The 115343-nt window shown below is 35.1% G+C and carries 110 protein-coding genes and 2 pseudogenes (2 of these 112 cut by a window edge); 48 read left to right on the top strand and 64 right to left on the bottom strand.

From position 1 onward, the window contains the following. From AO843_RS03670 to AO843_RS03645, 7 genes are all read right to left on the bottom strand, one after another. On the bottom strand, positions 1-85 hold the 5' portion of the coding sequence (locus tag AO843_RS03670; protein WP_054609808.1) for an NfeD family membrane protein. 446 nt of this gene lie to the left of the window's left edge; 85 of the gene's 531 nt are visible here — the first part of the coding sequence; its start codon is at positions 83-85; the stop codon falls past the left edge of the window. Positions 86-306: 221 nt separating this feature from the next. Further along, complete coding sequence (locus AO843_RS03665) at positions 307-492, bottom strand: hypothetical protein (protein WP_054609807.1); 186 nt, start codon at positions 490-492, stop codon at positions 307-309. Positions 493-546: 54 nt separating this feature from the next. Then, a complete protein-coding gene (locus AO843_RS03660; protein ID WP_054609806.1) occupies positions 547-783 on the bottom strand; it encodes a hypothetical protein in 237 nt (78 codons plus the stop codon). Positions 784-816: 33 nt separating this feature from the next. Next, positions 817-990 carry a hypothetical protein gene (locus AO843_RS24480; protein ID WP_156313936.1) on the bottom strand — a complete coding sequence of 58 codons (174 nt, stop codon included), beginning with the start codon at positions 988-990 and terminating at the stop codon, positions 817-819. 51 nt (positions 991-1041) lie between these two features. Further along, positions 1042-1506 (bottom strand): hypothetical protein, encoded by a 465-nt coding sequence (locus AO843_RS03655; protein ID WP_054609805.1) that lies wholly within the window; start codon positions 1504-1506, stop codon positions 1042-1044. Between the two features lie 154 nt (positions 1507-1660). Continuing rightward, positions 1661-2647, bottom strand: a complete 987-nt coding sequence (locus AO843_RS03650) for a phage lytic cycle repressor MrpR family protein (protein WP_054609804.1) — start codon at positions 2645-2647, stop codon at positions 1661-1663. A gap of 9 nt (positions 2648-2656) precedes the next feature. Beyond that, entirely contained in the window at positions 2657-3973 is a 1317-nt protein-coding gene (locus tag AO843_RS03645) for a ParB N-terminal domain-containing protein (protein WP_054609803.1), read from the bottom strand. 227 nt (positions 3974-4200) lie between these two features. Here AO843_RS03645 and AO843_RS03640 point away from each other — a divergent pair, with 227 nt between their 5' ends. The 25 genes from AO843_RS03640 (at position 4201) to AO843_RS03545 (ending at position 30321) form a co-directional block, all read left to right on the top strand. Further along, positions 4201-4704 carry a sigma-70 RNA polymerase sigma factor region 4 domain-containing protein gene (locus AO843_RS03640; RefSeq protein ID WP_054609802.1) on the top strand — a complete coding sequence of 168 codons (504 nt, stop codon included), beginning with the start codon at positions 4201-4203 and terminating at the stop codon, positions 4702-4704. Positions 4705-4780: 76 nt separating this feature from the next. Further along, positions 4781-5260: a hypothetical protein gene (locus AO843_RS03635; RefSeq protein WP_054609801.1), complete on the top strand. Its 480-nt coding sequence runs from the start codon at positions 4781-4783 to the stop codon at positions 5258-5260. Positions 5261-5520: 260 nt separating this feature from the next. Next, complete coding sequence (locus AO843_RS03630; protein ID WP_054609800.1) at positions 5521-6063, top strand: hypothetical protein; 543 nt, start codon at positions 5521-5523, stop codon at positions 6061-6063. Then, positions 6060-6815 (top strand): hypothetical protein, encoded by a 756-nt coding sequence (locus tag AO843_RS03625; RefSeq protein WP_054609799.1) that lies wholly within the window; start codon positions 6060-6062, stop codon positions 6813-6815. Before AO843_RS03630 ends, AO843_RS03625 begins: the two co-directional genes overlap by 4 nt. A gap of 35 nt (positions 6816-6850) precedes the next feature. After that, a complete protein-coding gene (locus AO843_RS03620; protein ID WP_054609798.1) occupies positions 6851-7849 on the top strand; it encodes a hypothetical protein in 999 nt (332 codons plus the stop codon). Positions 7850-7913: 64 nt separating this feature from the next. After that, positions 7914-8432 carry a hypothetical protein gene (locus AO843_RS03615; protein ID WP_054609797.1) on the top strand — a complete coding sequence of 173 codons (519 nt, stop codon included), beginning with the start codon at positions 7914-7916 and terminating at the stop codon, positions 8430-8432. 75 nt (positions 8433-8507) lie between these two features. After that, positions 8508-14717 carry a phage tail tip lysozyme gene (locus tag AO843_RS03610; protein WP_054609796.1) on the top strand — a complete coding sequence of 2070 codons (6210 nt, stop codon included), beginning with the start codon at positions 8508-8510 and terminating at the stop codon, positions 14715-14717. 61 nt (positions 14718-14778) lie between these two features. After that, the gene (locus tag AO843_RS03605) at positions 14779-15546 is read left to right on the top strand and encodes a phage tail domain-containing protein (protein ID WP_054609795.1); all 768 of its coding nucleotides are present in this window, start codon (positions 14779-14781) and stop codon (positions 15544-15546) included. A gap of 5 nt (positions 15547-15551) precedes the next feature. Next, complete coding sequence (locus AO843_RS03600) at positions 15552-18371, top strand: phage tail spike protein (RefSeq protein WP_054609794.1); 2820 nt, start codon at positions 15552-15554, stop codon at positions 18369-18371. Positions 18372-18412: 41 nt separating this feature from the next. Then, on the top strand, positions 18413-18589 hold the full coding sequence (locus AO843_RS24475; RefSeq protein WP_156313933.1) for a hypothetical protein: 177 nt from the start codon (positions 18413-18415) through the stop codon (positions 18587-18589). 42 nt (positions 18590-18631) lie between these two features. After that, positions 18632-22108, top strand: a complete 3477-nt coding sequence (locus tag AO843_RS03595; protein WP_054609793.1) for a hypothetical protein — start codon at positions 18632-18634, stop codon at positions 22106-22108. 13 nt (positions 22109-22121) lie between these two features. Further along, positions 22122-22289, top strand: coding sequence for a hypothetical protein (locus tag AO843_RS24470; protein WP_156313932.1), 168 nt, complete (start codon positions 22122-22124; stop codon positions 22287-22289). A 146-nt stretch (positions 22290-22435) separates the two neighbouring features. Continuing rightward, the gene (locus AO843_RS03590) at positions 22436-23884 is read left to right on the top strand and encodes a pyocin knob domain-containing protein (RefSeq protein ID WP_054609792.1); all 1449 of its coding nucleotides are present in this window, start codon (positions 22436-22438) and stop codon (positions 23882-23884) included. Between the two features lie 11 nt (positions 23885-23895). Next, positions 23896-24189, top strand: coding sequence for a hypothetical protein (locus AO843_RS03585; protein ID WP_054609791.1), 294 nt, complete (start codon positions 23896-23898; stop codon positions 24187-24189). Then, on the top strand, positions 24189-24347 hold the full coding sequence (locus tag AO843_RS24815) for a hypothetical protein (RefSeq protein ID WP_197278864.1): 159 nt from the start codon (positions 24189-24191) through the stop codon (positions 24345-24347). Before AO843_RS03585 ends, AO843_RS24815 begins: the two co-directional genes overlap by 1 nt. Before the next feature lie 58 nt (positions 24348-24405). Further along, complete coding sequence (locus AO843_RS03580; protein ID WP_054609790.1) at positions 24406-25359, top strand: hypothetical protein; 954 nt, start codon at positions 24406-24408, stop codon at positions 25357-25359. 14 nt (positions 25360-25373) lie between these two features. Next, complete coding sequence (locus AO843_RS03575) at positions 25374-25697, top strand: hypothetical protein (protein ID WP_054609789.1); 324 nt, start codon at positions 25374-25376, stop codon at positions 25695-25697. Then, complete coding sequence (locus AO843_RS24465) at positions 25694-25870, top strand: hypothetical protein (RefSeq protein WP_156313931.1); 177 nt, start codon at positions 25694-25696, stop codon at positions 25868-25870. Before AO843_RS03575 ends, AO843_RS24465 begins: the two co-directional genes overlap by 4 nt. A 62-nt stretch (positions 25871-25932) precedes the next feature. Next, positions 25933-27339 carry a hypothetical protein gene (locus AO843_RS03570; protein WP_054609788.1) on the top strand — a complete coding sequence of 469 codons (1407 nt, stop codon included), beginning with the start codon at positions 25933-25935 and terminating at the stop codon, positions 27337-27339. A 19-nt stretch (positions 27340-27358) separates the two neighbouring features. After that, positions 27359-27649: a hypothetical protein gene (locus AO843_RS03565; RefSeq protein WP_054609787.1), complete on the top strand. Its 291-nt coding sequence runs from the start codon at positions 27359-27361 to the stop codon at positions 27647-27649. Next, positions 27649-27813, top strand: a complete 165-nt coding sequence (locus AO843_RS24810; RefSeq protein WP_197278863.1) for a hypothetical protein — start codon at positions 27649-27651, stop codon at positions 27811-27813. Before AO843_RS03565 ends, AO843_RS24810 begins: the two co-directional genes overlap by 1 nt. Before the next feature lie 630 nt (positions 27814-28443). Next, the gene (locus tag AO843_RS03560; protein WP_054609786.1) at positions 28444-28857 is read left to right on the top strand and encodes a hypothetical protein; all 414 of its coding nucleotides are present in this window, start codon (positions 28444-28446) and stop codon (positions 28855-28857) included. A gap of 17 nt (positions 28858-28874) precedes the next feature. After that, positions 28875-29156 carry a phage holin gene (locus AO843_RS03555; RefSeq protein WP_054609785.1) on the top strand — a complete coding sequence of 94 codons (282 nt, stop codon included), beginning with the start codon at positions 28875-28877 and terminating at the stop codon, positions 29154-29156. Further along, a complete protein-coding gene (locus AO843_RS03550; RefSeq protein ID WP_054609784.1) occupies positions 29156-29839 on the top strand; it encodes a M23 family metallopeptidase in 684 nt (227 codons plus the stop codon). Before AO843_RS03555 ends, AO843_RS03550 begins: the two co-directional genes overlap by 1 nt. A gap of 110 nt (positions 29840-29949) precedes the next feature. After that, positions 29950-30321, top strand: a complete 372-nt coding sequence (locus tag AO843_RS03545) for a hypothetical protein (protein WP_054609783.1) — start codon at positions 29950-29952, stop codon at positions 30319-30321. 139 nt (positions 30322-30460) lie between these two features. On the opposite strand, the gene AO843_RS03540 is transcribed toward AO843_RS03545, so the two are convergent. The 5 genes from AO843_RS03540 to AO843_RS03520 all read right to left on the bottom strand — a co-directional run bounded on the left by AO843_RS03540 (position 30461) and on the right by AO843_RS03520 (position 34889). After that, the gene (locus tag AO843_RS03540; RefSeq protein ID WP_054609782.1) at positions 30461-31195 is read right to left on the bottom strand and encodes a hypothetical protein; all 735 of its coding nucleotides are present in this window, start codon (positions 31193-31195) and stop codon (positions 30461-30463) included. 174 nt (positions 31196-31369) lie between these two features. Beyond that, on the bottom strand, positions 31370-32176 hold the full coding sequence (gene phnE, locus AO843_RS03535; RefSeq protein ID WP_054609781.1) for a phosphonate ABC transporter, permease protein PhnE: 807 nt from the start codon (positions 32174-32176) through the stop codon (positions 31370-31372). Positions 32177-32186: 10 nt separating this feature from the next. Continuing rightward, entirely contained in the window at positions 32187-33002 is an 816-nt protein-coding gene (gene phnE / locus AO843_RS03530; RefSeq protein ID WP_054609780.1) for a phosphonate ABC transporter, permease protein PhnE, read from the bottom strand. Further along, positions 32959-33762 (bottom strand): phosphonate ABC transporter ATP-binding protein, encoded by an 804-nt coding sequence (gene phnC / locus AO843_RS03525; RefSeq protein ID WP_054609779.1) that lies wholly within the window; start codon positions 33760-33762, stop codon positions 32959-32961. The genes phnE (AO843_RS03530) and phnC overlap by 44 nt, the downstream gene beginning before the upstream one ends. A gap of 92 nt (positions 33763-33854) precedes the next feature. Then, the gene (locus tag AO843_RS03520; RefSeq protein ID WP_054609873.1) at positions 33855-34889 is read right to left on the bottom strand and encodes a phosphate/phosphite/phosphonate ABC transporter substrate-binding protein; all 1035 of its coding nucleotides are present in this window, start codon (positions 34887-34889) and stop codon (positions 33855-33857) included. A gap of 214 nt (positions 34890-35103) precedes the next feature. Between AO843_RS03520 and AO843_RS03515 the strand changes: the two genes are divergently transcribed. After that, the gene (locus AO843_RS03515) at positions 35104-36666 is read left to right on the top strand and encodes a bifunctional metallophosphatase/5'-nucleotidase (protein ID WP_231630055.1); all 1563 of its coding nucleotides are present in this window, start codon (positions 35104-35106) and stop codon (positions 36664-36666) included. Positions 36667-36720: 54 nt separating this feature from the next. Here AO843_RS03515 and AO843_RS03510 read toward each other — a convergent pair whose 3' ends face one another. The 3 genes from AO843_RS03510 to AO843_RS24805 form a co-directional block, all read right to left on the bottom strand. Beyond that, a complete protein-coding gene (locus AO843_RS03510) occupies positions 36721-37512 on the bottom strand; it encodes a GNAT family N-acetyltransferase (RefSeq protein ID WP_054609777.1) in 792 nt (263 codons plus the stop codon). After that, positions 37505-39307, bottom strand: a complete 1803-nt coding sequence (abc-f, locus tag AO843_RS03505) for a ribosomal protection-like ABC-F family protein (protein ID WP_054609776.1) — start codon at positions 39305-39307, stop codon at positions 37505-37507. Before abc-f ends, AO843_RS03510 begins: the two co-directional genes overlap by 8 nt. Before the next feature lie 104 nt (positions 39308-39411). Next, positions 39412-39552: an RAxF-45 family protein gene (locus AO843_RS24805; protein ID WP_004232534.1), complete on the bottom strand. Its 141-nt coding sequence runs from the start codon at positions 39550-39552 to the stop codon at positions 39412-39414. 229 nt (positions 39553-39781) lie between these two features. On the opposite strand from AO843_RS24805, the gene AO843_RS03500 reads away from it, so the two are divergent. After that, positions 39782-41476, top strand: coding sequence for a methyl-accepting chemotaxis protein (locus tag AO843_RS03500; RefSeq protein WP_054609775.1), 1695 nt, complete (start codon positions 39782-39784; stop codon positions 41474-41476). A gap of 33 nt (positions 41477-41509) precedes the next feature. Here AO843_RS03500 and AO843_RS03495 read toward each other — a convergent pair whose 3' ends face one another. Beyond that, positions 41510-42538 carry an AbrB family transcriptional regulator gene (locus AO843_RS03495; protein ID WP_054609774.1) on the bottom strand — a complete coding sequence of 343 codons (1029 nt, stop codon included), beginning with the start codon at positions 42536-42538 and terminating at the stop codon, positions 41510-41512. A gap of 223 nt (positions 42539-42761) precedes the next feature. Between AO843_RS03495 and AO843_RS03490 the strand changes: the two genes are divergently transcribed. The 6 genes from AO843_RS03490 (at position 42762) to AO843_RS03465 (ending at position 46670) form a co-directional block, all read left to right on the top strand. After that, positions 42762-43211 (top strand): LytTR family DNA-binding domain-containing protein, encoded by a 450-nt coding sequence (locus AO843_RS03490; RefSeq protein WP_054609773.1) that lies wholly within the window; start codon positions 42762-42764, stop codon positions 43209-43211. 1 nt (position 43212) lies between these two features. Further along, positions 43213-43617 carry a DUF3021 domain-containing protein gene (locus AO843_RS03485; protein WP_054609772.1) on the top strand — a complete coding sequence of 135 codons (405 nt, stop codon included), beginning with the start codon at positions 43213-43215 and terminating at the stop codon, positions 43615-43617. 5 nt (positions 43618-43622) lie between these two features. Further along, the gene (locus AO843_RS03480; RefSeq protein WP_054609771.1) at positions 43623-44543 is read left to right on the top strand and encodes an ABC transporter ATP-binding protein; all 921 of its coding nucleotides are present in this window, start codon (positions 43623-43625) and stop codon (positions 44541-44543) included. Continuing rightward, a complete protein-coding gene (locus AO843_RS03475) occupies positions 44543-45418 on the top strand; it encodes an ABC transporter permease (RefSeq protein WP_054609770.1) in 876 nt (291 codons plus the stop codon). The genes AO843_RS03480 and AO843_RS03475 overlap by 1 nt, the downstream gene beginning before the upstream one ends. Positions 45419-45552: 134 nt before the next feature. Then, positions 45553-46308 carry a DUF2087 domain-containing protein gene (locus AO843_RS03470; RefSeq protein ID WP_054609769.1) on the top strand — a complete coding sequence of 252 codons (756 nt, stop codon included), beginning with the start codon at positions 45553-45555 and terminating at the stop codon, positions 46306-46308. A gap of 17 nt (positions 46309-46325) precedes the next feature. After that, positions 46326-46670, top strand: a complete 345-nt coding sequence (locus tag AO843_RS03465; protein WP_054609768.1) for a GIY-YIG nuclease family protein — start codon at positions 46326-46328, stop codon at positions 46668-46670. Between the two features lie 66 nt (positions 46671-46736). On the opposite strand, the gene AO843_RS03460 is transcribed toward AO843_RS03465, so the two are convergent. The 9 genes from AO843_RS03460 to AO843_RS03420 form a co-directional block, all read right to left on the bottom strand. Then, positions 46737-47282, bottom strand: a complete 546-nt coding sequence (locus AO843_RS03460) for a hypothetical protein (RefSeq protein ID WP_054609767.1) — start codon at positions 47280-47282, stop codon at positions 46737-46739. Positions 47283-47663: 381 nt separating this feature from the next. Then, entirely contained in the window at positions 47664-48023 is a 360-nt protein-coding gene (locus AO843_RS03455) for an MmcQ/YjbR family DNA-binding protein (RefSeq protein WP_054609766.1), read from the bottom strand. Between the two features lie 113 nt (positions 48024-48136). Beyond that, positions 48137-48955, bottom strand: coding sequence for a YitT family protein (locus AO843_RS03450; protein ID WP_054609765.1), 819 nt, complete (start codon positions 48953-48955; stop codon positions 48137-48139). A gap of 83 nt (positions 48956-49038) precedes the next feature. After that, on the bottom strand, positions 49039-50337 hold the full coding sequence (locus AO843_RS03445) for a M48 family metallopeptidase (protein WP_054609764.1): 1299 nt from the start codon (positions 50335-50337) through the stop codon (positions 49039-49041). Between the two features lie 191 nt (positions 50338-50528). Then, positions 50529-51335 carry a hypothetical protein gene (locus tag AO843_RS03440; protein WP_054609763.1) on the bottom strand — a complete coding sequence of 269 codons (807 nt, stop codon included), beginning with the start codon at positions 51333-51335 and terminating at the stop codon, positions 50529-50531. Then, positions 51328-52398 (bottom strand): MBL fold metallo-hydrolase, encoded by a 1071-nt coding sequence (locus tag AO843_RS03435; protein WP_054609762.1) that lies wholly within the window; start codon positions 52396-52398, stop codon positions 51328-51330. The genes AO843_RS03440 and AO843_RS03435 overlap by 8 nt, the downstream gene beginning before the upstream one ends. Next, positions 52391-54052 (bottom strand): ABC transporter permease, encoded by a 1662-nt coding sequence (locus AO843_RS03430; RefSeq protein ID WP_054609761.1) that lies wholly within the window; start codon positions 54050-54052, stop codon positions 52391-52393. The genes AO843_RS03435 and AO843_RS03430 overlap by 8 nt, the downstream gene beginning before the upstream one ends. Positions 54053-54109: 57 nt before the next feature. Beyond that, on the bottom strand, positions 54110-55135 hold the full coding sequence (locus AO843_RS03425; protein ID WP_054609760.1) for an ABC transporter substrate-binding protein: 1026 nt from the start codon (positions 55133-55135) through the stop codon (positions 54110-54112). 2 nt (positions 55136-55137) lie between these two features. Further along, on the bottom strand, positions 55138-56097 hold the full coding sequence (locus AO843_RS03420; RefSeq protein ID WP_054609759.1) for an ABC transporter ATP-binding protein: 960 nt from the start codon (positions 56095-56097) through the stop codon (positions 55138-55140). Positions 56098-56235: 138 nt separating this feature from the next. Here AO843_RS03420 and AO843_RS03415 point away from each other — a divergent pair, with 138 nt between their 5' ends. The 6 genes from AO843_RS03415 to AO843_RS03390 all read left to right on the top strand — a co-directional run bounded on the left by AO843_RS03415 (position 56236) and on the right by AO843_RS03390 (position 62137). Further along, on the top strand, positions 56236-57147 hold the full coding sequence (locus tag AO843_RS03415) for a LysR family transcriptional regulator (RefSeq protein ID WP_054609758.1): 912 nt from the start codon (positions 56236-56238) through the stop codon (positions 57145-57147). A 56-nt stretch (positions 57148-57203) separates the two neighbouring features. Then, positions 57204-57668, top strand: a complete 465-nt coding sequence (locus AO843_RS03410; protein ID WP_231630053.1) for a PTS sugar transporter subunit IIA — start codon at positions 57204-57206, stop codon at positions 57666-57668. Beyond that, complete coding sequence (locus AO843_RS03405; RefSeq protein ID WP_054609756.1) at positions 57665-57928, top strand: PTS sugar transporter subunit IIB; 264 nt, start codon at positions 57665-57667, stop codon at positions 57926-57928. The genes AO843_RS03410 and AO843_RS03405 overlap by 4 nt, the downstream gene beginning before the upstream one ends. 33 nt (positions 57929-57961) lie before the next feature. Continuing rightward, positions 57962-59230 carry a PTS ascorbate transporter subunit IIC gene (locus AO843_RS03400; RefSeq protein ID WP_054609755.1) on the top strand — a complete coding sequence of 423 codons (1269 nt, stop codon included), beginning with the start codon at positions 57962-57964 and terminating at the stop codon, positions 59228-59230. Between the two features lie 262 nt (positions 59231-59492). Further along, entirely contained in the window at positions 59493-60479 is a 987-nt protein-coding gene (locus AO843_RS03395; RefSeq protein ID WP_054609754.1) for a BMP family lipoprotein, read from the top strand. Next, entirely contained in the window at positions 60476-62137 is a 1662-nt protein-coding gene (locus AO843_RS03390) for a methyl-accepting chemotaxis protein (protein WP_054609753.1), read from the top strand. The genes AO843_RS03395 and AO843_RS03390 overlap by 4 nt, the downstream gene beginning before the upstream one ends. Positions 62138-62191: 54 nt before the next feature. Here AO843_RS03390 and AO843_RS03385 read toward each other — a convergent pair whose 3' ends face one another. Continuing rightward, a complete protein-coding gene (locus tag AO843_RS03385; RefSeq protein ID WP_054609752.1) occupies positions 62192-62950 on the bottom strand; it encodes an SDR family NAD(P)-dependent oxidoreductase in 759 nt (252 codons plus the stop codon). Between the two features lie 164 nt (positions 62951-63114). Between AO843_RS03385 and AO843_RS03380 the strand changes: the two genes are divergently transcribed. Continuing rightward, positions 63115-64314, top strand: coding sequence for an AraC family transcriptional regulator (locus tag AO843_RS03380; RefSeq protein WP_054609751.1), 1200 nt, complete (start codon positions 63115-63117; stop codon positions 64312-64314). A gap of 71 nt (positions 64315-64385) precedes the next feature. Here AO843_RS03380 and AO843_RS03375 read toward each other — a convergent pair whose 3' ends face one another. After that, on the bottom strand, positions 64386-65666 hold the full coding sequence (locus tag AO843_RS03375; RefSeq protein WP_054609750.1) for an NtaA/DmoA family FMN-dependent monooxygenase: 1281 nt from the start codon (positions 65664-65666) through the stop codon (positions 64386-64388). A gap of 251 nt (positions 65667-65917) precedes the next feature. Between AO843_RS03375 and AO843_RS03370 the strand changes: the two genes are divergently transcribed. Further along, positions 65918-66316, top strand: coding sequence for a hypothetical protein (locus AO843_RS03370; RefSeq protein ID WP_054609749.1), 399 nt, complete (start codon positions 65918-65920; stop codon positions 66314-66316). Between the two features lie 11 nt (positions 66317-66327). Here AO843_RS03370 and AO843_RS03365 read toward each other — a convergent pair whose 3' ends face one another. Together AO843_RS03365 and AO843_RS03360 are read right to left on the bottom strand one after the other, a co-directional pair. Continuing rightward, positions 66328-67458, bottom strand: a complete 1131-nt coding sequence (locus AO843_RS03365) for a CamS family sex pheromone protein (RefSeq protein ID WP_082389378.1) — start codon at positions 67456-67458, stop codon at positions 66328-66330. Positions 67459-67735: 277 nt separating this feature from the next. Beyond that, positions 67736-68131, bottom strand: a complete 396-nt coding sequence (locus AO843_RS03360; RefSeq protein ID WP_054609748.1) for a VOC family protein — start codon at positions 68129-68131, stop codon at positions 67736-67738. A gap of 178 nt (positions 68132-68309) precedes the next feature. Here AO843_RS03360 and AO843_RS03355 point away from each other — a divergent pair, with 178 nt between their 5' ends. Continuing rightward, a complete protein-coding gene (locus AO843_RS03355; protein WP_054609747.1) occupies positions 68310-69260 on the top strand; it encodes a LysR family transcriptional regulator in 951 nt (316 codons plus the stop codon). A gap of 91 nt (positions 69261-69351) precedes the next feature. On the opposite strand, the gene AO843_RS03350 is transcribed toward AO843_RS03355, so the two are convergent. The 11 genes from AO843_RS03350 to AO843_RS03300 form a co-directional block, all read right to left on the bottom strand. Then, on the bottom strand, positions 69352-70857 hold the full coding sequence (locus AO843_RS03350; protein WP_054609746.1) for a succinate CoA transferase: 1506 nt from the start codon (positions 70855-70857) through the stop codon (positions 69352-69354). A gap of 31 nt (positions 70858-70888) precedes the next feature. Then, the gene (locus tag AO843_RS03345) at positions 70889-71524 is read right to left on the bottom strand and encodes an HD domain-containing protein (protein ID WP_054609745.1); all 636 of its coding nucleotides are present in this window, start codon (positions 71522-71524) and stop codon (positions 70889-70891) included. 280 nt (positions 71525-71804) lie between these two features. Then, positions 71805-71933, bottom strand: a complete 129-nt coding sequence (locus tag AO843_RS25345; protein ID WP_255350365.1) for a hypothetical protein — start codon at positions 71931-71933, stop codon at positions 71805-71807. Positions 71934-72062: 129 nt separating this feature from the next. After that, a complete protein-coding gene (locus AO843_RS03335) occupies positions 72063-72977 on the bottom strand; it encodes a D-alanyl-D-alanine carboxypeptidase family protein (protein ID WP_054609743.1) in 915 nt (304 codons plus the stop codon). A gap of 88 nt (positions 72978-73065) precedes the next feature. Further along, positions 73066-74160, bottom strand: coding sequence for a sensor histidine kinase (locus AO843_RS03330; protein WP_197278866.1), 1095 nt, complete (start codon positions 74158-74160; stop codon positions 73066-73068). A gap of 22 nt (positions 74161-74182) precedes the next feature. Beyond that, positions 74183-74869, bottom strand: coding sequence for a VanR-ABDEGLN family response regulator transcription factor (gene vanR / locus AO843_RS03325; RefSeq protein WP_054609741.1), 687 nt, complete (start codon positions 74867-74869; stop codon positions 74183-74185). A 307-nt stretch (positions 74870-75176) separates the two neighbouring features. Beyond that, on the bottom strand, positions 75177-75764 hold the full coding sequence (locus tag AO843_RS03320) for a pyridoxamine 5'-phosphate oxidase family protein (RefSeq protein WP_054609740.1): 588 nt from the start codon (positions 75762-75764) through the stop codon (positions 75177-75179). Positions 75765-75892: 128 nt separating this feature from the next. Beyond that, positions 75893-76666: a DUF817 domain-containing protein gene (locus AO843_RS03315; RefSeq protein ID WP_054609739.1), complete on the bottom strand. Its 774-nt coding sequence runs from the start codon at positions 76664-76666 to the stop codon at positions 75893-75895. A 255-nt stretch (positions 76667-76921) separates the two neighbouring features. Next, positions 76922-78352 (bottom strand): amino acid permease, encoded by a 1431-nt coding sequence (locus AO843_RS03310; protein ID WP_054609738.1) that lies wholly within the window; start codon positions 78350-78352, stop codon positions 76922-76924. Positions 78353-78628: 276 nt separating this feature from the next. Then, entirely contained in the window at positions 78629-79531 is a 903-nt protein-coding gene (gene rocF, locus AO843_RS03305; RefSeq protein WP_054609737.1) for an arginase, read from the bottom strand. Positions 79532-79999: 468 nt separating this feature from the next. After that, positions 80000-80587 carry a TetR/AcrR family transcriptional regulator gene (locus AO843_RS03300; protein ID WP_054609736.1) on the bottom strand — a complete coding sequence of 196 codons (588 nt, stop codon included), beginning with the start codon at positions 80585-80587 and terminating at the stop codon, positions 80000-80002. A 126-nt stretch (positions 80588-80713) separates the two neighbouring features. Between AO843_RS03300 and AO843_RS03295 the strand changes: the two genes are divergently transcribed. Together AO843_RS03295 and AO843_RS03290 are read left to right on the top strand one after the other, a co-directional pair. Then, positions 80714-81706: an NADPH:quinone oxidoreductase family protein gene (locus AO843_RS03295; protein ID WP_054609735.1), complete on the top strand. Its 993-nt coding sequence runs from the start codon at positions 80714-80716 to the stop codon at positions 81704-81706. A gap of 339 nt (positions 81707-82045) precedes the next feature. Beyond that, complete coding sequence (locus AO843_RS03290) at positions 82046-83173, top strand: acyltransferase (protein WP_054609734.1); 1128 nt, start codon at positions 82046-82048, stop codon at positions 83171-83173. A 117-nt stretch (positions 83174-83290) separates the two neighbouring features. Here AO843_RS03290 and AO843_RS03285 read toward each other — a convergent pair whose 3' ends face one another. Further along, positions 83291-85771, bottom strand: a complete 2481-nt coding sequence (locus AO843_RS03285; RefSeq protein ID WP_054609733.1) for an S-layer homology domain-containing protein — start codon at positions 85769-85771, stop codon at positions 83291-83293. Positions 85772-86347: 576 nt separating this feature from the next. Between AO843_RS03285 and AO843_RS03280 the strand changes: the two genes are divergently transcribed. After that, positions 86348-87244: a LysR substrate-binding domain-containing protein gene (locus AO843_RS03280; RefSeq protein WP_054609871.1), complete on the top strand. Its 897-nt coding sequence runs from the start codon at positions 86348-86350 to the stop codon at positions 87242-87244. Between the two features lie 87 nt (positions 87245-87331). Here AO843_RS03280 and AO843_RS03275 read toward each other — a convergent pair whose 3' ends face one another. The 6 genes from AO843_RS03275 to AO843_RS24800 all read right to left on the bottom strand — a co-directional run bounded on the left by AO843_RS03275 (position 87332) and on the right by AO843_RS24800 (position 92566). After that, positions 87332-88321, bottom strand: coding sequence for an aldo/keto reductase family protein (locus AO843_RS03275; protein ID WP_054609732.1), 990 nt, complete (start codon positions 88319-88321; stop codon positions 87332-87334). A gap of 327 nt (positions 88322-88648) precedes the next feature. Continuing rightward, complete coding sequence (locus AO843_RS03270) at positions 88649-89227, bottom strand: type 1 glutamine amidotransferase family protein (RefSeq protein ID WP_054609731.1); 579 nt, start codon at positions 89225-89227, stop codon at positions 88649-88651. A gap of 266 nt (positions 89228-89493) precedes the next feature. Then, entirely contained in the window at positions 89494-89991 is a 498-nt protein-coding gene (locus AO843_RS03265; protein WP_054609730.1) for a DinB family protein, read from the bottom strand. A gap of 74 nt (positions 89992-90065) precedes the next feature. After that, on the bottom strand, positions 90066-90977 hold the full coding sequence (locus AO843_RS03260) for a helix-turn-helix transcriptional regulator (protein WP_054609729.1): 912 nt from the start codon (positions 90975-90977) through the stop codon (positions 90066-90068). Between the two features lie 219 nt (positions 90978-91196). Further along, complete coding sequence (locus AO843_RS03255) at positions 91197-92252, bottom strand: Cfr family 23S rRNA (adenine(2503)-C(8))-methyltransferase (protein ID WP_054609728.1); 1056 nt, start codon at positions 92250-92252, stop codon at positions 91197-91199. Between the two features lie 152 nt (positions 92253-92404). Next, positions 92405-92566 carry a hypothetical protein gene (locus AO843_RS24800; protein WP_197278861.1) on the bottom strand — a complete coding sequence of 54 codons (162 nt, stop codon included), beginning with the start codon at positions 92564-92566 and terminating at the stop codon, positions 92405-92407. 533 nt (positions 92567-93099) lie between these two features. On the opposite strand from AO843_RS24800, the gene AO843_RS03250 reads away from it, so the two are divergent. Continuing rightward, positions 93100-93621, top strand: a complete 522-nt coding sequence (locus AO843_RS03250; RefSeq protein ID WP_054609727.1) for a YwhD family protein — start codon at positions 93100-93102, stop codon at positions 93619-93621. Continuing rightward, positions 93621-93857 carry a DUF362 domain-containing protein gene (locus AO843_RS03245; protein WP_054609726.1) on the top strand — a complete coding sequence of 79 codons (237 nt, stop codon included), beginning with the start codon at positions 93621-93623 and terminating at the stop codon, positions 93855-93857. Before AO843_RS03250 ends, AO843_RS03245 begins: the two co-directional genes overlap by 1 nt. 268 nt (positions 93858-94125) lie before the next feature. Here AO843_RS03245 and AO843_RS25525 read toward each other — a convergent pair whose 3' ends face one another. The 12 genes and pseudogenes from AO843_RS25525 to AO843_RS03195 form a co-directional block, all read right to left on the bottom strand. Beyond that, positions 94126-94206 (bottom strand): S-layer homology domain-containing protein, encoded by an 81-nt coding sequence (locus AO843_RS25525; RefSeq protein WP_082389376.1) that lies wholly within the window; start codon positions 94204-94206, stop codon positions 94126-94128. Between the two features lie 67 nt (positions 94207-94273). Next, the gene (locus tag AO843_RS03240; protein ID WP_054609870.1) at positions 94274-95179 is read right to left on the bottom strand and encodes an NAD(P)/FAD-dependent oxidoreductase; all 906 of its coding nucleotides are present in this window, start codon (positions 95177-95179) and stop codon (positions 94274-94276) included. A 489-nt stretch (positions 95180-95668) separates the two neighbouring features. After that, a complete protein-coding gene (locus AO843_RS03235) occupies positions 95669-96928 on the bottom strand; it encodes a DUF4179 domain-containing protein (RefSeq protein ID WP_054609725.1) in 1260 nt (419 codons plus the stop codon). Next, a complete protein-coding gene (locus AO843_RS03230; RefSeq protein ID WP_054609724.1) occupies positions 96925-97425 on the bottom strand; it encodes a sigma-70 family RNA polymerase sigma factor in 501 nt (166 codons plus the stop codon). The genes AO843_RS03235 and AO843_RS03230 overlap by 4 nt, the downstream gene beginning before the upstream one ends. Before the next feature lie 605 nt (positions 97426-98030). Beyond that, positions 98031-98882 carry a hypothetical protein gene (locus tag AO843_RS03225; protein WP_054609723.1) on the bottom strand — a complete coding sequence of 284 codons (852 nt, stop codon included), beginning with the start codon at positions 98880-98882 and terminating at the stop codon, positions 98031-98033. Between the two features lie 182 nt (positions 98883-99064). Beyond that, the gene (locus tag AO843_RS24795; protein WP_197278860.1) at positions 99065-99220 is read right to left on the bottom strand and encodes a hypothetical protein; all 156 of its coding nucleotides are present in this window, start codon (positions 99218-99220) and stop codon (positions 99065-99067) included. A 361-nt stretch (positions 99221-99581) separates the two neighbouring features. Beyond that, a pseudogene (locus AO843_RS03220) lies at positions 99582-99941 on the bottom strand (PPC domain-containing protein); the annotation flags it as partial. A gap of 414 nt (positions 99942-100355) precedes the next feature. Beyond that, positions 100356-100694: a cupin domain-containing protein gene (locus AO843_RS03215; RefSeq protein ID WP_054609721.1), complete on the bottom strand. Its 339-nt coding sequence runs from the start codon at positions 100692-100694 to the stop codon at positions 100356-100358. A gap of 61 nt (positions 100695-100755) precedes the next feature. Beyond that, positions 100756-101721: an ABC transporter substrate-binding protein gene (locus tag AO843_RS03210; RefSeq protein WP_054609720.1), complete on the bottom strand. Its 966-nt coding sequence runs from the start codon at positions 101719-101721 to the stop codon at positions 100756-100758. 83 nt (positions 101722-101804) lie between these two features. Continuing rightward, complete coding sequence (locus tag AO843_RS03205; RefSeq protein WP_054609719.1) at positions 101805-102632, bottom strand: helix-turn-helix transcriptional regulator; 828 nt, start codon at positions 102630-102632, stop codon at positions 101805-101807. Positions 102633-103070: 438 nt separating this feature from the next. Then, positions 103071-104672 (bottom strand): DUF4179 domain-containing protein, encoded by a 1602-nt coding sequence (locus AO843_RS03200; protein WP_231630060.1) that lies wholly within the window; start codon positions 104670-104672, stop codon positions 103071-103073. Position 104673: 1 nt separating this feature from the next. Next, positions 104674-105210: an RNA polymerase sigma factor gene (locus AO843_RS03195; RefSeq protein WP_054609717.1), complete on the bottom strand. Its 537-nt coding sequence runs from the start codon at positions 105208-105210 to the stop codon at positions 104674-104676. 150 nt (positions 105211-105360) lie between these two features. On the opposite strand from AO843_RS03195, the pseudogene AO843_RS23905 reads away from it, so the two are divergent. After that, positions 105361-105696: pseudogene (locus tag AO843_RS23905) on the top strand (tetracycline resistance MFS efflux pump); the annotation flags it as partial. Positions 105697-105933: 237 nt separating this feature from the next. On the opposite strand, the gene AO843_RS03185 reads toward AO843_RS23905, so the two are convergent. The 5 genes from AO843_RS03185 to AO843_RS03165 form a co-directional block, all read right to left on the bottom strand. Further along, complete coding sequence (locus tag AO843_RS03185) at positions 105934-106335, bottom strand: topoisomerase (protein ID WP_231630052.1); 402 nt, start codon at positions 106333-106335, stop codon at positions 105934-105936. Positions 106336-106619: 284 nt separating this feature from the next. Next, entirely contained in the window at positions 106620-108281 is a 1662-nt protein-coding gene (locus AO843_RS03180) for an AraC family transcriptional regulator (protein WP_054609715.1), read from the bottom strand. Positions 108282-108418: 137 nt separating this feature from the next. Further along, entirely contained in the window at positions 108419-109414 is a 996-nt protein-coding gene (locus tag AO843_RS03175; protein WP_197278859.1) for an ABC transporter substrate-binding protein, read from the bottom strand. A gap of 385 nt (positions 109415-109799) precedes the next feature. Next, a complete protein-coding gene (locus tag AO843_RS03170; RefSeq protein ID WP_054609714.1) occupies positions 109800-113612 on the bottom strand; it encodes a chitobiase/beta-hexosaminidase C-terminal domain-containing protein in 3813 nt (1270 codons plus the stop codon). Between the two features lie 72 nt (positions 113613-113684). Then, positions 113685-115343, bottom strand: partial view of an S-layer homology domain-containing protein gene (locus AO843_RS03165; RefSeq protein WP_054609713.1) — the 3' portion only. Its footprint extends 174 nt past the window's final position; 1659 of the gene's 1833 nt are visible here — the last part of the coding sequence; its start codon lies beyond the right edge, outside the window; it ends in the stop codon at positions 113685-113687.

Raw genomic sequence — 115343 nt, 5'->3', positions numbered from 1 at the left:
AAAACATAACTAGTATTGTGGCAAGGCCAGCGAAAATCAAAACCACCAAAAAGATTTGTTCGAGTGAATAGCCAAATAGCGTCAAGTTGCTCACCCCTTTTCATCATATTACCTACTATACGGATGCCCAACAGGAAAAGTTTCAAAATTTTTCACATTTTTCAAATAAAAAGTGGAGCATAGATGTACTATGCTCCATAATATTATGTATAAAACAATTTACATTGTATGTTTAAGTAAAGACTGGGTATTCAAATTGTTCCTTGATAACGCTATTTTTCACCTCAAGTATTGCTATATATACTATTAATAAACATCCATTACATTTACCCTTTTTAATAAGCCTTCTATAATTCTATGCGCCTCCCATTCTAAATGATCCATCTCCATTGAAATACGTAGATTTAATTCCCCCATCTCTTGATAACCTAATGCCATAGCATAGCTATCAACCTTCAAAGCAAGTTTTCTATCATTTTTTACTATGTTCATTTAACTCATTCCCTTCATTAAATGAATAGAATCTTTAATTAGTTGTAACAGCTTTTAAATATTAGATTCAGCATTTAATGCTAAATGAGTTTGGTCACTTTTATTATGTAATTCTAGATATGTCCGTTCAATAAGTTTAATAGAATTCAATAATCCTTCTTGGAGCTTTATACACTTATTTATACATTCCCTTAAATTTTGTTCATTTTCAACAACCCTACCTTGATTAATCATACAAAAAATTTCATCTAAATTAGTACATACTGTTTCTTCTTTTACGACTTCCATCATATGTAACCCCCCTTTTTTTATGTAAAACATGTACTAAAGATCATTAACAAACTTTTGAAAGATTTTTCTTAAACTAAAGGGTGGATAGATAGATTTCATCTTTGCTATATAAACAATCGCTAATGCTTCAGCATCTATCATGCTTATTCTCCCTCTCGATTTTTCAACTATCTCAGATGCAAACTCTTTAACTAAATACTCCTCCATTAAAACACCTCTTTTTTTCATTAATCAATCTATTAATAACTATGATCCAACTTAATTCATTCTTTCTAAAATCTTGTGTTTTGGATAGTTACGATTCAAATAATCTTTAAGACTCTTCAGACAGGTAATATTATTTTCGATAATGGATTTTCTTTGATACCCATTATATAAATAAACAATATTTTGGAATTCTACAACACAATAAATATTATCTTTATGATCATCTAACTGCACTAAACTATCATAATGGATATCTATTTCCTGCGATTTTTTATAGATAAATTTTGTATCACCAATCCCCTTAATAAGCTCCACCTCATCATCATTCCATTTATCCATAAGAATTAAACTAGAAAGTGAGCTATCCATACATTCACATGTTAAAGCATTTCCTCCTTCGTCATTTAAAATTACATTGGAAATACTACCATAGAAATTATTCATTAACTCTAAAGAAATATCACTATCTTTATAAATAACAAGCTCCAATATTGCTGTTGTCTCCTTATCATTCATTTAAATCTCTCCTTATTTCGAAGATTAATCCAATTATATTATTTTTATATTAACACGAACAGACGTTCGTTTTCAAGCGATTTACTAGAGAATATTTACAAATTTAAATCTTTTAGTATTTTTCCCCAAATAAAAAAACTGGTATACACCAGTTCTATAATCCCATATTGATAAAACCATAATTTGTTTTTATAAAATCAAAATCTAGTTTATGCTGGAGGATAGAATAACTAACATACTTGCTATCTTTATTTACATATCCAGTATCATATTTACTAGCAACTTTCTCTAAAATTTCTTTATTAAGTACCTTTTCTTCATTATGTTTCAGTAACTCCCATATATACCACATCATCCCTGAAACTTGAATTGTACTAGCTATCAAATTACTGTTGTCAAAAATTGATTTTGCTAAATCCAAAGCTCTATTTCCAAATGATGCCCTAAGCTGAAGATCTTCTCCTTTTGCATTTGCTTTCTTAAAAATAAAAGTGCTATCCGAAAAATATTTTTGGCCTTGCTTAGGCTGTAAACTTGTTGAAGATATTTTATCTAACCTGTCTAACCGCCAATATAATTCTTCTGTTATTTCAATGATTCGATTATAGCCCTTATTATTCGTCAATTTTGCTAGGAAGACCCCGTTATCATCTTTTAAATCTTCCATCTTTAAATTCAAAATTTCACTATAGCCCTCGCCTTTTATTCCTTCAAATAAACATAGTAGAAATACTGCATGTCTTTGATCTTCAAATAACTGCATATATGTTAATAATTGTTCTCTTGTATAACGTACAATGGATGCTTTATAGATAAATCTACTACAGTATTCCATATCAATAATACTTGGTAGTCTCTGTGATCGATTATCAGTGTAGCCGTTCATTATAGCCCAATCTATATATCTCCCAATAAAACCGATAGATGCACTGATGGATTGGGGACTAGGCGACTTTAAACTATAAAACAACTCTTCCAACTCTACTTTATTCATGTTAAATATGTCTTTGTTTTTTTGATTTTCTAGTAATGTTGCCTTATTAAATAGCGATAAATAAGTAGTAAGACTGTTATCTTGTATATCTAATGATTTTAGATACCATTCCTTAATATCTTTATTTAATACATTTTCTTTAAGCACCTTTACACCTCATTCTAAAATTAATTGTTGAAATATTTTTTGGATTTTCATTCTATTACGAGAACTTATATTACCATATTTAAGAATTCCGATTTCCTCCCATAAAGTATTATTAATTGAGAAATCTATTTGCTCTAAGACCTTTTTTAAATTCTCAAATGGGATACTATGCTCATACATTCTAGCAGCCAATTCTATGTGTCCTATAAACATTCTACTCTTAAACATTAATGAATGTTTATCCATTAAGTTTGCCTTATGGTGAGCAAAGAGGTACATCATATATTCGTTGATGATTTTAGCTATATTAATAATTTCGAGACGACTTTCTATCGAAAAGCTATTATCGATCGCATTTGATAATTCAGAAAAAGTTACTACTTCACCATATGAATATTTAACATTGGAGTTCGATGTAATTCTCCCTTTTAACTCTCCCTCAGCTTTTAATTCAATGACAACCTCATCAGATAATTTATCTTTAGCTAATTCTTGTAAGCGAGGTTTTGGTATTGGATTTGCTTTAGCCATATCTACCTGAACTCGTTTACATTGGGCTTCCGTCATATTAGAAAAAATAACTACCATAGCACCTTCTAAATCAACTTTTTTCATATAGGCATTATAAATAGAAAAAGTTCGATGTGCGCCATCTAAAACATCTAATGACGATCCCTCCAATAAGGTAAGGGATTTATCACGATCGTCATAAATAAATTCAATTCCATTTTCTCCAGAACCGACTTTAGCATTATAGCGCAAAGTAGAGGTTATTAAATCTCCTTCCAGCGCTTGTTTTTCAATATCTCGTAAAGATTTTGGATTTAAATTCATAACCTCTATAATTCCATTTTTAATCTTTTTCTTTTTTGCCTGCCTTTGAATATTTGGATTATACATAGTAATACCACTCATCCAAAGTTTACCAATCATTGAATTAGGGATTACAGACACATACTCATTGTGACCAGTTTTAAGAGTATTCTCGAAAGTATATGGCAATGTAATAGTTTCTTCATACGGTGATTCCTTTATGTACAACCTCAGCTCTTTGACCTCTGATGTATTTAGCCATTTCACTAACCAATCATCATCAGTATCATTAAATTTTAAATGAAGCTGTTCCCCTAGTAGTAAAAGTTCCTGTAAGTTTGCTTCATATAGCCTACTCTCGTCATTAATTAATTCAAGAATATTACCAATGCTTATATGATGTTTATGTAGTTGTGCAGAAATTTCATCCAATTTTAAATCGTTTTGAACCAACAAAGGAATTTTTGTTTTAATCTCTTCTATTAATAATTCTTTAGTTTTCCCAACCTTCAATACTCTTTCCTCCTCTTTATTCCTATTACATGGATTTACTTTAATAGTAATCCATGATAATTTTCATTATAATATTTTTAAATTAATTAATCCAATTAAATTATCAAAAACCAGCTCTTATAAAATCCCCTTCAATAAATTAATTAATTTAAAATATTGATTTATTTTATAATAGGATTATAATATAAAAGCATAAATATGGAAAAACAAAAGGGGATGGATATGGCATGGCTTTTCAAACAAGTAAGGATACGAAATATAATCAGTTAGTATTATCTGATATAACAGTTATAAAAGAGCTGTTAACTTTTAGAGGATCGATTGATGATACAAATTTTAATCAAGGTGCTTGTGCAACAAATTCTTTAAAAATGAACACAGATGTCATCAGTCTATTTGCGGATTTAGATAAATTAATTAAAAAATCATTGAATGAAGAACAAATTAAGCTACTATCTTATATTACTAAAGACTACTCCTATTATACCATCGCGAAAATCTTAGGAATTCCCGTTAAAACTGTTGGAAGTAGATTTAATACAATCTGTCTAAAAATTAAACAAGAGAATGATAGACAATGGAGAAAAGTAACTTATATTAATAAATTAAGATTAAAAACAAAAAAATGTAGTAAATGTCATGATATTCTTCCTGCTACAGATGAATTTTTTAGTTTGAATAGCAGCAGTAGAGATTTGTTCCATTCCCAATGTAAAAAATGTAAAAAATAAATACATCATACGTTTGGGCGAAAAACTTAGATTATAACCTACACTAGTCACCCTAATAAGTAGAAGGAGAATTAATATGAAAATACAATTACCACATACGATAATTGAATTAAATCTAGAGCTTCCAATAGAAGAGCGAGTTCAATACATACAATCAATATTAGAAAATGAGAAAATCGTTTATGGAGGCGAAGAGATCTCTTTAGAAATATATTTAAATATTACCTCACAAGCTCATCATACGATCGTTTTATTGGATATGCTTGGGTATTATATGACCAAAGGATATTTTACTAGAGAAGAGCTTTTATTAGAGGAAGAAAATTTAAAATATATTAAGGAAGCTAAAAAGCGGAATAAAAGGCGGAGAGAATTAGCAAAATTACTTAATAATCAAAGTACACCGCATCGATTACAAGATAATTACGTACTCTCCCATTATAAACAGAAAGAAATAAAAAAAGGATCTAACAGACATAATACATTTTCAAATACCTCATATTTTGAAGCTCTTGCACTTGGCATTGAGGATTTAGATGAAGAGTCCATTCAATAAGTGAATTAATTTAAAATACATATTAAAAATGAAATTTTCTAATAGGTCTGTATTTCTTCCTTATACAGACCTATCATGAAGGTTTCATCTTCATAATTAAGTTGCTTAGACTTTTAATGCACACAGTTTAAATAAGCTAGTATGAATCCTTATAAATAAATGAAAGAAGGTGATGCCTATTGTATGGATAAATGAATGTAAAGTATTTTTAATGATGAAACCTTCAAAATTACACTCTTTTTTGGAGGCGATAAAGGAGAATGAACATTGTAAAAAATATAACTGAATTTTATCACTCATTAATAAATAATGAAAAACTTCTGCGTTTGCTGTACTACATACCAAAAGATCAATTCGATGATCCACTAGACGAATCAAAATTGGATGTCTCTCAATTACCCGAGAAAGAACATATACTTAAAAATTTAATCGTTATTGGTGATAAACCTAGTGATTTATCGCTAGAAACAAACTTTTGTAGAATTTGTTTATATACAGGACCTCGGTTGCCCCAAAAAAATTATATAAAAAACATCAATCAATTTACGGATAATCCCTACTCAAGCACTCAGCAATATATTTTTGATATTTATACACCTGATTCTGTCAATAATATTGATTTTCGTATTGATTGGCTTGGTGAAGTGCTAAATGAGGTGTTGTTTCAAGAGGATATTGAAGAATTTGGGGATTTAAGATTCCATAGTGGACTCCCCATCACCAATTTACCAAAAGGTTTTGTTGGTTATCGCTGGAGTTACATTATGCCCTCAGGACAACAACCTACAGGTTATAGATCATGAACATCACCACCAAAAAGGCTTTTGGAAAACCTCTTTTATATAAAGGGTTAAATATTTATCCTGTAAAAATGAAGGACGCGGACGAATTTTATGATGCTGTACAGTGCTTACTTTTACCAAAAAACGATTTTCAACAGCCGGAAATCATTAGAATGTCTTACCTCTTTTTTTTACTATCTATCTCTCAAAATGATGGTGGACATGGAATACTAGATAAATTAATTTCATTATACCGTTTAGTTTTTAAAACTGAGGAAATTCAAATTTCAACGAATGAAAAAGGTATGGTATTTATGATTGTCGATGGCGTCACTTTAAATGAGCGTGATTTCGATAAAATCAAAACCATTATTAGTGAACAAAATCTTATTGATTTAGATGATGAATTTATCGATCCTGGTACAAAAAAAGCTATCCAAGAGGCGCGTGCATTTATGGCTAAAAGAAAAACAAGACAGGCAGATTTTGAGCAACAAATCATTGCTTATCATTGTAAATCAGGGTTACCCTACCATGAGATTGAACATTTAACATTATATCAATTCCATAAGGGCTTAATTCGTATGGATTATATGGTAAGTAGCGATGCCATTCTTAATGCGCGTTATTCTGGGATAATCGAATTTAAAAATGACCAAGATCTCCCCCATTGGTTAGGGTATATTGAAGAACCAAAGAAAAATGAAGATGTCATTATAACAAAATCGACATTTGATCAACAAATGAAAAAACTAGGTCTTGAACCTAGTTAAACAATAAAATTATAACTAAAAGGATGGTAATTTATATGTCACAACAAAATCAATTTTTAACTTCAGTAGCAAATGTTCGTTTATTTGATCGTTTAACAGGTGAATTAATTTTAAATGGTAAAACATTACTTAACTCATCTATGACACAAGCAATTCAAACTCAGGCTATTTATGCGGGTAAAGGCTCTAAAAAAGTATATGAACTTAACTATCAAAAGGAATTAACATTCTCCATTGAAGATGCAGCCTTTGATACTGCATACATTGCTTTACAAAATGGTACAGAAATCAATCATCAATTAGCTGAATACTATACAGATGAAATTATTTTACTTGATGCTACTGGTAAAGGTACATTAGCTGAAACTCCTCTAGGTAAGGTACATGTGGAACAGTTAAATGGTACTTTCACACAATATACACCTACTGGTAAAGAAATTTCTGTCCCTGTCTTAGCTGGAAAAGAGGTTCAGGTTATCTATGTGGTGCAAGAAATGATGGATACAATTGAAGTTTCTGCAGATTCCTTCCCGAAAGCGGTACGTATGGAACTAAATGTAGATATTCGCTCTAATAGTGGAAAAACTGGTGAAGTAATTATTGAAGTACCAAACTTCAAGCCAAATGGAGCGATCGAAGTTTCAATGACACATGAAGGTGTTGCTTCTTCTTCCCTAGCTGGTAGCTCACTTGCTGATAAAAAAGGAAATTATGCTTATATCAAACTTCGTAATTTATCTGAGGAAAAAGTTCAGTTTACAGCACTTGCCGCAAGCCCTTCCCATGTAGTTCTAGACTCTACTGTTGCTGGCGATTCACAAACTATTACAGTATTAGGTATTCGTGGTGCAGGCTACGCCAACGTCCTTGTACAGAATAATGAGCTAACTTGGACATCAAAGGACCCAGCTATTGCTACAGTAAATGCAAATGGTGTTGTTGTTTTAGGAGCTTCTGCTACAGTCAATGATCAAACAATTATTGAAATCACTGATGGTACTTACAGTGAAAAGCTTGTTGTTGATATTATTTAAATAAATTAATGTAAAATGGGTAGAAATTTTTTCTACCCATTTATTTTAATATCGGAGGTTGAGCATGGCAAAACGTGAAACAAAACTTACATTAACAGATATTCAAAAAAACGCAGAATCTGTTAATACAAATCAAAAGTTTTATCTAGATAAAGATCAAGAAAAATTTATTTACTATTATCCTAAATTTAGTAAACGTAAAGTAACGATTTTAATTAATGATCTATCCCATACAATAGCTTATGTTGAGCGGCATAAGCTTGATTTTTTCAACAATGATCATGAATTAGATCATTATATTTTATTTTTAATAATTAAACATTTTACTAGCCTACAAGCCGAATTAAAAGATAAATCCATTGAAACACATTTTGCTACGATGCATCAGCTAATCGATATCGGTTTGTATGAGGTGTTTTTATTGGAGATGTTCACATTTGACGAAGTTTCTCGTACTTTAGATGAAATCAGTAAACGACTTAATTTAAGTATTAAATATTTAGAGCTTGAAAAAGAGCTGCACCAACAATTACAAGCTGTTAATGCCTATACAAATGTTAAAACCTTAGTAAATAAAAATTAATCGATTGACCATTTAGCTACCGTTTACAAATCGTAGCTGCATTTTCATTGGTCTTAATTAGGAGGGAAAAGTCGCTTGAGTACTGGTGGTGAACAGAAAAAACCAACTGAGCTATTGGTTGCTCTTGGTATCAACGAGATAATTTCAAAAAAAAATATACATACATATCTTAAACAATTAAAAAACATACCAAGTCTAACAATTAACTTAGATGTTAAAGGCTATAATAGCCAGCTCTTTATTGATTATGGCAAACAAATCCAAGCATTGGAGCAGCAAGTAGATACTTTAAATGAAAAGCTAACAAACATTGGCACTGACGTCTCCGCTCCCCTAGTAATTTTTGAAGATGTCAAACAGCAAGTGACCGATTCGATTAAAGCTGTAGACACACTGAATGAAACATTTGACGATTTAAAAATAAATGTAAGCTCCTTTTATAAGCAACTCGTAAAAATCCCAACAAATGAACTTCAAACTCTTCGTAAATTAATCACACAGCTCAAAACAGAAATGGAAACTGTTGCTATTAATCAATTCAAGCTAAACGGCATTCAGGGAGCACAGCAAGACCTACAAATCCTAGAAACCAATTTATCTAGTATTTATGAGCTACAAACATCATATATAGACACGTCCAGCTTTGAACAACTAACAGCCCAAGTCGCTGAATTAAACAACCAACTTACCAATATCCAGCTTGGTAAAGGCTTAAGCATTGCAGGCATATCCGATATATCAAGCCAGTTAGAGAAGATGAACCAAGATATTATCGCATTTGGGAGCAACGCTAATGCAGCGGCAAAAAGTTCTACTAACTTCTTAACCTCAATTATTGATGGAACTGCTAGGGCAGTAGAATTAACAGAATTAATTAATAAAATTAGACCTACGGCTGTGGAAGAAACCACAACAAATAATGGTGGTTCTGGTGGATCAGCAGTTGGCGGCCTTGCAGCATTTGGAAAAGGGCTTCTTGCCACTACCGGGGTTGGAGCTGGATTACTTGCAGGAGAATGGCTGATAAATCAATTTATGAATGCCAGAGCCGAGGCAAAGCAATTTGCTCAGGAGATTGAAATTGCAAATCAACAGATGCTTGAATCCTATGGACAAAATTCAGATACACTTGATGAATTGATTCCAAAATATGAGAGATTAAGTGAAATTGTCAACAAAGGACATGCTGATAATCATACGTTGACAGAATATCATAATATTCAAAATGAAATAGCTAATCTTCTCCCTTCTCTGGCTGCTGGGGAAGATGAATTTGGTAACAAAGTAATCGGTTCATCTGATGCATTAAAAGTAAAACTTGAATTACTTAGAGAGCAATTAGAAATTGAAAAAGAGAAAAAGGATATTGAAGAAACAAATAAACGTGATAAAAGAATCGTTGTAAACGAAAAAGAACTAGTAGATATTTCTAAAGAAAAAAATAAATTATTTGATAAAGTTGAGAGTAGAGTAAAAATGACTAATAACCTATATCATCATGGTATAGGTGCAGAATATATAATTGATATTGTTGATAATGAGGGTAATCCTGCCTTTAACACTGTAGAAAAAATAGAGAAAAAATTAGAAGATGTTACGAATAAAAGAAAGACCGCTGAACAAAATGGCGACACTGATTTAGCTAAATACTATAGTAGGTTAGAAGGAACTTTTAGAACTCATTTAAAAGATCTTGAGGCTGTTTCATCTCAAGAAATTGAATATGTATCAAAATTAAAATTAGATTATATAGATTCAGTTGAAGCTATTATTCTAAAAAATAACGAGTTAAGTGATAGTGAAAAAGTTCTTAGTCAAACATTATCTGCCAGTCTAATTAAGTTGTCAGATGTGGATGGTTTATCAGATGTAAAAGATGCCCTCTCTACCATGTTTTCTGAGAATTTATCGGAGGATGCTAATAAAATTGTTGGAGATATTACAACTGCATTTAGTAGTTTATCTCAAGCTACAAGTGAAGAAGGGTTCAACAAGGCATCTGAAAATGCAAAAAAAATATTAGAAGATTTACCATCTCTATTAAAAGATGTTATTAAAAATGAAGAAGATAGAGCTGCTGTTATAAATGTACTAAATAATGCTCATCAAAAAGCTGTAGATGAACAAAAGCGACTTGGTGAAGAAGCTAAAAAAGCTGGAATGAGTATAGATCAGTACATTGCAAGTACTAAAGATGGTAGTGAAGGTACAGATAAATTCTCACAATCAGCTGACGAAGCTACAAATGCACTCGAAAAACAAGTCAAGAAATTAAAAGAACTCTCATCGGCTCAAGAGCAAATAGTAGGTGTATCTGCCGCCCAAACTAAAGCAGTTTCAGATTCAATAACTGTTATTGAGTTTTTAGGTAATGTGTCGGAACGTACCGAAAAGCAAGAATCGTCATTAGCAAATTCACTTAAGTTATTATCTGCTTTATATCCTCAATTAACTAACTTATTAAATGGTACGTCTAAACAGCGTGAACAAGCTATTGCAATTATTACAGCTGAAAATAAAGCAAATCAAGCATTGCTTAGTGCTTATGCTTTAGTTGCTGCTGGTAAGATGAGTGTTGAAGGCAAAGCTACGATGGTTCATCTAGAAGAAACTAATAAGCGTATCAACACTATTAATGCCGAAATTAGAGCATTAGATCAACTTCAATCTAGCCATGCTGCTATCATCAACAAGAGAGGTAAAGTCACTGAAGATAAAGGGAAAAATTTTAATGATACTGACTCGTTAATTGCGGAAAGATTAGCAAGTCAAGCATATGATAAAACAAAATTTAAACAAGCTGAACTAGCTACCCTTGCAGGTACTCAATCATCAGATGCCGATTCTCTTTTAAGTATAGTTGATGCAATAGGAAAATCAGATAAAGCGACCAGTAATGTTACTAAAACACAAAAAGGTGCTACTAAAGCTCTAAAAGATTCCAATGCTACAATTAAAGAATCTATCTACATAACTGATAAATACAAGCAAAAACTAGAAGAGTTAAATTTTGAAATTGAGAAACAACAACATATAGCTGCTAGAGTTCCTAAGCACTCTAAAGAATATCAAAACGCTTTAGATGAACAAATTAAGTTTGAGAAAGAAAAGCTAAAGGTGTTGAAGGAGCAAGAGGCTTCCTTAAAAAAACAAGTTGAGTCTGGGAAGATTCAAAAAACTGGTACTCTTACAAGTAGTTCCCCTACCCAATCATCTACTTCAGGTACGGTTAAGCCTAAAGGATGGTTAGGTACAATAACTAGTGGCTATGGTAAACGTGGTTCTGAAGTGCACTACGGTATCGATATTGATGGTAAAATTGGGGACGTTCTTGAAGCTAATATTAATGGTAAAGTTTTGAAAGCAGGTAATGCAGATACTATTGGTGAACATGGGTCATATGGAAATCTTGTAATCATTGAGGATACTAATAGCAATAAGCATTACTACGCTCACATGAATGATATAGCTGTTGTCAAAGGTCAACAAATAACAGCTGGAACTAAACTTGGTACTATTGGTAACACAGGAAATGTTGATAAAAGTAGAGGCGATGGTTCTCACCTACATTATGGAGTAAAATCAGGAAATAGCTGGATTGATCCCTCGAATTATATCCAACAAGCTAAAAATGGCGTACAAGGAAATTCAACACAAGCAACTGTATGGAATTACTTTAGAAATAAAGGCTTAAATGACAATGCCATTGCTGGAATTATGGGGAATATTGCTCAGGAATCTAGCTTTAGCGCAAGCGCTGTCAATAAAACTAGTGGCGCATCAGGTTTATTGCAATGGTTTGGTTCACGTAAAATCGATTTAGAAAAATATGCAAAGTCACTAGGTAAATCCTGGAATGATATTCAAGTTCAATTAGATTTTGCATGGAAAGAACTAAATGGCTCTAAAAAAAATGCTCTGACCTCTCTCAAACGAAATGACTTAACAATTTCCCAACATGCGTCAGAATTTGAAAGGTTATTTGAACATTCAGGTGGTTCTGCTGTTGGTAAACGACAAGATTATGCTAACCAATATTACAGTCAGTTTGCAGGTTCCAATGGAGCAATCTCTATCTTTGATACAAGCCAAGAAGCTATTGACCAAGGAATTTCAAATTATTTAAACGCACAAAAAGAGGTACGTGCTAGTGAATCTTCACTCGTAGATCTATATGATGAAAAAGTTAGAGGCAGTCTTTCATATTATGATGCTCTTATTGCAGGTATAGATCGCTCTATTAAAATGTCAAATATTCTTGCTAATCAACAACTAGAACATTCTCAGGCTTATCGAACTGAATTAGAAAATGAAACTAAACATCAAAAATATAAACAATCTTTATTACATAAAGAGGCAAATTTCATTCGAGAACAACTTAAACGGACTGATCTATCCCTTGAATTTAAAGATGAATTATCAGTTCAATTAAGTGAACTCTCCCTAGCTTGGTGGGATATTAAGGAAAATATAGAAGGTATAGACGTGAAAATTGAAAATAGTAAGATTAATGAGTTTGATAGAAAAATCGAACAATTAAATGACACTATTTCTCAATCTAACACGCTAATGGGCTTATATACTAAAGGTAGTAAAGAATACAATAATGAACAGAAGAACATTGTATCCGCATTGTATAGTAAGCAAAAAGCATATGAAGCTGAGGCTGAAGCATTGCGTAAGTCCTTACAACTTGAAAAGCTATCAAATAAAGAGATGGAACAAAAAACGAATCGATTGAAAGAGCTATCTTCTGCTTGGCTAGAGGTTCAAGCTGAAATTATGCAAACTAATTCAAGTATAGCTGATGAGTTAATTAGTGCTATGAAAGAGGCATACGGTCAACAACGTGATTATGCATTAGCATTAAAAGACAAAGAAATTAAAACAGCTGAGGACACTTATAAAGAAACAGTAAAATACTTTGAAGATCAAGCTGAAGCATACGAAGATTCCATAAAAAAACAAATGCAAGATCTTGATACAGCTCATAAAGACAAGATGGATAAGTTAGAAAAGGAATCTAAAGCATTTGAAGATGCTATCAATCGCCAGCTTGAATTAACGAGAAAACAACGAGCTGAAGAAGGTTTCAATAAGGATATTGAAAAGCTTCAAAAAGAAGAAACCACTATTGTGGGTAAAATCAATGAATTATCGATGGATGATTCAAGGGAGGCAAAACTACAGCGTAAAAAACTCGAAGAAGAACTGGTAGATATTCGAGAACTAATTGCCGAGAAACAAAGCGATAGACAATATGAATTACGTGAGCAAAATTTACAAGATGAATTAGACTCCTATCAAACTCAATACGAAGCAATACAAGAACTTGAGGATAATAATTATAATGCAGCAAAAGACACACTAGACAAACAGTTAGAGTTATACAACAATGACTTAAAAGCAAAGAAAGAATTAGAAGAAAAAAAATATAAAGAAACACAGGATCGATTAGATAAAGAACGTAGAGATATTGTCAATCAGTATACAGAATTAATTAATAATGAACAATCTTATGCAGAGTTACGTTCTCAAATCATTAATGGTAATGTTGATGGAATGAGTACAAAATTAAGTGGCTTCTTAGATACTTTCAAAATGATGAATAAAGATCTACTGCTAGAATTAGGTTTAAGTTGGCAAGACTTAGAAAATCAAATTTACAGAATCACGCAAGTACAAGGAAGTTTAAGTAGCGTATCTGTACCTAGTCCAAATTTAAATTTAAACAATGGTTCATTAATTTCTAATTCAAACACTAATAATTCAAAACCTAACAACACATATCCAAGAGACGATGCTTGGCAAAAATATTTAGCGAATAAAAAAGCATGGGATTCTGCATCAAATTCAGAAAAAGTACAGTTAAATTACGAAAATGAAAAATTACGTAAACAATGGGGCTTTCAAGACGGTTCATATGAAGCGTTAAAGAATCTAAAAAAATATCATAATGGTGGTATTGTAGGTGGTAAGGGAAATCGTTTGACTGAACTTACCCACAAACTTTTTAACACCAAACCAAGTGAAGAAACTGTGCTTGCCCTTAAACGAGAGCTAATGGTTCCGGAAAGTAATATATCTAATATGTTTACAAATATTCGGGCTGTAATGCCTGACTTTACTAAATTACTTCCTCAAGGTAGCACAATTCACATTGATAATTTACTGTCTATTGATAGTGTATCTCAGAACGCTAATTTAGATATAGAAAGATTACTTGATCAAGGTATGAATAGACTAATTGATAAAATGAAGCCTTATGGATTTAAATTGCGATAACAAATGAAAAGAAAGACCTTAAACTCTTTCCTTTTTATATTTTAGGAGGTGTATATCCAACGTGGATTCAATTCATTTTTATTACAATGGGAGGCATTCTTCAGAAATTGGTGTCTGTATGGTAAGCCTTAATGGTGGATTGCATCAGACAAATTATTTGTCGAATAAGAAAATACTGTCTGAAAAGATTGCAGGAAACAATATACCATATGTATTCGGCTCAGATTATGATCCATTAGAGTTTAGACTTGTACTAGCATGCGTAGATGGTGAATATTGGACAGATAGGAAACGTAGAGAAGTTGCTAGATGGCTAGATACTTCTACATTTGAAGAATTTTATACAGACGATGAGCCTGATCGATATTATTATTTTCAGTATCAAGGGTTAGTAGAGTTAACTCATAATGGTATGGGTGATGGCTACATAGAAGTAACAATGCTGAATGACTCCCCTTACGCACGTTCACCTATCCAAGAAAAGCGATATGAATTAACGAACATCACACTCCCTACCCTCATTGAATTTAATAATGCTGGTGACGATGTAATTTATCCGGAAATATGGATTTACAATATAGACGCTGGTAACTTTCAAATCAGAAACCTATCTAATGGTGGTAAAGATTTTAAATTTATAAATATCGCTAATGGAGAAACAATTTATGTAGACAATGAACATCATCATATTGCAACAGATATTCCCCTCACTTATCGCTATGATAACTTCAATAATAACTACCTTGAGTTAGTAAGAGGTATAAATAGATTAGAAATAACAGGTGCATGTAGTTTAACATTTAGGTATCAATACCACATCAAAGGATAAAGGAGGTGTCTACCCTGTTAGGAATAATTGATAGATATAAAAAGCCCGAAAAATCACGATTATATTTATGTAAACCAGACAGAACAACAATTGCTGAATTAACTGAAGCTTATAATAAAAACCTGTCAACTAATTACAATGGAATTCATGAATTGTCATTTGATATTCCCTATCTGGTAAATCGTAATCATAAATATGTGCGAAATAAGAATGTTGATTTGATTCGTGGACATTACTTAGTTCGATATGAACGTGGAAATGAAAAAGAATATTTTATCATCACTAATCCTAAAAACACTACTAATAATGGTGTGGAAGTCAAGAATGTTCAATGCTATTTACTTCCCTATGAGCTTAATAAAAAGATTATTCGTGAATTCAGTGGTACGAAACCCTTATACGCTGATGTTGGGTCAGAAGGTGTTTTAAATGAAACTTTACTTACTAAATCTGATTGGTCAGTTGGCTATATTGATGTAGATATTGCTCTAAAACATCGTACATTTGATGTTAGCCAACAAGGTTTAATCGAGTTTATTGGTGATTTATCTGACTTGTATGACGCTGTAATCATATGGGATACCACTAATAAGAAAATTAACTTCTACAAGAATGAAGACATTGGTACAAATAAAGGACTATCTATTGAACATGGAAAGTATTTAAAATCATTAGAAGAAAATCCTGACTTCGATTCAGTAGTTACAAGATTATATGTATATGGTAATGAAGGAATCTCTTTTGCAAGTGTAAATCCTACTGGCGTTCCATTTATAGAATCATTTGATTTCTACATGTACCCTTTTAAACGTGATGATATTACCAGAGAAATAGTATCTCATTCTAATTATATGACTGACTCTCTTTGTCATGCCATTCTTGATTACAATGCTTTATTAGATAGCAAACAAGGTGAATTTACAAATATGCTAGAACGTAAAAAGCCTCTTCAAGAAAACTTACAAGCAAAGCAAAATGGGTTATTTGTACTACAAACTCAATTAAATACTATTGAAGATGAATTAGCTGTAGCAAATGCGACAATGAAGCCTACAGATGCTCTCATAACACAGAAAATAAATAAACTAGCTGAGATTGCAAGTAAGAATACTGAAATAGATACCGTTAAAAACTCTTTACAGAGTATTGATAATGAAATTACTGTATTAAAAAATACAATAGCGATTGAAAATAACTTTACTCGTGATCAAATTATTGAACGTGAAAAATTTGCAAATGAATTAGTTTGGTCAAATACAAGTATTTTTGAGGTTGATGATTTATATGAAGAAGGTAAAAAAGAATTACTAAAAGTAAGTCAACCTCGTATCTCCTACTCTATTGATATGGTGGACTTTTTAAACGTAACAAAATGTCAAAGAGATTGGGATAAGTTGGTTTTAGGTGATTTGGTAACCATTAAGTACCCTAATTTCGGTATAGACATACTAGCAAAAATTATATCTATCAAACATGCTGAAGACAGTAATAGTTTAAGTATTGAAATAGCAAATGCTCATGATATTAAGAATGGATTTATGACACTTAAAGAGTTATTTAATCGTACTGTGTCTAGCTCAACTACTCTTGATATGTCTAAGTTTAAATGGGATGAAACAACTAAAAATACACATGAAATTGGTCAAATACTTAATGATACTTGGTCTGCTATTGATAGAGAAATAAAAGCAGGAGTTAATGAAAGCGTAGATATATCTAGAAAAGGTATTGTAATTACTGATCCTAACGACCCTAAACGATTATTAGTTATGCAGCATGGAGTAGTCGGGTTATCCAATGATGGAGGAAATACATTTAAGCATGCCATTACACCTGAAGGAATTATTGGTGAAAGAATAATTGGTAAACTCCTACTTGGTGAGAAATTAATTATTGGTGATAGTAATGGCACATTCACAATCAATGGTAACTTATTGACCATTCAAGATTTAAACCAAAAGCCACGAGTTAAACTAGGCGAATATACAAAAGGGGTATACGGTCTTCAGTTATTTGATAAAACTGGAAATCAAACTATTTTAGATGAAAATGGAATGTTACAAACTTGGCAACAAAATTCAGTTGACAATGTAGATGGTTACAATCCACTTACTTTGGAAGTCTTCATCCCACAAGAAACACTGTCTATAAAAAAGGTAATGTTACGTTTCAAACTCTTACAATTTAGAGCATATAGTCAAACTACTGAAAGTGGAGGTGGCACATACTCGTCTACTGATGGAGGTGGTGGTGCTTATACGTCTACAAGTTCAGGTGGAGGTACATATGGCTCGACATTAAGTGATGGTGGAGTATCAAAAACTACTGAAAGTGGCGGAGGAATAGTGCAACCTACATTAGATAGAGGAATAAACGTTGAATACGCATACGGAACAACTGAGCCAAACTCAACTGGACATAGTCACCAGTACAGATATGTAATTAAGCATAGCCATGAAATCGAAATACCTAATCACACTCATTCATTTTCAGTACCTGCTCACTCTCATTCATTCAATGTTCCATCGCACGATCATACGGTTAATGTTCCATCTCATTCTCATTCATTTTCAGTACCTGCTCACTCTCACCCTATTCAACATGGTATTTATAAAAGTACATATGCTAGACAACTATCTGTACATATTAACGGTGTGAATCGAGATTATGAGTTGGGAGGAAAGTTTAATGTAGATAGACACGACTTGAATATTACACCTTACTTAAACAAAGGTCAGTGGAATACTATTGATTTGTATAGTAGTCAACTAGGAAGAATAGATGCAACTGTTTTTGTTCAGGCATTAATGGGATACAATACCTAATTATTTAATAAAATATAAATATTATTTAAACGGAGGAAGCTATGGATACAATTAAAGTGATTTTACAAAATAACAAAGAGTTTGAAACACAAGTTGAATCTTATGATGCATTAGAATTAACAAAATCAATTAGCGATTCTGAAAGTGTCATTGTACAAATCGGAGACATAATTGTTAATAAACATCATATCGAATGCATTCACAAAGTATCTAATTAATAGAGAATTAGATACCTTTTTATTTTATATAGGAGGTAAATTATGAAAAGATACGAAGGTAGTCCTGCTGTGGTTATTGAACGAAGAAAAGGTACACCTGACTCCCCTTTCTGCAAAATGAATGAGTCACTTGTTGTTACAGATGATGGAAAAGTTTTATTATCTGAAATTCCTAATGAATTAAATAAAGTTATAGTTACCTCTGACGAAGAAATTACTTGGTTTGAAATAAAAGATGGAAAAATTCCTGAGAATGGATTTAAGGTTGACTACATAAACAAACTTGTAACTTTTAATACAATTCATGTAGGAAAACAACTGCATTTTAAATATTTAGGAGAAGGAAATCATTTTTATAGCCCTCACTCTATTTATACAAAATTAGAAGAAGATACTGTTATTGAAACCCTCGGAGATATTGTTGAAGGTGGTAAAAATGCATTAGATGCACTTGGAGCTTTGAATGAAAAACTAGATGAAGTTACACAAGCAACAAATAATGCTATTACTGCAACAAATGACACTAAGGATGTCATTTATAGAGGCGAACAAGTCATTGTAGACGCTAATTCAAAGGTAAATAAGCTAGATGATAAAATCGTAATACTGGATGATAAACTACTTACTACTGATACAAAACTAAATGAAGTAAATGAGGCTTTATTAGAAGTTGATAATACTATCAAAACTGCTAACCAATCTATTAGCAATATTAATAGTGCTATTGATGAAGCTGTTCAAACTACTGCTAATGCACAATTATTGATTAATGAAGCTAGATCTGTTGGTGATTTTGTTATATCTAAACAGTATAAGAAAAACAACACTGTTCTTAGCAATGGTTCTACTTGGATTGCATTACAAGATACAATTAATAATCCCCTTCCTATTTTACCTATTAGAGAAAATACATATTGGAGATTAGTTGCTCAGAGAGGTATAGATGGAACAGGTTCCGTAGCTACAGTGAACGGAGTTTCACCAGATGTTGACGGTAATGTTCCCCTATCTGCTCAAGATATTGGCGCTATAACACAATCAGAACTGAATAACTCAGAGAACACCCTCCTTTCTTTTATTAATGAACATGGGATTGGAACTTCTAGTGCTAAAGATATTACGCCTCCATCAGAATTATTTAATTTAAGTGAATCAGGATTCTACAATGTTATTCATCAAAAAGGCGACAATACAATGCCAGATGAAACAGAAGACTACCATACATACGTTGGTTACAGTAAAAAAAATGACGAAGTTACTGAGTTTTACTTTGCTATATCTAAATCTACTGGTAAAACTTACACTCGATCACGTACAAAAGTTTTAAATGTAATTATCAATGATTCTAGTTGGATTGAAGGCGGAGGGTTAGGGAATGGTACTGGCGGTGGTTTTACTAAAGCAATTCCCTATTTCTTGCCTACTACAGTAGAAAATCAAAAATCATGGAAATTGCCTACTAATTCTTATGATGCCTATAATGACAGTATTATTGTGTTTCACAATGTAGTTTATCTACCATCGGATTCATGGAATATTTCAGGAGATAAATTAAATGGATATATGTTGAATATACCTGATAATCCCATGGTATTGATTGAAGACAATCATGTTAATATTATTATTTTAAAAAATCTACCTACTGATGGTACTGAACGCTTCAGTGGTAATTTGTTAGAAGATGGAACGATTACAATAGAAAAGCTTTCTCAAGAAGTGCAGGAAGTCATTAAATCAGGTGGTGGCTTAGGTAATGCTTATTTTAATGCCTATACACTACCCACAACTATTGAGTCTCAAAAATCATGGGACGTTCCTGTAGACACTTATGATGCAGAGACAGACACGATGTTGCTGTATCACAATACAGGGCTTTTAGATAAAGAGTCTTGGACATTGACAGGTGATGCAGCTACAGGCTATCAGGTGAGTATTCCTGATAATCCTGAAACTACTATCGAAGATAACAATGTTATTATCGTTGTCTTACGCAACCTACCCTCAATCCCTGATGGTACAGACATTTCAGGGATACGATTAACCAATGGCTCAGTAGGTCTATCTAAGTTAGGTCAAGACGTTCAGAACGCTATTAATAATGCAAGTGGTGATGGTGTTAAACAATGGGCGAAAGATCACGGTTTAGGTGATTTCCTTAAAACTTTAAAGTTTGATGAAATAGTATTATTAAATGAGGCTGGAACTTATTATGTAGATTATGATGTGAACGGAACTATTCCAGATCTACCAGATTATCATAATAAAGGTAATGTATTTGTAGAACTCGAAGTCATTTTAGTTGAGAATATTGTAATTAAAACAATGATTATTAAAGGTGCTACTACATTTCTACCTAACCCTATATACAAGACAACATGGTATTTTGATGAAAATGGTAACATTACTGAAAAGGGCGAATGGACTAAAGTTTTAGACAGCACCGATATAGTCAACGACTTTACAACAGGCGGAGCTACTAAGGCAGCCTCTGCTGAAACTGTGAAAATTTTAAAGACTGAAACGGACAAAAAGATGCAAAAGAATACTCTTGACAGCACTAATGTTATGACTAATTTGAGTAGGTATCAATTCACTAAAAACTTTGGAGAGACTGTGTTTGATCGTAATGACGTATCAGAGGCTGTAGAACTGATAATACCTTTTGCAAACGCATTTTCAGGTACAGTGGAGTTGAAGTTAGCTAGCACATACGCTAACAGTAATGCGTCTGGTGGAGCATTTATCATTTTCAATTTATGTTTAACACCTGAAGGTACTTTAATCTATCAGGATATGAATATTGTCTCAATGGCTCCTACTTTTGCAGAAAACTTCTACGTAGGTGAATTAGTTTCTGTGGCAGGTAGTAAAGCCTTTGTAATACCTATTTATAAGAGGAAGATTAACAACCCCTTAACCGTTGAAGCATCATTCAGAATAAGTGGTAGAGGTTTGAACACTGAAGATACTACAAAGATCATACTAGGAGGCGTCTATCCTCTAAGTTCAATCATTTCTAACCCAATACAACAGTCGATTTTTACACATGTAGGTAATAGTAAAGACGGATTGTCAGTCGCTATTACTGGTAAAGGTGTACCGACTGACAAAAACGCACCGTTTAGCACGATGATTGCTAATATCAACGCTATTAAAACAGGTATTCCTTATTATTCAGGTACTGTAAATTCTTCAACAAATGCTATTCAGTATTATTATGCTGATGGTACTTTATCGTATCAATTCCCTAGAGTTAGTGTCACTTTTGGGTTTAAACCGCAAATTGTAGAAGTGTGGCAAACAAATGGTACTAACATTTGGACGTCAACGTATTTTGCAGAACAGTTAAACGGTATACCTGACACTACTAAGATAGCATTTTGGAATAAAAATACCGTTCCAGTTTCAACGTTTAATGTAAAAACTCCTATATCGAATTCAAGTAATTCATGGACTTTAGATATTCCAGTTCAAAACTCAAATTCTACGTTTATGGTTAGGGCTTTCGGTAGCTCATAAGGAGGGAAATTCTATGACAGTTTATCATTTAGGGAACAGAGTATTTTACGACTCTAAAACAGGTGTAAAACTATGGGAAACAGGTCAGGTTGATTATGTAGACTTAGAAGTGAAGTCCTATTACCCTATGAAGTATTTCATAGCTTCAATCAATCCTGAAACGAAAGAGCCTGTTTTCTAGGCGTATCCTACACAGCCAACAGAAGTGCCACTTCGCATTAAACAATTAGAAGAAGATAATCTTTTATTAGACAGATGCAAATAATAGTGTCATTTTATTTAAGCTCTTCTCATATTTAGTAGCGCGTTATTAAAGGAGTTGATGATGTGTATAATGGTAATAAAATTACTTATGATAATTTAAATGAAAGTACAAAACAGAAATTCACAAATTTAGAAAATCAAATTGCTGAAAAGGCTGACACTAATGATGTGAAAATAGTAAGTGATAATTTAAATACATTACAGTCTGAAGTTACTGAACAATTGACAGTAATGAATCCTAAAATTGATAACTCATGGCAAAGAAACAAAGAAAATAACGTAACAATCAGTAACATGGGTAACTTTACAGCAGAAAAGGTATTACTTGTCAATCAATCAGACTGGAAGAATACAGGTAACGTTGAACAATTAGATATAGTTATTCCTGTAGGTAGTGGTTTTTCAGGATTAATAAGAGCTACTTACACATCCTATTGGGGCGGTTCAGAATCCAACGGTGGAGCTACTGTATTATATAGGATAGCTAATTACGTGGGTCAAGGAGAAAAACTTAACGACTATGTACTAGAAACAGTAACACCTGCATTTGCTAAAGACTTTTATATACACAAACCGTATATAAATCCTGAAAACGGTACTATTGCTTTAATGTTAAACCGATCTCCAGCCGCAAACAATCCTTTTATTATTAAGTTAGAATTTCAAGGATATACATTCTCTAATAAAAGTGCTTTCCAAGTGTTGAATGAAGCACATATAACTGTTTGGGATAAAGGTGATCCTACAGCTAACGGATACCCGTGGACACCACAGACAAGTAGAATACCTACAGGTGCAGATTTAGATAAGTGGAACTCCACGAATAGTAGTCTGTTTTCACGTTTTGCTGATGCATGTGTTGGCGTCTCTGATTGGAACACTCTTACAAAGAACGGTATGTACATGGGCGGTGAAAACACTCCTAATGCACCTACAACTACATGGCATATGGGGTTCAACATAGTTCATAACGAGCTATGGATAGTTCAAAAGGTCATTTCCTTTGCAGGTAATGGCGATAACAGAGAGTACGAAAGAAGAAAAATTGATGGTACATGGGGTGCGTGGGTTGAGATTTCCCCTATTTTGCTTTTTCAATCTGTAAGTAATGGTAAATCTCAAGTCGCAAACGCCATTACCCAAAAAGGTGTGCCAACATCGGCAACAACAGAGTTTGCGACGATGGCTGCTAATATTGGTAAGGTTAGTACAGGTAAGAAATTTGCAGAAGGTGACGCATATTCTGTGACTAATCGACCTGGTTATGTAGGGAGTTTTATTAGATTAACAGGATTGGGGTTTCAGCCACGTACAGTATTATGTAAGCGCAGGAACTATGATTGGTGGTCAGTCTATGCAGAAATCGGTGTGGTAGGTAATGACCTTAAATTTTATAAAGGAATGTACAATACTGTATATTCAGCAGGTGGTAGCGCATGGGATGGTAGTTCTTTCTGGTTACAAACAGACGACAATGGCAGTGTATTATATGAGTATCAAGCGTATGAATAGGATGTGAAATAATGAATCAAGTAGGGTGTAGAATAATATTCGACCAAGACGGTGAAATCATACACATCTTGGGTGAGATGAGGGGTAATGTGCTAGAACGCAAAGAAATAAAAAAACTAAGTAGCATCGACCTAAAGTATGGCGCTATTGATTTTAAAAAACATAAAATTTTTAGCGTTGATATAGAAACACAGGAGCCTGTGCTTGAGGAAATTAATACAGAAACAGAGGAACAAAGACGCATCCGTGAATTAGAGGATACTTTATTATTGCAAACAGATACAGAAATTGGAGGGATATTATAATGGTAAATCAAGTAGTGGTAAAAATTGCGGCTGTACGTATTTTAAATGGTGGTCTTAATCCAAAAACTGAAAAAGTGTATGTTATTGATGACATCACAAATCAAGATTACCGTGTTGCTGTCGATGATTATATCCTAGCAAATACTGTAGGCGTATAAAACAAGTGTCCTAACTTAATAGGATGCTTTTTATTTTGCATGAAAGGAGAATAATACATTGACTTATAAAGGAAATCAAACAACGTGGGATAAGCTGTCCCCATCCTTGCAACAGAAAATAGATACAGATTTATCAGGGATAAGGCAAACAGTCACAAACAATAAAACAGAAGTTACTGAACATTTGGCTAAAATTGCAACTACTGAAAATTTAGGTCATATCAAGCCAGATGGTAAGACAATTAAAGTTGACCCAGCAACTGGCATAGCGTCTGCAGTGGCGTCCACTTCATACTACGTCGAAGCTAGACAGACTGCTGGAACTACAACATATGATGTGAACATCCCAGATGTGACAGCATATAAACCTGGACTTACAATATTATTAAAATTATTGGAGAACAATAAACAAGGTGCGGCTAGCCTAAATATCAATGGCATGGGTGTAAAAAGTTTTATATTCCAAACATATGCAGCTGCGGTCCAAAACGCTGGTGAATTACAGGGTGGTCGTGTATATCAACTGGTATATGACGGTCTATATTTCACAGTAATAGGCGTCCAATGGGTTTCCTCGTACGAGGGTGGAACAGATTTGGCGAACAATCCATATATTCTCCCATCATATGGTGCTGTTGGTAAGGTAGATGCCAAAGTTGCGGCATTGCAGACGCAAGTTGATAGCAAATCAACCAAGGATGTATATACAATCAATATTCCATTAATATCTGGGTGGCAAGGGCTTGCACAGATAACGAGGGAAGACAATAACATGTTGACACTGTATTTAGATATCTATGGTGGCACTAGGACAGGTGGAACAAAAATAGGAACGATACCAGCTGGATATAGACCAGTTCAAACATATTCTATGTACTTCGGAGTTGTAACTACAGCATCTGGGTCTGTAAGTCCGCAAGGGGCAGTAATATCGATATATGGTAGTGGCGATATATATATAACATCGTCCAATATTCAACACAACATCTTTATTGCCTCATCATTCAAATAAGGGGTGATTTTCTTATGAGGACATTATATAAAATAGATGAAAATGGGTTTATGCTATATGGAGAAGAAATATTCCTACTGGAAGATGAACTAACTCCAGATGATGGAATATATGTAGGAAAACCACTGCCTACCAACGAATTGGGTCACCAGTTGCCATTCCAGAAAATAAAATGGGATGGTACACAGTGGATTGAAGGTGAAACAGAAGAAGAAAAAAACGAACGTGAAGCACAACAATTACTAGAATCATTAAAGCCTTCACCGAACGAAATTGCTAATGCAGAGCTAGAAATTAAGATAGTGACTATGCTTACAGAACTGGAGGTTATACAATGACAGAAGCACATCTTGAAGGATTGACATTAGTCCAAAAACGATTGGTTAAAGCTTATGCTACAAGTGTAATGGGAGAAGTTCGGACGGTTGCGGATGTTAAACCAACTAAGTTGCAACATTATGTAGAGTTAGAGATTTCAGAGCGTGAGATTTCTACATTAGTAAATGATTAAAAGTGTCATTTTATTTAAACTCTACTCATATTTGGTAGCATGTTTTTAAAGGAGTTGATGATGTGTATAATGGTAATAAAATTACTTATGGTAATTTAAATGAAAGTATGAAACAGAAATTCATAAATTTAGAAAATCAAGTTGCTGAAAAAGCTGATACTAATGATGTGAATATAATAAGTGATAATTTAACTACATTACAGTCTGAAGTTTCTGAACAATCAGAACAAATGAAACCTAAAATTGATAACTCATGGCAAAAAAGTACTTATAATGATACTAATATTACTAACTTAGGTGCCACATCAGTAGAGGTAGTGTACTACATTGACACTAATGACTGGTATACAATTAACACTGCGGAATTTTGGCAAGTAACTTTTCCTTTTACTAACTTCTCTGGAATTATTAAAGTTACTTACACTTCTGAGTGGGTTAACTCTAAGGCTGTTGGAGGTGCAATCGTAGTCCACAGCCTTCGTAAGTCAGGAAATACTATGACGTATTACGAAAAGAACATTCAAGTCATTTCAAATGATTTTGCAAAATTATATTTTATAAGAGACATCGTTCACAATGATACAGCTATAGCTATACCTATCTTTAAAGCTCCTGACGCAAAAAACCCAGTATCTATAAAAATTGAGATATGCGGTACTACTGGCAGCGATATGTTCCAAGCAGTAAGTCAAGCAACGCACGAAATTGTTGACACAGGTTCTGCAACTGAACTAGGCTATCCGTGGACTCCGCAGAGGGCATCATTTATAAAAGCGTCAGGTGACACGATGACAGGAGACTTAAAGATAAATAAAAGTATTCCTAAAGTTACTCTGACACCAACTTTAAGCACGCCTGATGCAACTAAATACTTTGAAATGTACTACAATGCAGCAGGAGCTAATAACTTTGGTGTTTCCCTTGACCTAGATCAAAAACCTGTGATGCAATTACTAGGTCAGAAAGACATTAGGTTCGTTGGACATGATAACGCTTGGTTTACAATTCAAGATTTAAAGTCCTCTGTCAGTGATGGAAAGACATTAGTGGCGAGTGCCATCTCTGACATGGATATTTATACCTCGCCAGTTGAAACGTTTCTGAATATGGCAAACAATATCCGTCTTATTCCTAAAGGTCGTAAAGAAGCTAGCGGGATTGCTTATGCTTCCAATGTTTCAGGGAGGGCAAGAATTATTGTGACAGGGCTATCATTCAATCCGACAGCTATATTCATATCTAAAGAAAACAATAATAATAACGAGTTTAAGTCTATATGGGCACCGTCGAATGTATTCTTCAGTAATAATGCTAACGCTTATATAAATTTTTTCACGTACAACGAAACAGGTAGTCTATTAGCTGCTAGTCCAGCATTTGTTTCCAACTATCTAGGCTTTGAAATGACTGTGTCTATGACATACAACAGTAGGTCAGAAGGTGCCTATCGTTGGTTCGCATTTGGATAATAAAGGAGGTAGCGAGCATATGAAGGTAGGTACACGGATTATATACGAAGAAAATAGTAAGAATGTCGTTACTGTTCTTCATCGTATGGAAGGAGATGCTTTAGAGAGGTCAAAAGAGCTGTTAGTGTTTGTTGACATTCCGTTTGATGAATTTGACCCGATAACTCACCTTATTAAAGGTATTGACAGTGACGGTAATGCCATCATTGAAACAATCTCTTTACAAGAAACAGATGAACAAAAACGTATTCGAGAACTTGAAGATACTTTATTGCTTCAAACAGACAATGAAATTGGAGGGATTTTATAATGAATACAGTTAATCAAGTAGGAGTAAAAATTGTAGCTGAACGTATTTTGAAAGGTGGTCTTAATCCAAAAACAGAAAAAGTGTATGTTATTGATGACATTACAAATCAAGATTATTGTATTGCTGTCGAGGATAATATCCTATTGGCTGAAGTAGGTATTTAAAAGCTCCATATCGTGCGATATGTATGAATGTGTGTTGATATCATCCTATGACAATATAGTGACTACATTGGCTGCAATGACACGACACAATATCACACTTGAAGCAGAAGTATATGAGGATGCAAGTATGCTGCTAAGCATGACATCAAAGTATCGCCATGGGTTAAGCAGCAAATGAAAGAGTTCATTGAAGATCAAAAGGAACTCGAAAGAATCAAAGAGGAAAGAAAGCGCCGTTAATGCGGTGCTTTTTTATTCTGATTTTTACTGAACATTTGTAGATAAAACGCTTTGCTGATAATTGCTGATATATCAACATTTATAGATATGTAGATACTGAGTTCCATATTGTTCAGTAAATAATGGAAAGTCTAATTTTAAAAAAAAGAAATTGAGCGTTATGTTAATTATAGTAAATTCAATCGAATCACTAGCAAAAGCTATTATTGAGAAATTAGAGGTTAAACCAGACTCTCTCGGTAATCCACTAGTATAAATAATGTTTGATTTAAGAATAGTCTAAAAGGTTTATAAAGCACATAAATTTTAATAAACCCTAAATTTCATTTTTGAGTAGGTGAGTTCATTCTCCCCTACTCTTTTATTATTTTAATAAAAGTTGGTGATACATTGGAGAATGAAAAAATTGGAGAACGATTAGCAAGTATAGAAACAGAGTTAAAAAATCAAGGTAATAAACTCACTAACTTAGAAAAAGATAAAGAGTTACTTTACCGCTTAACAATTGTATCTGAACAACAGCAAGAAATGAATAAAAATCAACAAATACAATTAAATAAAATGGATAAAACTTTTAATAACATAAATTTAAACCTAACTAAATTGAATTTGTCTCAGGATGAATTACAAAATAATGTAAAAAATATTAGTAACCGTGTTGATGGAATCGAGGAAGATTTAAAAACCGAAACAAGCAAGGGGACAATTTCATTCAATGAAATTATGTATAAGTATCTTATATGGTGGATTTTACTGCCAACAATAGTTTTAAGTGCATGGATATTATTTAAATTAGGTCTCTAAGAAAGGATTTGATCTTTATGAAAATCAATTGGAAAGTTCGCATCCATAATCCTCAATTTTGGATTACAGTCGGATTATCGATTATTACCCCCCTATTTGCCTACTACGGTATTACAGGCGCCGATTTAACCACCTGGTCGAGTGTAAAGACCCTACTCGTCAACGCCGCTTCAAATCCATATGTAATCGCCTTAATGGCTGTAAGTACATATAATGCCGTTTTAGATCCAACTACTGCTAGCTTAAGTGATTCATCACACGCTTTAATGTATAAAAAACCGAAACGAGATGATCAATAATGCTAGATTTTATTTGTCCAGTAAAAAATGCAAGATTAACGAGCAAATTTGGGTGGAGAAATATCGGATATGGCAATGAGTGGCATCAAGGTGTCGATCTTGCTTCAACAGGAAAAGTTCCAATTTACGCTAGTGCTGCTGGTGTAATAAGTCGCGCCCAGGTCTTAAGTAGCTATGGAAAAGTAGTGATGATTAAACATATCGTTAACGGCAAAACATACGAAACGAATTATGCACATTTAGACTCTTATTGTGTTCGTGTTGGTCAAAGTGTGAAGCAAGGCCAACAAATTGGGATAATGGGTAACAGTGGCAGAGCATTTGGTATACATCTGCATTATGAAATACATAACGGAAAATGGGATAAAGGCCAGCCAAATGCAATAGATCCTATGAAATATATTTCATTAACGAATGAAGCAAATACTAATTTAATTAGCAAAGGAGAGTTGACGATGTCACAATATACAGAATTACTGAATAAAATTAAAGAACTTGAAGAAACATTAAAAACAAAACAAGCTATTATTCCTTCTAGAAAAGCTGCTAAAATACATAATACTACATGGGAATGGTTAAGAAATAAAGGGATAACCGATGGCTCTAATCCTCAAAATTTCTTAACACGCGAACAATTTGCAACGATGCTCAAAAGATACCATGATTCATTAAACAAAAATTAAATTTTTCTTACTCCATACATAAATTTCTCTTCCATATAACATAAATTCATTTCCATCTAATAGAACCATGTTACAATAGTAAGGAATTCTGGCAACTAAGGAGATATAGCATGAAGCTCTCGACGATCTTAAATTTCTGTATTCTAGTATTTTTCACATTATTATTCGTTAATGATTTCTTCCCTGACACAACTATTGCAGCGGTTTTGACTAAAAAAATTATTCTTCTCATATTAGTCGTACTAGTTATCATACAGCTAGCCCAAGATAAAGGTAGATATAAAAGAATGTCTAAAAAGGCCTATATTGGCTTGACTCTGTATACAGTTGGGTTATGGATTGTTTTAACCTTGCTTGGTGGCCAGTCGCAAATCGGTTTATCGTTTACGAGCCCCCTTTTCTATATGATTGTTGTGTTGTTGGGGTTTGATTTACTTCGTATTTCACGCCAAGCCAAACGCGATCAAAATGAGGAAAAGTAAAGCACGGTTAGTGGTAACCGTCACTTTTATGGCTCAATCCGTCACTTTCTGATTTCTATCCGTCAATTTGAGGTTTCTATCCATCTATAACATAAAAAGCATGTCACCGACTGGCATTCCAATCGGTAGACATGCTTTTTTAGGATTCTAGTACATTTAAAATTTCATCCAACTCATGAACAGCTAAATCGAGGCGTTCCTTTGCCTCGATATTTTGTTGTTTTAAATGACTAAACTCTAATAAATTTTTCTCATGTTTTAATTTGATAGAAGATAACCGTTCAATTCGGGCTTCTACCTTTTCAATCGCTTGCTCACAGACTGTTGTCCAGAGCTTTTCAGAATGTTGCATTTCCGTTGTTGACGGGTTGTGTTGGCGCATAATTCGCGCAAAAACTACTTCAATTTGTTCGATTAATTCCGAATAAAAATGTCGCTCAACACGAGTAGTTTGGAATGTTGGATGCTCTACCTCTTTTGCATATGGGGTAATTTGACGTAAGAGCTTTCCAGCATTTTCTCCGAAGGCATGCGATAAATTTAGAACATTCATTAATTGCAATAATAAACGGATTTCTTCTAGATTAATCAGTTGTGAATCGATGCTTTCTTTTACTTTTAAGGATTCCATATAGCGGCGATCAAAATGTTCAATTTCGCCGTTGCGTTGCTCTACTAAATGTACACTTGCATTGTCTTTTAAGCTTTTTATATAGCGAATAGCATGGTTTTTTAGCTCTTCTGTTGACAGCAAGTTGTCATTGTCTTGTTGTGGTTTTTCTCGTTGAACATACGCAAATGCATCCATTTTTTTGGGCCATTTTGCTACTGGGGTTTCTTTTGAGTCATTATAGCGTATATAAATTCCGTGCATTCCATATCCTCCAAGTCCATAAACAAGTATCTCTAAAGACAATAAATCGAATACGGTATTTTTTCAAGTAAAAAACTTTTAATCAATGAAAATCCCTCTTTTATAAGAATAAATCAAAAATCCTGAATAGTCGATACTATTCAGGATTTTACTAGTTTTCATCACCAAAAAAATTTATCCTTTGACCAATTTAGTCCTTACGCGATTCGAAACATACTCCACCAGTAAAATAAGTACAACAAGCCCCAATAAAATGGCACCTACCTCTGACCATTTGTACGAGTTCATGGCGAAAATAAGTGGTGCACCGATTCCACCTGCTCCAACTAAGCCAAGTACTGTTGCATCTCGCAAATTCATATCGAAGCGATAGATCACAATAGATGAAAATAAAGCCGTGAGCTGTGGCCATATGCCAAAACGAATTTTCTCCATTAACGTACAACCAATAGCCTCCATCGACTCTAATATACTTTTATCTAAATCCTCAATAACATCCACATATAGTTTTGACAACATTCCTATGGAGGTTAAAGACATTGTCAATACACCCGCAAATGGTCCAGGACCTGTTACGCGAATGAACATCAGGCCATAAACTATGGCAGGTATTGTACGGATTATAATTAATAGAAAACGAACAATAAATGCAATAGGCTTTGGCACAATATTTGAAGCAGACAAAAAGGCTAAAGGAATGGCAAGCAACGCCCCTACAATCGTACCCAAAAACGCTATGGCCATTGTCTCAATTAATAAATATGGTATGCCCTCAGTTGTCACATTCACAACTAATGACCAATCAGGATTCAGCAATCCTACAAATATATTTTTTGCGATTTTCGCACCACTTGCCGAAACATTATCGAAATGAATTGCCGTTACAGACCAAATAAACAATAAACTAAGTATGATCATTGTCATGATGTATGACATGCGTCGATTTGGTTGTTGTTGTAATTGTTTTTCGATAGCATTCATAACATCACCTCTACATTAATTTTTTGCGGAAATATTCGCTAGTTGTTTCAATTAAAAAAACTGTACAGACAAGCATGAGAAGAATCATGCCCACATTCTCATAGCTTCTCCACCCTAAACTTTCATTAAGAAGCAGACCAATTCCCCCTGCTCCTACATACCCTAAAATGGACGCATAACGTACATTTCCCTCAAAGCAAAATAACGATGTCGATAAGTAATTAGGTAGTATTTGCGGCAAAATTGCATAACGAAATGCTTGAATGGTCGTGAGTCCCATTGAATGCATCGCCTCATATGCCTCCATATTGGCATTTTCTATTTGTTCGTATAATAGTTTCCCCACATATGCTATGGTAAATAAAAAAATCGCCACAGTACCAGCCATCGTTCCTAGCCCAAAAATAAACGTCGCAATAAGGGCGACAATCAAAGTCGGCATTGTCCGCAGCAGGCTTAGTATAAATTTGCTCACCATTGCAATTCCTTTATTTTTCGTGATATTAGTTGCTGCAAGTATGGCAATAGGTAAAGCAACTATAGCACCTGCTACAGAGCCAAATAAGGACATTTTAATCGTATCAAATAACGGTTGCCATAGCTTTGATAGATAGTCCCAGTTTGGTGGTATCATCTGTTGTAAGATGACAAAAAACTCTTGAATTCGGTTGACAAGAACCTCCAAGCTAAAGCCCGTTATACGAATAGAAAAAAAGAGTAATACAAGTATTATGAGCCACAAGATAGGCTGGATGGAACGTTTCTCCAACACTTCTTTTCCATTAGGCAATACTATTTTCTTCGGTGATAGTAGCTTCCATTGCATGTTCCGTTTCGCCTCTCTCTTGGTTCGTATTGTTATAGATGAATGCAAGCGTCTCCTCTGTTATTTCACTCGCTTGTCCATCAAATACAATTTCACCGCTGCGCACACCAATCACACGTGTAGCATAGGCTAATGCCAGATCGACGTGGTGAATGTTAATAATAATGGTCATGTTTAACTCTTGATTTATCCGTTTAAAATCCTCCATGACCTGTTTAGCTGTTACAGGGTCAAGTGATGCTACAGGCTCGTCCGCCAAAATGATTTGTGGATTTTGTGCTAGAGTACGAGCTAGCGCCACACGCTGTTGTTGTCCCCCAGATAACTGATCGACACGTACATAAGCCTTATCTAAAATTCCGACTTGGTCGAGCGCCATTAATGCTAGACGCTTCTCTTCTTGCGTAAATATGCCAAGGATTTTTCGCCAAACAGGCATATTCGGAACAAAAGATACAAGCACATTTTTCAAAACTGACACTCGTGTAACGAGGTTAAAAGATTGAAAAATCATCCCAATATTACGGCGTAGGTCGCGAATTCCCTTGCCCTTTAGTTGTTGCACGTCAACTTCATTGACACACAATGTCCCTTCAGTAATGTCATGCATTTTATTGATACAGCGCAATAACGTTGATTTCCCAGCACCCGATAAACCGATGATGGCAACGAACTCGCCCTGCTCAATTTGTAGATTAATTTGATTTAAGGCGAGAAAGCCATTTGGATAACGTTTTTCTACCTCTTTAAACTCAATCATTGAACCGCTCCATTTCTAGAAAACTATACTCTAATAAAAGAAGAATCTGCTTTCTGCGGGTAAACCGCAGGCCACGCAGATTCTTCACTACATTATTTCGAACCGAGGTTTTGCACTAATTCCTGTGCCTTACGCTCATTATCATAGTCACTATCTTTTGCTTCCTGATAGCCTTCATGACTATAGATAGCGATTACTTCTTTACCTTTATCTGTGTTGCCAATATTAATGAAGGCTTGCTGAACTGCCTTTTTTAAGTCATCCGTCATGATCTTGGAATTTTTACTCACGCTAATTGTGTCGTTATAAATGGCAGGCATTACCCCGATTAAATCTGTTTCATCCCAAATGGAAGCAGAGCGTCCGAATTCTCCTTGCCAGCTTTCCTCATAATCACGACGTGCGTCAGCATAAGTCACCAACACATCCGTTTGACCAGCAGCTAAACGTCCAAAAGCATTACCATACGAATCAGCTTGAACAACTTTCGCTAAATCAGGAATCGTCTTATCAAAATTCTCATGCAACCATAATGTAGGGTAAATATAGCCTGCTGGTGAAGAAGAAGACATAACGTTCCAAGTCACATTATTTAAATCTTCAAACGTTAATTTCTCACCATTATTCACTTTCGCTGCTAATGCTTTACCTTTTTCAGATGGTCCTGCCACTAAAATGGCTCTATAAGATGTAGCCTGTGTTGTTGTTGGTGCTGTTGGCTTATTTTTATTCCAATCCACTGGATTATCAGAATCATTGTTTAAGCCAGCACGTGTAGCTGTTAAAATCACTTCTGCACCATCATCATATAGCACGTATGTCCCTCCAGGAATTAAGCCAATATCTGTAGTACCTGCGGATAAGGCTTCCCCTACTGCTTCAAAATTAGTGCCTACTGTAATATCAATTTCACCTACATCAAAACCTAATTTCGCAAGCTCATCCTTTAGTAAACCTTTTAAGGGCTCTGTTGCCGTAATAATTTCATCTGGATTACGTGAAGGTACAAAACCAATCGATAGTTTATCTACAGACTCATTGCCACTTGCCTCCACATCTACCTTTTTATCTTCCTTTGATGTGTTTGACGCTTCATTTCCACATGCCATCAGGAACACAGCAAGCATGCATGTTAATGTTAAAAGTAGTAATTTCTTCAAAGTAATATCCTCCCTTTTTGAAATGCTTCCTCAGTATATACAGTAAATATTTTCCTAGTGTTAATAGCGCGTAAATAAATGTTTCTAGTTCGTAAAATAATATTTTGATATTGTAAATACGCTAACTCCACACGAAATTACTTTATATACTATGGATATACTAATGATCGGAGGATCTCTTATGTCTACCAAAACCATTCAAATACTTGCAACTAGTGATATTCACGGCTATATAATGCCCACCACTTTCAGAAATGATCGTAATGAAGCTCTCGGGTTGGCAAAACTCGCGACAATAATTGAAGAAAAACGGCTTGAAATGCCAACCATTTTAATTGATAATGGTGATTTTATTCAGGGGAGTCCTATGACCTTCTATCATCAAAAATTTCAAGCGCAGGAACCAAATCCTTTGATTCAGGTCGCCAATGAGCTTCAATATGATGCTATAGTATTCGGAAATCACGAATTTAATTATGGCCTTCAAACGCTTCAATCGGTGATTCATCAATCACAATTTCCATGGCTAGGAGCAAATATCGTTACCGAGGATGGTAAGCCATTTACAAAGCCATATATCATCAAAGAAATAGATGGCATTCGAATAGCCCTTTTAGGTGTGACAACACACTTTGTTACAAAGTGGGAGGAACCTCTACATATCACAGGGCTTCATTTTGAAGATGCCTTTTGGAGTGCTAGCTACTGGGCAAAATGGATTCGTGCCAATGAACAAATTGACGTTGTAATTCTTTGTTATCACGGCGGATTTGAACGTAATCTTGAAACTGGAGAATTACTTGAAGCTGAGGATGGAGAAAACCAAGGGTATCGCATGTGTACAGAAATAGAAGAAGTAGATATTATTATTTCTGGCCACCAACATCGTGAAATTAGCACAACCATCATGGGGAAAACAGTCATTCAACCTGGTACTAAGGGCGTTTGTATCGCTAAAATAGAGCTAGAAATTGAGTTGGATAATCAAAATAAGATCCAATCCATTGGGCATAAACCATCTCTCATTTATAGTTCAGAACATACGGTACCTCTTGCATCTGTTTGCCATATCATTTCACCTACCTATGAAAAAACCGAAGCATGGTTAGATGAAACAATCGGTATGATCCATGGAGATTTACAAATTGAAAATCCATTTCTAGCGCGCGTTCAGGAGCATCCATATATAGAATTTATTAACCGCATTCAAATGGCTGTGTCTGGGGCTTCCATTTCTTGTACAGCTCTTTTTCATGATGAACGAGGTGGCCTAAAGGAAGCGGTCACGATGCGTGACATTGTCACAAACTATATTTATGCTAATACATTAAAGGTACTTCGACTCTCAGGACAGGACATTTTACTTGCCCTTGAACAGTCAGCTAGCTATTTTACGGTCGAGACAGGTCAATTGCAGGTGGCAGAGTCTTTCCTTTTTCCAAAGGCACAACCTTATAATTATGATATGTGGGAAGGTATTGAGTATATCTTTGACATTTCAAAGCCTATTGGTGAACGTGTCACAAAACTTATGTATCGTGGTGTGGCTGTCAAAATGGATGAAGAATTCGATGTCGTGATGAGCAGCTATCGTGCCACCGGTGCAGGAAATTTTGATTTTTTAAGGAATCGATCTGTTGTAAAAGAGATTCAGATTGATATGACCGAGTTAATTGCCGATTATATATTAAAACATCCCACTATCCAACCAACATGTAATCATAATTGGCAAGTACAGTTCTAAAAAAAATCCGCCAAAACCTAACAGGAATTTGGCGGATTTTATAGTTATCTTAGTTTAAGAGTTTTGTCGTATGTCTTGAATACTTTTCCCTTCTGTAAATGCATGGATAGATGCAATGGAGCCTACCGATTTAAAATTTGCCTTGTCATAGACTTTGGCAACCTGATCGTTAATCGGCCATATCCAAAGATGCTCGAGCTTCTGATTCATTGACTGTTGTTGGATATGCTGCAACATATAGCCGATTAAACCACGTCCTCGATAACTTTCAATTGTTGCTACACTCTCGATCCTTCCTTGATTTCCTGACACAAAAATACTGGCCGAACAGCATGCCACCCCATCTAGTTTCAACAAATAGTACGTAAAGCTTGGCAAATGATAGGTTTGCTCAAATGCCTTTTTAATTAATGCTGGATCTCCAAAAGCTGAAATGCTCATTTCCACTGCCAAGGCTTCGTCCACATTCGCATCTGTTACGCGTTCAATTTGAATGGCTGATTGAGGTGGAAGTTTCGTAAATTCACCATTCCAACACTGGATTTCATTTACAAACTGCTCATATTGAAAGCCATGCATCCCTAAAGCCTCGATACATATTTGATTTTCCCCAAGATTGTATAAATATAACCGTGGGATAAGAGACTTAGATTGATAGAACACTTTCATTTCTCGTAAAAACAGATCAGGCTTTTCAATCTTTCGCCAAACATGCGCATGATTGGCATCATAATAGGTTGGGATCGCCTTATTGTAAAATAAAACTCCTTCTTCACATGCCTCCATCTCACTAAAACTCTTTATATAATCAATATCAAGTTGCACAATGCGTTCTAAATTAAGCATGTTCCGTTCCCTCTTCCATCCATTTTTCATATAATTCCCCTATTTGCTGTTCGAGCTTTTGTCGTTGTTCTTTAGCAAGTGAAGGTTCTTGTAGTTTTGCCTCTAATTTTTCAATTTGTTGTTCAATCGATAGCTCTTTTTTGACAGGTAGTATTTTAGGAGCTGGTTCATTTTCAACCACTTTTTTCTTCGAGAATTCCTGTCGCTTTTGTCTAGCCCACTCATAATCCCCTTCAAAAACATGAATGGTTTGATCCTCTATCCATGCTGTCTTTGTAAAAATCTTTTGTAAGAAATAGCGGTCATGTGACACACCAATAATGGTTCCTTCAAAGGATTCCAGCGTATCTTCCAGTACCTCTCTCGCTTCAATATCTAAATGATTGGTTGGTTCATCCAAAATCAGTACATTAATATCCTCATGCATTAATTGAGCTAATCGAAGACGCATCTTTTCCCCGCCGCTTAAATCCTTCACTTTTTTAAAGACATCATAACCATAGAACAAAAATCGTGCGAGTATATGACGGGCTTCAGCTTCAGACACGGGAACATTTTCACGAAAGGCATCAATTAGTCGGACAGCTGGATTTTTATGTTCAAACTGTTGAGATAGGTAGCCAAATTTCACATTACTACCCACATGGCAAACACCACGATTAGGAACGATTTCCCCTAGCATCATTTTTAGTAATGTTGATTTCCCACTACCATTACTCCCAACAATTGCAAGCCTTTCACCAAAGTAAACAGCTAGGTTACTGTCTTTCAATAAAGGTTTGTCATAGCCGTGGTGAATGTCTAGCAACTGCACTACCTCTTTACCACTGCGTTCAGCCATCGTTAAAGCAAGATTCATTTTCTTCTTTGTGAGAGGTTTTTTCACCCGTTCGATACGTGCTAATGCTTTTTCCATACTTTTTGCACGTCTATGCATAGAAGCATTTGGTGGATTCGCTTCGTTGGCCCATTGTTTTAAGCGTTTAATCGTTTCTTGCATTTTTTTAATTTTCTTTTGCTGCTCTTCATAATCAGAAAATTGTTGTTCAATCTTCGCCTCTTTTTGTGCCATAAATGCATCGTAATTACCGCTATACGTAAAGGCCTCTCCATCCTCAATTTCAATAATTTTATGCGCGACCTGATTCATGAAATGTCGGTCATGAGATACGACAATGACAATACCCTCAAAGTTGCGTACATAATTTTCAAGCCATTCGATTGCCTGCATATCAAGATGGTTCGTCGGTTCATCTAACAATAAAATGGATGGCTGGCTCAATAAAATTTGCCCCAGCATCACTTTCGTCTTTTCTCCACCACTTAAACTACTAAACGGTTGCGCCAACATCTCCGTAATACCAAGTCCATTAGCAATCATCGCCAACTGGGCTTCCACCTCATAGCCCCCTTGTAACATGAACTGCTCCTGTACTTGCCCATATTGCCATAAAATTTTATCCGTCACGGTTGACTGCATTTCTTGCTCAAGTACCATCATTTTAGCTTTTAATGCATAAATATCCGCAAAGGCTTCTTCTAATACTTTCTTTACTGAATGTTCCGGATAGTCTGGAATTTGGTGTAAATAGCCAATCGTGGCATCTTTACTTTTTATGATACGCCCCTGATCAGGCATATCTATGCCAGATAGTAGCTGCAATAAAGTTGTTTTACCACTACCATTTACGCCAACAATAGACACATGTTCGCCTCTATTTACCTCAAGCTGTAAATTCTCAAATAATATACGACCACCCATAATTTTTTGTATTTGCTCAGCTTTCATTTGCATCGTTTTTTCCTCCAATGAAACGCGCGAAAACATCTCTAAAACACAAAAAAGACTGCTTATTAACAAGCAGTCTTCTTCTCATAAAAATGTGTGAAAAAGAATGGTTAATTCGCTACGTTTGTTATTTGATTTTGCTTAAAAATGGACAGACCTATCCCGTTGTTCGCAAAATCGAAAGTAATTACACGTGCAAAATACATAGCTGTATCCACTTTTACACATGTTTTCGTAGCGTTTTTATTCATTCCTTTTCACCTCCGTTCATCATAGTTACATGTATGATACCACTTTTCAGATTATTTGGAAAGGGATAAATTTAACAGTCATTTTATTTTATAAATATACAAAACGGCATTCTAGTTATATACTAATAAAAAATATGAATCATTTACCAAATTATATGAATATTTAGGTGATTGGTAATGGGTTTTCACGGAGAATATGGATGTAGCAAAAAATGTGGAGGGACATATCATGAAAAAGCTAACTATGCAAAAGAAAATGAGCTTATTAATTGTGGTCATCATTGGATTTGTACTCATTGCTATAGGTTTAATGAATACAAGTGAAATGAAAAAAACATTACGAGATGAGTACAATACAAGGCTCCATCAAATTTTAGATTTAAGTATACATAACCTCGACCAAGCACTACCTGGTGATTGGCAATTAAAAAATGGCGAGCTTTACAAGGGGAATGTAAACATAGCAAATGAAACTGCGCTTATTGACACATTAGGAGAATTGTCACAGGCTGCCATTACGATATTCGTTGGCGAAACACGTATTAATACCAATATTGTCGTAGATGGGCAACGTGCTATTGGAACAACTGTCGATCCAAAAGTAGCAGACATTGTTTTAAAGCAAGGAAAAACATACTCTGGTACCGCCGATGTAGTGGACAAACCCTATTTTACAAAATACAAGCCAATTATAAACAAAAATGGTGAAACAATTGGCATGATCTTTGCTGGGGTACCTTCTACTGACATTGATGTAGTCGCACAAAAAATGTTGCTAAAAACGGGTATTCTAGCCGTAATCTCAGCCATTATTGCAGTGATTGCAGGCATGCTCTTCGTTCGTGGGATTGTCAAACCTTTAAAACAGTTAAATAATCAGCTAGAAACGATTTCAACTGGGCAAGGTGATTTAACACAGCAGCTTCAGGTTCATTCAAAAAATGAAATCGGCCATGTTGCTGAGTCGTATAATGCTATGCTGGCAACTTTACGTAGTATGATGCACCAAGTAGATGCAACAGCCAACCAAGTTTCCGCATCCTCACTCGAATTATCCGCAACAGCAGGTTCTACCACAACAACGACGGAACAATTAACAGCCAATATGCAAGAATTAGCAAGTGGCGCAAGTACACAAAAACATAGTGCTAATGAAAATGCCGAAGCTATGGAAGATATTGCTGGTGGAATTCAACTGGTCACAGAAACTAATAGTGAGGTATCTTCCTTTGCTTCGGATGCCTTTGATACAGCTAAGCATGGTGAGGAAGCGGCACAAAATATGCAACTGCAAATGCGTGCCATGACTATAGCCGTTCAAGAAAGTGCGGATGCCATTGCTGCACTTGATACACATGCAATTAAAATAGATGAGATTGTGGAGGTTATTCATGCTATTGCTGATCAAACGAATTTATTAGCCCTCAATGCATCGATAGAAGCAGCACGGGCTGGTGAACATGGCAAAGGTTTCGCGGTAGTTGCAGAAGAGGTTCGTAAACTTGCTGAACAATCCAAAACCTCCGCAGCAGAAATTACAGAGACGATTCAAACTATGCAACAACTATCTAAGGAAGCACGGGTGCATATGCAACAAAGTAAACAAGAAGCCACTACAAGCGCTGAGGTTGTCTACACAACAAGCAAGGCTTTTGAAGATATTACAACAAAGGTGTCACTTGTGACAATTAAAATTCAAGAGGTTTCAGGCATAGCAGAAGAGTTGTATGCAAGAATTGAACAGGCTAATGCTTCAACACAGATTATGGCCGAAATTGCCATGGATGCCCGAGAACAATCTAAAGTCGTCACACAAATTGCTGAAACGAATCTACTATCAATGGATGATATTAATCAAGCAGCGTCACAGCTAACAATGAATGCCGAAACATTGCAAGATTTGATCCATCAATTTAAATATTAAAATAAGTAGCAAAAAAACATGAGGGATTGTCCCTCATGTTTTCACTTTTTTCACAAACATTTTGACCACAGGCACAAGGAAAATTGAGATCACAAGGATTCGGAAGAGTTGGAAAGCTGTGACGATTGTCACATTGGCATGTACAGAAGCCGCAATAATCCCCATTTGATCAAGTCCCCCAGGTACAATACTTAAAAAGCCTGTCCTAAAGTCGAGACTGTATAGGCTTTTCATCAAAAATGATAAACCATACGCTGCACCGATATAAATGCCAGCTGATACAAATGCATAAAAAATATGCCTCTTCGATAAATGTAGATCTTCTTTTTTCAACAATAACCCGATATGGATTCCAATCATCAATTGAGCAATATGTAGAAGGGATATGGGTATTCTAGGCACTTCTATCCCCACCATATTAATTCCCATCAATAAAAATACTGGGCCAAGCATATAACCTGTTGGAATTTTAATCTTCTGAGCAAGCCACCCTGCTAAGCCACAAACGATTAGTATACCAACAAGACCCCATGTATATATTCCATCGTTCATAGGGCTGTTTCCACCAACATCTGTCAACATTAGCGGGACAAAGCCGACGATTAAAAGAACACGGAGGATTTGAAAGAACGTAATGACCACCATATCCATATCGCCTTGCTCCTCAGCAAAGGCCATAACCTGTGCCATGCCACCAGGTACACAGCATGTCAATGCCGTTGCAAAATCCAAATCTGTACGTTTGGCTATTAAATAACTGACACCAAAAAATAATAAAATAAATATCACATTTAAAACGACAATACTCCCTAAGAAATGCTTAATACCTTGTACTGCCTCTGGTGTAAAGGCAAAGCCAATAGAGTAGCCCGCTGCGATTAAGCCAAAATTACGGAAGGAAGAGTGCCATCTCAATTGTACGTTGGTTGACAATTGCACGATAAGTACTGCTGTAATCGCGCCTAGTAACCAAGGCATAGGTATATGTAATAGTTGAAAAACGACAGCACCTATTAGGCCAATGCATAATGTGATTAACATATGCTTACTCAAAACAAACATACTAGCAACCCCTTTTGACTAGATTACTATATTATGACGTTTCTTAACCTTTTTTTCTATTGAAGCGACTTTTGTATTGTATGCTATCGCTAAAAAAGAACCTGTTATTGACGAAATTGAACCTCTTACCCAACAATTTCCCTTTGCTAAAATTTTCTATGCTACATTATTATTACCTGATTCAGTGTTTTTCCTCTTATGGAGAAAGTAAAGGAGGCCTCCCATGAAAATTCATTTAACGATCCATCATGAACTTGAAGAAACAGAGGTTCATATACATGCTAAAGAATACAACGAACAAATTGAAAGACTGATGCAGCAATTACAAGCATCCCAAACAACCATGCTAGATGGTTATTTTCAACAAGAAATTCATCTTCTAAAAATTTCTGATATTTATTCCATCTATGCAGAGGATGCCAAAGTATTTTTGCAAACGGATGAGCAAGAGTTTGAGTCTAAAAGAAAATTATATGAACTAGAGGCACAGTTAGCGAAAGACTTTGTACGAGTAAGTAAATCTACACTAGTCAATATCCATAAAATCGCCTCTATTCAAATGGGCAAAATCGGTACAACACAATTACTACTTGAAAATGATGTCACTATTCATGTCAGTCGTAAATATATAAAAGAACTGAAGCGACACTTGGGTATTGGGAGGGATTTATAGCATGAAATATTTACGCATGATGATTATCGGGTTACTCATTTCCCTTAGCTCTTCTTATTTCTTAGTGACACTTAGCGTCCTTTCAAATAATGCGGTGGCGTCAGGAACAGAATTATTGGAGCAAATTATTATCGCAGCCATTCTTGGTATTGCTATCGGACTCGTCTCCTTCATTTTTGATATTGAACCACTTCCTTTTATGGTGCAGCTTCTTTTGCATTTAATCGCTGTGACAATTTGTGTCTTGATTGCTGGCTATTTTGGTGGCTGGTTTAAGCATGCAGGTGTGAAATATGTGCTAATATCTGAAGCCATTATTTACTTCATAGTTTGGTGTATTCTTTATATCCTTCAATTAAACGATATTGAAAAAATGAATCGAGAAATTCAAAAGAGAAAGGAATAATCAGAATGACCTTCGCGATAAAAGTTGAAAATTTATGTAAACAATATGGTGTACATCATGCTGTTAATGGTATTTCATTTACGGTTGAACAGGGCACTCTCTTTGCTTTTTTAGGGGCGAACGGTGCTGGTAAATCGACAACGATTGAAATCCTTTGTACATTACTAAAAAAATCTAGTGGCAATGTGACCATAAATGGCTTCAAACTTGACGTAAGCAATGATAATGCAGAGATCCGCAAATCCATCGGCGTCGTTTTCCAACAAAGTTTATTAGATACACGATTAACAGTGCGCGAAAACATTCTACACCGTGGCAGAACATATGGATTATCGAAAACACAACTTGCTGAAAACTATCAATTTGTGTCTTCGTATTTGCATTTAGATGATATTGAAAAGCAAAAATACGGCACATTATCAGGCGGTCAAAAAAGACGAGCTGATATCGCACGTGCACTTATTCATCGTCCAACTATTTTATTTCTAGATGAACCTACAACCGGGTTAGATCCACAAACGCGACAATTTGTTTGGCAGGCCATTAAGCAGCTTCAACAAGAAACCAATATGACTGTTTTTTTAACGACCCATTATATGGAGGAAGCAGCGGTCGCACACCAAGTCATTGTTTTAAAGCAAGGGAAAATTGTCGCACAGGGTACACCTGATGCATTGAAAACAAAGTATGCCTATGACTCTATGGCCCTTGTTTTCAATAATAATATAGATGGTGTCAAATGGCTTGAAGACCATGCAATCTCCTATACTGTAAAACAGGAGATCTATACAATCCGTTTGGATTCTACCCTCCATGCGCTCTTACTATTAAAAAAGGCTGAGCCACTCATTGCCTCCTTTGAAGTAATAAAAGGAACTATGGATGATGTCTTTCTTCATATAATGGCAGAGGAAGGTGTAGCATAGTGGAAGCCTTAATGAGCTTAGTACAACGAAATAGTAAAGTATTTAGGCGAGATAAAACACAAGTGTTCTTCTCTCTACTGTCGGTCATTATAGTCATAGTGCTTTATGCCGTCTTTCTCCAAAAAATGCAGGTAGATGCGATTGAACGTATAACTGTAGCTACGCCTGAACTGATCACAATGGTTAACGAATGGCTTGTAGCAGGTTTACTATCGATGATTGCCGTTACTACAACACTTGGTGCATATGGCATTGCCATAAAGGACCAGGAAACAAAAGCACAGGCAGATTTTTTAACTGCCCCCCTTTCCCGTGCAACTATACAAATGAGCTATGTACTCAATGCCTTGATAATCGGTAGTGTTTTTTCCTTTATCGCACTAATTGGCTGTGAAATTTTTATTGTAGCAACGGGTGGGAAACTTCTAAGTCTAGAGCATTTTGTTCAGGTACTTGGCATTTTATTTCTATCTGTCCTACTCGCGAGTGTCTTTAATTTATTTCTTTCGTTATTTGTGTCGACACAAAATGCCTTCTCAACATTAGGAACAATTGTCGGTACAGTACTCGGATTTTTATGCGGTGTCTATGTCCCTCTTGGTGCACTACCAGGCTTTGCTCAGAATTTAATTATGTATTTCCCAATCAGTCATACCACAGTACTATTACGAAACACATTTATGGAAAGCTCCATAGCAAATGTCTTTAAAGATGTACCCGCTTCCTATGTAGAAGACTACAAAATCAATTTTGGCATTGTCTACGAGCTACAAGGAAATATCCTCAGTACCTCAACAAGTATTATTGTTATCGTTGGTACAATTCTCGTACTAGCAATAGTATCCATCCTACTGTTTAAAAGAAAATATAAATAAATTTTTTGCCAACATATTTACACATCGTTTAGAAAACGATGTGTTTTTTATTGCTTTATAGCAAACAATTTGTTATTTTAAATATAAATTAATAAACAAAAATAAAAATCGTTTGTTTAATCGGAGGATTCCCAATGGATGTAAATGAACTATTTTGGCAAGCGCCAATCGACGATCTCAAAAAAGGTTACATTGACGATACGACACATTTCACTTGTCTGCTATGTAGTGAAAAGATAGAAAAAGGAATTATTTATCCATATGAAGGCTTACTGTATGAAGCTGAAAAAATGATGCAGCAGCATATTACGAAGGCACACCAATCTGTTTTTCATTATTTAAATGGTCTCAATAAAAAAATGACAGGCTTAACAGAGCATCAAAGTCATATTTTACGTTTATTTTATGAAGGCAAATCAGATCAGGAAATAAAAGAGGAATTAGAGATTGGTAGTGCCACGACCATTCGTCACCACCGTTTTGCCTTAAAAGAAAAGGAACGCCAAGCCAAAACATTGTTGGTGATGATGGAATTACTGAAGGAACAAGACCAAAAGGAGGAAAAATTTGTGCCTATTCATAAAACAGCTACAATGGTTGATGATCGCTATAACGTCACTCTCTCAGAAGAACAACAATTATTGGCGAAATTATTTCCATACGGTGTTGGCAAGGAGTTAGTTCGTTTTCCTAAGCGTGAAAAACAAAAAATTGTAGTACTTCGTGCCATCACTATGCTTTTTGACAAAGAAAAGCAATATACAGAAAAAGAATTGAATGAAATCATCAAACCAATGTATGAAGACTATGTTCATATACGCCGCTACTTAATTGAATACGGTTTTCTGGACCGCCAAGCTGATGGTAGTGCTTACTGGGTTAAAAAATAAGAAGGCAGGTAATTAAAATGGATCATAAAAAAGAGCTAAAAGAAATGTATAAGGACATGAAAATTGAAGCGGGCGTTTTTACAATGACGAATTTACAAACAGATAAAGTATTTGTCGGTAGCTTTAATAATTTGAAACGATTAAATGGCTTTCAATTTATGCTCAAAACTAATACACATACGAATAAGGAGCTTCAGGCAGATTACAATTTATTTGGTCAAGATGCTTTCGAGGTGAAAATCGTTGAGTATTTAAAGAAGAAGGAAGAAGGTTATTTCGATGCCAAAAAAGAGCTTGAAAAGCTAGAACAAAAATGGCTAGACATGCTAAATCCTTATGGTGAGCGTGGTTATAATTCTTAGTATTTATCCAATAGATAGCTGAGTGAACAAGCAAATGAAAATTTAACAGTTCCCTCAGCTATTTTTTTATTCATCCACACGATTCCATCTCAAATTATCAGCATCATCATAGCCATAATAATAGATTGGACGATCGTTCTTATCATAAGCAACAGCTTCTAATAAATCAATTTGCTGCGCATAAGGTATATAAAACGAAACTATTTTGCCATGTTCAATGGATTTTTTGATAATTCCTTGCTTCGTGTTAATTGTTATATATGAGGCATTTTCATCATGAGATAATACTACAAACAAAGTTCCTTCATGATGCAAACGATAGCTCATGCCTCCTATTGTTTCTAAAGAATCATTCGTGGAAGCGATACTCGTAGCATATACCCTTTTATATAGAAGTACGTTTTTTTGTACCAAAACAGTTTGATAGATTTCTTTTTTATCACTCTTAAACAAATAAAAAATATCGTTTCCTTCTTGAATCTTTTCAACATTCTTATACTCAGGTGTCATAAAAAAATTTGCTTTTGCAGCGCTTGATGCCGTATGGCGATACCCTGATAGAAATAATAAAACACTTAAAATAACTATAATTAGTAACAAGATTTTTTTCATATTTCACCCACCCTATAACAATCTAAATAACTGTTTTTTAATCTAATTGGATATGCTTTTATAGCTTTATTTCCTTTAATATCCATATAGCCCAATACAAAAGGTAAAGAATATGAAAACATCCTTTACCTTTATCATAAAACAACTTTTTATATTAATTTGAGAGACAATAAATAGAATACCGAACTCAAATCCCAGAAGTTCCCTTTTTGGTACAAGTCCTGAAGCTAAGAGTTTCACAATCATTCGTTAAAGTAATGTCATTGAATAGTAAGTTTTTTCAATTAACTAGTACTGAAAGCCAAAACACTCTCATGTATAACAGGTTTATGGATATTATTAGCCAACCAAAAATGAAAGTTATGTAAACCAACCGATCGTTTAGTCACAGATTTCCTGCTGCGCTTTTTTCGTTAATTTACTGTAAACAAGCTCGTATGAATGCTTGATAAGATTCTCTACTAAATCCATAGGGACATCCTCAGCATCCATATAAATAGAGTTCCAATGCGTTTTATTCATATAATAGCCAGGTATAATGCTGGCATAGGCTTCTCGTAATTCCTCTGCTCGCACAGGCTCGCATTTTAACGTTAGTACCGGCCTACCTGTGGCATTTCCCCCAATCATGGCATACATCTTCCCACCAATATGATAGCGATCTGCTTGCCATTCTTCCTTATAGTCATACGTTGTTCCTTGCAGCTGAAGACAATATGCATGAATCGTTTCCTTTTCCATTTCCATTCCCCTTCCAAGATCAACTATTTACCCCTCTAGAGGTACGCTATAAAATAAAAAAACACACGTTCGATTATAGTTAGTATAATGCAAAACGTGTGTTACGAATAGCGTTATTTACTTGTACCTCGGTCGAACATCCCCATCACCTCTGTTGTTTGCAAAATATTCACAAACGACTTAGGATCGGTTTCCTTAATTGTACTTTTCACATCAGCCAGTTGATAGCGTGTAATAACCGTAATTAACACTTTACGACCTTCGCCAGAATAGGCTCCTTTCGCATCGATAATAGTTACTCCACGATGAAGCTTTTCTAACAACTGCTGTTTGACCTCATCGCCTTTACTCGTAATAATCATGAGTGTTAATTTGATATGGCTTGTATGAATCGTATCAACTACTTTTCCCGTTGCATAAATGGAAACAAGCGTTAATAAAGCCGCATCCCAGCTAAAGACAAAGCCAGAAGCTGCTACTACCACACCATTCATGGCAGCAAGTAAAGTACCAAGCGGAAAATCACGTTTACGGCTTAGTAGCATGGCAATAATATCAAATCCACCAGATGAGCCAGCTGCTCGGAAAATCATCCCCATCGCAACACCTACGATGACTCCACCAAATAATGACGCAAGAATTGGCTCTTGTGTCGCCTTGTAAATTGGAATGATATATAAACTCACTGATAAAACAGCCACAGATAGGATTGTATAGCTGATAAATCGCTTACCAAGCTTCATCACACCTAAAATCAGTAAAGGCAAGTTCAGAAGTAAATTTAACACCCCAGTATTCAGGGGGGTAATAATACCAAGCATAATGGCAATACCGCTTAATCCACCACTTAAAATTTCATGAGGAATTAACAAAAAATTATAAGCAAAGGCCACTATAATGGAAGAAAGTGTAATAATAATCACATTACGCATAATGATGTCCCCTATAAACGACCAAATTTTTATACATCTTTTTCATAGACTACCCAACTTCTCCATTAGGAAAACCTTTCTACTTACTTTTTCTTCTGTTCTTCCTTTAAAGGTCCTTTTTGCTTGTATTCACCAGTATCAGCGACCTTATAGATACGCTCCAACATCGGTGGATGTGTATAACGGAACCATTTCACCAAAAGCGGTGGGTTGACCTCGCTTAAACCTGAAATCGTTAGCTTTTGAAATGCCGTTACAGCCGCTTCTCGATCATTCATCATGTTAATGGCATATTGGTCAGCTCTCGATTCCTGGTATCTTGATACGAAATTCGATACGGGATTGGAAGCAAATAATAAAATGGAGGTAATTAGTAAAAACAATGGATACGAGTTGATATTACTAATTTTATTAATTTTGAATACCTGTCCATACCTTGCAACCAAGCGTCGCATCATTTTGGCCGTTAGCCATAAACCCACTAAGGTTAATAAAAGATAACCTGCAATGCCAAAATAAATATGCTTTTCAACATAATGCCCCATTTCATGCGCCATGATAAACAAAATTTCATTATCCGTTAATCTATTTAATGTAGTATCCCAAAGGACAATTCTCGAATTGCTGCCGATCCCTGTCACATAAGCATTTAAGGCATTGGTCTTTTCAGCCATATTGACCTCATAAACATGCTCTGCTGGGATATGTGCCTGGGTAGCAAGTGATAGTATCTTGGTTTCCAATTCTTTATTTTTTAACGGATAAAAATCATTGTACAAAGGATCAATCACAACTGGTTGGATAAACATCACAAAGATTGTAAAGGGAATGGTTAATAGCCATGCATAGAGCCACCATCTTTTCTCACTCTTTCTAATGAGCCAATAGAGCACTGTTACAATGATCAAGGTCATTCCAAAGTTCACCCAAAAATCAATGACACCATCCTTCATCCAAGACCCAAATGCTTGTGTGCTGATGCCATAGCTTTTACTGAGATAATAACGATAATAGTCAAGTGGGAATAAAACTACATATAATAAAATTGACAATAAGAATAAGTAGCCTGCATTTTGCAAAAGCTTCCACTTTGTTTGGGATGTGGTCACCTTCTCGAAATAACGCGAAACGCCCAACAGTAAAATCATGAAGTAAACAAGCCATTCTAAAGGTGTAGCTACAAAGAATAGAAAGTTCCGTATTTTAGAATATTCACCACTTAAAAAAAGTTCCTTACCAGACATAAACATCACTGGATCTGCAACAGTTCCTTGTAAGGCACTAGGTATTTTACCCCCACCACTATGGAATATATACCAGTACATACAAAGCACGTAAACACCGAAAAATAGTAGCATAACAATGCCCATTTTTTTAGCTATGTCATTTCCCCCTCATATCACCCAAAGTTCGTCCTATAGTAAGTGTAAGCGAAATTACCAAAGTTAGAACAAATATGGACCTACTTTTTATCATCTCTTTTTACCAAGAAAAAATTCGCAACATTTCTATCAATGAGGAAAGAATATCCTGCTCATTGTTTCAAAATGTTGCGAATTTATTATAGTGCTTATTATTTATCCATTACAAATGTTGTTTTACCACGTTGATCCTCACTTAAATAGCCCTCGGATAATAAATGATCATACCACTGCTGTTCGATAATAGCTGCTTGAGCGTCATCATCTATCTTTGTAGAAAGCTCCACCATAATTTCTCCTTTGTACTGCCACACCTCAATATCCGCTTCATGCCCTAAAAAGCTTCCTTTATAGGTAGTAGCATTGGCAGGACCATATACAACAGCTTGAGATAATATATTTTTGTACCATGCTTCTGAATCCCAATTTAGAATTTTCTTTGGTGAATTTTCAAGGATGAGTTTTTTAGCAGCACTCGTATCCACAGTATCATAAGACACATTTGGAGTTGTTTTCAGAGATTCTTTACGGCTAATGGTAAATGTACGCTGGTCCCCTTTTATATCTAGTTCAAATTTATAATTGGATTCTGAGCCTGTAAAGCCATGACTTGTTGTCTCAGCAATCGCGTCGTTCAACGGTGTATTTAAAAAACGCTTTTTATAGGTAATATCCATCTTATTACTACCTTTGTAAACACGTAAGCGGTGGATATAATCGTTACCAAGAAACATTTTATCAGGTGTATCATAGAAATAAATTTTCACATCGTCTTTTTTAGTTGCCTGAAAAACATTTGCTATATTTGAATCCGTAAAGAGCTCTGATTTGATATTAAATTTAATTTCATGACCTGGTTCTATTGCTGCTTTCACCTGTGTTGTATTGACACTCATCATACTGATTACCGTCAAACCCATTAAGCACATATAAAATGCCCATTTCTTCAAATTAGCCATTATTTACTTCCTCCTTTTGAAAGGTTGTTTCTAAATTTGTATGTGGACTGTGAAAATAAATAGTTTGTCGTGAATGAATACTTTGCGATAGCGAAATAATATCCTGATAGTCTGGATGCGTTTTATAAAAAAATTCCTTAGCCGGTTGATTCCAAACATCTTGTTTGAATGACTGACGCGAATACCCTGTTGGGATGAATATGGCTGTTGGATACTCCTTCGCTAGTTCCTCAAGTCGAACTTCATCCTGTTCCCTTACAAAATAGAGTGCATGGTTACTGTCAGAACATTGCTTGTGACCCACTTGTAACACCAATCTGTGCGGCCAAATATTTTCAGGTTCTTCCTCATACTGCTTAAACAGTGACTGTAATTCAGCATCTACACAGATTGCTCGCGAAGTTTGCTGAGCAAGATAGGTGACAATGTCGACTGTTTTCCCAGAAAAGGATGATGGAAAAACAAAAGGGCTGTCCGGATGTATATTTACATAATTTAACAATTTTTGTAACACTTCACGATTATCAATACATTTTTCAACATGACCACTATCAATAAACGCTACATCATAAATCGTTCCATCTTCTTCTGGCAAGGTTGCCTTTAATAAATAAGAATCGCTGACATAATCACCCGAGAAAAAAAGCATCTTATCAAAAAATTGAATTTTGTACCATACACTTCCAATCAAATGTCCGCTATATCCCCATTGAAAGGCAAGACAAGCATTAACCCTTATCCACGTTCCTCTTGAATCTGGATGAAAAGTACGGATATGTGGAATAGGTTGTAGAAGCTGCTGAGCAGTTCTGTGACTCATCAGTACTGGTCCTGTGTAGCCCATTTTTTCAAGCAATGGCAATGCGCCTACATGGTCGATGTGGGAATGAGAAATAAACACTGCCCCTAGTTTTTCAACATGTTCAGGTGTTAAATCCGGTGGGGTCTTTTGTGAGTTTTTCATCACGCCACAATCCAGTAAAATCGCCTTTCCATGATTTTCGATATAAAAGCAATTGCGCCCGTACTCCCCAACCCCACCTAAAATTTCAATATTAAGCATTGGCTTGTCCTCCCCGTCTTTGCAGCCAATCTAAAAGAAACATGAAGATCACAGTCATAAAGACAGTAATGACCGCCACGGCCATCCCAACCCCTACATTTCCTTGCTCAAATTGGCTATAAATAAACGTTGCACCTGTTTCAACAGAAGGTGGCAAAATTAAGAGACCTGCTACTAGCTCTCGCATTGAAATAATGAAAGTCATCATCATGCCCGTAAGTATGCCCTGCATTAATAACGGGAGAATGATTCGGCGATAAATATCCCAATTGCTACGACCAAAAATAGCCGCTGATTGAAAAATGGAAGCATCTAATTGGGAAAACGAAGATTTGATATATTGCACAGAATAAGGCAAGAAAAGAACACAGTACGTGACGACAACCATCGCCTTTGTGTTATAGATAGTTGCTGGAAGCCAAGGGGCATTCCAAAACATAATCAATCCCACAACAAAGACAATACCAGGAATAATGTTAGGCATTAAACTAAAGAAATCTAATACTTGCTGTTTCTTCGTTTCTCCTTTTTTAATATAGAGGGCAATCAGTAAACCAACAATTGCAGTTATAATAGCCGTAATGATGGAAAAAACGATACTATTTAAAAATGCTGTTAATCCTGCACTGCCACCTGTGAATACTTCCTGATAGGAGGCAAGACTAAAATTCCCTGCGTGTAAACCATCTCCTCTCACCTTTTGCAAAGAGGTCACGATAATGGAGAAATAAGGAATACCAATGGACAACAAGAGAACAATCCCCACAAAAGTCCATGAAGCGACTCTTACATACCATTTGTCTGTTACCTTTCGTTTTGCAGGGCTTTTCCCTGAAAGCACGCCATAAGTAAATTTACGTCCAATTAGATTTTGGAAATACCAGATCACTAGACAGACTGATAGTAGAAATAAAGACAGAGAAGTAGCCATACTAATATCGACTGGCCATCTTGATAGATACGAATGAATTTCTGTTGTAAATACTTGAAATCCAATCCGACTACCAAATGTAGCTGGCGTTCCAAATTCTGCAAGTGTTTTGATGAAAATCAGTAAACTTCCTAAGACATAGCTTGAAAGGATAAGTGGCAAAACGACTTTTATCCAATTTCTCCAAGGATTTCGTCCAAAAATCAATGCTGCATCCAAAAAGGAGCCCTTAATTCGTAGCAATGTATTTCTTAACATTAAATACAAAAACGGAAAGAGATGTAAGCTCATAATCATGACCATGCCAAATAAGGAAAAGAATGAATCCGTCAACCAAGCAGCACCCGGAACTAACTGTTGAAGAAAACCATTATGCTGCATAAACAATATCCAACCCATAGAACCAATATAAGGGGGTGTCATAAATGGAATGGTTAATATAATATCGAGCCATTCATGTTTATTTAAGCTTGTTTTCGTTCGTATAAATGCCATAGGAAAGGCAATAATCGTTGTACCTATGATAACGAAAATTCCTAAACCTATTGAATTTCCAAGTGTCTGCCATAATCTTTCATGTGCAAACATTCGGCTAAACTGTGAAAAATCAAATTGCCCCTCTTTTGTAAAGGTATAAATCAAAATTGCGATCAAAGGAGCAATAGCAAATACGACGACAATCGTCAATAAAACTCCAAATGCTCGTCTTTCTTCCATTATCATGACACTTCAACCCTTCTATTAAAAAACTCAAAGGAGGTGTTTGTACCTCCCTATTGCTTAACGAAATAAATCGTTAAATTTTGTTAGTACTTCAAGTTGCTTGGCTTCAGCACCACCCCACTCAACATTTAACTGAGGAATTTCATCTAATGCCGCACGATTTTTTACAGCAATATCTTTATTTCCTGGTAATAAGTAAGCATCTGCTACAAGCTTTTGTCCTTCATCTGATAATAAAAAATCAACATATGCTTTTGCTGCTTCTACATGTTTCGCTTCCTTCAAAATACCGACAGCACGAGGACTAACTACAGTACCACTTTTCGGATAGATAATCTCCACTGGCTCTCCGTCTGCTTTTGCTTTGTAAGCCATATAATCTACGCCTGCAATCGTGGCATTTTTCTCACCCGTAATGACTGCATCTAACGCTTCTTTATTCGCACCATTTACTTGTAAGCCATTTTTCTTCCATGTATCAACCGTATCCCAAGCTGTTTTCTCTGCCTCCGTATAGCCAAATAAGAAATCGACAGCAGAACCTGATAAACTCGGATCAGGTATATTGATTTTGTTTTGCCACTCAGCTTTTGCTAAATCTGCCCAATCAGTCGGTGCCTGTGTTGTGTTTTTTGTATTATAAGCAATACCTAATGCGGAGGCACTGTAGCCGTAGTAATACCCTTCTCCATCAGACCAAGCACTATTGATTTTGTCTTTATTTTCAGCATCTTTATAGCTTTGTAGCTGTTCTGTTGCCTTTAGACCATCCATAGAGGCTACGGAGGCAAGTACAACAATATCGGCTACAGGATTATTTTTCTCTGCTTCTAAACGAGAAAGAATTTTACCTGTAGTTCCTTGAAACATTTCAACTTTAATACCTGTTTTTTCTTCAAAAGCTTGCTGGATATTTGCCGCTAAGCCATCAGGGCCAGCAGAATACACCGTTAATACTTTATCCTCTTGTGTTTTTGCACTAGCTTGATCAACATTCTCTACCTGCTTATTACCACAACCAGCTAATGCTAGTGTCAGTAGAATCCCTGCAGTTGCCCATAATTTGAAACGTCGTTTTTTCAATGTTAACCCTCCATTTGATAGATTTGATTTTCATCAATAAATACTTGTAGTCGTTTTCCATGTTCTAGCGGCTGATTCTCGTAAAAGCTCCATGCTTTTCCTTCCACTTGAGCTTGTACTAAGTAACGATCTCCCACAAATGTGCTTTTCACAATCTTCGCTTGCTTCTCAATAGTGCCTGGGCGTTGTATTCGAGATACGCCTTCAGGGCGCACAATCGATTGTCCATTATGAAACCAATTTACTTTACCAATAAAATCTGCAACATATGGTGTTGCTGGAACACGATAAATTTCCTCAGGGGAGCCGATTTGTGCAATTCTTCCTGCCTCCATGACGATAATTTGATCAGACATTGTCATCGCTTCTGTTTGATCGTGAGTAACGAAAATGGCTTGGCAATCAAGCTCATGAATAAGGTGCATGATCTCATCTTGCATTTGCTCTCTAAGAACGGCATCAAGGGCAGATAAAGGCTCATCAAATAAAATCAATTTAGGATTTGTTGCCAATGCCCTCGCTAGTGCCACGCGTTGCTGCTGTCCACCAGATAACTCCCCTGGCTTTCGTTTCTCAAACCCTTGCATTTTTACTAATTTCATCACATGCTCGACACGTGCTGGAATGTCAGACTTTGCAATTATTCCCTTTAAACCAAAGGCGATATTTTGAAAGATGGTCATATGTGGCCACAGGGCAAAATCTTGAAAAACCATAGCGATATTGCGTTTATTCGGTTTGACATTATTACGAGATGCCGAAGAATAAATCACGGTATCATCAAATCGAATTTCCCCTTTCGTTGGCTGTTCAAGACCTGCAAGCAACTTTAATAGAGTTGTTTTACCACAGCCTGATTGCCCGAGAATGGTAATGAATTGTTGATCTAACTCCACATTAATAGGCCACAATGCTTGAGATTGCCCATATTTTTTCTCGATATTAGATAATGAGATTTTCATAAGTATCCTCCTCGTTACTTACAACTATAAATTCCAGATATTTAGAAAATATTAATCTATTATTAATAACTCGTTAAAAAAAATCTAATAAACTAAAGCAAATGCAAGATTTTTTCTAATTTGCTTTAGGAGGATAAAATGAATAATTTAAAATTACAGGCATTTTGCTTACTTGTTGAGTTAAAGAAATTAGCTCCTGTCGCCAAAGAACTTGGCATTACAGCCCCAACAGTGTCCTTTCACATTCGTTCTATAGAGGAGGAATATGGTATTCGCTTATTTCGTACAAATGCAGGAGGATACCGCTTAACGGAAGCAGGCGAAGGCGTCTATCACTATGCTCGTCAAATCGTACAGCATCAAAAGGATATGAATCGCTTTATTGAAAACCTTTTAGCTGGACATATTGGCTCCCTACGACTCGGGGCAAGTGGATTACCAGCACATATTTTTATGCCAGATTTAATTCATCAAGTTTCAACGGCTTATCCAGAGATTCGTATTTCGTTAGAAGTTAAAACGGCACCTGAAATCGAAAGAAAAGTAGCCCTTCAAGAATTAGATTTTGGACTGATCATGGAGACTAAACAGGAAAATACCGCCCTTCATTACGAGACAATTGGAGAAGATGCACTCGTTTTGGCATTAAGTCCGACACATGAACTGGCTACCAAAAAGGACATCACCAAAGAGGATATTCTTAAAAATAAGCTTTTATTGCATACCTCTTCTAGCTCTACAAATCACTTCATCGAAAAGTGGATGGACCCTTTTCAGCCTTCTACTTATACCATCGAGCTGGATTCCGTGAGTACAATCAAAAAGATGCTGACCTTCGGGAAAAACTTGGCCTTTGTCTCTGATGCCTTAATAGAGGAAGAATTAAAATCAGGTCTACTAATGAAAAAGGATTTACAGGATGTGACGCTTAATAGAAAGATACAATTTATCTATCCTAAAACGCGCTTAGATAATACCATTGATGAGTTTGTCAAACTGTCGATTGACAAAGTAGCAAAGCAATTAAAAATGTCTTCTGTTCTGACATAATTCCGCAGATAGCCGTAATAAAATGCAATGGGGATATTTTTATAAAGAAAGGAGGAGTGTATTTGCTAACCCAATTGCTGACAAAGGATTGTATCCAACTTTCAAACTTTGTGCAGTCATGGCAAGAAGCTATTCGTTTAGCTGCCAACCCCTTAGTACGTCAAAACAAAATTGAGCAACGCTATATCGAGGCAATGATTCAATCCATTGAGCAATCTGGTCCTTATGTCGTTATTACACCGAAAGTGGCTATACCACATGCACGGCCAACAGACGGTGTTCATGCACTAGCAATGAGTTTGCTACGCTTACAGAAGCCTGTTTTTTTCAGCCCTAATCACCCTGTTTTCTTAATTATCGTTTTAGCTGCAACGGACAATGCTTCACATCTACAGGCATTGGTTGATTTGACATTGGTGTTACAAGATTCAGATCAGATTGATAGCCTTATTGCCTGTCAGCATGAAGATGCGATATGGGAGAAAATCAAACAATATACGACAAAGGAGTCAACAGAATGAAAATTTTAGTCGTGTGTGGTAGCGGATTAGGGAGTAGCTTTATTTTAGAATTAAATGTAAAAAAGGCATTAGAGGTATTGGGTAAAGAGGCAGAGGTAACGCATACAGATTTAGCATCCGCAAAGGCGGAGAAGGCTGATATTTATTTAGGTGCGGCTGATATTGTGAATGAATTAGCGAAAGACAACGCAATCATTGTGAGTATCGTTAATATGATGAATATATTGGAGATTAAAGAAAAGCTTGAACCTTGGCTTTGAGCAAAAAAAATTTGGATAGGATGAGGTGTTGGTATGTTAGATGTTATCATGCATGACATTTTAGGAACACCAGCTATATTAGTCGGCCTATTCGCATTTATTGGTTTACTCATTCAAAAGAAATCAAGCTCCACTGTTCTTTCAGGTACTTTAAAAACAATTATGGGCTTTGTGATCCTTGGGGCAGGTGCAACTGTCTTAATTGGCTCGTTAAATCATTTTAGTAAAATGTTTGATCATGCCTTTCAAGTACAGGGAGTCATTCCCAACAATGAGGCCATCGTGGCAGCAGCTCAGACTAATTTTGGTACAGCTACTGCACTGATTATGGTATTTGGGATGATTATGAATTTATTACTCGCGCGATTTACGCCATTAAAATATATCTTTTTAACTGGGCATCATACATTATTCATGGCTTGTTTAATCGCGGCTTCCTTGTCAGTTGGTGGGATGAGTGGGACACCTCTTATAATCGTCGGTTCTATTATTCTCGGACTTTGTATGGTAGTGTTCCCTGCTATTTTACAACCAACAGTCCGCCAAATAACAGGTAGTGATGATTTTGCTGTCGGTCACTTTGGCAGTGTTGGCTATTATGTATCAGCTAAAATTGGAAAGCTTGTTGGCAATAAAGCAAAATCGACAGAAGATATACAAGTACCTAAGTCACTGGGCTTTTTACGAGACACTTCTGTCGCCATTTCTTTAACAATGAGTGTCTTCTTTGTCATTGTTGCCCTTTTCGCAGGACCTTCCTATATTGAGGCTCAATTATCTGGTGGTTCTAACTTTATTATTTTCGCCATCATGCAAGCGATTACATTTGCCGCTGGTGTTTATATCATTTTAGCTGGTGTCCGGATGTTAATTGCTGAAATTATTCCAGCCTTCAAAGGCATCGCTGATAAACTTGTTCCAAATACAAAGCCAGCACTAGATTGCCCAACTATTTTCCCTTTCGCACCGAATGCCGTCATCATTGGTTTCTTATTTAGTTTTTTAGCAGGGCTTGTTTCAATGTTTATACTTCCTTTCATCGGACTTAAAGTTATTGTTCCAGGACTAGTTCCACACTTCTTCACTGGGGCTGCAGCAGGTGTCTTCGGCAATGCTACTGGTGGCAGAATCGGTGCCATGTCGGGTGCCTTTGCCAACGGTTTATTGATTAGCTTTATTCCAGCAATACTTCTAATCTTTATGGGAGACATTGGCTATGAAGGCACGACCTTTGGTGATTCAGACTTTGGTGTTATCGGTATCATTATTATTAATTTATTAAAATTATTTGGAGCTGTCTAAAATCCAGAATAAAGCCCGACGCAGATTGCGTTGGGCTTTTATAGTTATTGTACATATAAGGAAAACTGGAAACTTTAATAAATTAATTCCTTTATTAGTAATCTAGCTTTATATTATTAACTTATTATGTATATAGATTTGGATATATATTCTTATATACAAAACAAAAATTTATTTTTTCGTTGTCTGACATCAGACTAAAAATATTAATTTTTTGCCGATATATACTTTATAAACCACGAAACAACAGGAGGTACACATTTTGAAAAAAATAATAGTGGCTTGTCTTTTGATTGCTCTGTTAACAGCTGGCTGTTCATCGGCTCAGATAGAAACATCAAAAGAAAGTTATAAGATAGGGGTTTTACTATCAGATGCAGGACTTGGTGATGAATCATTTAACGATTCTGCATTTAAAGGGCTAGAAAAGGCACGGGATGAGCTTGGCATTTTATTTGATTATAAAGAGGCTCCTGATGGTAATTATGAGGAAAAACTAAACGAGCTTGTAGCAGAAAAATATGATATCATCATTGGTCTCGGTTTCTCTGTTCAGGAGGCACTGGAAAAGACTGCGAAGCAATTCCCTGAGCAACAATTTATATTAATTGATGGACAGTCTGATGTCGAAAACATTATCTCTATTACCTTTAAGGAACAAGAAGGAAGCTTTTTAGTTGGTATGGTGGCTGCTATGACAAGCAAAACAGGAAAAATCGGCTTTATTGGTGGAGCGGATGCTCCTGTTATCCATCACTTTGAAAATGGTTTTATAGAAGGAGCTCGCTATGTAAATCCAAATATTGAAATTATGAGTGAATATGCAGGTACTTTTGACGATACACAAGCCGGCGCAGCGATAGCAGATAAATATATTCAAAATAATATTGATTTTATTTACCATGCTGCCGGTTTTACAGGCTTTGGGGCGATAAAAAAAGCTGAAGAAAAGGGTATTTATGCAGCAGGGGTTGATATCGATCAATTTTATATCGCCGAAAAAACAGTCGTCACATCTATGCTAAAGAATGTTGACCATGCTGTCTTTCAACTCGTGAAAACACTGGTAGAAGAAGGTAAGTTAACTGAAAAATCCTTAGCACTAGGACTAGCCGAGGAAGGTGTAGGAATAGCAGATATACGTGTGATTAAATTAACGTCTGAGCAACAAGCCGCTATTGAAAAAGCCCGCGAAGCCATTGTTTCCGGCACGATAAAAGTTTCTGCAGAAAAGAGGAATAGCCAGTGACATTACGAAAAAAATTATTTATGAATACACTGATTCCTATTTTGCTGGCAATGGGTATGATTGGTTTTATTATTTTTCAAACATTTACCATTCAAACAACGGCACAAGACGATACCTCACTATTACTCTCAGTGAAAGAGCTTGAACAGAGTTTAGTCGTTGCTAGCCAATCATTAAATAACTACACCTATTTAGATAGTGAGGCAAATAAAAACGAAGCCCTTGCTATCCTACAAGAAACAAAAGTTAATTTAGATGCGTTGGCCTCTCTGACGAAGATACCAGAACATCAGAAATTGATTGATAAAATTGCTGGTAAATTCACCGAGCTCGAAAAAGCTACAAAAGCGGGCCTACAAGAAAACAATCGCCCAGAAATTAAAAAGCAGTCTCTTCGAATTAAAGGCATTTTAAATGATATGTATCTGCTGAAAAAAGAAACGAACGAATGGTATCAAGAGATGATACAAGTAACAAAGCAAAAAATTGGTTTCATTATAACAACAACCATCATAGGCAGTATCTTATTAATCCTAGCAACGATTGTTTATTCCTATGTGGCTGCTAAAAGAATTACCAAACCAATTAATCAAATTGTAGAATGTGCACAGAGTGCAGCTACTGGGGATCTCACAATAGATATCTCTACCCTTTCCTATCATTCAAACAGCCGTTATGAGATTGATCGATTAACAGAAAGTTTTTCACAGATGATGACGAATTTAAAAGGCACTGTGCTGTCCATCGATCAAATAGGCAAGGATGTTAGTTTATTTACTCAAGATGTGACAAGCCATATGCAAAACATTCATGATGGCAGTAATCAAGTTGCAACATCTACTGACGAATTAGCTAAAGGCAGTTACACGATGTCAGAAGATATTCAATCGGTCGCGATCCTCATGAATAATATGACGGATCAATTTAAGACTGTTGCTCACACAACGGAGCAATCAGCCATACATGGTAAACAGGCATTGGATGCCGTTCAAAATGGGCAATATACATTGGAAAAACAATCTACCATTGCAAGGGATATTCAAGGCGCGTCACTAGCTATTAAAAATGCTGTTACTCAATTTTCACAATTCACAACAGAAATCGAAGGAGCAGCTAATGTTGTCCATACGATTGCTAGTCAAACAAACTTGTTAGCCTTAAATGCGGCTATTGAAGCAGCCCGTGCCGGCGAAGCAGGTAAAGGGTTTGCCATCGTAGCGGACGAGGTTAAAAAGCTATCTTCAGAAACGGAGAATGCTACGAATTTAATTTCTTCGATGGTTACTCATATTCAAGACGGCATAGATAACATTCTAGCTACGGCTGAACGAGGCCATGAGCTTTCAAATGAGCAAACACAATCAATGCTCGAAACGGAACATTCATTTGCAGCCATTACTGCGCATATCACTGATATACATCATGATTTACAGCATCTTACAAAGGAAATGATGCAAACAAATGAAATGAGCCAGCAAGTGAATAGTACAATCGAAAATATTTCAGCGATTACAGAAGAAACTGCAGCTGGTACTGAGGAAATTTCAGCATCGACGCAGGAACAGCTCGTATCCTTCGAAAAAATAAATACAAAAATTTTCGACCTTCAAAAAATGACTGATACATTAATGATTGAGCTCAAAAAATTCACTTTATAGCTGCTCAACCAAACAAAAAATCCAGTGAATAGTTGTTCACTGGATTTCTTCATTTTATAATGTTAAGCCGCCATCAACGACTACAATGGAACCTGTCATATAGCTTGCTTTGTCTGATGCTAGGAACGCAACCATTTCTGCTAATTCTTCTGGTTTTGCATAGCGTCCCATTCTCATATTTGGAATTTCCTCAGGTACATAGCCACCTGTTTCAAACATTGCCGTTACACTGTTTGTTAACGCTGTTTCCACTCCACCAGGACAAATTGCATTGATACGAATACCTTTTTTCACATACTCCAATGAAGCAGATTTTGTTAAACCAATGACTGCATGCTTACTTGCTGAATAAACAGCCATACTATGCTCGCTACGTACCCCAGCCGTTGAAGCTGTATTAATGATTGAGCCGCTACCTTGTCCTTCCATTACTTTAATCACATGTTTTAAGCCAAGAAATACACCCTTTACGTTGATTGACATAATACGATCATATTCAGTATCAGCAATCTCTGTTAGAGGTGAGATTTTTTGAATAACTCCTGCATTATTGAAAAATACATCAATACGACCAAAAGTTTCAACGGCAGCATTTACATATTTCTCTACATCTTCACTTTTCGAAACATCTGCCTGAACGAAGATTCCTTCCCCACCTTGCTCTTTAATTAAGTTTAATGTTTCTTCGCCAGTTTCCTTGTTGAAATCAACGATCACAACTTTTGCACCATTGCTAGCAAGCTTTAAACTGCTGGCTCTTCCAATACCGCTTCCAGCACCCGTTACAACTGCAATTTTATTTAAAAGATCCATTTTCCATTCCTCCCTAGCATTTTGAATTCATTGTCTATTTTATTGCTACTTCTACATAATTTATTGTATTATTCTACACAAAATAGTACTTTCTCAAGTATTTACAATAAAAAATGGAATGGCTTTCATCGGATAACAGCATATATGAACTGAGGTGTAGCAACATGAAAATTTCTACAATCGATCTTCAATACATAGGTCAATTAATATTTGAAACCCACCATCTACCTGTGGTCTATGTCCACGAGTCAGAAAAAATTATCTTTGAATATACATCAAAGGAATTTCAAAATCATTCATCTTACGATTCTTTAAAAGAACAAATAAAAGCATATCCTTATCGTACAGCAACTAATGATTACCCAATTTTCTTTTCAAGTGCCAAATTTAATTTTTTCTTTATTAACTTAAATATGGATGCTCCCTATATAGGGACAATAGTAGTGGGACCTTATCTTTCTCCAGAAATAGACGATACCGTAAAGCAAAATGTCTATCAAGATGATGAAACAATTCCCATTTTGCATTATCAGCAATCTCTAGCCATAAGTTTATTTGTTTATTATGCAATCTACAGGAAAAAATTAAATAAAACAGACGTCATTCATCACAATCAAGCATTAAAACCGCTTATTCGTCATGAGGAAGATACAGCTCTAGAACTTTCTTATGCAAGAAGAAATGATATTGTTCATACCAATCTGTACTATGAAAAAATTTTATTAGATTATGTAAAAAATGGACGGATGGAGAAACTAAATGAAGTGCTGAACTATTCCATTGTCGAGCAAGAAGAGCTTGGCGTACTATCAAAACGCAATAGTTTAAAAAGTATTCAATATTTAATGATCACAGGAATTGCGCTTATTTGCCGTGCAGCAATTGAGGGTGGTTTAAATGAAGAAACTGCTTTTACGTTAAGTGACTTTTACATACAAAAGCTTGAAGATCAAAGTAGTTTAATTGACATTCTTTCTTTAATGGAAGAAGCCATTTACGATTACACAAACCGTGTATCGCATGCAAATAAAAAGAAGTATTCAGTGCCGATAACAACGTGCATTCATTTTATCGAAAATCAGCTATATGGTGATATAACACTCGATCAACTTTCTGAGCTATGCCATTTAAGTCCGAACTATCTCTCCTCTCTATTTAAAAAGGAAGTAGGAATATCCATTAGTGAATGTATTCAGCATCAAAAGATTGAAGAGGCGAAAAAGTTATTAACATTTACGAACTATCCAATCTTAGACATAGGCTCATTACTTAATTTTACAGACCAAAGCTACTTTATTAAGGTTTTTAAAAAATTTACTGGCATCACACCAAAACAATTTAGGAATAAAGACTCTCGTCAATAAATCAATAATCGAGAAAGTGAAAAGGTTGCTTAGACCATATTTCACTTTCTCTTTTCCTCATTCCAAGGTAATTATTTGTGGTTTTCTAAATCTAAACGTAAATGGGAACGTAATGTACTACCCTCATACTCAGCACGAAATAACCCTCTCTCAACAAGCATAGGAATAACATCACTAAAGAATAAATCCAAAGATTTAGCAGGTCCACCTGGAACAGCAATAAAGCCATCTAATGCACCCCTCTCATAGAAAGTAATGATTTGAGTGACAATATCCAGTGGTGTACCAATTGCCACAAGATGAGCTGAGCCGATTACTTCTGGACGGGCTAGCAAGACCTCAACAGGAGGTTCGTTTTCAATGATATAACGACGAACCAGATCAGCATGTGTTTGACTGCGTACTGTTTGATCCTCCGGAGGCAACATATCCACTGTTACATGATCGTGAAGTGCCAAATGACGAACATCCATACCAATGACTGATTCCAAAGCATTGTACCGACGTTCTAGAGTTAAATGTGCATGTGCTTGACGGTGCATTTCTAATGCTTCCTCATATGTATCGCCAATAAAGAAATAGAGTCCAGGTAATAAACGTATATCCTCTATTGTTCGCCCCACCTTAACAGCGCGTTTTTGTAAATCATTACGCATTTCAATACCAACTTCTATAGCTGGTGTCGCTGCAAAAATAGCATTTGAAACAGTTGCTGCAAATTGCCTTCCTATATCCGATGCCCCTGCTTGAAACAAAGGAATATCTCCTGCAGGATGCATAGGTATATTTAATGGCCCTTTTATATGGAAAAACTCACCCTCATGATCGATCGGCCTCACGAGTTCTTTTATTTTCGCAATATTTCCAGCTGCTTCTAATATTTCGTAAGGATGACTATGCCACAGCTGCTTTACAACCGTCGTACATTCGGCTGCTTTAGCATAACGCTCCTCAGAGGAAGGCATAAGTTCATTACTAAAATTATAAGCACCATCAATGGAAGTCACGATATTCCACCCTACACGTCCCTCACTGATCCAATTCAAGGATTGTAATTGACGAGCAATCAAGTAAGGCGGTGTAAAGGATGTGGAAATGGTTGTCACTAAACCTATTTGTTTCGTTTCTCTTGCCACTGTTGCCAATAAAAAGCTAGGGTCTAAGCCAACTGTACCTTTCGTTTTAGCCATTAATTCAGGATGGGCCATTAAATAATCTGCCTTAAATAAAAAATCTAATTTAGCAGCCTCCGCACGCTTCGCAAATGCAATATGGTCATCAAGCAACGCACCTTTCTTGCCATAATCACCTTGCACAGCTAAATGCATGCCAATAATAAGATGTCTTTTCATAGATACTCTCCCCTCTTTAATTGAAAATGATTATCATTATCATAATATACATACATTTCAAGGATTGCAAATAAATCCTTAAATCTAGATGACATTTTGCCAAAAAAAAGAGGTACCCAATTGAATGAGCACCTAAATGTAAGCACTTAAAATATTTATAATAAAGGTCAAGGTAGGTATTATGTTCAAATATCGAAGGTAGTGGTATCCATGAAAAAATTGGCCTCTTTATAATAGCTGCCCTATTAACAATGCCTCTTGGAGGAACATCGTTCACATATGTAGCTGATCATACAATCCCTATCACTTCCTCAGCTACAATTGCGGAAGTTTCCCATCCATTACAGAAGGTAGCCGAACAAAATAATAGAATGAGTGACGACCACCCAGTTCTTTCAACATCTGGTTACTTTCCAGCAGGTCAAGGTACTCTTAGCTTTGCCTTTAAAGCACCTAGTAGTGGCACGAATACAGTTCAAATTGATAGTAAGAGTCCAAAGCCTATTCGATTTAGCCTTACTCCACTAAAGGGGACTTCTTGGATAGAAAGTCAGCGATTAAAGCTGGAAAATCACCCTACTACGGATCATGAGTTAGATGCTAGATATCTTGAGGGTTCCCCCTATTTTGATAGTTGCAAAAACTCTTGATGTCGGAAAGGTTAAATAGGTGTTGCAAAAATTTGCTTTTCTGTAGGATCCCAAAGGACAATTCCTACATCCTGTTGTTGATCAATTATCCGAACCGTAATTGGAATATAATCAAATAAAATCGTATTTAATTTGGTACTTATCAGCTGTAATAAGCCAATCAATTCAGTATCATTTATTAGAGGGGCATTCACCTCTATTTGAATATCTGTTAATTTGCCATCTTCATATCGAAGCTTGCCAAGAATTTTGGGGTTTAAATGTTTAAATCCTGCCTGAATATCCTCTTTGAACATCAATAATTTTTTATACATATTTTGGTCCAAACTATATAATGCCTCTGAAGGGAAAGTATAGAGCTTCTTATCTAATTGAGACCATTTTGCAATGGTATCTCCCCCTTTAGGAATAATTGTTTCAGCTAGAAATACCCCCGGAATAATATCATTTATATTCGATTCCTGAAATAATGTAAGGTAAATAGGGACATTCGGTATTTTTTCATTTTTTCTAATATCTTTAACGATCTTTTCAGCTACTTTTTTACCATAATTTTCGACATCATTGATATCATCATCGTTTTGGTCAACTTTCACTTGGCCGGTGTAAATTAAACCTTTATCGTCGCTTACACGTATGTCATAAAATTCATTTAACGATATCGCAATCGACATGCCTTCAATTTTGTTATTTTCTTTATTAATAAAATTGTGTTCTAATACATGAGAAAGAATCAAAGGATACCTTTTTTCGTCCTCTAAAATGTCACCCGTGCTTTTTTCGATAGCAGGGTTTAAACCAATGTCTTCGATTGATTTTCTCCTCAGCCATTGAGCAATCATTTTTTCATTCAAATACTGACCTTCCTGCATATAAAACTTCTCTGTCGAAAAATGATTGACTGATAAATCCATTAAACCTTTTTCTATTGCATTAATATTTAATGCGTTATTCATATTCTTGATAATTAAACCTCTAGCAATATTAAAATTAGCAGGTTGTTGAATTTCATAAACTTCTTTTTTTTGAATAGATGATAAATACATTTTCTCTTTATTCGTGACGCCATCAACCTCACTATTACAAGAAGCTAAAAACAATATGGGCACTATTAAAAATAACATTCGCTTTCTTTTTTTCATCACCATTACTCCTCGATCATTATGTAGCATTTAAAGTATCTTCATCAACCATACCAAATTTACTAAAATAAAACATTATATTTTACAAATCTAACCATCCCTCATCTTTTTGACAATTTCATCGATTAAAAAAAGACCTATGTTCGTAAAAGAACATAAGTCTTTCAATAGTTTTGTTTTGTGGCGTTCCCCTGTGTTAGTGAGCGAGTCCTCTTACCTTTGAGCAATACGGAGCGGATTCTTCTCATTAAGCACCTGCTTAATAATTTTTGAATTCTTATTTTGCATTTTTATCTGGCTGATGAATACCAAATACATTGCCTTCAGTATCCGTAAAATATCCTTGCCATGCCATTCCTGGTAAAGCATATTTCGGTATTGCAACCTTACCACCATGTTCCATAATTTTGGCTTCTGTTACATCGTAACTTTCCACTCCCATTGTACAAGCGAATCCATTCAAAGCTTGGTTTGGTTCTGGCGGAGGACCTTGACGTTGCATTAGAGCACCATCGATCCCAAGTTCTTCCTTACCACCAGTCACAGCTCCAAAATACGGCATTCCTGCGTATTCACTCCAATCTTGAAATGACCACCCAAATACGCTCCCATAGAAATCCTTTGCCCGCTCCATGTCACTTACATGAATTTCAAAATGAACTAATCTTCCCATTTTATCCTCCTTAGTAATAAATGTATTTGAATATACTTACTATAAAGCATTTTTATCAAAGTGAAAAATAAAACAATTATTAATTTTCTATCAACTAATCATAGCTTTATTTCACATGATTTTCTAAATGGTAATCATGCTATAATATAAAAAATAATTTTAATAAGAAGGTACAATTATGGAGATACGTCAGCTTGAATATTTTTTTGTTCTGTGTAGTGAGCTTCATTTTACAAAGGCTGCTGAAAAATTGAATATCTCTCAGCCAACATTAAGCCATCAAATTAAAGTATTAGAAAATGAGCTTGGTTTACCTCTATTCGATCGTCTTGGTAAAAAGATTGCCATTACCGATGCAGGTAAAATTTTGTATGAACAATGCACTTATATTTTTAGGGCAATGGATAATACAAAGAACCAAATGACTGAACTTAAAGCACTTAAAGCAGGAAAACTAGTTATCGGAACTTTGCCTGGAGAATTAACAGATTTCGTATCAGATTATTTATTGGATTATTATCAAGAGTTTCCGGATATACAAGTTTCGATAAATAGTTCTGATGAGTTATTTCAATTGTTTAAAGACAATAAAATTGATTTTGCCATTTCGTATAAACAAGATGATTTCGATTATGAGGAAGAGCAGCTTCTAGTGATTCCATTGTTTACCGAGGAATTATTGGTCGTTGTTCATAAGGATCATCCGCTAGCAGCATCAGACATCATCCCATTTCAAGATGTTTTAGCACATCCACTTATTTTATTTCCTGCAAAACAACAATGTAGAAAAGTAATTGATGGGGCAGCCCGCAAAGAAAAGGGAAATATCACACCTAAGTTTGAGACAGCTAGTATTCAAACCATCTTTAAATTAGTAGAACAACAGGTTGGGGCAACGATCATTTCGAAAACACTTTGCAATTTATATAAATCGGACACAGTATGTACGCGAACTATTTGCAATCCACCTTTAACCCGAGAAATTGTGCTGCTCTATCGAAAAGATAAATTTATTAATTTTGCTGCCAAGGCTTTTATTGATCTAATGATCAAGCAAATTCATCGAACAGATTTATCATTTTCTGATATAAGCCAACAACTTATTCAGTCCTTAATAAAGACTCCTTAAGAATCGACTAGACGCTAAGCTATTTTCGTCTAGTCGATTCATTTTTCTATCATGAAAAATGACTAAGCAATATGCCTAGTCATCCATCTACTTATTTTTTCATTGAATTGGTTTTGGCAAAATGAACATGCCATGACAATGCCTCTTCTAAAAGATGTGGTGTGTGATGATCGCCCGTCTTCTCCACAGCAGCATCATAATATGCCCATAATTGCTGACGGTAATCAGGATGTGCACAATTATTAATGATTAATGGAACCCTCTCTTTTGGTGCTAAACCACGTAAATCTGCCACGCCATACTCTGTGACAATCACATCTACATCATGCTCAGTATGGTCAACATGAGATACCATAGGGACGATACTTGAGACATTTCCTCCCTTTGCATAAGATTTTGTGACGAATATTCCTAAACGTGCATTACGAGCAAAATCTCCAGACCCTCCAATACCATTCATCATCTTTGTGCCTGAAACATGTGTAGAATTTACATTTCCATAGATATCTACCTCAAGTGCGGTATTTACCGAAATAAGACCTAAACGTCGAATAATTTCAGGGTGATTTGAAATTTCTTGAGGTCTTAAAATTAAACGATCTACATAATTTTCGAGTTGACTATAAACCATTTTCCCACGTTCTTGTGATAACGTAATAGATGTACCCGAAGCAGATTTTACCTTGCCAGCATCTATTAATTCAAAAACAGCATCCTGTAACACCTCAGAATATATTTCTAAATCTTCAAACTCTGATTGTAGAAAACCATTTAACACTGCATTTGCCACTGATCCTACACCTGACTGTAGGGGGGCCAATGACTTCGTCAAACGTCCAGCCCCCATTTCATCACGTAGAAATTGGAGTAAATGCTCTGCCATTATGGCTGTTTCCTCATCTGGTTGCACAATTGTTGAAGGCGCATCAGCAATTTCAGAAAGCACTATGCCACGAACTTTCGTTATATCTAATGGGATTCCAACATTTCCAATCCGATTCCCTGCACTAGTTAAAGGAATGGGTTCTCGGCGACCTTGTATATCAGGAATATAAATATCGTGAATACCTTCTAGAGAAGCCGGATGTGCCACATTTAACTCAATAATAATCTCTTTGGCCATTTGCACGATAATTGGAGAATTCCCTACTGAGGTAGTAGGTATCAGCAAACCATCTTCCGTAATTGCAGCTGCTTCAATTATGGCAAAATCAATTGGTCCTACGATCCCCTGACGAATTAGCTCTGCATTATGCGATACATGTGCATCTGTATATAGAACTTCTCCATTATTAATCAACCGACGAATTGCTGGATCACCTTGATAGGGAGCACGCTTGCGAATGATCCCTGCTTCAGCCATTTGCTGATCTACCTCTGGACCAAGCGAAGCCCCTGTATAAACATCGACCTGAAATTTTTCCACTTTCGCTTTATCCACAAGCGCCAACGGTACAACTTTTGCGTCACCCGCTCTAGTAAAGCCACTCATTCCTAATAACATTCCATCTTTTATCCAAGACGCAGCCTCTTGCGCCGATACAATTTTGTCTTGCAAAGCAACATGACGAATTTTCTGATGTGCTAGTTTTAACATAAATGGTATCCCCCTACTTATTTTTTAATATTTATTCCGACCAAGGTGAATGCAAGACACAATCACAAAAGTTTTTAGGTTTGTAATTAGGTATATACAATGCACACACATCGGATTTAATATTGCCAAATGTTGTTTCAGGCTTATGCTTAAACCCGTCAAAAAAAGCAGGCAATATCTTTTGTTTAAATTGGTTGCGTGGAAAAGCATGGATAACGGCATTTCGTTCTTCAGACGATAAATCATGATAACCATCTCCCATTACATCAAGCCCTACCCCCGCATATAATAATCCAACTTCATTTTCTTTATGCTCTGCGACACCAATTGTAGTATGTAATGCAATCGCATCCCATACTAGTTGTATTGAACGATCATCAATATCATATAGTGCTAAAAATTGGCGTGCAGCATTTGCACCATCCACCTCAAAGCGTTTATCCTCACTACTAAACTTCTTTGTTAAACCTAAATCATGAAATAAAGCACTGACGTATAAAAGTTCTGCATCATATTTTTTCTTTGCTTTTATGCCTTGCAATGCCCCAAATAAGTAAACACGATTGGAGTGATTCCAAAGCAATTCAGATCCATGTTCTTTTAAGATATCCTGAGCTTCTAATGCTAAACGGCTGTCAGGAATGTTTATCCCAGCAATATTTGTCATTTTTTTATGTCCTCCCTTGAAAATATTATGGTTTATAGAGAATTATATGGAACTCAACATTCATTAAGCAATTCTATTGTTTCTATAATAACTATAGAAATTTTCTATAACCCAGCTATTCCTAGCTCTTTTATCACCACAGGAAATAGATTTTCTCTACTAGTAGGCAAAAAAAAATGCGCAATTAGCTTAAACATTCTAATTACGCATTTTATTTACTTCCTATTACTTCCATTCAAACTCATATTTTTTTAGTTTTCACTCAAATACAAAACCTATTTTATTTGCTAAACGCTTCGAGCCAAGGTAAATCATCATGAAAAGTCTGATTTGTCGCATCTCCTATAAAGAAACTGATAATCCCCGTTTCATCTACTAGAGCTGTTGTTGGCTTGTCTGGGTGATCCACATAAATGGATCCTCTATTTATAGTTAAACTGTTCTTTTGATCAGTGTTTAGTAATTTATTAACATCATAATAGTCTTGTTTGTCCAACTGATAAATCATACATAAAACAACTTCTTTACTTTTATTATTTTATAATTGACTATACACGGAAAATGCATCTGTTATATTATATTGTTCAGTTCGGGGATTTCCTTCGGCCCCCACTGTCACTAAGACGTATTCTTGTCCATTAACTGTAGCTAAACTTGCTAAACATAATCCTGCATCCTCTGTATAGCCTGTTTTTCCACCTAAAATTTCTCCTCCCGGCAATGCACTTGTTGTCATATTTTGAAACATTCGACTTGTAAAAGTTATCCCCTCTGGATGAAGATTGGTCGGCTTGATAGAATATCTTTCTGCTGTATAAACATTACGAAACTCATTATTTGTTAATGCATATTGCAAGAGTAAAGACATGTCTTTGACAGTCGTATAATGTTCTCGATGATGCAATCCAGTGGTATTCATAAAATGAGTATTTTTCATTCCTAGCTGTTGGGCCTTTTCATTCATCAGATTTACAAATTTTCTTTCTGAACCAGCAATATATTCAGCTAAACCGATGGAAGCCTCTGCACCAGATGGTAACATGGAACCATATAGTAAATCCTCTAACGTAAGCTTCTCATTTGGGAGAAAACCAGCAAGTGAAGCATTCTCTTCGTATAAATCATTAAATATATTTTTTGGTAAAACAATTTCTTCTTGTAAATTTTGGATTTGCTCAATAGCCACTAAAACCGTCATCATTTTTGTTAATGATGCAGGATAAATAATTTCCTCGCTATTTTTATCTAATAGAACTTGATTTTCATCCAAATTTACTAAAATGGCATTAGAGCTGAATAAATTAACATCCAGCATATCGCCACTCTTTGTTGGTGTAACGAGCGTTGGCTTGTCCACTCGTAAGGACATCGGCGTTTCTTTTGCCACTATAAAATAAATAAATACCATGATGAAAATGAACAGTATACTAAAAATACCTTTTCTCTTGAACATAAAAACAACTCCTTCTCATTATGTTTTTATTCAAACATAAAAAGAGGAGCTCTTTTTTAATTAACTATTAGTGAATTCTTAAGGTTTCTTAAGAATCACTTGGAATCATGACAGTAAATATCGTTTTTTCATTACTAGAAGTGGCTGTAATCGTTCCTCCATGAGCTTCGACAATTTCATTTGAAATGGCTAAACCAAGTCCCGCACCACCAGTTTGTGTTGACCTTGCACTATCTAAACGATAAAACTTTTCAAATATCATCTTTAGTTTTTCAGGAGGTATTGTCTTCCCAGTATTCATAAACGAAATAAGTGTCTGATTATTTTCACTTTTAACACTAATTTCAATTGTACTATTTGGATCACTATAGGCAATTGCATTTTTCAATATATTATTAAATACCCTTGCTAATTTGTTACCATCAGCATATATTTTGATATCTCCATCCATAAGAACGATTGCTTTTTGACCTTTAGGTGCTAGCAATGGATAAAATTCATCGGCGACTTGCATTAACATATACTTTAGAGGAATCCAATCTTTCTCTAAAATAATGGATTGTAAATTAAATCTTGTGATTTCAAAAAACTCATTGATTAAGTGTTCGAGCCTATATGATTTTTCTAGCGTAATCGTTACATATTTTTCTTTTTGCTCTACTGGCATGTCTTTTGCCTCATCTAAAAGACTTAAGTAGCCAATAATTGAGGTCAAGGGGGTTTTAATATCATGAGCTAAATAGACAACAAGATCATTCTTACGTTGCTCCGCTTCTTGTGCATCTCTCGCTCGTTTTTCCAATTTATTTTTTACATCATTTAATTTTTTCTCCAAAAAGTCTAACTCGTCAGGAAGACGAATTTCCTGATCTGACTCATCAGAAAGCATGGAGATACTTGTACTAATTTGATGAAAATAACGAGTAAAACGAGATAAGGCAATATAAAAAATAACCAGAAGTAAGAGAATGAATCCTATCGTTAACCAAAGAGGTTTATTTTGTTGGAATAATACATTGTATGCATTTTGTGCCGCATAATAATCTAATTGTAAAACATTTTCACAGAAGGTGATAAAAGCATCCGCAAAAGGGGCTTGGAAGACACCATCAATGAATGCAAAATTGATAAAAAAACCGATTATAATGGCAATGACAAGAATAAAAATAATTTGTAAAATCATTTTCCTCTTCAGTCTTCCAAACTCATTTTTCAATTGTATACCCCACTCCCCAAACTGTTTTAATAAACTTTGGGTTCTCCACAGAATCTTTCATTTTTTCTCGTAAATGCCGAATGTGGACCATGACTGTATTATTGCTATTGAAATATTTCTCGCCCCAAACTTCCTGAAACAACTCCTCTGAGCTAATAACCTTTCCCCGATTAGAGCTTAAATACCATAAAATTGAGAACTCAGTAGGTGTAAGGGATAATTGCCTTTCATTTAAAAAAACTTGCCGTGTGTTCTTATTGATCATCAAGCCTGCAAAATCAATCGTATCCCCAATTTGCTGCGAACTATGGTTGTATAATGTAAATCTCCGTAGTTGTGCCTTCACACGAGCAACTAACTCCAGTGGTCGAAAAGGCTTTGTAATATAATCATCCGCCCCTAAAGAAAATCCATTAATTTTATCGATCTCTTCTTCTTTAGCCGTCAGCATAATGACAGGAAAATTATAGGTTTCACGTATTTTTTGTAAAATGGAAAAGCCATCAATATCCGGCATCATAATATCTAGAACAGCCAAATCCACCTTTTCACGCCCAATACAGGCCAAAGCCTCTTGAGCCGTATAATATTTAAATACATGAAAATTTTCGTTTTTTAAATACAACTCAATTAAATCTGCAATTTCTTTTTCATCGTCAACAACTAAAATATTCAAATGAACTGCCCTCTCCTTCTACCCTTAAAATCTCCAATGATTTTTCACAGGCATTATAGCATTTACTTATAGCTATAACTATAAATAAGAAAAGTTTATGTGGGAAGCTAATAAAAAATAGACTTGGAAAAAACATATTTCCAAATCTACTTTCAATTCTGATTGGTTTTTTTATAGCAATTTTTTGTTCACCACTCATCAAAGGATTGATTAGTTGATTCTTTGATGACTCACATCTTTTCGTTTAACTTTTAAAATGGACCACAATAGGCTTAGGTTTTTCCTAAGCCTTAAAACTGTGATAAGTTCAATTGGATGAATGGATGACAGTAGGGGGAGATGATCGGGTCATATCTTGTGTGACCATTCTCCCAGGATAATATTGCATTTGTTCATTTAATTTATGTTCTTTTGCGGTTAATTTAATGGGTTTTACTTTCAGGACAAGAGTTTTACTCCCCAAAGATGATTGATACTTTTCGATATGTGTTTTTGATAAACGAGTAAGGTAATAATTCGGTACATATTTATCAAGCATTGCCTGCATAGCAGCAGTTGCTTCATTCAAATCTGTAACTACTTCGACTTGGCCGTTTGCGACAACGCTCATATATGCTGTATCAGTTTCTGCAGGAATGGGGTCTACCATTGTTCCATAAGTTTCGCATACTGTCATACAAGCATTTGGATTGTTCTTAATAATGTTTATTTTTCTACCCTCGTTGGCCCCATGAAAATAAAAATACCCATCTTTGAAGACATAATTTAATGGGATAACATATGGTGTATGTTCATCCACTAACCCAAGAAAAACAGTTTGTGCGTCTTCTAAAAATCGTTTTATTTGGTTGTCTTCTATACATGCTCTTTGTTGCACTCGAATGTTCGTTTCCATTTTTTAACCCCCTATCTTCTTCTAAAGAGGAGTCTACAGCAGGAGGGTCGTCTAAAAAAGGGACAGTTTTATGAAAACGAATGGGTACAACCTCAAAATATCGAAAGTGAGTTAAACAATTTCCTCATTTACTCACCCGAATCTCGATAAAATAATTTAAGCTGCGCCACAATCATAATGCTAATAACGACAAGTAAAAACCAAGAACTGATTTTCCCAAAATGAACGATCGTCCATGCTACCTCTTGATTAGGGTATGACCAAGCACCAAAGAAAGTTGCGATATTTTCCGCAATCCAAATGAAAAATCCAATTAAAAAGAATGATACAACAATAGGCATTTTATAGATGTTCTGTCGTACTGTAAATTTGACAATCGTTCGGTAAAACACAAGAAAAAGTAAAGCCATTAACAGCCATCTCAAATCATAAATAAAATGGTGTGTGAAAAAATTCAAGTAGATCATGGCTCCTAGTGGAATAGCAACATAACTTCTTGGCCAATTCACAATCTTTAAATCAAACCTACGCCAAGCCTGGCAAATGTAACTGGCCACACTGGCATACATAAAGCCACTATATAATGGCACACCGCCAATTTTTGACCATGCCTCTTCCGGATAAGACCAAGAATTAAAATTCACTTTGTATAGTTCTAACACTAGCCCAATAATATGAAACAGACAGATAACTTTTATTTCATCTTTAGATTCTAGACCAAATTTATACATCAAGTATTGTGTCACAAGACAGATTATTAGAATGAAATCGTATCTTGCAACGCCTGGTATTTGAATTACTTTTGAGAGCGCAAGCGTAACAAATATCACAACAGGAAAAATACAAGATAATGATTGATGGTACGTAAAGTAACCTAAGTCTTTCAAAAAATTCTTCAACATTCATCCACCTCAGTAATGATATAAAGTATGAGGAAATTAGCTTGCTCAAAACTAAATTCTTCTTGTATGAAGAATATACGATAAATTATCTTATTTCAATATATTTTTATCGAAAAACGATATATTTATTCACTTTTTATTGGAACAATTCTTTTTGAAATACGTCTTTCATTTTTCTAAATCAGCGCTTTACTAAAAAATATTACTTACTAAAAATCAAAAAGAGCAGCCACATCATGCAGCTACTCTTGTTATTTAAAGATACATTTTTTGATCTAATTTTAATTGTACTTCTTGTTGGCTTATTTTTATCGCCTTCGTCTTCTTCACTTTTAAATAATAGACGATATAACAGCCAATAAAGAATGCTCCGCCACAATATAGCGCTAAACGTTGAGATGGGTCAAATGCCAAGCTTGCCATGACAATACAGTTTGCTACTAAACCTAAAATCGGAATGATTGGATAAAGCGGTGCTTTGAATTTTAAATCTTCCACTTTACCACCTTGGCGTACATAAGATCGTCTAAAGGCAATTTGTGATGCCGTAATCGCAATCCAACCGATTTGTGCGCCTAAACCTGCTAGGGATAAAAGCCACACAAATACTGTTTTTGCAGCAAATACACTTGATAGTAGTGATAATCCAGCCACAGCAAGTGTAATTAACAATGCGTTCATCGGGATCCCTCTTTTATTAACTTTCCCTAAAGCTGGACTAGCCATCTTTTCAACAGATAGCGAGAACAGCATACGTGTAGCTGCATATAGACCAGAGTTCGCAACCGATAGTAAAGCTGTCAAAATAACAAAATTCATAATATCAGCTGCATAAGGAATTCCTATACTATCAAGCACAACTACAAATGGACTTTCAACAACCCCTGCTTTATCCATTGGAATCATACCTGCAAGCACAACTACAGATAATACAAAGAAGAAAAGTGTACGCCAAACTGTTTGTTTTATAGATTTAGGAATCGTCTTTTCAGGATTTTCACTTTCCCCAGCAGCAATACCAATTAACTCTGTCCCTTGGAATGAAAAATTCACCGTAATCATGGTAATAAGTAGTGCTGTTACACCGTTTGGAAACAACCCATTCTCATAAAAATGAGTAAGGAATGGGGCTTCAGATCCATCTTTCATATCAATCAAGCCAAACATAGCCGCTCCCCCTACTCCGAGGAACATAATGATCGCCAATATTTTAATACTAGAGAAGACAAATTCTGCTTCACCAAATGCTTTGGCAGATAAACCATTTAATAAAAAGAGCAAGGCACCAAATATTAAACACCACATCCATACTGGTGATTCAGGAAACCATCTTTGCATAAGTTGTCCTGCCCCTAAAAATTCGAGGGCAACCGTTACTGCCCAGCCTAGCCAATAGAGCCAGCCAACAGCAAAACCAGTAGCAGGACCAATAAACTTCGTTGTATATGTTTGAAATGAACCTGATACCGGCATAGCAACAGATAATTCACCCAAACAAAGCATCGTTAGATACATCACTAACCCGCCAACTAAATAAGAAAGAATGGCACCAGTGGGTCCAGCCTGATTAATGGTGAAACCAGATCCAAGAAAAAAACCAGTCCCAATGCATCCCCCTAGTGAGATCATAAATAAGTGTCTTGCTTTCATAGTTCTTTTTAATTCATATTGTTGTTCTGTTGCCATAAAAAAACCCCTTACGCTATTATCTTGTAAGCACTTTCTTTTTTAGGTGCAAAAAGATAACTACTAGATATATTAATAGATCCATGTGTTAAATTTAATCTATTTTGTGAACAGTCAATTTTCTGACAAATAAAAGTCCCTGTTTAGTCTAGAGCATTAGTCCATTCTATTGTAAACTACAATTAGGGAGAGCAATTTTCTTAAATTTGGTTGTGGCGACCTCATTTTACTAAAAAGTTCTTCCTTGTCAACTAATTGATTTTCCCAAACCTTTGCTTAGAGCAATGTATCGCCAAATAGAGAGCTGATTAAAGCTACCGCAGCGATCGCCGTTTTATTATATTGATCTAATACTGGGTTTGTCTCTACAAATTCTGCAGAAGTAATGATATTTGCTTCTGATAACATTTCCATAGCAAGATGGCTTTCACGATAGCTAATACCACCTGCAACTGGCGTTCCTACACCTGGTGCATCATTTGGATCAAGTCCATCTAAATCTAAAGATAAATGGACACCATCTGTTCGTTCCTTTAAATATTCAATTGTCTCTGACATTACTGTCGTCATACCTAAACGATCGATTTCATGCATCGTATAAACTTTAATGCCAATTTCCTTAATAAGCTTTTTCTCACCTGGATCTAAATCACGAGCTCCAATAATAACCACATTTTCAGGCTTTACTTTTGGCGCATAGCCGCCGATATTAGTAAGTGCAGGATGTCCAAGGCCTAAGCTTACTGCTAAAGACATTCCATGGATATTACCTGAAGGAGATGTTTCACCTGTATTTAGATCACCATGGGCATCATACCAAATAACGCCTAAATTCTCATAATGCTTTGAAACACCAGCTAAAGTTCCAATGGCAATACTATGATCTCCTCCTAAAACTAAAGGAAAGCGATTGGAAGAAATGACATGATCAACTTTTTGACCAAGCTTGTCATTAGCATCTGCTACAGTTTTTAAATTTTTTAAGTTTGTTGTTGTCTCTATTTCTTTATCATTAACGATTTCGATATTTAAATCCCCTTCGTCATATATCGAATATCCAAGGCCCTCAAGTCGATCTGTTAGCCCAGCATACCGGATTGCACTTGGCCCCATGTCAACCCCTCTTCTAGTTTGACCCAAATCCATCGGTACCCCAATAATTGTAACTTCTTTACGCATGATATTTTCTCCTCTCCAATAATTACTTTCACAGTATAAAGAAAATGAAAAATTGACTCAACTCGACATTATTTTTAATTTTTATACAGTTTGGATTATTAAAAACATAGATTTTCTCTTGCATAAACGAATGCATAAACACGGTTTCAGTGAATAAGAATACATTTTTACCCAATTTTATATGTATGTTTGTCAGAAATTTCAAAAACAAAAGATTAAAACTGTTCTTTTTTTATAGTTTTTTTAGAAAATTCGGACGGTAATTTCTAGTTAGGTCGTAATATACTACCAAATAATTGAAACTATCTCCATATTTGTATAAGACTAATAGGTTTTCCAATAACAAAAACCTTCTATATATTCACAATCCCTTAAGCTATTGCAACATTTTTAATAGCCTATTTTACATTTTTGGGATAGAAAAAAAAGCCTTACAACATAGTTAGTAAGACTTTACAAGTAGATCTACTATTTTAATAATTTTAAAATACTATTCAAACATATTTCTTTATAAAATTTATGCTGTTCTTCTAAATCGCAGGTTAACCACTGTAACAAAGAACCATCAATCATCGCCCTCATCATTTTTGCATTTGCAATGGCGTCCATATCTTCACTAAAAACACCCTCATGTTGTCCTAATTCAATTATTTCTTGTCCAATTCCCCAGCAATTTTCATAAAATTTTAAGTTGATGCTTTTATATGCCTCATTACCATTTGCTTGGGCTAAAAAGTCTACATACACGCTGTAAAATTTTTTATTTTCTTGAGGTGATACAAAAACAGCATTAATATAGGCTTGAAGTTTTTCAAGAGCCGTCTCATACTTAGCGATTTCTTTTATTTCATAACTATAGATTTTGTTTGTTGTGGATTCTAGCAATTCTAATAATAAGTTTTGCTTGCTTGTAAAGTAATAGTGAACTACCCCTTTTGAAACACCTGCATGATTCGCAATATCCTGTAGTGTGACATTATCATAGCCTAATTGTGAAACAGCATCAAAAGCTGCTTTCATAATTTGTTTTTTCCGTTCTTCCTCTTTTTTTTTCATAGAAGCCTCCAATGACTTAATTAAAGCCATTATACAGGAACAGAGGGTAATAGCCAATTTTATATTGACCGGTCAGAATAATTTTGTTACTGTTTAATGGAATTAGATTGGAGGAGGATGTTTACGATGACATTAGAAAGCTTTAAAGCGTTGGTAGTCAATCAAGAGAATGAATTTACAGTGAAAGTTAACGAGCTTACTTTAAATGATCTACCAAATGGTGAGGTATTAATTAAAGTAAGCTACTCTGGCATTAATTATAAAGATAGTCTAGCCACTATACCCGATGGTAAAATCGTTACTTCTTACCCTTTCGTACCTGGCATTGATTTAGCTGGGATCGTTGTATCCTCTGAAGATCCTCGATTTAAAGAGGGTGACGAGGTAATTGCCACTAGCTATGAGATAGGCGTATCCCACTTTGGAGGCTTCAGTGAGTATGCTCGTATCCCGTCTAAATGGATTGTTCCACTTCCAACGGGTCTTTCGCTCAAGGAGGCCATGGTAATTGGAACAGCTGGATTTACGGCTGCGTTATCAGTCCAAAGGCTAGAGGATAATGGGATTAATCCTGAAAAAGGTAAAATCCTTGTTACTGGAGCAACCGGTGGTGTAGGTAGTTTTGCTGTCTCGATCCTCTCAACATTAGGCTATCAAGTAGAAGCAAGTACAGGGAAAGAATCTGAACATGACTATTTGAATAACCTTGGGGCCACTTCAATTGTTGCTCGTGAAGAGGTCTTTGATGGGAAGATAAGAGCGTTAGGCAAACAAAAATGGGCTGCGGCTGTCGATTCTGTAGGAGGAGATCCTCTTGCTTCTTTATTAAGTCAAATTCAATACGGAGGAGCTGTTGCTAGCAGCGGTTTAACAGCCGGAACACAGCTTCCTACAAGCGTTTTCCCCTTCATTTTAAGAGGCGTAAATTTGCTGGGAATTGATTCTGTTTATTGTCCAATGGACGTTCGATTGAAGATATGGAATCGTTTAGCCACTGATTTTAAACCAGCTAATCTTGAAAGCTTCATACATCAAGAGGTAACTTTACAACAACTTCAGGATGTACTGCCTATTTTATTGAAAGGTCAAGCAATAGGTAGATTTCTTGTAAAGTTATAAATGAGAATAGGAATGGATATTCTTTTATAATGCATGAACAAAAGCCTTCTTACATTTTTAATGTAGGAAGGCTTTTCGTATGAAAGTTTTCATCATACTATGACACTTCAAGTTACTAGGCATCGGTGTGGTAGCTTTTTTTATTGTTGACATCTGCCTGACATAAAAGCTCTTTATAGTTAGCCATAGAACGTCCCGTAGGTTACTTCTTCTAGCAAGAAAATTGGACCAAGTATCCTAAAGATTGTCTAAATTAGTGGTGGCAAACATACCATTAAAGTATAGAGGCTTTAAATTCTGGGAACTTAAAACTATTAACTATTTTTTGGAGATGATCGTATGAAACGAGCACACATTGATGAATTAAATATCACTAGAGCATTAGCTATACTTGCTGTGCTTCTCATTCATTCTACTAGTACACCTGTTACGGCTTTGTCCAATGAATCAAAACTCTATTCATTGTATGTCTTTTTTAATATATTCCCGAAATTTGCTGTACCTGTTTTTATTTTTTTAAGTGGATTTGTTTTATTTTACAATTATATACAAAAGGACTTCACTAAAAAGCTTATCGTTCGTTTTTATAAAAAAAGAGTTACCCAAATACTTATTCCCTATCTCATTTTTTCCGTCTTTTATTATACCGCTGTGCAATTTTATGTAACACATGATTTTTCATTAACATGGCATGCCCTTTTTAGTTTCGAATTTCTCGAAAAACTCTTAATAGGAAAGGCATATACTCATTTATACTATATATTTATAATGGTGCAGTTTTATCTAATGTTTCCATTGTTCTTATATATTTTAAAGAAAAAACCTGCTCTATCCCCTCACCTGATTTGGATTGGCTTCGCACTTCAATGGATTTTTATCCAATTGAATGCTGAATTTTGGCAGTACCCATACAGAGGGAGTATCTCATTTTCTTATATTTTTTATTTCTTAACAGGTGCATTTTTAGGTATCTATTTTGAGAAATATAAACTGTGGCTTCATCTAAAAAAAGAAAATTTCCCTATATTTATTTATTTCGTATGGGCTCTATGGCTAGTTTCTACTATTTATAATATTTATCTATATTACTATGTCTTTTCATCCCAAACCTATTTAGCGAACAGCATCACATTCGAACTAGTCTTTCAGCTACAATCTATAACAGCCTGCATTGTTTTATTACAGCTTTCTTTCTGGATCTATGATAAGGGGAACAAAGCATTTGTGAATGGCTTGATTAACCTAGGAACACTATCCTTTGGCATCTATCTATTACATCCTTTTTTCCTTTTAATTTATCGTCAAATACCTATAAGCGGTAATAGTATGTTATTTCATGTTTGGAGTGTTGGAGGTTTTTTAGTTGCCCTCTTTATCACATGGCTTGTGGTGTTTTTAATGGGGAAATATTTTAAATATCATTGGATAGCATTCGGACCAATTCCGAAAGAGTTTCCTTACAAATAGGCGTTACGCAATAAGCGCATTTTTCATGCCGCTATAATATAGTAGAAACTATCGATAACTAACCAAAAAAGCCCTGTGGAAATATCTCCACAGGGCTTTTTAAAATAAACGGTTTAATTATTTTGAAACTGAACCGTCTTTTACTTTGTTGTTGTTAGCATCAACTAGATTTGTAGATTTGAATTCAACTACAATGTTATCAGTTAAAGCGTAGTCAGCTTTAGTTGTCACAGTTAATTTACCGTTAGCTACAGCAGCTGAAGCAACCTCTACAGTTGAACCAGCAATTTTAACTGTTAAACCAGTTGGTGCAGCTTGGTCAGCAATACTTTCAGTGAAGTCAACAGTAAATGTTTTGCTATCTACTACCGTTACTTTAGATGCTACAGGCACAATATTTTCTTTAAGTGCTACTAGAGTTGTAACTTTTCCACCTTTAAGTGTATTACCTTTTGTATCTACTACATTTTTAGCTTCAAGTACATAATTACCATTAGCAGTGATAGAACCTTCTGGTAAAGTGAATCGTACTTTTTTAGTACCATCTACAAATTGAAGTTGAGTGCCAGCAGGTAGCTCTTTTCCACCAATTGTGTAGTTAGCAGGATTTGTTGCTGTTGCAGTCACATCTGCAGCATATTCAACAGTGAATACATTATTATCTGTTACAACTACTGGTGTAGTGCCAAATACTAATGAATCTGTGTTAGTTTCAGGTGTAGCTTCGAATACTCCTGTTGTAACATTGAATGTAATTGTATCTGCAGTCACGTTGCTAGCTAAATCTGAAACTGCTTTAGCAGATAATTCAAATGTGTATGTTGAATTGCTATCTAAATCAATGTCCACTTTTACAGTGTTTTTCTCTGCACCCTCGATTTTACCGTTACCATCTACATCGAAACCAGCATCAGCTTTTACTGCTGTTTCTTTTCCAGTAGTGTAAGCAATACCATTTTGAGTTTTAACTGTTAATTTACCATCTACTTTTACTGGTTCACTAAAAGTAAGGTATAAAGCATCTACATCTGTAGTAGCATTTACATCATCAGCTACTAACATTTTAGAAGAAGCAGATACTAATGTAGCAGGCGTTAAATCTTTAGAAAGAATAGCATTGAACTCAAATGCATCTCCAGCATTACCAGCTAAATCTTTTTGTCCTTCTACTTTAACATTTGTATTGATGAATGTAGCAGTACCTAATGCAGTTTTTGCATCAATTGTGAATACAGTTTTATCCTCTGTATCTTTAATATCAGCATCTGTTAAATAGAAAACAGTTGATCCAACAGTTACTTTTGCATACCCTTTAACTGTATTATCTTTATCAACAACAAAATCTTGTTTCTTTAATTCTTCTGAGAAATCGAAAGTGATTTCTGTACCGTTCACTGCTGTTGAAACAGTTGGTTTTGAATTATCCACGTCTGCTTTAAGAACTGTGAAGTTAACAGCAATCGGATTTGCGATATTATTAGCGAAGTCAGTTGCGCCAACGATGTCTACTTTGTAAGTTTGTTCAGCAGTTAAACCTTTGATTGTTAATGTTTTACCAGATAAAGTGTAGCGATCCTTAGCAAGCTCGGTACCATTTAAGCTTACAGTTCCTTCACTTTGTACAAGCTCATCGAAAGTGATAACTGCTGTAGTACCTTTTGCTTCAACAGAATTTACGCTAACAGGAGTAGTGTCTGCAAATGTGATCAATTTGTTAAACTCTTCTGTTAAAACTTTAGCATCTGCTTTTGTTTTGATTGGCTTTACAGTCACTTTGCCATTTGTTAATTTAATCTCTTTATCAGTTGTTAAAGTAACAGTCATTCCGTCTTCAGATACTTTTGCATTCGTAATAGCTACACCTTCAATAGCATATTTCGCTGTCACAGCAGCATCTTTAGCATCAACAGCTGTATTGAACTTCACTTCTAATTCTTTTGCGTTAAGTCCTTTTACAGAGTCTACAGCTGGTGTTACCTCTTTAGTTGTTGCATCAATTGTACGTTTTACCATAGTAGCGAATTCTTCGCGGCTAATTTTATCTTGTGGCGCTAATAATGCCCCTTTACCATTGATTACACCGTTTTCAACAGCTGTTTCTAAGTAAGATACAGCCCATTTAGAAGCTTTTGATGCATCTGCGAATTGGCTAAGGTCTGCTTTACCTGTTAATTGGTAACCTTGTACGATAACTTTAGCAGCTTGTTCTCTTGTTAATTGAGCTTTAGGTTCAAATTTACCATTGCCCATACCGTCAAACAATTCTGGTGAAGTTGCAAGCACTGCATTATAGAACCAGTTATTTTCATTTACATCTGTAAAATCTTCTGTTCCAGTAGCTTTTAATTCTAATGCTTTTGATAAAATTTCAGCAGCTTCAGCACGAGTAAGTGTACCAGCTGGGTTGAAGTTTCCTTTTTCGTCTCCTTGGATGAAGCCTTTGTCAGTTAAAAATTGTACCGCTTCTTTTGCCCAAGATGAAATGCTATCTGCATCTTTAAATTCAGCAGCAGATGCTACTGGTACGATTGCTGATGCTACAAGTGCTGCTGTGGCAGCAGTTACGAAAAATTTACGACCTTTGTTATGTTTAGTCATTAGTATATTCCTCCAGAATTTAAATAAATTATATTATTCTGTGAGAACAATATTACCGCTCTATTAAATTGTAAAGATATGTATAATAAGTTCTCACAAATAATAATTACAAGTAGTTATGGGTAAAGATGTATTCTAAGATTTTCATGATGAATAATACCAATCAATCTTAAATTTTCTTTACAAGACAATAATATAACTACATTACCAATAAATAAACGCTAAAAATAAGGTAATTTTAATACTTAATTGGATATGTAGGTATTTTTTTCATTTATAATTACCTTTAAATGCTAAATGTTATAAAAGATGCAGACAAAATACAGAGAAAAATCATTTGTATAGAAAGATTGTTATGAAACTCTTCTTTATCACTTTATCTCGTTTAATTACTTTCTTGATATAACAGTTTTATTTAAAAAGATATAAAACTACATAAAATGTAAGACAACAATAGTTTAAATTCTATGCTAAAAAATTATTAATTGTTAAAATTAACTAATACTAAATTGAAAGATTAAGCACCTAAATAAGTTTGATATAATATACAGTTTTTTATAGAAGGGGTGGATGAAAATAGATATTAGAAAAATGCGCTATTTCATAATGGTGGCAGAAGAATTGAATTTTAGTCGTGCTGCAGAACGTCTTAGGATGGCACAACCTCCCCTTAGCCAAGAGATTCGTAAATTAGAAGAGGAATTGGGTGTTAAACTTTTTCATCGAACAAAAAGAATGGTTGAACTAACAGATGCAGGTAAGATATTTTTAAAAGGATCTAGACAAACCCTGTTGCAATTAGAAAAAACTATAAAAGAAACACAACTTGCTGCTGAAGGGAGAAAGGGAAATTTAATCATCGGTTTTGTCGATTCAACAGAAATCGTTATAGAAGCCCTTAATAAATTTAGGTCACGCTTTCCTAAAGTGCATCTTACATTACGTGAAATGACAACAGAGCAGCAATTAGAGGCCCTCTATGAGAAACACATTCATATTGGGTTTATTCGTTCCGAACAGAACAACGAGACACTAGCTTCAGAAATTTGTTTTGAAGAATCTTTAAGATTGGTTTTACCTCAAGATCATCCTTTGGTTTCATTGCCCGAAATTCCACTTCAATTGATAATGGATGAACCATTTATATTATTCCCCCGCCATTTAGGTCCAAATTTTTATGATTTAATTAATGGCTACTTTTGGGAACATGGTGTAAGTTTAAATGTTGTTCAAGAGGCTATTCAAATGCAAACGATTGTAAATCTAGTTGCAACTGGGATGGGCGTTTCTGTCGTTCCATCGTCAGTGGAAAGCTATATACGGCCTGGAGTTATCTATAAAAAAATCAAAGAGACGACACCAAAAATAAATCTATATGTTGGATGGAGACAAGATGAAAAATCTGCAGTGGTTAACCATTTCTTAAAAGTTGTTAGAGAGGTGTATGCCATTTCTCAACTGGATCACCAATAATAAAAGCCCATCCGAATTAGGATGAGCTTTAAGATATTACAAAAGCATAGCTGTTGAACATATTTCTTGTTAAGCCATGTATAAAACTTAACCTGTTTTACTGGAATCGTACTCAATGAGATTTTCTAATACTTCATCAATCTGATTCATAATTGCAGGTTCTAGTTTAACACTAGAAGCTATTGCATTCTCTCTTATCTGTTCCGGACTTGAGGCACCGATAATAGCTGACGAAACATGTTGATTTTGTAGTACCCAAGCGACTGAAAGTTGAGCAAGGGTAAGATCAATCTCCTGTGCAATAGGTTTTAGTTTTTGTATAGCAGTGAGTACATCATCATTCATCCAACGTTGTGCCAGCTTATCAAAAAATGGCTTTCCTGCCGGAGAATTGGCCCTTGATTGAGTTGGCACTGGCTTTTGTGGTAGATATTTTCCAGTTAGAACACCTTGTGCAAGTGGCGACCATACTACTTGTCCAAGTCCTTCACGTTGACAGGTTGGTATCACATCAGCTTCGATAACTCTCCATAGCATGGAATACTGTGGTTGGCTTGCGATGAGCGGAATATGCAATTCCCGCGAAAGTGCTGCAGCTCTAGTGATTTGTTCAGCAGTCCACTCACTGACACCGATATAAAGCACTTTACCTTGTCTTACAAGATCTGCGAACGCTAACATCGTTTCTTCAAGAGGAGTAGTTGGATCAAACCTGTGTGCATAATAGACATCAATATAGTCTGTCTGTAACCGACGTAAAGAAGCATGGCAATTTTCTAGAATATGTTTTCGGGATAAACCTCTATCGTTTTTTCCATTACCGGTTGGATGGCACACTTTTGTACATAATTCAATGCCCTCCCGTCGAATGCCTTGTAATGAGCGACCAAGTATTTCTTCCGCTTTCGTGTCTGAATAAACATCAGCTGTATCAAATGTTGTGATACCAACTTCTAGTGCTGCTTTAACACATGCATTTGCAGTATCCTCATTTACTTTCCCACCATGATTTATCCAGTTTCCATAGGCAATCTTACTTATTGTTAATCCACTATTGCCAAGTTTACTAAACTCCATTCTAGATCCTCCTTTTATATGATATCTTCATTATAAAAGCCGAGTATTATTACGGATAATATATTATTAGCTATGAATTAATATAAAATATATATAAGACTAAAGGTATAACTAGAGAATTAACATAAAAAAATAACCTCTTACTAATACTTAGCTGTAGGAGGTTATTCTAATCTTATTTTATTTTTAAGTAATTGAGGAATTACATATGAAATGGACTTCTCAAATTCTCTTAAGCGATATACGAGCTGACATCAGCCACATAACCCTTGACCCTAGATATATACAGACATCAAATAATATTCATTACTAGTCACCAGATCGCCATCAAACTATAAATCCTTTTTTAAATAAATCATACCATTCCTTTAGTTCATTATTTTCTAAAACAGCCAATTTACATAAAATATCTCTCGAAAATTCTAATGCTCCACTTCCATTAGCTGTTATAAGACCGCCATCACTTACGGATTGTTGGTCTATATAGTTTTCATCCCCTTTATAATTAGGTGCCGCTTCTTTTAAATAAGCTAATGAATTACCTGTATGTTTGTGTTGATCAAGAAATCCGTGATTTCCTAAAAAAGTAGTGGCATCACAGATTGCCGCAACTGGGATGTCCCGTGCAAAACAAAAATCCACAAGCTTCTTTGCCTGTTGATTTTTCTCTTCTTTCCATCCGGTTCCACCAGGTATTATTAACATGGCGACTTCTAAGTGAAAGGGAAAGTCTAGTAGGCTATAGTCTGGAAAAACAGTCAATCCCCCCATCGAAGTCTTGGGATTATTGTCAATTGCAATTGTCTGAACTTGGAATCCTGTCCTGGGTTTATTTAACTCTGCTGTTACATAACTTGCCTCCCAATCGGCAAAACCATCAATAATAAAAACTAAGACCTTTTTCAATTGTATTCCTCCTTATTCATAATGATAGATATGGCTAAATACAACTAACTTTACCGTATAAGCTGTTTATAATCCTACAGGTTTCTGCTGATTTAATCATATGATGAGTTGATAATTGCCATTACATCTAGTAGCAGATTATAGAATCTGTTGTGGTGGCACTTTAGGTAAATACTAAAATTGAAAAGATACATCGATATAAACGGCAATGATGAAAATTCAAAGCTATATGCCGAACAAAAATCTTAGTTCAGTCTATTGAACAACTATAAATACCAATATAAAGAGTAGTCATTCATTGTGGATGCGTACCCCTGTTGTCTTAACATTGTAGTTATGTTACCTCTGTGATAAGTACCGTGATTAGCAACATGTAATAAAATTTCTGAATAAGCAGTATTTCTAGCTCCTGTCCAAGGATTATTCAAATTAATTTTATGTTCTAAATCTTTTTGGCTGGTCATCCATTCTTTATACTGTAATGTTAGTAATTCAAAAGACTGTTCAAATTCATCAATAGAAAATAAATTAGAGCTTTCTAATAAGCTAATAGAAGCATCCAATGCTTCTTGCATATCTATCCCCTTTAGTACTTGTAACCACATAACATCTACCACATACACGTGACTAAATGTTTGAGCAATAGTTGGATATGAACTATTAACCTCTTCATATAGGACATTACTTGGTAATTCTTTCATTCTTTCTAGCAATACCTTATTCGCCCAAACATGGTACTTAAACATATTTTTTGCATGATTCATTTATCATCTACTCCTTAACTTGGTTTTAAGAGATTACTTTTTGATTATAAAAAAAGATATATGACAACAGCTTGTCATACATCTTTATAAATTTTTATTAATTTTTTTGCTTCATCTATTAAAATTGATTGTAGTTGCATAGGTTTTATAATTTTAGCACCACTACCGAGGCTTAAGAGAATCTTTTTAAGCCACCCAGCATTTAGAGGTTGATAAACAGAAAGTGTAATTGTCATGCTTCCATCATTATTAATGACTTTTGAGCAATTCTGAAAATGATCTAACGCCTCTGCTAAGGAATTAGGTTTCACCCAAATTACTACTTCCTCACCCCCCTCTTGATTATAGTCTGAATAGGATGAATCACCTTTCATTTCATGAGTTTGTACGTACTTTTCTTGTGACAGCGTTAAACGCATCATACGTGTTACTTTAAATTCTCTATAACTATGACGTTCTCTGCAATATCCATATAAATACCAGTTACGAAACTTATAATGAAGGTGAATAGGTTCTATTTCCCGGTATGTAAATTCATTTTTATTACTCACATAATTAAAACGAATTACCCTATTTTCACGTATAGCTAGTCGTAGATCCATTAAAGAGTTCGGTTCAATTCTATGGCATTCCAAATCAACTAATAGAGTACTTCTACCACTTGTATCAAGCATTTTTAATCTTTCTAACGTATGTTCAACATCCTTATCTTCAAAAACACTCGATAAACTATCTAACACTGTAATTAGATTCAATATGTCGTAGGGACCCATTAAGCTTTTATCAAATTTGTATCCTTCTATGATACCGAAACCTCCGTTAGTACCTTGATAAGAAACGACAGGAATTCCGGCTGCACAAATTGCATCAATATCTCTATAAATTGTCCGTGATGATACTTGAAATTCGTTAGCTAAACTAGAAGCTGATAATACTTCATTATTTAGGAGCTTGAATATGATGGATATCAATCGTTCTAATTTCAATTTTAAATTCCTTTCCTTAATAATTCAAAAAGTCCGTAATGACTACATTATCTCTACTAAAACTTTTGAAGACAATATAATCTTCCACTTTAGCAATTTCTATTTTCACTAAACACAGGTGCCATCTTACCTATCCCTTTTATCTTCTAAATAAATTTATTATATCGTAATAAGCTATTACGGTACTTCCCACGTTCTATACATGACTTTCACCTACATTTATTGGATGTTATTTTTTTGATAATTTCCATATAATTGCCCGCAAGCAGCATCTATATCTATGCCAAATTGGCTTCTAATTGTAACATTAATGCCTGCTGACTTTAATTCTTTATAGAAGCTTACTACATGATGTTCATTTACTTCTTGAAACCTCGTAGGTGAACTAATAGTTGGGTTATATCTAATGATATTTACATGAAACAAGTTTCCTCTCTTATATCTACCTCTTAAAAGGCTGATTACTTCTTTTGCATGGTAAATTGAATCATTAACCCCTGGCAACATAATATAAGCAATATAAACTTTTCTTGAAGTCACACGTATATGTTCATCTAAAGTCTCCATTACATCCAGTAATGGGTAGCGTTCATTAATGGGCATTAACTTACTTCGCTGTTCATTAAATGGAGAATGTAATGAAAACGTCAAATTGACCTGCGGATAGTTTTGAGTCAATTTTTTAATGCTCGGAATAATGCCTATAGTCGAAATGGACAATCTGCGTGGACTTAACGCAAACAACTCCGGATTTATAAGGACATTTAATGCATCAAAAACTTGTACATTCGCTAATGCTTCTCCCATCCCCATAAAAGAAATACTATCAATTGAATGTCCTTTTAAGTGAAAGTACAATATTTGGTCAGTAATTTCATCTGACGTTAAGTTGCGTTTTAAACCTATATCTCCTGTTGCGCAAAATTCACAACCAAAATTACAACCACATTGCGAGGATATACAAAATGACTCCCAACCAGCTTTATATTTCATATTTACCGTCTCTATTTTTTCATCTCCTGCAATGCCAAATAAGACTTTTGTAACCTGCTCAGAATGTTGTTCCATTAAAGGAACAACATCTAAAATAGACTCTCCAAATTCTTTAACTAACTTCTCTCTTAACGATTTAGGAAGTACATTCATTTCATTGAACTTATCTATTCTTTCTTTAAAAATGGCATGCAATATTTGTTTCATTCTAAAATTAGGGTAATTATGTTCCATTAAGAAATCCTTTATTCTTATATACTTATTGCTTTGATTTAATTGCATCTTTCTCATCCTTCCTTAATGCTCTCTAGTTTTATAGGAGTGTATAGAAAGGAGTTGTCTATCCCTAAAATAAAAAATAAACACAAAAAAGCACCAATAGAATTATCGGTGCCTAACTTAAAAATAAAAATACGCTCAAATCAATAAGGCCTTTAGGTCATTACCTTATCATTTAATTGGCATAGAGGCAAAGCTCCGATAACTGTTTTTGTGTAGTTGTATAGCATAAAAAAGGACAGACTACTCCCTTTGTCTGCTAAATCATTTCCAAGTTTTACATTTTTGCCGAACAGAATTCTAAAAACAGTTAACATTGCTTGCACCTCCCTTCAAATTAATATGGAGTAATTTAACATAAAATTGAGTATATGTAAAGTTTAATTCTAATATTATCGCAAAATTTTAATTTTAAGTGAATTTTAATAACAAAGAATCACTATATCTAGGTAAGTTACCATTTCATAACAATTCAGACGTAAGTCTGAAGACAAGAAATGCAAATAAGTAGTATATTTCATTTATACTTTTTAATTTATAAAAGTATTAGGAGATATCCTAGACAACCATTACGTATAGTTTAAAAATTACTACTAAAACGTTCAATTTATATTAATTTGTAGAGCTATACGTAATGCGCTTGTTATATTGGCAATAAAAAAATAACTGTTGCATGTAGCATCTTGTACATATAAAAGTACAATGTTGTTTTTTTATGTCACTCTAGCTATGGTAAGACATGTATATTTTTTCGACCATTCACTGATTTTAACTGAAAATTACTGATGTATTTAAAATTAAGTACACTATAGTAACCTTAAAATACAATCGTTTGCGGGTGAGAATTTCTATGAAAGAAAAGAAGCATTTTATAATTTTAAGTAACGATTCAACAGATGGAGATGGGGGTTACGGGATAGGTACTCTTGATTTAAATAATGTAACGCCTATTATTATAGATTGTGAAAATGAACATGTGTTTATAGACTTAGAAGCCTTACATGGGCGAAGTAAAATTGAAAAAAAAGTTCGTTTTTCTCCTAATTTATCTCATGCTAGTGACGATTATTATCGTTATTGGATTGTTTGGGTAGCTCTTCAGACTGCACAAAATGGACCTTATTATGCGGGATGTACTGCAAGTGAAGTACGGGTATCAAAAGAAGAACGCCGGATTAAACTTGGCTATAAATCGTTGCCAGAACAAGTAAATTATTTAGATAAAGCACTTAAAGGGAAATTTCTCTTGGATCATCTGGATAGTAATTCAAAAAAACTACTTTACCAGTTTTTATCTGGATTTAATGAAGAGTACTGGAAACACTCACCTGAAGATTTAAAAAGACAACTATCTATACGGGAGGATTTATAATGGCTTTTGTAATTACAGAATTATGTAGGGATGAAAAAGCAGCTGTCTGTTTGGATGTCTGTCCCGTGAATTGCATTGTTATGACAGATACCCAATATGTAATCAATCCTGAAATTTGTATTGATTGTGGCGCTTGTGAATTAGTATGTCCCGTAGAGGCTATTTTTTTTGAGGATGAATTACCACCTGAATATAATTCGGCAACCCAACTAGCACTTAATCATTTTCGAAACTAAGAAAGTAAATGTCAAAAAGGAGTGCATTTTTGATTTTGAAAAGTGTTAACAAAATGAAAACTATACAATTATTATAAATAAAAAAGAAACGGATTTGGAAATTGCATTTTTTCCAAATCCGTTTTTTACTTTATAATAATTTCCGATAATTATCATTTGCTTAAAGTTCATGATCATTTCATTTTGTTGTAGTTGCATGAATTTCAAAGAATCCCCAATGCTCTCTTGGAGTATCCTTAAATAGTTGTTCTGATTCCCCAGTTTGTATTTAGTCCTTTACTGCCTGTGCACGTGTTAGTTTCTCTTCAGGTCTAAATTGTCCATTGCCTGAGCCAACCATTATTCCCATTGCACTTGCCTAGATGACTAAGTAAAAATAGCTGATGAGTTTCATCTTTAACTCATCAGCTAACAACTTAAAATCTTTCCACTGTTATATCCATGTTTATGCTTGAAGCAGCCTTAAAACCTTCCGCTGCAGCAATCATCAAAGAAGATGGACCACCCTTTTCAGTTTCACCTGCAATATATATTCCATCCGCAGTTGTTCGTCCAGCACCATCTGTAATAATTGCTCCATTTTCACCAACTTGACAATTTAACTGTTTAGCAAATTTATTTGGGCGATAGAAACTCGGAACTACAAACCCACCACTTCTTAAAATGTTTTCACCTGTTTCTAATTCAATACTAAATAAGTTACCATCATCTCCATGTAAATTTTTTATAACAGCTGTATAAACTTTAATTTTTTTTCTTTCAAAATCATTTCGTACATTATCGGAAAGTTGAAGACCATTTGTAAAAACAATTAAATCCTGTGACCAATTATAAACCAATTTGGTCATATGACTAATGCTTGCTTCGTTTTCTGCTATTATAGCTAATGGCTTGTCCCTCAGCTCCCAACCATCGCAATATGGACAGCTGAACATACTTTTACCATAATATTGTCTGATTTGTGGTAGGTTAAATTCCTCTTGTATACCAGTAGCTAACAGTATTTTTTCAGATAAATAGGATTCATTATTCGAAGTATTTACTAGAAAAAAGTCACTGCTATCATCTTCATTTATCTCGATAACTGTCTGATCCAATATTGAAATAGAGGGATAGGATTCTAATTCTTTCATAGCAATATTCTTAAACGCTTGTGGCTTTATGCCATCTCTTGTTAAAAAACCATGTGACTCCTGAGTTACACGATTTCGATTTGTTCCATTTTCAAATATTGCAATCTTTCTGCGCGCTCTTCCTAATGTTAAGGCGGCACTTAATCCAGCAGGACCCCCACCAATAATAATACAATCATATTTATTCATCATATTTTCCTCCACCTTATAATATATATTACAGACCTTCAATATCTATAATTAGAGTAAAAGACGATAGTGATGATGTCTTTTACATCTCATTAACCAAGTCAACAGTAAATGTTTGATTTAATTCATCCAAAGGTTTTTCCTCAGCTGTTTAAACAATAATCAAAAATAGTTATCAAACCTAAGATGGCTTGTATAACACCCAGTAAAGAAATTTCCTCCCAGTCTGGTTTTAATTATAACCTTCGTTTGTACCTGAGATTGACACTTTACGAACTTTATTAGTAATTAGATAAATATTTGCTGCTTTAGTTAACTTCATGTTATCACTATATTAAGGACTTAATATATCTATAATATCTATTATTTTTTCTTTCGTCAAATTTTTCGTTTCAATGTTTGCTTCTTTAATTTCTTTCATTAGAACCCCTCAATGAAAATATAAAAAACAGATGTTCAAAAAGGAGAACCTTTTTGAACATCTTTACTTTATTGCAAAGGAATATTCAGTTCAATTTTTTTCCCAATAGGATTGGCGTAATAGTTTATATACATTTTTGCTTTGCCATCATATTTTTCAAAGTTCTCCGTTTCAAATAGGTACTGATAATCATCTGAGAACGAGCTACCTTTGTATTTTAGCGTCGTACCATCTTCTTTTACAGCACTATTTAGAAACGAATGTGCCCTTCTATCATCCCATTTCTTTGCAGCAAATGATACACTTTGCTCCGTTACAGAAATATCCCAATCCAAATAATCGGGCTTCGTGAGTACTTCCTTTGTGCCAAAATCAACTTCGATAAAATCCTCGCCCTTTGGAACGGCTTGAACAGCTCCAATTAATATTTTGAGTGAATCTGAATCATGGAAATAATTACTTTGTAAATTAAGCGTGAATTTGCCATCGCGAATACCACCGCCTAATGACAAGCCATATTTAATGCCTTCTCTTCGCTCCCCATTTTCCAACTCGACCGCAATATCTTCAAGCGCTAAAATTTGCATCGTATTCGCTTCATCTAATTCGATATCGATTGCCGTTCTTAGTGGAGAACGGCGAATTTTTGTAATCGTAAATTTCTGACCACCGACGTCTACAGTACGATCCGCAGTAATAATTTTTTCTTTTGCGATTTCGTTTTGTAGTGAAAACGGTATAGTAATTGCAATGTTCCCCTTATCTTTTTCATAAAAACGAAAAACCACTTTAAAATCTTTTGAAGTATAAGGGAAAGGCTCTGAAAAACTATAGTCAACTGAAGAAGAGATGCTCGTTTGATATGATTGATGACTTGTAAATGAACCTCCGCCTTTAATTTCTTCGTCTCCTTGGAACAATTGAACTTCCTCCAAGTGTACTTCCGACATATCAAATGAGGCGTCGGCGTCATAGTAAAGTACTAATCCCGTATTATCTGCAATTACGCCTTGCAATGTAAGCGATAGGCCGTTTTTAGACTGCGTCGTATTGATTTCTTCATAGTAGTCATTGTCCACAACATCTTTTATCCCTTTATCTCTTACAACCGCAGATACAATTGCTTGAAAGCCAGGTATTTTTGCAACTTGGCTAGCAATCGTTGGAGAAACGCGAATTGAAAAGATAAGGCAAAAGCAAAGCATGGAGATGAATGTAACCGAAACAATGCGCTTCTTTGTTCTTTTTTCTCGTTGAACTTTCCGAAACATGTCCATTCGAACTTGTTGAAGTTTCTCCTTTGGAACGTCAATCAATGGTTTATTCATAACCAGTCCTCCTTTTCTCTAGCAAAGTTTCTAAGCTTCTTTAATATGTGATGAAGCTTAGACTTTACAGTACCCTCAGGAATTTGATTTAGCTCAGCAATTTCTTTATTCTTTAATTGCTGGAAATATTTCATATAGACGAGTTGCTGCTCCGACAAAGATAAATGTTCCAATAATCTCTCCATATCTGAATAGATGACCCACTCAGATAAGTGGTGTTCCTCAATCGGAACAGTAGGTGGACGTTTTCTTAAATGATCTTTACAACAATTGATTAAGACGCGCACAAGCCATGTTCTGGCATATTCGTGCTGTTGAACGGTATGCATTTTTTTCAGTGCCTTGTAAACAAGATCCTGCATCACGTCCATAGCATCTTGCTCATTTTTCATATATGTAAAGGCCATGCGATATAAAATATCCTCATCCAATTCAATAAGGGAAAGTATCGCTTCATGATCTCCACCTATAGCACGCTGCACGATTTCAAATTCCATCCTTTTCGCCTCCTTCCTCCATTAGACGGAGCGATTTTTCATTTCGTTCAAAAATTTTAAAATTATTTATGAATCACTCATACGCTTTATTTAATGATCATCTCGACATAAAAAATATGAACTTTTGAATACGTACGATAAGCTGTATATCTTTAATTTACTTATCAGAAATACAGCTATTTATTTTCCACATGCAGATTGAATATTGTCCAGGGCATGTACTTGTTTATACTGTCCCTCACGTGAGGAGATGTTCTATGTATTGATCAAAATCTAACTTGTTCAATTTCGCTGTTTCGGTAAGGATCAAACAGGTGGTTGTCCTAATAATAATAATGGGGGCATAACTAGTGTTGTAATAACTATGAAACGAATCAAGCTTATAATTAGTAGCTTTTGGGTGAATTATAGGTGAATAGATAGGGTGTTCCTTTGAGGACTTATTCTTTAACCTACAGTTAGTTCAATAAAGAAAAAAAGAGCTGCCTATGCAACTCAATGATCTTTAATTAACGCACTCATTAGTTTAATAAGCTTGTCCTGTTCTTTATTATCTAATCAATTAACCTCTTTGTTAGCAATAAATGACCAAATAAAATGCAACTTTAATTGATTTCATTTACTAACACTGCAGAGCTTGGTGCAACAATGGCTTCAATTCCCACAGCTTTGTAACTAACTCGAATTGATTGGTTGTTTTTAAATAAATGGAATGTATCAGAATTAAAAATAAATTCTCCCTTTTCATCTAAAACCGGTGAATAAGTGATATCATAATGGAATTTTACGTCCCTTGCATCGCTTGGCATATCTGGTTCATATTTATAATCCTCCGGAACTTCCGTTGTCACGTATCTAAAAAAAAGTTGTATGTCATTGCCATTTATTTTTTTCAAAAGATCATATGTAATCCCTTGCGTCTTCATATCATCAAAATAGGTTGTTTCCTTTTCTTTATCGTTAAGGGGCAGATAAGGTACGGCTGCTTTTGCTAATTCTGTTATTTTTATTCTCTTAGTTTCTTTCCCTAAAGAATCATAAACTAATAGAGTTTTGTCCATGTTCCCCAGTAAATCATCTTTATTTCCAACTAAAAGATGGTTATCAAATGCTAAAAACACGCTATCCTTTTGCAATTCTACATTATATTGATTGTCAACTTTTTCAATCTCTTTATTAATTAAATGATCTTCAAGGATAATTTTTAAATTTCCAAATCCCAAAAAGGGAATTACTGCTGCTATGACCATGCTAATAAAAAGCAAACCAATTTTTTTTGATAAACTAATCTTGTTTTTAATAAAGATTATTGGAATACCAATTACAAAAGTAAAACCTAATAAGCCAACATAAGCAAAAATTTGCATTAACCCTAATTCACCATTTTGGTACATATCAATATAGACACACATACCAAGTAGAACAATGGCGATTAACCGTATCAATTGATTTTTCATCACTTACTTCCTTCCTAAAAGTTAATCCTTAGAAATATATCACACATGTTGTTTGTTTAGAAAGAAGAAAAATCCAATCCACAACACTTTAGGTATGACACTATGGAAGTAAAAAATAAGCAGAGCTATCATCGACTACGTTTTTATTAAAACTCTGTTAGTTCAATAAGGAGGTAGTATTATTATCGTTTTTCAACAAATAACAAAATTAGTGTTGCCAATGGTCCTAACAAAAGAGAAAGGAAAAACCAATTTAGCCCTGTTCTATTCTTCCCTTGTGCAATACCAGCATTTATCAATGCCAATGTACCCCAACCTACAAAATATTGATTATCCATCTTTTGCCCCCCTTTTTTCTGTTAACCGTTAGTACATTTCCTCACAAATTTGATCATAACATATCCAAGTAACATGCTTCTTAAAAGGTGTCCATATCAAATAACCGTCAACTACCACTATTTCTAATTCTGTTGAATAGTCTTTATTTTTTCTACTCATAGAAAAATCCCCTCCAAATAGGACATGTAGTTGACTAAAATTATAGTATTTTTTCATCGTCTACTTAAAGGGGATACTATTCATCGCAAGGATCTTTTATTTTTAATTCAGCACTAACCTTATCATCACTTTTGTTTTATAGCTATTCCATCTAAATAATCCCGAACTAACTTTTCATTTTCAATGCTACTCGCTAGACTATTAATGTACATTAACTGTATATGTTCCGTTTTCATTATTAAATTTATAAATATATAAATAATACTTTCCTTGTTCCGCATTAAATTTACCTTTTATAACATTTCCATCTTCTTGGCCATATGAGGCGTAATTTTGCATATCAGACTCATGATGAAGCACCCATGTCATTCCAATTTGATTTTCATTTACAACCGAAATATCTATTTCTTTTGGAGACGTAACATCGAATTGGTATACATCCGTATTATCATCATCAATCAAGCTACCTTTCAGAGGCGTATTTAATGGAATCATAGTCGCTTCCTCTGGGTGATTGTTTGGCTCTATCTCTGTTTGTGCTCCATTCCGTACATTTACTGTATTTGTCCCATTTTCATTATCAAATTTATAAATATATAAATAGTACTTTCCTGGTTCTGCATTAAATTTACCTTTTATAGTATTTCCATCTTCTTGTCCATATGATGCATAATTTTGCATATCAGACTCATGATAAAGCACCCATGTCATCCCAATTTGATCAAAATGTTAAATTTAGGAATATTTCCTTGTATAATTTGAACGCTAAGACACAATTAAACCAGAAAAACTGGTAAACTCTTTGTTCTAGTAATGTGTGTATGGATAAACTAAACTTTTCTTTAACAAAAAAAGAACCCGAAATTCGGATTCTTAAAGTGAACTTTTATAGCATTTTGAAAAAGCTTTTCCAATTAAAACACTTGGTGAAGAAGGTAACAATGGGACTTAAAGAAAATGACTTCTGGCTGCTGTTTATTTGGATTCAATATTGCCAGTGTTTACTGCTCCTTTAGGTTCCACCAACATAATATGGCATTCTGTTTCAGTGAATGGCTTTTGCTCAGCCCCTCCTGGAACAATAAACATCTCACCTTTTGAAATTTTTACCTGACCATCGCGAAAAGCGATGAACATCTCTCCTTCAAGCACAATAAATACCTTATCGGCGCCTTGATGGTCATGCCATATAAAGTCCCCAGCCATCTTAACCAATTTGAACTGAAAATCGTTTATTTCACCAACGACTTTCGGAGTCCAAAGTTCACTTATTTTAGATAGTTGCTCATTTAGATTAATAACTTGATAATCCATATTCATCTCTCCTTATTTTTGTCATTTTTATTCGATAGGAATTCTTCTCTATTTTTTATTACTATTGCAGGGCATTTGTTATATTTTGCAAAGCGTATTCGATAGCTAATGGACCACCAGTAATAGCAGACGTATCCATCAAATGAATATTACCTTTCTTTACGGCATTCATATTATTCCAGACATTGCTTTGATTTAATTCACTCATTAATGTTTCCTCTTTTGTAATGTCACCTATAAGGAAAATATGGTCTGCTTGAACGGTAGAAATTCCTTCAAATGCAGTAAATTGATTATTGTTACCATTGAATGAATTATCCGGTGTAAGATCCAGTCCCTTTTCTTTATCAAATGCAAGTGTATAAACAGGATTATCTTTACCTAAAACATTAAACGTTTTTCCATCCCAAGATAATATAAGTGCTACTGACTCTCCCTGCATTGACTTTAATGCTTCACGTCCAGTTGTGATGTCTTTCATCATTTTATCAATGACTTTTTCCGCTTCGTCCTCTTTCCCAATGATCTCAGCTACTGTACGGATTCCGTATTGCCAATTTTCATAGATGTCCTTGAATTTTAATGTAATGACTGGGGCAACTTTTTCTAGTGAATCATACAATTTTTCATGGTGTTCTGTTGCTAAAATATAATCAGGACCAATCGATAGAATTTTTTCAATACTAGGGGACACTTTATCTCCCAATTCTTCGGTTGAATCAAGCTTTCCTTTTAAATAAGATAAAGAAGAAAGATACTCTTTTTCAGTAGTAGCAGCAGGCGGCTCACCTAATGCAACTAATATTTCAGGAAAAAAATACCATAAAGAGGCCAACTTTTCTGGCTTTTTCTCAATCACAATTTCTTTACCTAAGGCATCCTTAATTGTTCTTGGCCAATCAGGAACTACTGATGTCGGTGTTCCTACTGTAGTTAATGCTTCCTTTTCAACAGGTGTTGCATTACAACCTCCTAGTATGCCTGCCACTACTAGTATTGAGAATAACAGGCCTTTAAACTTTTGCATCTGTAATTCCTCCAACATATTATCTTTGGTCTACCATTAGTATAGTAAAGTAATTTTTGGATTTGAATGGATGTTTGTTGAAATTAGCATGGATTATTGATGAACTTCTCTCGATATTCAGTAGGTGAAATACCCAATTGTTTCTTGAACACTCTACTAAAATAAAAAGGGTCATCAATTCCAACAGTTTGCGCAATTTGTTGTACAGATGCATCACTTGTAAAGAGCATTTCTTGCGCTATGTTTATACGATAGTTTAATAAATATTCCGCTGGTCCCATCCCTGCATATTTTCTAAACACATAAGAAAGTCGATTTCTATTTACGTTATTTTGCTCGGCAAGCGAGGCGATTGAAAGGCTTTGGTAATAGTATTCATGAATATAAGTAGATACCCGTTCGAATAATGTGTGTGATTCACAACTATGTTGTCTATTAACAACACATAATAAGGCTTCATTGAGTACATCACGAAATAGCATTTCGGTCTGAAACATTGGAATCCCTCCACGCTGATTATACACATGCCAAAGTCGCATAATTAATTCGATAAGACGAGGAGATTGTCCTGTCGATAATTCAAAATGTTGATGAGAAAGGCTTGTCTCTTCTAGTTCTGTGTTACATATCCGATATAACACAAGAATATACTCCCAATTTGTATTATCATAATTTTTTTGATCTAGTTTCATTTTTGCACCCCCATGCACAACTTTTCCTGGCGAAAAGATATAAGGTGTGCCATTGAATTGAAATTGTATCTTTCCCGTCAGTGGAAAAACAAAACCGGGAAACGAATCTGTATAGTCAGCATAAGGCACACCTGAATTTCTAGTATATCGATATACGCCTTCAACTTGAAAAGGTGTGTGTGCTAAATGCTCTGCTAGCTGATTAACATCAATTTTCAAATTGCATACCTCATTTCCATAATAATTTACTAGTAACCCCTTAGTTTATAGTTATACATCCTGTGCTTTTGATCACAAACTATATTTCAGCTAGGAGACATTTGCATCGAGAAATTTTTAAAGGTCCGTCTTCTCTCTACTCAATTCCCCATTGGTATTGATCCACTTCTGCGTAATCTTGATGATCTCGCCTTTCACATTATCGATAATGATTATCATTGTCAATAAAAAATAAAACCACCAGACTAGCTGATAGTTTAATCTGTGTGTCTTGGAATAAAGTTTGATAAAAAGGAAAATAGAAAAGCGTATTTTGAATTAATCAAAACACGCTTCTTCTATACTAAATTGACTCTTAAGTTGGGACGCATGTGGATATTCGTGTGTTAAAAAATAGGTACTCTTCCAAGTCCTTTAATTGTAACCACTACATTAAATTTACTGTAAAATAATCGTTTCTGTTCGATCTTCATTGACAGTATAAAGGAAGAAGTTTAATGTTATCTCTTTATTTTTTATATTTTTAAATGTTTCTACTTGTTTGTTTATATTTAACAATCCATCATTAGAACGATCTTCAGCAAAGATTCTTTCGCCATTCTGATAAATAACACTTTGTGTGATACCACCAAATTGTTTGTTCTTACTTTCTGATTCAACAATTAAATCACTACCATTAGCATAATACGTAATATCAATTGGATACCCATTTAATTCAGTTTGTATTGTTTTTGGTACATCAGAAATATTTTTAAGTTCTACTTTATCTTGCTTTTCAGCTTCATAAGAGACGCTCGCATCTTTTAAAGTAAGAGCAATTTCTTTATTGGTAATATCCTTTATCAGCTCCTGTGTTTCAAAGGAAAGAAAATCATTCCAATAATTTCCGAATAATTCTTGTTCACCAATTTGTAATTTAATCTGACGATAATTATAGACATAAGACCATTTAGAATTGGTCTTTATATTTTTTTCATCAAAATAAAGCTTCACCCTACTCGGTGTAATCACAAGCTCTTTAAATTGAAGTTGCCGAGAGCCTAGCTCAACTTTTTTGTCCACGTCCAAAACAAAGGTAGATTGTTTAGCAAGATCATGATTATATTGAAAATCTAGGTTCCATGTTTCTGGTTTATAACTTACCGTATCATTATAATTTAAAAATACACCCAATTTTTCTACTGCTTCTTTTGGTATATCTAGAGAATCACTTTTTTTAATGACATTTGGTTGTGGACGTTTACTAGTAACGCCAGAATAAGCAATGGATTCATTTTCTATGATATAGGATAAATAGGCGTGTTCTATGTTATTGGGTTCTTCCAGTTCGATAAGATAATCCAATGTATATTGTCCGTTTTGATAATCCTTTGAAATGAAATCTATTTGTGATATTCCATCTTGTTGAATGTTAATCTTTGCAGGATATGTGTTTGATTGAGCAAAATCTTTTAACGCTATACTTTTCAGCTGTATCTCCTTTACACCACCAAGTTGAAGTGTAACATTGCTGTTATGTGGGATTTCCTCATCTGTATGTAGGACCCCTACTAATTTATCTGATTCAAGATTATATTCTGCACTTGCTTCCATCTGTATTTCTTTTCCTTCACCTATTTTGAGTAATGCCTGCTCGAAGCCTGCATAATCTATTGGATAATCGCGATCTATATCTAAGCTAAAGTTAATAGTAGTACCATTTTGATCTGAAATTACATTATGGATAGTTAATACTCCAGCTTCGTTTGCTGCAGTTTTATTAATTTCTTGTCCAAATCCATTTTCTAAGGAAGTAATAATACCAGTTCTATTCATATTTCGCATCCAGTCCAAGATTTCTGTTGTATATTTAGCAAATACAGGCGTGGATGATAAAACAACGGTAAATAAAATGGCAGTTAGTATGACTTTAGGTTTATAGCTATGTTTAGGTTTATAATTGTGATTTTGTTGCTTACGGGAGATTTTAGTCCACATTTCATTCTCATTAGGATAATCTATTTGATCATACTTCACTTGTTCTTTTATGAAATCGTCCATATTACTCACGATGATCCCTCCATTCAAATAATAAATTTTTATCTACTTCTATAAACTTTTGCATTAACTTTTTACCTTTAAAAAGCCTCGATTTAACCGTGCCCTCAGGGATTTTTAGAATTTGAGCAATTTCTCTATCTTTACAATCATGCACATATTTCAGTACCATAACCTTTCGTATACGAACAGGCAGTTTATTCAATAAATCCACTAGCTCACTTTTATTTTCATTAAGTTGTATAGTTCGCTCAATATTTTGAGTATTGTCAAATCGTTTAGATGATAGAAAATTAAAGTTTTCTTTTAAAAGTATTCTATTCTTTTTCTTTAAATAATTTCGAGACATATTCATGGCAATACTAAGTAACCAAGATTTTTGATTTTGTATGGCTCGAAAATCCTCACTCAACGCTTTTGCAAATACATCCTGACAAAGATCCTCCGCATCATATTTGTTTTGAAGCATGTAATAGCAAGCCCTGAAAACGTCTTTATAATATGTTTGAAACAATACTCTTTCATCGCTAAATTGTTCCACAAGCCCACCTCCTTTTCCGTTTTCTACACAAGTAACAATTTAGTATCAAAAATAGTTCATTTTATATGAAAAATTTTTTACAGGGTTTAGTAAAATAATGTTCTAGAAATATCATGCAAACCCCCAAGAAATACATAAAAAATCAACATGCCTTGGCTCATAACAATTATAATAATTTTTGTTTTTGGCGGGCTTTCTTTTACGAAAACAGTTATATCCACCATTGTTTCATGTAGTTTGAAACAAAAGGAAGCTGGTGCTGGAATGAGTTTGCTTAATTTCACAAGCTTTTTATCCGAAGGAATAGGTATAGCAATTGTAGGTGGATTATTGTCGATACAATTGCTAAATCGAAAATTACTACCTATAAATGCTGATTCGTCCACTCATTTGTATAGTAATTTGCTATTACTTTTTGCAGGTATCACAATTATTAGCTGGTTGGTTACGATGAAAATGTATAAACGCTCATATATAAAAGAGTAAAAGAATTCATTTGTAAATTCCATTATTGTTACATTGTAGTAATGGTATCTTGCATCCAAAAATAAGTATAACCCCATCCTAAATTTAGATGGGGTCATACTTATTTGAACTTTTAAAATTAAAAACGTTATTTTCATCACTTTACATTATTCAACTAACACCCGATTGTTTAAATACATTTTTTCACAATCTTATAAGGCAACTGTACCTTAATTGTATCCTTTTTGAATTTCTCCGTTAGTATTTCTCAATTTTTATTGTTATATTTTCTTCGCTAAATGTTACGTTTTCTGTTTCAGAAACTTTCTTTATAGAATCTTCAACTAGTTGTTGAATCATCGTATCATCAACTTTTACATCCTTCGGGAAACTTACTGAAATAGTCATTTCTTTAAAAGGATTACCATCTACCATTATTGCTATTGACTCACTATCAAGTTCCGACTGTTCTGTAATAGATACTATTATTTCATTTTTTAATTCTGATAATAACTTTAATTCATCATTTTCCTCATTTGTCGGAGCAATTACTGCTTCCTGCTCGCTTTCTATTAATTGTCCTCCTTTCTCCTCTCCATTACACCCAACTAACAAAATTGAAGTAAATACAATTCCTGAAATTATAGTTTTTTTCAACACTTCTACTTCCCCTTTCATAATAAACTACAGATTCTGTAACAATTCTCCATATATAAATTTAACGGTATATATTGGTAAAAATTCCAATTTAAAGAATAATTTTGTGTAACTGCTCCATTAATTTAAGCAAAATTTATCTCAAGTGTAACTACTAGGATCAAAAAAAATCACCTCAAAGAATAACTAAGAGATGATTTTTATTATGTTTTCAATCTTTAATGTTAAATAGACAGAAAAAAACTCAGCATATTTGGTGTGTACCTTTTATGAGGCAAAATCACTAATTACATCGTTTTCTTCTTAAAAATAGACGGTAGTACATCTAACAACCGCTCACGTGTGATAGGATCACAATGATTCCATGTAAAATCTACAAAATGAGTCTTACTGGGAGTTAACTTGGCTAAAGTGGCGATCTGTGGACAGTGAGTAATAGTTTGTAATTCTTGGGGAGAAGCCATGATAAAATTACGCTCTCCAGCATAGTGATTTACTTGGTGTTGCTGAATTTCTATCCATGCTTGCCCTTGCTCAATTAGCTGCATTACTTTGGGCGTGGGGCGAAAACCAAGAGATTCATACAAGCTGGCAGCCAACCCGGTCTGACACATAACATAAAATTTTGCACCTAACTTGAGATAAACAGTAGCCATCTCCCCAGCAACATAAGCATCGGCTAATTGCCTACGTACCAATCTTACTTTGTTCTCATATGTAGTAATCCACTTCTCCGCCTCTTTACTACGTTCAACTAGTTTAGCGATATAGCGTAACCGTTCAAATAGTCTAAACTTCTTGTCTAGTACAACAGTTGGAGCAAGTGCATCCAGTTCCTGCAAATCTTGTGGATAATAGCTAAGCAATATGAATTCCGGTTGCAGCGGTGCTATTTTATCTGGATCTGCCCAATACCCGATGCTATGAATATTTCGCAGCCTATTATGATAAACCACATTATCTCCCATGATAGAAATGGCCGCTCCTATAGGGGATATGCCTAGAACGAGTAATTCCCCAAGTGTAAATTTACCATCAGTCACAATACGTGTTGCACCTGTAGGAACATGAATCTTTCTGCCCAGTGAATCGATAACGGTTCTTTGCTGCGTATGTAGATGAATGTTTGCATATTCACGTGGGGTATTTCCAGTTAATTTATGAAAGCACCGACTGAAATAGTATTCATCCTTAAACCCAATTTGTCTAGCTATTTTGCTCAATGACTCGGTGGAATTACACAAAAGCTCCTTTGCATGTTCTATACGTAACTGGACCAAATAATCAGTTGGCTTTTTGCCGGTCAATGTCTTAAACTTTTGACTATATTGCCACCTGACCATTCCAGCCATGTTAGCCAGTTGTTCTACTGACAAGTCCTCATCATAATGCTGTTCTATGTACTGTACAGTTTGTTGAACCAATTTTATCTTGTCTTTGTTCTGCAACTGGGCAGCTTGCTCATCTAACTGAGCCATTAACCCTAGTATCAGCTGAAGTCTACCTTGCATCATCGCCATTTCTGATGTGGATAGTGAGGAGCAAAATTGATTATTTATCCATGCTTCATTTCCTAATATCTGTTTGACTTGAGAAAATAACAGATGATAGGGATAACCACAAAGCAAGGATGGATGATCAACCCGGTTCAAAGTCATTCCTTCCACTTCAAAGGTTTCAAAAGTAAAGCGCGCAAGCTGTGTCTCTTTGTTACTTGATTCTACAGTGTAGCTTTGTACAGGTAAAACTAGAATGCAGCTTCCTTGTCGTAGATCGATAGCCATTTTGTCTACATACAGCCGTATGCCATGACTGAGTGCTATCAATAATGTGCATAAATTTGTTTCATTATCATTTATTCCCTCATTGAGGCTACTAGCTGGCATTATCTGATCAACTTGAAATCGATCATAATGTTGTAGCCTAATATATAGGGGTGCTAGATTCATAAGCAACTCTCCAACTATTGAAAATGATTCTCATTATCGTTATTGTAACATATAATGACCCTCTATCAACTATTGCTCGAGTATGTGCTATTTTAGAATACAAACGGTTTAAAAAATCGATTGGGCAAATACAATTTTTACTGTTTGTGCATCCATTCTGGTAACTGTTTATACAATTGCTCCAAAGCTAATAAATTATCTGTATTCCATCCATTAGGAACAACATAAACATTTCCCTTTTTGACTGCAGGCAAAGTTCCCCATATCGGGCTTTGTAGCAGCCGGTCAGCTTCTGATTCACTTTCATCATCCTCTTGTACAATTACAAACAAATGATCACCAGCAAACTCTGAAAGCACCTCTTCTGAAACCGTAACGAAAGACACACCTTCTACATCAATAATATTCTTCTGCACTGCTGGAGGGACAGCAAAGCCATTCTCACCATAAATAATAGCACCAAGGCTACGATCGCCCATAACATAAAGCGTTTTACCTAACTGGTAGAAAACTGTTGCAGTCTCCCCTTCTGCTAATTGAAACTTTTCAAACATTTCTTTAAAGTGTGTTTCAAACTTAGCAATCAATTGAGCTACTTCCTCCTGTTTACCCAAGATATTCCCCATCTCCTTTACACGTTCTGTATAAGGAAGAGCTGGATTGAAGGGAATCGTAGTAGCGATTTTTGACAATTCTTCGTTAAGATTTGGATCCGCCTTGTAATAACCATTAATAATCAGATCAGGTTTTAAAGTCAAAATCGTCTCTAAGTTAGCAGGATTTCCAATATCAACGATTCCTTCAAGTTTATCTCCATAGTAACTAGCAGGATCTTCAGGAAGATTATTACCAACAACGGGAATATCCATTGCCAAGAAATCACCAGTCGTCTGACCAATATAAACCACTCGTTTTGGATCTGCAGGTATTTCAACTTGTTCCCCTGTAATCGTTGTATATTGAACTGTTGTCTCACTTTCCTCTGCTTGCACATCAGATTGAGCTGTTTTCTCGTTTTCCTTTTCCTGCACATCAGATGTGTTGCTATTAGAATTGCATGCCGATAATATCAACAGCAACAGAAGGAAACTCCCTCCCCATAGTATAAATTGCTTTCGTAGAAGCTTTTTCACATGTATTACCCCTTTCCTTTTTACCTTTAATTGAAAATGATTATCATTTACAGAGTTATTATAGTTTGTATGAAAGGGTGAAACAATGAAAAAAACGCAACAATTTTTTTGGATAAATGTCAATAATTATCCCAAGACAAAAAATCTGTTCACTTATTTCTTTGAAAAGTAAACAGATGGATATGGCAATTATATTTTCTCTTTAAATTATTTTTAAAGGCGTTTCCCAAAAACGATTGATTATTCTAAACCACTTTATTCCACTAAAGCCATTACTTTTAGTTGTGTTCATTCTCAAATAGTTAGTTCAACTTATATCTCTTTCAAAATTAAGGAGCATCATTCTTCATGTGAATGATACTCCTCTAAAAACTGCAATTAGTTATTACTTAAACTCAATTTCCTCTGCCGAAGCCCCTTTAGTATACGCTATATTCGCTCCAGCAGGTAAATTACGAATTTCTTTTACATTTTTTCCTTCGATAATAATTTCACCAATTTTCGTACCTTTAAAATCAATAATCGCATTTCCTTTTTTTGGACTGATTGTTACCGTTTTGTCTGCAAATCCAACACCGTGGAATTCCGCATATTCACTAAATACTGCAATTCCATTTTTAATATTTGTATTTTCCCCTAATGTTAGCGAGACACTTGGGCGATTCACTATTAATTTACCTGTTTTGTAGTTATTAAAGCTATATACATTTTCAGGTTTTATAGGTGTTGGTATTTCTTCTTTACCTGCCTTCAAATCAATTTGAACTAATACTGGATCATGATCCGATGCACGGCCTTGTGCTTCTGTAAAGTTCGCATTAATATGAATCAAGTCAATATCCGTAACGTCAGCAAGATTATTTGAAACTAAAATATGATCCAGCACTTGATTGTTACCTTGGAAGAAGTACGTAAAACGGTCTTGTTCTGGAGCTTTATCCACCATATTCGTTAAAACATCACCTTTTAACGTTCCAAGTGCTGGTGTGAATTCAAAGTCATTCATGTCCCCTGCTACAATGATATTTAAATCCGGATTTTTGGCAAGTCCTTCATCAATAAAATCATTGATGGCTTGAGCAAGCTGAATACGTTTCGTTACTGATTCTAACACTGGTGGCTGAGTTGGCCCCCAAAGTGAACCATCCCCACCTTTAGAATTTAAGTGAGCTCCGATAATGACTACACGCTCTTCCTGGAATTCAAATTCCGCTGCAATCGGTTTACGTGTATCTACAAATTTTGATGGATCAACAAAGCCAGGATTTAAAGCAAGGCTTCCATCTGTTGTCCAACCATTCGCTTGGTCACCCATCCCTTTTATACCTGTCACTAATGAAACACGCATCGGGTTATATAAGTAGCCTACACGAATATTGCCACCAGGTGCACCACCTACTGTATTGTTAATTGGCATGACGTCAATCCAATCATAAGCAGGTCCACCTGCAGCTTTAATCGCATTTATTAATCGCATGTAACTTTCCGATGCATCAGCATTTCCTGAATCAGTTTGCCCATCATTATCTTGTACTTCGACAAGTGTAATAATATCTGGCGACTTCATATTATTCACAAATGTCGCTGCAATTCTGGCTACTTTTTCGTTTGATGTATTGGCAGGATTATTCGAAAAGTTTTCGATATTATAAGAAGCGACATTTAACTTGTCCGCTACTGGTTCAAGATGCGTCACTTCTTGTTGATGATTCGCCTTTGTCACTTCCGGAAAGACTTTATTTGTGTTCAGTCGATAGCCATCTGTAAAATTTTCTACAAATCCGATAAGTGCTTCATTAAAACGATCACCCGAATCGTAATTTTTCCCTTCTACCCCTTCAAGCATAATTTTTTCGGGGTTATAATCATCGGCAGCAATATTTAATCCGCCATTGACATTAAATGTATTATTTGTTGTGCTCGGTACAACAATTGGAGAATCATTATTATAAATCGGTCCAATCACTCTCGCATCTGGGAATGATACCCGCATATACTCGATTGATTCCCAAAAATCGATGCCATCTTCTTGTGGGTCAAAAATTGCCAAGCCATCATTATCGATAATTTTATTTGGTGGGAATAGATCCTCCCCTATCACAAGAGCTTTTGGAATTACTGCAGTACCGGTTTTTGTAATATTTGTTGCCGTAATTTGTGTATCTGTCAATCGAGAGTTTCCACCCGCTTCTACTACATTTCCTGATACTTTAATAACTTCCCCTACTGCTACTTTATGTCCTGACTTATTTACCTTGATAGCAGTTGATTTTACGCTATCGAACGCCGACTCGTTTTCTTGCATAATAAAGTTACTTGAATTAATAACGAATGTTACAATTCCCTCCACATCATTTACCGTTAAATCGACATATGGTGATTTATGGCTTGCCCCTTGAATATCGCTAATCTTGGCATTTTTAGTATCAATAATTTCATAAACAAATGTAGCAATCGCACTGTTCGTTAAACCTTCTTTGACCGCAATCGCTTTAATCATCATCGGTTTATTAACAAGAATTTCCCCTGAATACTTTGTACTGGCTGTTGTTGGTGTTGAGCCATCCACTGTGTAATAAATCGTTGCACCTTCTGTCATTGTAGAAAGTGAGACTTTCGTGCCAGCTGTTACCCCACCAACGTGAGAAGCTTTGATATCCTGAACCTTTGTTACATCATCAATAATGCGAATCGGGAGCAGTTGATGGTTTGTATATTGACCAACAATTCCTGTAATTTCCCCATACGTTTTTCCACTCACTAAACCAGAGTCTCGTGTTTTATCGTAAATAGCAAATGTGCCTACTTCATCAGTTCCGGTAAAGTTTTGACCCGAACCAGTAATGGCAACATTTTTAATCGTTACTAATTTCGATTCATTGTCTTCTGCAACATCAATACTTTTTATAATGTGTGGCTCTGGTATTGTCGAAGGAACAGGCAAGCCAACAAGCGAAATATTCATTAATTGCTTTAGTCCGCTATATTCAGCTACTTGACCTTGCACCGTCACGCGATCACCGACATTTGCAGTAAGACTATCTACAGGATAAATTGCTATCGCCGCACCATCTTTATCTTGAATGTGCGCTGTAGCAGTTTCTAATTTTGCTGTTACAATACCTGTTACGATTACATTTTGTCCGATTTCTTTATTACGAGCTTCCGTAATTGAAATAGCGGTTGGCTCATTTTTAACTGCATAATGAAAGGATGCCATTTCACTATCATCTAAGCCCGTTGCAATAGCAAATGCTTTGATCGTCAGTGCTTCATTTACAACAATGCCCGCTGCTGCATCATAAACCTCACTAGCTGTTGACGGTTCAGAACCATCTATCGTGTAATAGATTGTTGCATTTGGTGTATTGGTAGACAATGTTACTTTTGTTCCTGCATAAACTTCGCCTGTTGCTGGAGAAGCTTTAATAGTCTCTACTTGTATTGGCTCATAGTTTGATACTAATCGGAAGCTTTCCGCGCTTAACGTCTTTAATTGATATATCCCATTAAAAATTGAAGCAATCCCTGTCACGGTGATCACATCATTGTTATTGAAGCCATTTGCTTCAAATTGAGAGAACTGATAGCCTGTACGGTTATCATGGCGAATTAATAGCTCGTTTTTTGCTGCATCAACTGCTTTAAATTCAAATGTTCCATACGTACCAGATGGCGCTAAATCTTTAATCTTCACATTTTCAAGTGTAATTAATTCACCTTGTATACTGTCATCAATCGGTAGATTCACTGTTTGCGGTGCAGGGGCTGTCCCTGAAGAAATCCGTTCAATTGTCGGTGAGTTAAATTGAACTTCTCCATTAAATAAACTCGTTTTCCCTGTGATTTTGACAATATCTCCAACAGTTAAGCTCCCTGCTTCTGCAGAACTAGAGAAAACATATACCCCTGCTGACTCATCTTGTACGTAGAAGGCCTTGCCTCCCCAGTTACCTGGTGTTGTCGTAACAGTTCCTTGAATTTGAACTGTGAGGTCCGTTCCAACCGCTGCACGAGCTTCAGCAATTGTTACTTCAGCCAATAAAGGATTTGGATCAAATTGATTAACCGCTTCCCCCACTCCAATAGCTTCTGTCGTTTCCGCCTTTACAACTGTTAAGTAAGGCATAATCATAGAAATTACAAGTAAAAATGATAACGCTATTTTGGAAACGAAATTAAATTCATTTTTCTTCATTCGTTTAGCTCCTTATAATTTTTTATCTAAAAAATAATCCTTTTTCCTATTTAAGGGATTTACATGAAGTTATTATTCTATTATTGTGTTCCCTTCAACGGTTAACCCATCTAAACTGATGTTTACTTTTGGTGCATAAATGATAAGATCCCCTGAAATAGTACCAGTACTACCAGATGGCATTAAAGAGTACTTCCCTGATGCTGTTGGTACTGTTATCGTTACATTCCCCTTCAAGGTATGACCATTCAAATCAATCATTACTAAATCTGTTAGCGCTACATCTGCAGTTATTTGAGCTGTTAACTTAATCAAGTCTCCTGCTTTAGCTTTTTTTAATGCTTGTGTTAATTCCTCGGCATTCTTTACATTAAATTCATTCACTTTTTCTGGTGGAATAACCGGATCGGGTGCCACATTTCCTCCACCTGTGTTTGGCACGCCAGTACTTGGCGAAGAACCGCCAATAATGGCTTTTATTTGGGAAGCAACCGAGGCATAGTTGACAATAATTTTTGATACCGTTGAGCCTGCTGGAATCGACAATTCATTTATTAGTAATCCTGTACCGATTGTAATCCGAGTATCAGGGTTTAGAACCGTTAAATAATTCACTACACCAACTGCATTCAACGCTAATTCCACTGCTGTTGGAAGCAATAGTCGTTCAAACTTTACATTCCCAGTCATTTTCAGTTTTGTAGATTCTATTGTTACCTTCGTTGCTGCACCATCAATATTTATAGCAGATACGGCAGCCGTTATGATAACTTCTGGAATAACGGTGTCCGACACAATCGAAATATTATTACGCTTGACATGTACTTTTCCAGTACGCGAATTTTTGATTTTCAATACAGGTTTACTTTGACTGTCGATTGCATCAGCTATAATTAAATCGCCAGTAATTGCAGTACCATCAAATTCCATTTTTGTCTTAACATTTGAGGTAATGATCGCATTTCCTGTAACTGATACATTTTTAACTATCACACCATCTGCGTTAATCGTGATCGAATCGAGCGTTGCATTTGTATTGAATACAACGCCCATCTCTGCTGAGCCTGCCTTATTTAAAACAACATTATTTACTTTTGTTACAACACCGTTTTTAATTGTTGCTGTAATTTTAGCCCCCGTTAGTGCGATTTTGTTTTCGGTAGTAAAAATTGCCTTTACTGAATCGTCAAATAAATAAGTCGTACCATTAATAGCAATTTCATTGGCTGTATATTCTTCAACTTCAAATGTTACACTTTGAGAAGGTTGAATAGTCGGATGTTCAACAGCTTCTGAACGAGTAATGAATGCAGCCATTTGCCCACGTGTTACATTTGAAGAACCATCAAATAATGTAGCTGTCTTACCAGTCGTTACGTTGTTTTCATATAAAGCAGCAATCGCTTCTTTGTAGTGTGCACGCACATCAGTGAATGGTAATGAATTCGCATTTGAAGCTTTTAAATTAAAGGCGTTCTCTAAAATTTTTGCTACATGGTTACGTTGAATAAAATCGTCCTGACGGAATGTTCCATCTTCATAGCCATCAATAATCCCCTCTTGCTTTAATGCAGCAATTGCTCCGAAATATAGATGAGTAGTAGGAATATCTTTAAAGTTTGGATTGCTAACATTCGATGTATCTAGTCCTAATACACCCGCAATAATTTTAGCAGCTTGACCACGTGTTAAATTTTGTTCAGGTTTAAACGTACCATTTTGGAACCCATT

Source organism: Lysinibacillus sp. ZYM-1 (assembly GCF_001308875.1).
Classification (GTDB): domain Bacteria; phylum Bacillota; class Bacilli; order Bacillales_A; family Planococcaceae; genus Lysinibacillus.
This window is presented reverse-complemented; position numbering and strand designations above follow the sequence as displayed.

Bases quoted from the DNA above. Each gene is read 5' to 3' on its own strand.
- AO843_RS24795 (WP_197278860.1), bottom strand. From the start codon at position 99,220: ATGGATAATCAATATTTTGTAGGTTGGGGTACATTGGCATTGATAAAT.
- AO843_RS03315 (WP_054609739.1), bottom strand. From the start codon at position 76,666: ATGTTGAAGAATTTTTTGAAAGACTTAGGTTACTTTACGTACCATCAA.
- AO843_RS03430 (WP_054609761.1), bottom strand. From the start codon at position 54,052: ATGATAATGGAAGAAAGACGAGCATTTGGAGTTTTATTGACGATTGTC.
- AO843_RS03495 (WP_054609774.1), bottom strand. From the start codon at position 42,538: ATGTTTGTTTTGAGTAAGCATATGTTAATCACATTATGCATTGGCCTA.
- AO843_RS03665 (WP_054609807.1), bottom strand. From the start codon at position 492: ATGAACATAGTAAAAAATGATAGAAAACTTGCTTTGAAGGTTGATAGC.
- AO843_RS03555 (WP_054609785.1), top strand. From the start codon at position 28,875: ATGAAAATCAATTGGAAAGTTCGCATCCATAATCCTCAATTTTGGATT.
- AO843_RS03635 (WP_054609801.1), top strand. From the start codon at position 4,781: ATGAAAATACAATTACCACATACGATAATTGAATTAAATCTAGAGCTT.
- AO843_RS24815 (WP_197278864.1), top strand. From the start codon at position 24,189: ATGGTAAATCAAGTAGTGGTAAAAATTGCGGCTGTACGTATTTTAAAT.
- AO843_RS03275 (WP_054609732.1), bottom strand. From the start codon at position 88,321: ATGGAGTTTAGTAAACTTGGCAATAGTGGATTAACAATAAGTAAGATT.
- AO843_RS03540 (WP_054609782.1), bottom strand. From the start codon at position 31,195: ATGCACGGAATTTATATACGCTATAATGACTCAAAAGAAACCCCAGTA.
- AO843_RS03200 (WP_231630060.1), bottom strand. From the start codon at position 104,672: ATGGACGATTTCATAAAAGAACAAGTGAAGTATGATCAAATAGATTAT.
- AO843_RS03320 (WP_054609740.1), bottom strand. From the start codon at position 75,764: ATGGAAACGAACATTCGAGTGCAACAAAGAGCATGTATAGAAGACAAC.
- AO843_RS03615 (WP_054609797.1), top strand. From the start codon at position 7,914: ATGGCAAAACGTGAAACAAAACTTACATTAACAGATATTCAAAAAAAC.
- AO843_RS03385 (WP_054609752.1), bottom strand. From the start codon at position 62,950: ATGGATCTTTTAAATAAAATTGCAGTTGTAACGGGTGCTGGAAGCGGT.
- AO843_RS03295 (WP_054609735.1), top strand. From the start codon at position 80,714: ATGACATTAGAAAGCTTTAAAGCGTTGGTAGTCAATCAAGAGAATGAA.
- AO843_RS03375 (WP_054609750.1), bottom strand. From the start codon at position 65,666: ATGAAAAGACATCTTATTATTGGCATGCATTTAGCTGTGCAAGGTGAT.
- AO843_RS03225 (WP_054609723.1), bottom strand. From the start codon at position 98,882: ATGAAAAATCAATTGATACGGTTAATCGCCATTGTTCTACTTGGTATG.
- AO843_RS03630 (WP_054609800.1), top strand. From the start codon at position 5,521: ATGAACATTGTAAAAAATATAACTGAATTTTATCACTCATTAATAAAT.
- AO843_RS03415 (WP_054609758.1), top strand. From the start codon at position 56,236: ATGAATAATTTAAAATTACAGGCATTTTGCTTACTTGTTGAGTTAAAG.
- AO843_RS03520 (WP_054609873.1), bottom strand. From the start codon at position 34,889: ATGCTTGCTGTGTTCCTGATGGCATGTGGAAATGAAGCGTCAAACACA.
- AO843_RS03170 (WP_054609714.1), bottom strand. From the start codon at position 113,612: ATGAAGAAAAATGAATTTAATTTCGTTTCCAAAATAGCGTTATCATTT.
- AO843_RS03380 (WP_054609751.1), top strand. From the start codon at position 63,115: ATGAAAATTTCTACAATCGATCTTCAATACATAGGTCAATTAATATTT.
- AO843_RS03510 (WP_054609777.1), bottom strand. From the start codon at position 37,512: ATGCTTAATTTAGAACGCATTGTGCAACTTGATATTGATTATATAAAG.
- AO843_RS03435 (WP_054609762.1), bottom strand. From the start codon at position 52,398: ATGCTTAATATTGAAATTTTAGGTGGGGTTGGGGAGTACGGGCGCAAT.
- AO843_RS03515 (WP_231630055.1), top strand. From the start codon at position 35,104: ATGTCTACCAAAACCATTCAAATACTTGCAACTAGTGATATTCACGGC.
- AO843_RS03595 (WP_054609793.1), top strand. From the start codon at position 18,632: ATGAAAAGATACGAAGGTAGTCCTGCTGTGGTTATTGAACGAAGAAAA.
- AO843_RS03470 (WP_054609769.1), top strand. From the start codon at position 45,553: ATGGATGTAAATGAACTATTTTGGCAAGCGCCAATCGACGATCTCAAA.
- AO843_RS03240 (WP_054609870.1), bottom strand. From the start codon at position 95,179: ATGAATAAATATGATTGTATTATTATTGGTGGGGGTCCTGCTGGATTA.
- AO843_RS03215 (WP_054609721.1), bottom strand. From the start codon at position 100,694: ATGGATTATCAAGTTATTAATCTAAATGAGCAACTATCTAAAATAAGT.
- AO843_RS03250 (WP_054609727.1), top strand. From the start codon at position 93,100: ATGAAAGAAAAGAAGCATTTTATAATTTTAAGTAACGATTCAACAGAT.
- AO843_RS03490 (WP_054609773.1), top strand. From the start codon at position 42,762: ATGAAAATTCATTTAACGATCCATCATGAACTTGAAGAAACAGAGGTT.
- AO843_RS03210 (WP_054609720.1), bottom strand. From the start codon at position 101,721: ATGCAAAAGTTTAAAGGCCTGTTATTCTCAATACTAGTAGTGGCAGGC.
- AO843_RS03405 (WP_054609756.1), top strand. From the start codon at position 57,665: ATGAAAATTTTAGTCGTGTGTGGTAGCGGATTAGGGAGTAGCTTTATT.
- AO843_RS03500 (WP_054609775.1), top strand. From the start codon at position 39,782: ATGAAAAAGCTAACTATGCAAAAGAAAATGAGCTTATTAATTGTGGTC.
- AO843_RS03565 (WP_054609787.1), top strand. From the start codon at position 27,359: ATGAAGGTAGGTACACGGATTATATACGAAGAAAATAGTAAGAATGTC.
- AO843_RS24470 (WP_156313932.1), top strand. From the start codon at position 22,122: ATGACAGTTTATCATTTAGGGAACAGAGTATTTTACGACTCTAAAACA.
- AO843_RS03370 (WP_054609749.1), top strand. From the start codon at position 65,918: ATGCCTCTTGGAGGAACATCGTTCACATATGTAGCTGATCATACAATC.
- rocF (WP_054609737.1), bottom strand. From the start codon at position 79,531: ATGCGTAAAGAAGTTACAATTATTGGGGTACCGATGGATTTGGGTCAA.
- AO843_RS03300 (WP_054609736.1), bottom strand. From the start codon at position 80,587: ATGAAAAAAAAAGAGGAAGAACGGAAAAAACAAATTATGAAAGCAGCT.
- phnE (WP_054609780.1), bottom strand. From the start codon at position 33,002: ATGCAATGGAAGCTACTATCACCGAAGAAAATAGTATTGCCTAATGGA.
- AO843_RS03545 (WP_054609783.1), top strand. From the start codon at position 29,950: ATGAAGCTCTCGACGATCTTAAATTTCTGTATTCTAGTATTTTTCACA.
- AO843_RS24480 (WP_156313936.1), bottom strand. From the start codon at position 990: ATGGAGGAGTATTTAGTTAAAGAGTTTGCATCTGAGATAGTTGAAAAA.
- AO843_RS03180 (WP_054609715.1), bottom strand. From the start codon at position 108,281: ATGAATCTAGCACCCCTATATATTAGGCTACAACATTATGATCGATTT.
- abc-f (WP_054609776.1), bottom strand. From the start codon at position 39,307: ATGCAAATGAAAGCTGAGCAAATACAAAAAATTATGGGTGGTCGTATA.
- AO843_RS03255 (WP_054609728.1), bottom strand. From the start codon at position 92,252: ATGCAATTAAATCAAAGCAATAAGTATATAAGAATAAAGGATTTCTTA.
- AO843_RS03455 (WP_054609766.1), bottom strand. From the start codon at position 48,023: ATGGAAAAGGAAACGATTCATGCATATTGTCTTCAGCTGCAAGGAACA.
- AO843_RS03585 (WP_054609791.1), top strand. From the start codon at position 23,896: ATGAATCAAGTAGGGTGTAGAATAATATTCGACCAAGACGGTGAAATC.
- AO843_RS24810 (WP_197278863.1), top strand. From the start codon at position 27,649: ATGAATACAGTTAATCAAGTAGGAGTAAAAATTGTAGCTGAACGTATT.
- AO843_RS03660 (WP_054609806.1), bottom strand. From the start codon at position 783: ATGATGGAAGTCGTAAAAGAAGAAACAGTATGTACTAATTTAGATGAA.
- AO843_RS03480 (WP_054609771.1), top strand. From the start codon at position 43,623: ATGACCTTCGCGATAAAAGTTGAAAATTTATGTAAACAATATGGTGTA.
- AO843_RS03450 (WP_054609765.1), bottom strand. From the start codon at position 48,955: ATGCGTAATGTGATTATTATTACACTTTCTTCCATTATAGTGGCCTTT.
- AO843_RS03355 (WP_054609747.1), top strand. From the start codon at position 68,310: ATGGAGATACGTCAGCTTGAATATTTTTTTGTTCTGTGTAGTGAGCTT.
- AO843_RS03360 (WP_054609748.1), bottom strand. From the start codon at position 68,131: ATGGGAAGATTAGTTCATTTTGAAATTCATGTAAGTGACATGGAGCGG.
- AO843_RS24805 (WP_004232534.1), bottom strand. From the start codon at position 39,552: ATGAATAAAAACGCTACGAAAACATGTGTAAAAGTGGATACAGCTATG.
- AO843_RS25525 (WP_082389376.1), bottom strand. From the start codon at position 94,206: ATGGGAATAATGGTTGGCTCAGGCAATGGACAATTTAGACCTGAAGAG.
- AO843_RS03310 (WP_054609738.1), bottom strand. From the start codon at position 78,352: ATGGCAACAGAACAACAATATGAATTAAAAAGAACTATGAAAGCAAGA.
- AO843_RS24475 (WP_156313933.1), top strand. From the start codon at position 18,413: ATGGATACAATTAAAGTGATTTTACAAAATAACAAAGAGTTTGAAACA.
- AO843_RS03230 (WP_054609724.1), bottom strand. From the start codon at position 97,425: ATGGAATTTGAAATCGTGCAGCGTGCTATAGGTGGAGATCATGAAGCG.
- AO843_RS03235 (WP_054609725.1), bottom strand. From the start codon at position 96,928: ATGAATAAACCATTGATTGACGTTCCAAAGGAGAAACTTCAACAAGTT.
- AO843_RS03335 (WP_054609743.1), bottom strand. From the start codon at position 72,977: ATGTTCAAGAGAAAAGGTATTTTTAGTATACTGTTCATTTTCATCATG.
- AO843_RS03290 (WP_054609734.1), top strand. From the start codon at position 82,046: ATGAAACGAGCACACATTGATGAATTAAATATCACTAGAGCATTAGCT.
- phnC (WP_054609779.1), bottom strand. From the start codon at position 33,762: ATGATTGAGTTTAAAGAGGTAGAAAAACGTTATCCAAATGGCTTTCTC.
- phnE (WP_054609781.1), bottom strand. From the start codon at position 32,176: ATGAATGCTATCGAAAAACAATTACAACAACAACCAAATCGACGCATG.
- AO843_RS03345 (WP_054609745.1), bottom strand. From the start codon at position 71,524: ATGACAAATATTGCTGGGATAAACATTCCTGACAGCCGTTTAGCATTA.
- AO843_RS03330 (WP_197278866.1), bottom strand. From the start codon at position 74,160: ATGATTTTACAAATTATTTTTATTCTTGTCATTGCCATTATAATCGGT.
- AO843_RS03550 (WP_054609784.1), top strand. From the start codon at position 29,156: ATGCTAGATTTTATTTGTCCAGTAAAAAATGCAAGATTAACGAGCAAA.
- AO843_RS03400 (WP_054609755.1), top strand. From the start codon at position 57,962: ATGTTAGATGTTATCATGCATGACATTTTAGGAACACCAGCTATATTA.
- AO843_RS03620 (WP_054609798.1), top strand. From the start codon at position 6,851: ATGTCACAACAAAATCAATTTTTAACTTCAGTAGCAAATGTTCGTTTA.
- AO843_RS03265 (WP_054609730.1), bottom strand. From the start codon at position 89,991: ATGAATCATGCAAAAAATATGTTTAAGTACCATGTTTGGGCGAATAAG.
- AO843_RS03420 (WP_054609759.1), bottom strand. From the start codon at position 56,097: ATGAAAATCTCATTATCTAATATCGAGAAAAAATATGGGCAATCTCAA.
- AO843_RS03640 (WP_054609802.1), top strand. From the start codon at position 4,201: ATGGCTTTTCAAACAAGTAAGGATACGAAATATAATCAGTTAGTATTA.
- AO843_RS03285 (WP_054609733.1), bottom strand. From the start codon at position 85,771: ATGACTAAACATAACAAAGGTCGTAAATTTTTCGTAACTGCTGCCACA.
- AO843_RS03465 (WP_054609768.1), top strand. From the start codon at position 46,326: ATGGATCATAAAAAAGAGCTAAAAGAAATGTATAAGGACATGAAAATT.
- AO843_RS03365 (WP_082389378.1), bottom strand. From the start codon at position 67,458: ATGAAAAAAAGAAAGCGAATGTTATTTTTAATAGTGCCCATATTGTTT.
- AO843_RS03460 (WP_054609767.1), bottom strand. From the start codon at position 47,282: ATGAAAAAAATCTTGTTACTAATTATAGTTATTTTAAGTGTTTTATTA.
- AO843_RS03575 (WP_054609789.1), top strand. From the start codon at position 25,374: ATGAGGACATTATATAAAATAGATGAAAATGGGTTTATGCTATATGGA.
- AO843_RS24800 (WP_197278861.1), bottom strand. From the start codon at position 92,566: ATGTTAACTGTTTTTAGAATTCTGTTCGGCAAAAATGTAAAACTTGGA.
- AO843_RS03245 (WP_054609726.1), top strand. From the start codon at position 93,621: ATGGCTTTTGTAATTACAGAATTATGTAGGGATGAAAAAGCAGCTGTC.
- AO843_RS03625 (WP_054609799.1), top strand. From the start codon at position 6,060: ATGAACATCACCACCAAAAAGGCTTTTGGAAAACCTCTTTTATATAAA.
- AO843_RS03655 (WP_054609805.1), bottom strand. From the start codon at position 1,506: ATGAATGATAAGGAGACAACAGCAATATTGGAGCTTGTTATTTATAAA.
- AO843_RS24465 (WP_156313931.1), top strand. From the start codon at position 25,694: ATGACAGAAGCACATCTTGAAGGATTGACATTAGTCCAAAAACGATTG.
- AO843_RS03485 (WP_054609772.1), top strand. From the start codon at position 43,213: ATGAAATATTTACGCATGATGATTATCGGGTTACTCATTTCCCTTAGC.
- AO843_RS03350 (WP_054609746.1), bottom strand. From the start codon at position 70,857: ATGTTAAAACTAGCACATCAGAAAATTCGTCATGTTGCTTTGCAAGAC.
- AO843_RS03440 (WP_054609763.1), bottom strand. From the start codon at position 51,335: ATGGCTAATTTGAAGAAATGGGCATTTTATATGTGCTTAATGGGTTTG.